This window comes from Bdellovibrio bacteriovorus (genome assembly GCF_001592755.1).
GTDB lineage: Bacteria > Bdellovibrionota > Bdellovibrionia > Bdellovibrionales > Bdellovibrionaceae > Bdellovibrio > Bdellovibrio bacteriovorus_E.
On the sequence record NZ_LUKF01000019.1, the window covers coordinates 1 to 115343 of the forward strand.

A 115343-nucleotide genomic window follows, 5' to 3' on the forward strand; every position below is an offset into this window, starting at 1 on the left:
AAGAAGAGTAAGAAAGTTCTCTCTAAGAAAAGAGCATGGAGGCCAGGCCTCTAAAAAAACAGCGCACTTATCTCGGCGCAAAATTCGGTTTTCAATCGACGAGTCTTCCACTCATCTCCCCACCCAATTCAATCTCCACTCAACCATTAAATTGAGGTCCGCCCGTAAGGGCGGCCTCGGTCGCAGGAAACAGATCAAATTGTCAGCTCTAAACAGAGCTTGGGGGCTGTACACTCGGAACCGTCATTCACAGACGGTTCTCTTGAGGGTGATCTTGATCATTGAAGATAAGATCGGGAACCAAAGTCATTTCGTCACCAGAGCTCTAGCAAGCTAGAGCTTATCTGGATTAAGAGAACGACTTGTTCAAGAGTCCAAGTGCTACGTTAGCTTGTTGGTTCGCTTGTGCTAGTACGCTAGTACCTGCTTGCAACAAGATATTATTTCTAGTCATTTCAGATGTCTCTTCAGCTACATCCACATCTCTGATACGAGAGTTAGCGGCTGACATGTTCTCAACTGAAACTTGGATATTCGAAACAGTTGATTGCAGACGATTTTGGATCGCACCGAAGTCTGCGCGCATCGCAGAGACACTCACGATCGCTGTATCAATCGCTGACAAAGCATTCTGTGCGGAAGCTTTATCGGCTACTGATGTCAGGTTCACTCCCAAAGCGGCAGAGTTTGCATCGGCTTTAGAAGCATCGAAAGAGATACGGTCGATTTCAGGATTATTTCTAGTACCAACTTGGAAGTCCAAGATGGAGCCCACACCTGCTAACAACTGAGTTCCGTTGAACTCTGTACCTTCAGAGATACGGTCGATCTCAGAGACCAACTGATCGTATTCCACATTCAGGAATTGTCTTTCTACAGGTCCGATAGTATCAGAAGCGGCTTGTACAGCCAACTCTCTCAAACGAATCAAGATCGAAGAGATCTCATTCATTGAACCCTCTGCCACCTGGACTAGAGAGATACCATCTTGAGCATTTCGTGATGCTTGTTTTAAACCGCGAACCTGAGCTCTTAAGTTCTCAGAGATCGCTAGACCAGCGGCATCGTCACCGGCGCGGTTAATTCTGAATCCTGATGCAAGCTTTTCCATGCTCTTATCAAGACCAATCTTCGTTCCCCACAGAACTCTCTGTGCATTTAACGAAGCAGTGTTCGTGTTAATACGTAACCCCATAATTCCTCCTCCTTGAAGATTTGCTGAGTTTCGATCCTTGAAACTCAGGGCACCATTCTTGGTACCATGGGTAGTTCATTCGCTTACCTTACTGATCGGTGTGTCTGAAAATTCCTAAAGTGATACGTCTCATTTTTTTACAAAACTAGCCCCCCGTCGAGGTTCACCTAAAGAAACAACCCTGCTCTCACGTACGCACTAAGCTATTGAACTCGAAGCGAATTTTTTAATTTCTCATGACGACATAAACAATCTTCTGTATCGTAAATTCATGCGAACATTTTTTTTGCTGATCTGTATTCTTGAGATTGTTTCAGTCGCAAACGCTACTTCTAAGAAGGAAGAGATTCATTTAGTAACGTTTGAAGCTCCCCCGTATCTCGGCGAAAAACTTCCTGAACACGGTGCCGGCGTCTACGCTCTAAGGGAAATTATTAAAAAAACGAACTTCACCCTGAAGGTCACCTTTGTTCCGCCATTAAGAGCCAAACAAATAGTTAATAAGGACGGTTACGCAGGTTTCTTTCCCGTGTCCTTAGCAAATCTGCCCAGCGGATTTAAGATGTCGCGTGTGTTTTATCGAACGCCATGGATGATAGCTGAACGAAAGTCCAGTCCGATCCTATGGGAGAAAACTGTCGACCTTATTCCTTATAAAATCGGAAACGTTGCTGGGTATGATTTATATAAAGACCAACAGGAACTCGTTAATAAAAAGAAACTCCATGTAGAGTCGGCCTCAAATGATGAAGCCAACCTTCTTAAGCTCGCCAACAAACGCGTCGATCTTATCTTTATTGAAGCCGCGATGTTCGAGTTCCTGATGAAAACCAGTCCTCGCCTGAAACCCTTTCAGAAGGATCTGCAACTCAATCCCCGCATCGTCAACTTGGACGAATACGGAATTGCGTTTAAGGACAACAAGCAAGCTCAAGAGCAGATGGCGGCCTTTAATAAGGCGATCACGGAAGAGCACTTCACCCGACTTATCAGTGAATATTTTAAGAAGCATCCCGCCTTAAACCCTTAGAATCACGAATTTTTTGCAGGGCCCGCGTCGAACCTCTCTATATATAGGCGGGCTGTCGGGTGACCTCACCTAGACCTAGGAACCGCCTTCTTGGACAATTGACTTCTTCTTTGTAAACGTTAAATACATACTCGAAATGGCCCCAGGAGGAATACATGGAGATTCGCGATCCCGTCCACGGTTCGATTTACTACTCTGATCAAGAGGTCGCAGTTCTCGACACCGCGGAATACCAACGTCTTCGCGCGATCAAACAACTGGGTTATGCCGAGTTCAGTTTTCCTGGAGCAACTCACAATCGCTACATCCACTCTGTCGGAGTCGGCCACTTAGCCGGAGAAACTTTCGATGCGATTTTCCGCGTTTATCCATTTACAAAGCCTTCAGTAAAAACTCGTTTTCGCCAGGTTTTAAGATTGGCAGCCCTTCTTCACGATGTGGGTCATGGCCCGTTGTCGCACACAACGGAACAAGTCATGCCTCATCTTTCAGAGCTGGATATCAAACTCTACAAAGAACAAGAACAGTACGGTGAAGAAGCTCACACGGTGATGAATCACAATCGTCGCGCGAATCACGAAGACTACACCATCAAGTATGTCACGGATTCAAAGATCGCCGACACCATTCGCCAGCAGTTTCCTGAAATTGCGCCGATTCATGTTGCTTGCTTGATCGATAAGGCCCTTCATTGCCCTGATGATTTCTTCGTGGACGGCGGTGTGGATTTCCGCCCCATCTTAAGTCAGTTGGTGTCGAGCGAGCTGGATGTGGATCGCATGGACTACTTAGAGCGCGATTCTTATTTCTGCGGAACTAACTACGGAAAGATCGATTTATCCTGGATCATGCAAAACATGACGTTCTATCGTCGTGAAAATAAAATGTATTTAGCTTTAAATCGCCGGGCCCTTTATTCGTTCGATGATTTTTTGATTTCTCGTCATCACATGCATTTGATGGTGTACTGCCATCACAAGAGCATTATCTATGAAGAGATGTTGAATCGTTATTTGACGTCACCAGATTGTACGTTCGTTCTTCCGGGCGATATCAATGAATACACTCGTTACAACGATTACCGCTTGCATGAGCATTTGATCAGCGTAAGCAATCCTTGGGCTCAAAGAATCGCGCAAAGAAAGCCGTTTAAGGTTTTAATTGAGCAGCACAATACTTCGGAATCTGAAAAGCCAGAGATGATTAAAAAAGCGCTGGAGGCTGAAGGCCTGGAAGTGATTCGCACAAGCTCTAAAGCTCGTTTGTCTAAATATCACACGGCTTCGCCCGAAGAGCGCGCCCTCCAGATTTACGTGGTTGATCAATACGATCGCTGGGCAAAAACAGCGCCTATCAATCAGACGACAGAAATCTTCCAACGCTATGAAGGTGCGCGTATTATCGACCGCATCTATGTCGCGCCAGAACAGATTCAAAAAGCAGATTCTATTTTAAAAGGACTGAAGCTCTCTTAAGAGAGCTTCTAAAGATTAAGTCAAAGAGATCACTTGACCGTTCACCGCGGCCCCGTACTGACTGACCAAGTATGTGATCGTGTTGGTGATCTTATCAGGCTCTGTGATTTTAAGATGCGGCTCTTTTTCTTTCAGCTTTTCAACTGCTTCTTTGATGGATTTAGCTTCAGGATGTTGAGCCAAAATAAATTCTTCCGTCAAACCCAGCTTCAAGCAGTTCACAGTGATATTGAATTCGGAAACCTGTTTTGCCAAAGTCTGAGCAAAAGGAACCAAAGCTCCACGAGCCCCTGCCATGACTGGATCAGGATAGGATTCATTGAGAAGATATAAAATACGACCGCGTTTGCGATTCTTTAAAAAATTCAAAACTGCATGGGTCAACATCACCGAACTTTTAAAACCATGCAGCACTTCATCATCTAAGTGAGTCAGCGGATCGCCGATCTTAAAGCGGTTGGGTTTATTATAAACTTGAGCGTCAATGAAAAGATCTACGGAACCAAAAGATTGAGCGGCCGTACCGACTGCATCTTTGATATCTTCAGGCGTTTTCATCGGGGATTTAATACTTAAAGCGCGACCAAACTTTGGGTTGATTTCGCGAGCGTCATTGATTTGATTGCAAAAGCGTTGGCTTCCGGCATTGTCAAAATCAAGCAGCACACAGTCCGAACCCATTTGCGTCAGACCCATCATCAAACTTTGCACCGTGGTGGTGAAAGGCCCGACGATCAGGGCCGTTCTTTCGCGCAGATTAAATCCGTTTTCCATAGACTTCTTTCTGTCTAAATACGTTCGATGATGATGGCAATACCTTGACCGCCACCGATACAAGCTGAACCCAATGCGTACTTGGCATTACGACGGTGAAGTTCATAAACCAAGTGATTCATGATACGAGTTCCCGAAGCTCCCAAGGGATGTCCTACGGCAATCGCGCCACCATTGACGTTGGTTTTTGCCGGATCCAGTTTTAACTCTTTTTCTACGGCTAAATACTGAGCTGCAAAAGCTTCATTCACTTCGACAAGATCCATTTGATCTAAAGTCATTCCCGCCTTTTGCAAAGCCAGTCTTGCGGCCGCAGCCGGTCCGATCCCCATGATCGTAGGATCACATCCCACCGATGCATAGCTCACGATGCGAGCCATGGGTTTCATTCCCAATTCTTTGGCTTTTGATTCACTCATCAATAAAGAGCAAGCCGCACCATCAACGATTCCTGAAGCAGAAGCCGCCGTGACCAATCCGTCTTTTTTGAAAAGAGATTTCAAGGTAGAGACTTTTTCTAAAGTGGATTCAGGTTTTGGATGTTCATCTTTATCGACGACCACTGTGCCTTTACGACTTTCCACCGAAACTGGACAAATTTCTTGCGCAAAATAACCTTTATCTAAGGCTGCTTTATAGCGCTGTTGAGATTGGATCGAGTACTTGTCAGACTGCTCGCGCGTGATGCCGTACTTCTCTCCCAAATTTTCCGCCGTGATCGCCATCGGCATTTTCGCGTAAGCGTCAGTTAATGCTGACGTCATAAGATCTTCAAGTTCGAAGTTCCCCATGCGCATTCCATCAAAGCGAACTTTGCGAGCAACATAAGGAATTAAAGACATTTGCTCTACACCACCAGCCAGGACCGCAGTTGCTTCCCCACACTGGATCATTTGCATGGCGTTCACCCACGACTGAAATCCACTGCCACAAAGTCGATTGACTGCAAAAGCACCCACATGCACAGGGACACCGGTTTTAAGACCAATGTGACGAGGAAGATAGGCCGCGTCTGCACCAGACTGAACCACGTTACCAAAAACAACGTGATCAATTTTTTCAGGTGATAATCCCGCTTGCTCAAGTGTCGCTTTGGCAGCAGCCACACCCAAATCAGTTGCCGATACATCCTTCAGAGAGCCACCAAACCCACCAAAAGGAGTTCTTTTTCCAGAGATAAATACGATTTTTTCCATGCACTAAGGGTAGGCGCCAATCCTCGTTCGGTCAAATAACGAGGACGAAAGTCTAGGAAGAAATCCTAGAGCCCATGATCTAAAGATCGAAAATTCTTTTATCACTATTATTATTTTGGCGGGCCTTATCGATGTCTTCCTGGTGCTTTTCAGGATTGGTTTCAGTCCCCGCTGGGGATTTTTCTTTTTTAGAAGGTTGTTGTTTTTCTTTATTTGAGTTCTTATCTGGCGCCATTTCATCCTCCGCTCTTGAAAGTCGAAAGCGAAACGTACGAAATAGTTATTTAGCTGACTACCACGACCAAGCTACGCCGACCATCGAAAGGTCTTCGTCTTTATTGGCCTTATGGGTAACGAATAAATCTTTGTTGCGGTATTTTTCTTTTAAAACGATATCCGTCGCCGCGGCTTTCGCATCGTAATTAAATGCGGCCTTTAACCAGCCCGAATACTCAACCTTTGCCAGAGCCTGGAAAGCCTCCACACGGAATGAGAATTTATGACTTACGCCTTCTTTGCTAGAAGCCGGAACGACAACATCGGTTTTTAACTTTTCTTGAGTTTGCTCAGCAAAGCGACCTAAAGCCGTTTCTTTCATCATACGAGAGTTAAACCACAATGAAAATCCACGGTCGGCAATACGTCCAAGAACAGTTCCCTGGCTATCACCTTCTTTAAGATCGAGAGGAATCACTTTTGCCACATCGGACTTAGTGATCTTCGGAGTCACATTATCTTTAGGAATAATAAGTCTTTTAGTGGACTTCAAATCCACCTTGCCCAGGCAGGGACAAGTAAAACCTAATATTAAGAGACATGACATGATCAGCTTCATACCTCACCTCTACTTCAAAGATTGTTCCATCCTCCTGCGTCCAAGTCCCATTACTTTGAAGATAATAAGCAAATGACAGCGGTTCTATTACGGTAGGGTCAAAAAGCGTCTAGAAAGCTCACGGGTGACAATCTTTCGCGAACAGGCCTTGGACTTGTTTCAAAACGAAGCGCTAGGGCATTGGGCTTGCACTACGATTCCGCGAACGCGTCCGTCTTTTTTGAATGTGCAGGTGAAGTGTTGTGTTTCCAAGAACTTAGGACCACGACATGGATCGGAGTGCCTCAAAATGACACGCAAAAAAAGTTACTTGGCGAAAAGTTTAACAATGGAGACTTTATGAAACTGAAGTACGTAAAGCGAAGTGCGATGGCCTTTGCGATTTCCGCAAGTTTCATTATCCCCCATGCACCGCAAACAGTGCTGGCGGCTAGTGCAAACACATCCTCATCCTCAGGATTTCCTTTGGATTTATTTCCTGAAGATGATGCGGGTGATACAGGCCTCTTCCCGACAACTCCTTCAGTTCCTAAAGGGAATCAGAACTCCAATAATAACAACAATAATGGCAACAGTAATGGTGGTTCTGGGTCCTCAACTCGTCCTCCAAGTTCGTCCTCTTCAAACACTCGTCCCACTTCAACGGGCACGAAAATGGGTGCGGCAAGAGTGGCAGAAGCTTATAGCTGTCCTCTTTTTGACAACCGCCCTCACGCTGAATTGATCGCGGCGATTGATTCTCTTAATAAAGAAGTGAAAGCTTCCCCTGAATGTACGGGTTCTCCTTCAGCTCAAGCGATTGAAAAGAATGGCGATCAAATTAAGAACAGCATCGCTTCTTTGCAACAAATCATGGCGGCTCAAGATGCAGCGATGGTAAACACTGCGCAAATCGATCAATCCATGACGGCGGCGTTAGCAGCGGTGGGTAGCCTTGGCGATATTATCAATAACAACAACTTCCTGAACTCAAAGTGCGGTCGTCAAACAATGTCGACAGGTAAAGTTTTGTTGGCGATGAACGATGTGATCAACGGTCTTGCGCCTTATGCTCTCTTTGCGGTTTCTATGAATGCGGCTTTGGCTCCGGCACTTCCGTTTGTTATCGGTGGTGTGGTTGCAACTAGCGGTATTTCTGCCATCGCGAAAATGATTGACGCAAATACTTTGGACATGACTAACCCTGATCACCGTAAAGCGGTTCTTCAAAATACATGTCAGTACACGAAAGTGGCTAAAAAAGTTCGCTTCATGCAACTGGCTCAAAGTGGAAAGATCAGCAAAATCACTCAAGAGCTTGAAAAAGAAGTGGATCTTTACAAAAAGAAATTCACAACGCCAACTCGTGAGCTTTCTCAACTTTTGACTTACAGAGAAGCCGTTATGAAGAACACGTCAGCTATCGAAGCTCAGATCGCTAACGATCGCGCTGATATCATGACTGTGGATAACCAAATCACTCAAAATCCAGACAACTTGATGGTTTGTACTTTGGGTAATGAGCTTGTGAACTGGGCTCGCGACGGTAAGACCTTCCCGGCTTCTGCTTTCTTGAATTTGGAAGCAGCCACAGCTCAAGGCGATCGCGGTCAAAAACTTCAAGCATCAACTATGAGAAACTTGCACAACTCTTCTATGAAGAGAATCGCAGACTCCGCTTCTAAAGTTTATGACGATGAAGGCGCTTTGAAAGCCTGTGCTAGTGCCAGCCGTTCTTGGATGAATGGTGTTCGCCAAGCTGTGAGCTTGACGACTTCGATCATTGCAAACTCTAAGGTTTCTTTAGAGTCTGAACTTTCTAGAAATTCAGAGTACACTCAATGGAAAGCTCAATACACTCGTATTGAAGTAGAAAAAGTGACTATCAAACGTGTTGAAAAAGCGATGCAAGAGCTTTCAAAAGACACTTCAATCATCGACCGTTCTGAGCTTGCTCAACGTATGGTGAATTTGAAATCAGGTCTTTTCGGTTCACGCAGTGCTTGGGGCTTCGGAGCTCCTCCAGTACAAGCTTGGATTGATCATACGAAGTCTATGCATGACCAAGCGATCTCTGCTTTCGTAACTAGCATGAGTGCGGTTCGTAACGGTTCTTACAGCTTGACGAAGTCAGGTCGTAATCAGGATATCAAGTCGACTCCAGCGGGTGGTATGTACCGTGATCCGAAAATCCAAGTTGAGTCTGCTAAAATTGCTAAAGAGCTTAGCAACTTGAATTTGACAGAGCTTCCACTGGGTTCTCGTGAACAAGAACTTATGTGTCAATACTTAGAATCTGCATGGTTGGATTGGTCAGCGGCTATCGATCACTTAGGCGCAGTACAATTCTTCTGTGATATGATCGATCCAGTATTAGACGTTAAAATGGATTCAGCCGTATTGACTTCTTGCCGTGGAAACCAACAGTTGAACGGAACAACATTCCGTAAATCGACGGTTCTTATGGCTCAAGATGTTCTTGTAAGAAAAGGCTATAAAGCGGACGCGGCTTTGATCAAGCAAAAGCTTGATGCTCTTCAATGTCCAATGCCAGCTGTTTCAGTTATGAATCAGTAGTTGTTAAACGGAAATTTCGCTTCAAGGAAAGGCCTCGCAGTTGCGGGGCCTTTTTTATTTAAGGCATCACAGTGACCAGCGCTGAGTTCGCTGCCGCCACAGTCATAATATCCGCACGGCTCAATGCGGACTGTGAAGAACGAATCACCACTTGAATTCCCGCTGCCACATAGTCACGTAAGTCGGCGGCCGTCGTCGCTGAATTCACATTAAGCACGAAAGGTTTTGCCGCCGCTAAAGCTAAAAGATCCGTTTTAGAGATACCCGATGACGCCGTCATCACGACAATCTGAGCGCCCGCCTGTGCAATGGAAATAATGTTAGGAACCGTGAGCCGCGCCCCGTCCACATACAAAACAAAACTTCCTGCGCGAGCGAGGTCCACAAAATCCGATGCACTGTAAGTCGTTTTTGCGACTGAGATACCAACGTTGATATTCGGACTTTGCAAAAGCTGAATCGTATCAGCTTTGCCAACCAAGCCCACCGCATTCTGACAATAGGTCACTGTAGAGACTCGCGCAATTTCACGAAGATCGGCGACAGACATATTCGTCGCGCTGTTTTCGCGCAAGCATTCCGAAAATTGCGGTGGCAAAGCCGCCCACGAAGACAAAGCCAGAAAAGAAATCAAAAATGAGAAGATTAAAGCTTTCATTTTCACCTCGCCTTTATATTTTCGCTGAATTTAAAATACCCGTCTAGGTCTTTATATGTGCTACTCGTCAAGGATGTAGTTGATAGGATCTACGGCGGTTCCATTGATGCGCACTTCATAGTGAAGATGCGGTCCCGTCGAACGGCCTGTATTACCTACAGCACCCACGACGTCCCACTTACTGACACGCTGACCGACTTGAACGTAAATCTGCGACAAGTGACCAAAGCGAGTTGTCACGCCGTAACCATAGTCAATCGTGATAAGCTTCCCGTAAGATTCATCATAACTTGCAAACACCACAACCCCGTCAGCCGGAGCATACACCGGTGATCCCGGAGCCGCCGCGATATCAAGACCCGCATGCAGAGCCGTTTTCCCGGTGAACGGAGAAACACGATAGCCGAAGCGCGATGTGATCCAGCCTTTAGCAGGCTTCATGTTCGGTGTGGAGTTCAACAAGCTTTGTCTTTCCGACAGGCTTTCCCACAAATCGATCACACTTTGTTCTTTCAACTGAGTTTCTTTGACGGCTTTATCAATGCGCACAACCAAAGACGCGTAATCTTTATCCGCATTTTCGTTTGCCAGTTCACCGATTTGATCATTCAACGGTTTTTTGTTCGCAAAAACCTGATCCTGCTCAACCAGCTCTTCCGGCTCTTGACGCTGTTCCATTGGCTCATACTCTTCAACTTGTTGCCCCGCTGAAGGTTTCGGACCCATGGTCAGTTTTGTGATACGGTCTTCCGCATCGACGTTGGTGATCAAGCTTAGTTTTGTTGTGAAAGTTTTTACGCGTTCTAAAGAATTTTCCAAAGCGCTGACTTTACTTTCAACTACTTGGAACTGCTTAATGAGCTGTGCATTTTCGGCTTTAAGACGCTTGTTTTCCATCGCCTGCAAAAGCAAACCGAAGTAATCCACAAGTCCTGCCGCGAAAATGATAATGATGATGCCGGAAATAAAAGATAAGGCCTTCAGCCATGCAGCTGAGAGCACGATCTTACGGGTTTTCCCCGTTTGATTGCTCACTATAAACAGCGTGACTTTCTTCTTATCCAACCTGACCTCAACTCTATTCGTGGAAATGCAACAGCATCACTGTCACGTTATCATCGCCACCATTTGCAAGTGCTTGTTCTACACAAGCTTTGACTGCTTTGTCAGGTGTATTTTGATTCAAAATTTCAGATATTCTGCCGTCTTCAACAAGACCCGAAAGACCATCCGAACACATTAAGAAAATTTCTCCAGGGAAAATCTCTCTCTCGATGATGTCGGGGTAAGCATCGCGCTCGTAGCCTACGCTGCGAGTAATGACATTTCGTCCCACAAATTGGCGCACTTGCTCTTCACTCATCACGCCAGCGCGCAATTGTTCATTCAAAAGTGAATGATCTTCCGTGATTTGCCACAAATAAGGACGTTTAAAAAGATAACAGCGCGAATCACCGACGTTACCAACATAAAGATGCTTACCGCGAATATAAGCCATCACCATTGTCGTTCCCATGCCTGCAAGCTCGGGACGTTCGTTGGCGGCTTTATCGAAAATTCTTTTGGAAGCTTCTTCGTAGCAATTCAAAATCAATTCACGCGGAGATTTTTTATGCGCATCCGGTTGAAGCATGATTTCTTCCACCGTCTCCACAGCCATACTGGAAGCCACTTCTCCGCCGGAATGTCCGCCCATACCATCTGCCACGATAAAGAGACCAAGCTCCCTATTGATGAGACAGGAGTCTTGATTCGAATCACGACGAAGCCCTTTATCTGTCAGATACCACGAGTCAAATTTCATAGATGTTTCATTTTCACCCAACAGTGACAAAGGAGTCAAAGTCTGGCCCTGGACCAGAGTCGCATTTCACGGGTCCGGTTCACCATCTTCTCAGGTTCGGGTGTCATACTACCGATAGAAAGGGGTGAGGTCGTATGATGAAATCACCGTCTTTCAGAATGTATGTTTTGCTATCACTGGTATTCCACGTTTTGGTTCTTGGGACCTTCCTTGTTGTGGAAAGCCTGACGCCTGAAACGAAGAAAACAGAGACCGTAGACATTAACTTTCTGAGCCCGGAAGATCTTCAAAAAATGCAGCAAGTAGAAGCCGCTTTGAAAAAGCAGGCCCTGTCACGCAATCAGATTGTCGAGCAATCTGAGACCTCCGCGAACGAAGAAGTCCCCGAAAATGCCCGTTTCCTGAGCGCTAAAAACCAAAAAGTAGAAAAGCAAACTCAAGCCGCGAACCGTGGTGAGTTCCAAAATTTGAAGAAGGCGGCTCCGCAAAAAACTGGACCTAAAGGCGACGGCAAACAAAAGAATTTAGCGAAATCAGAAGAATCAAAAAAGCAGATCGCGAAAGATTTATTTAAAACTTTTGATGCGAATGAAGCCTTGGAAAGACAAAAACTCGCGGATAAAGAATCAGGTCTGGGCGAAGGTCGTGGCACTGGCGAACAGAACACGGGAACAGGCGCTGAAACAAGTCAGACGAACGATTATCTGAAAGACGTCAACGTCGGTTTAGAAACTGTTTTGAATACACGTGAGTTTAAATATTACTCGTACTACAACCGCATTCGTAAGCAGCTTGCCCAACATTGGGAAGGCCGTGTTCGCGACAAACTTTCAAAAATGTTTAAAGAGGGCCGCGCTCCCGCAGCCACAAATCAAGATCGCATCACCAAGCTGATGATCGTATTGAATGACAAAGGCACCTTGGTGCGTGTTCAAGTTCTTAGTGATTCCGGCGTTCGCGATCTGGATGACGCCGCGATTGAAGCGTTTCGTGCGGCGGCTCCCTTTCCAAATCCGCCAAAGGGTATTGTTGAAGGTGATGGCACCGTTAAAATCCGTTGGGATTTCGTTCTAGAGACATAAAGTTAAAACGAAACGTCTCATATTGAGGCAACAGCACCCGCAGTTACACGTAAACTGCGGGATTTTTTTTTAATAAATCCTCATTAAATTGCAAGCTTCCATTCTCCGATAAGGAGATATGAACTTTTCTGTACGTTTTTTCCTTCTTGTTTTGATACTCATATCCCAAATCGGATGTACTATTGAGGCGAGGTTTGAGGAGTTAGCAAAGACCATCCTCACTCCTTCTGTCGTCCGCAAGCTGCCAGACAATACAAGTGTCGCACTCAAAACGCTGGCTTTGCCTTTTGAAGCGGAACCGCGCCCCAGTTTAGTCATCAAGGCTCCGCCGGCGGGAAACGCCATCGTCGTATATTCCGATGAGTCCTGCGCCACGCCGGTTGCCAGTTCCCTGTCAAACACCGTCGCAAGTGGTACTGATTGGGTTGAAATAGAAATGCCTGTTCAATCCGTCAACGTGCCACACGAGTACTTCATTCCTCACAACAGCGGTTGCGAAAAAGTGGCAGAACATACCTATAAAAAAGTTGTCGATATCCACGTCGGAAATGGCGCTCAAGGACTGATATTTTCAGATCGCAGTATGATCATGTATGGTCAAACTGGCTGGGGAGCGCAGGCCAATCACCTGACAACTCCTCTGACGGGCGTGACCACCACAGCGCGCACCAATCAAAGCACTGCATCCGTTCAAAGTGACGGGACTGTTTACATCTGGGGCAAAGACGACGGCGGAGATTATTTTAGTGAAACAGCGATGCCTTTTAAAGTCTCAGACGTGCATGGCAGCAGCGGCATGTATTTCTTTTTGACCGAAGATAAACGCATTTTTCAGGTCGAGTATATCGACGATATCGCTACGCCGAACGAACCTTTAGATACCAGTCTGACCTATGAAAAGATGTTCGCGTCGGAAGGCGAAGTGTGTGGACTTACCGCGGCAGGCTCGGTCAGTTGTAGTATCGGCGAACCTTCTTCAGGGAATAGCAATATTGAAAAAGTCATCTTCAACAAATCCACTTGGGCGATTGCCGCGGCCGCCGTCAAATCAGATGGAAGTGTCGAAGCATGGGGGGACCCTAGTTATGGCGGAGACGCGTCGGCTGTTTCACCCGCGCCCGCCGGTGTAACAGAAATCTATGCGACGGAAGGCGCTTTTGCCGCATGGGATTCAGTAAATCAAAAAGTCTATACTTGGGGACATTCCGCTTATGGAGGAGATCCGGGAGTGCAGGCCGCAAATATCACAAGTGGCGTGCGAAAAGTGGCCGCCTCAGAAGGAGCCTTTGCCGCATTAAAAACAGATGGCTCTTTGGTTCTTTGGGGAGCCGCTTCAGACGGAAAAGACCCAGGTGCCCTTAGCTCTGAGCTTTACGATCTCGTCGATGTCAAAGCCCTCACGACATATATCATTGCACTCAGAGATGATGGCGATGCCTTTGTCTGGGGAGACAACGACACTCCACAAACCTTCCATGACGTTATCGATATTCATCTTGCTCAAGAATCTGCGGTATTCAGACACTCTGACGGATCTTTGTCGCATTTTTCTAACGGCTATGTCACGCCGGTCAGAAATATTTTAGGCACACCTTGGACGAGTGTCCTTTCTAATTCGAATTATCATACTTTCTTTGCCTTGACTGCGCAGGGCGAGTTTTCAACAGCGGGAAATTCAGAATGGGGCGATGACTATTCCGAAGACATCTGGATTGGCCGTGAAGATGCCAAAATCATTCACCCCAATTGGCAAACTAAAGTCACTCTTCTTAAAGATGGAACCGTCCAATGCTCAGGGGATGCGGTCGCGGGCGGAGATTGCAGTGCCATTCAATCCCAACTCACTTCAGTGACTGACATTGCCTTTTTAGGTGACGGCGTTAACGCGGTGGCCGTCGCATTGAAGTCTGACGGCACAGCTCTTTTATGGGGCGATCCCGGCTTAGACACTTCTTCTTTTCAAGCCCAACTTGTAAATATAAAGAAAATTGAAACCACTCCGAGCTTCTTTGTAATTATTAAAAATGATAATTCGGTCCTTCTCGTCGGTGGTACGGATCACACGGTGGCTCCGATTTCTAACTACGACTCTAACTCTCAAGCGATTGCGTTTCTTTTAGCAGACAAAACAGTTCAGACCTACGGAAGCGCCTCGCATGGAGGAGATTCCAGCTTGGTGACGGCGCAGTTGGTGAACGTAAAAAAAGTTGTCGCTTCGTCCAGCGCCTTTGCGGCCTTGAAGGAAGATGGCACTGTCGTATGTTGGGGTGATTCCACAAACGATGGTGGCGATTGCTCTTCTTTGGGTCTTAGTAACATCCGCGATATTTTTGCAACAAAAGGTCAGTGGGCCGGTGCTTTCGCCGCGCTATCGGATTCAGGTCAAGTCACCTCGTGGGGCCATTCAGCCTTTGGTGGCGATCAAGGTACGGCGGCGACAAATCTCACCTCGGGCGTCACGCAAATCTATCCTAACGGGTCTGCATTTCTGGCAGTCAAAGGATCAACCGTTGTTGTTTGGGGCGATGTCAACGCCGGTGCATATTGGCAAGATAGCGAAGGCTGGATTACGTCCATCAAAGAAGTTCATACAATCAATCGCGGTTTCTTTATTGTCACCAACGACGGGGACGGAATTGTTTTCGGTTCAAATCGGATTCAGCCTCGCAGAATTCCGAAAGTGAAAAACGTATTTTCTACGACATCGATCTTTTATGTATTGACCACGGACACCGTGGCGGGACAGGCACAAGACCGTCTAACCAGTTACGGTGAATTCGCCCGTCTTTTGCCGCAGCAAATTCAGTATATGCTTCCCGGAAGCACGTTGAAGGTGATCGACGACAGACTGGCTCTGCTTTATGCCGATGGGAGTGGTCGCAAATTTTAGCCGATCTTTAGCTCAGGGGCTTCGGGGCTGTTTCTGGCCGCACCTTGTAATGGGCCCCTAATTTCATTCAAACATCAGAGAGATGCCTTTCGTCACCATTCGGAGGGCGCCCTACGTCTAAATTAGAGCCAGAACTCTTGCTGCGGGGCTTAAATGCATGGACTCCTCCTCTGTACAGTGCTAGGTTGCCAGACGCTAGAAAAGTACAAAATCTGAAGGAGATCCACTTGGATAACTCAACTCTAAAAAATGCCAAACCTGAGGTTCTGGACTCAATCGCTAGACGTGCGCATTACCTTGCGACACAAATGATCTGGCAAGCCAATCACCGCACTGACAAAGAAAAAGGCGACCCGAAAATCGGTGGTCACCCTGCTGCCAGCGCAAGTTCGTTGCACATCATGGGTGCTTTGCACCTTCTTGTGAAATCTGGATTCGATCACATCGCGAATAAACCGCATGCGTCGCCAACAGATCACTCGTACAACTATCTTTTGGATTTGTTGTTGAAGAATGACCTTTCAAAATTGACTCAAGAGCAAGCCGATCAAGCGATGAACGGTCTTCGCAAATTCACTGATGGCAGTGAGTTCGTTTTCCAATCTTACCACTCTGCTTATGATCCTGATAACCACAACTTCTTCCCATCAGGCACAGTGGGCATTCCACCTGTTGAAGCCGGTTACCTTGCATTGGCTTACCGCTATGCTCGTGAACACGGTTACGAAGTTCCAGATGCTCACTTCTGGGCAGTTTGCGGTGACTCTGAATTCCGCGAAGGTTCTATGTATGAAGCTGTTCCTGACTTTGCAGAGCGCGAGTTGGGTTCATTGACTTGGATCCTTGATTACAACCGTCAATCTTTGGACGGTCACCGTATCACGAATAAAGAAATCATGAACGGAACAGATGCCGACCGTGTTGAGCGCACTATGGCTGCCAACGGTTGGGAAGTGATTCAAGTACGTCACGGTTCTAAACGCCAAGCTTTGTTCAAAAAGAAAGATGGCGACACTTTCAAAAACTTCCTAGAAAAAGAACTTGAGGACTACGAACTTCAAGCTCTTCTTCTTGTTCAAGACATGAAAGCTTTGAAAAAAGGAATCGCTAAAGAACATCCAAACATGAAGAAGTTCTTGGATAGCATTTCTGATGAAGAGCTTTTCGATGCGATCCGCGATTTCGGTGGTCACGACATGATCGCTTTGGCTGAAGCGATGGAAAAATCTAAAAAATCCACTCGCAAACCAACAATCATCATCGCCCACACTTTGAAAGGTTGGGGCTTGAAAGCGGCCGCTCAACCGGGCAACCACTCTTCTTTGCCACAAGAAGAAGAAGTGATGGAACTAAAAGCAAAACAAGGTATCAAAGGCGACAAGCTTTATGAACGTTTTGCTGCAAACTCTGTGGAAGGCAAATTCTTGGCCGCTCGCGGAGAAAAACTTCTTACTGAAATCAAAGCGCAACACGCTTTGAAAGCGAAGAACCAAGATTTCTTCTTAAGAAAACTCACTGAGTTCGGCGATATTCCTCAAACTTTGGACATCAACACGAAAATGACCAGCTATCCTCATACTCAATGGATGTTGGGTCAGTTGACAGCGAAGTTGACTCGTATTGCGAACACTCCGCTGGATGAATCTAAATTGGGCGAAAAACAAAAACCTCTGACAGATTCAGAAAAGCCATTCAAACTTCCAGGTGAGTTGTTCATTTCGATGGCTCCGGACGTAGGTACTTCGACGAACTTGAATCCAGCGATGGATGGTAAGATCTTCGGTGCGCCGGTTGTTCAAGACTTGGAAACTGAATTGGGCGTGAAAGACCACAAACTTCCTGACCTCGTTCCTGGCGAAGATGTTTCAGACCGCTTCTTACGTTTTGAAATCGCTGAAGGAAACGTAATGTCTTGCGTGGGCGCTTTCGGAAAAATGCGCGACTTCTTGGGTATTCCAATCATTCCATTGATGACGGTTTATGACTTCTTCATCAAACGTGCATTGGATCAATACTTCTACAACCTTTACTGGAAATCCTCGTTCATTTGCGTGGGAACTCCGTCAGGTGTGACACTTTCTCCAGAAGGTGCGCAACATGGTTGGAAGTCTGACATCCAAATCCCAAATCAAATCACTTGGGAACCGTTCTTCTGCCAAGAGCTTGATTGGATCTTATGTGACACCATCAAACGTCACGTTTTGAACGACAATGCTGGCAGAACCGGAACTCTTCTTCGCCTAGTGACTCGTGGAGCAGAACAAAAAGACATGCTTCACTACTTGAAAAAACAAGCTCGCTTCAAAGCGGGTCTTGAGGGTGCTTTGGCGCGTTCTGAATTCCCTATTGCAGGTGCATTCAACGAGGAAGAACTAGGAACTGTGGACGAAGCGCAAATGATGGCGACAATCCGTGAAGAAGTTCTTAAAGGCGCTTACTACTTGATCGACTACCGCGGTTACGCAGGTTACGAGCCAGGTGATAACGTTGTGAACATCTTCGCGATGGGCTCTATGGTGACGGAAGCAATCAAAGCTTCTGAAGCCTTGTTGTCTCGCGGAATTTACGGAAACGTGATCGTTGTGACTTCTTCAGATCTTCTTGTCGGCATCCAAGGCCATGAAGACGATTATGATTACTTGAAAAATGGTTTGGGTGTGAACTCGAACTTGTACTTAAGAAAAGCTGACGAAGTGACTACGGGTGACCTAGTGACTGTCGCTGGTAAACGCATCCCTGCGGTTTCTGTAGCGGATGGCGAAGCCGGTTTGCTAGACAACATCGGTTCTATCATCGGTGTTCGTCAGGAGTCTTTGGCAGTTCGTAAGCACTCGAAGTGCGGTCGCCCTTCAGAGATCTACGCTTATCACAACATCGACGCGGAAGCCGTGGTTGAAGCTTGCGGAAAAGTGCTAGCTGAAACAGCTCTTGAAAAAGTCATTGTTTCTGAAAGCGCTCTCGGTGAAGCTCATCAAGCAGAAGGACGCGCTGGACACTGGACTGATTTGTGGCCAGCTAAAAACCCTGTGCACAAGCACTAGTCACAGGGTCGTCGCTTCAACGGCGACAGAAACTGGATTGAATGTATACAGATTTAGCTAAGCAAGAACTCCCCTTTGATGGGGAGTTCTTTTTATCTCGAAACAAAAAGTACGAAGAGCTGATTTTCTTCGTTCACTTTTATGAAGGCAGCAAGAAGCAACTTCTTCGTCATATTAAACTTGTAAACTCTTTGGGTTTTGATGCTTTTGCCTTTCAACTTCAAGGCACTTTAAAAGATCTGATCTCACTTCGTCCTCCCGTTAGTAAAGCCGGCGTCTTTGGCACGAAGCACGTCTATGCCGATCAGATCGAAACTCTTTTAAATTTGATTCCGGGTAAAAAGATTATTTTCTCTTTTTCAAATCCGTCGGGCGCGGCGATCGAGGCCATGGCTCGTCGTCATTGTTCAGACACCGTGGCTCTGATTTGTGATAGCGGCCCCACGGCGCGCTTTATTCCTTCTGCCTATAACTTATATACCCATGAGTATAAATTAAAGCCGATGCCTTTACGCGTGGCTTTAGCACCGCTTCTAAGCATGGCTTGGAGTCCTTTCTTACATAAGGATTTGCACGACGATCTAAAGACCTTTCCTGAAGGTTTTAAAGTTCTTTCGATTCGTGGATGGAAGGATTTGTTAATTCCTCCAGATCATATTGATGAAGTCTTTGAACCTCATAGTAACTTGGATTGGACGAAGCTGGCTTTACCCGAAGCGGGACACCTTACCGGTCTTCGCGATTTTAAATCGGACTATGCACCTGTTTTAGAAAAGTTCCTTCATAGCGTGGCAACACCGCTATGATCGTATTTGATGCCAACAATCCCTTCCCGCTCTTAGATTTAAACTCTTACACATATCAAGAAGCGCAAGAGCATTCCTTAAAGGTGGACGAGCATCTTGGCTTTCTATGCGAAAGCATCGAAGCAGAAATTCGCTCCCATGCTAAAGAGTCTTCAGTAGTGCAACAAAACTGGGAGCATCTTTCTGTTCAGGCTTTTCAAACTCCCTACGTCGAGATTCACAATATCCTAGATCTCTTGTCACTTCACCCAGGCGATACGATTGTCGACTTGGGTTGTGCTTATGCGCGAATGGCTTTGGTGATTCAGCGGCACTTTCCCGAACTTCAATTTATTGGCTATGAACTTGAGAATCAGCGCGTGGAAGAAGCTCAAAGAATTCTTGGGATTTCTAGTACGTCAATTCGCGTTCAATCTACTGATCTGTCTGCGGAAAGCTTTCATCTGCCAAGTGCTGACGTTTATTTCATCTTCGACTACGGCACCGAAGCCAACGTAAAGAAAACGCTGCAGGATCTTCAAGAAGTAGCAAAAAGCCGACCCATTCAAGTTGTCGGGCGTGGTCGCTTAACTCGTTTTCTAATTCATAAAGAACACCCCTGGCTTTCGGAAGTTCAGGAGCCTTCTCACTACCCGCATTTCTCTATTTATCGATCTTAAGTCCAAAATGGGATCCAGAAATGGGCCGCAAACCGCTTTTCCGCTGCTGTAGCGGGTTTCAGAGGTTCGCCAAGTGACCGTGGACCACCGCAAAATGAAGTAATTTCGTTTACCTGCGGCAGGGTCCCAAATATAAGTGTCAAAAAAAGCTGAGCTTCGGGGGCGTTTATGAAATGGTTCGCTTTGTGTCTTTTAGTTTTGTCATCCTTCTCTTCGCAGGCAGAGGTGAAACCTTACAGCCTGCAGACGGATATTTTGTGCCAGCAGCAGTATGCAAATCCTTGGATCGAAGTTGGTATAGCTCCTCTTCAAGAGGGCGGGCACTTTGCGGTGATTCTTCAGCATGATGAAAACACGAAGAAGACCGTTGCAATTACCGAGATGTACGTCATGGCTTCGTTCCGTACAAATTCCGAATGGCTTTACGAAAGCATAAAAGAGGATTTTATTCTGACTCTTTACACAGGAATGGGCCTGGGAGATCTGGAAATTAAGAACAGCAAATTGCGAGAAAGCCTGTTTCCGTTCATGATTTGTTCCCTCGGCGGAAGCATCACTTACGATAGATCGACGAAACCTCTTCCAAGAATTTCCGTAGGAAATTAGTATGACCAACCAGTTTGATTCCGTTTATCAAGAGTTACTAGATATTGAAAATGCCAGACAGTTTTTAAAACGTGCTTTAGAAGTTCGTTATCGCAAAAAGGGCAAAGTGAATTTGGCGGATTTCTCTCGCCGCGCGGGATTTTCATCACGCAGTTTTCTTTCGGAATACTTGGCGGGAAAAAAAGGTCTTTCCAGAGACAGCGTGAATCAACTGAAGATCACACTCAAACTTCCAAAGCCTTACTCTGACATATTTTCTTTGTTGGTCCGAAAAGACCAGCCCGAGCTTTTTTCCAACAAAATGTCCCCGGAAGAGATTCGCCAACAAGTCAGTTATATTAAGCTCGCTTTGCAAAGACAGATGGACGCTCGTTCTCAAGTTAAAGATCCACATCGTCTTTTATCTAAACCCACTCTGTTTCGAGTTTTTGCCGCTTTGGGCACCGAGGAAGAGGGCGCGAGTCTTGCGGAGATTTCTCAACGTTCCCGCATGGCGCCAGAGTCCTTATCTGATCCGTTGAATTTTCTGATGGAAGAAGGTGCTGTTGTTTCGCAAAATGGCCGGTTCTATGTGCGCTCTAGCCAAATGGATTTCTTAAGTCTTTCAGACGCAGGGAAACTTGCTGATTTGACGAAAACTCTTTGCACGCAAATCCGCACGGAAGCAAACGAGATCGCTTCGGAAAATAAAAACAATATTTTCTACACAGCTTTTTCAACGCAATCGCATCTTTTACCAGAGATAAAAGAAAAACTGCGCGAGGCCATCTTTAACGTTTTAGATCAGTACCAAGATGACCGCGGCGACTGCGTTCATGAAGTGTTTCTGTGTGGGAAATCATAATCCCATTAGAGGCCTGTAACTAGACTGCGATATTCTACAGACTATCTTAAATCCCAAGGAGGACTTCATGAAGTCAGTCATCTTTGGGATTTTTTCTTTTCTGCTATTCACCTCTGTGGCGTCCGCGCGAGGAACTTATCTTTACGAATCGCGCTTTGATGTGATGGGAAGAAACTATGTGGGTCGTCTGGACGGCAAAGCCACTGACAATTTGAATGCCTTAGCGCCAGCCAAACGCGGTATCTGTGTTCAACGCTACCAGGATATTCTTGACGACGGCTTGATCGATATTCGCATTGCCCTGGGATATTTTGATTGGACGACTGGAAGCAATGTTTATGCAGAAGGAAGAAGCTTTGGTTTAAGCCCTTCTTTGGATCTTGGTGCTTTTGCTGCTTTAAGAAAGCTTTTGACGACACCTTGTTATGGTCGCGCTCGTTTCTGTGGATTTAAGCAAGATCCTAACAATATGTATCGTTTCAATCGTGAAGTGACCGTACATGGAAATAAGTATCCTGCGCGTGTGGAAGTTCACTTCTCTTCGGCGACCGAGTTTCTGGACACCAATTTAGGGCGCATGAGTCGCGAACAACAGGAACGCACAAATTTCATGGATGCTTATTTTGCCAGAGCCTTGCAAAATGCCGATGCAGTGTTTTACTTCGGTCATGCTAGAAATGGTGGCGGTCCTGATTTTTCTCCACCGGTTTTTGTTCGTGGGCGCAACAAAATCAATTACGACGGCTACTATGAGGTGCAACGTCCCGGCTTGAAGAAGTTATTAAACGCTTTATCGGGATCTAAGAAGACACCTATTTTAGGTTTGATGGCCTGCAACTCTCGCGATCATTTCTTGAAAAAGGTGCGCGCAACCGCTCCGAATACAGGTGTGATCACTTCACTAGATGTTCTGAATGTCGATGAGGTTTACACGGCTACTATCGGCGGCATTGATGCGATTTTGCGAGGTCAATGTCAGCAGACGTTCTATCAATCTTTAAGACTGACACCTAACAATCAACGTTACATCACAATGGATGGAATGTTCGAATAAGGGGCTTTGGTCCGAGCTAGTTTTACAAATGTGTTAGACGGTGTGATTTAAAAGATTCTCACCTCTGCAGCTTTTATAATGACAAGATAGAACGGAGGTTTTCTATGGTGAGTTTGGAACAACTGCCTCATCCAGATTATTTACCTTATCCTAATCACTACACAGCCGCTTTCTTTGAGAATGCGGAGGAAGCAATGAAGGCCGTCGAAGAACTTGAAGATTATGGATATACCGACGAAGACTTCAACGTGTTTGAAGGCGACAGAGGTATCGATGCTGTCGATTTAGATGGAAGTCATCACACTCTTTTAGAAAATTATATGCGTAAATTTATTAAATTTTCGGATTCTGCCGAGTGGCGCTTTTTAAACGAAGCGGATCAGGAAATAAGAAACGGTCACGTTCTTATCTGTGTCCCCACGCCTTCTGACAGTGAAAAAGAGGAAGTGATAGACGCCTTTAAACGCTATGGGGGCTATGATATCCGCTATTTCACGCCTCTTTATATCGAAGAAGTTGTGTGATGACATAATCTAAGGTACAGGTCTCTCATACATCGAGGTGATTTATGGGAGATCTAGAATTCCGCGTTTACAAAGTAGCTTCTGAATTTGGCGAATGGCTTGCCGCTTTTGATGGCTCTGAGCTGATCTTTTTGGGGAGCTATGCTTTAGGTAAAAAGAAGGTCGAAGGCGACCTTGCTGATTTCTTCCATGAACACTATCACTTCCATGTGGGCTCTTTCACACCGGTGAAGTGGAGCAAAGGCAATTTCTGGAACGGTAAACACAAGATCAAACTTCAAGGCACCGAATTCCAAGTGCGTGTGTGGTTAGAACTTCTAAAAATTCCTTATGGCAAAACTTGGACTTATTCGGAGCTTGCAAAAAAATTGCGTAAGCCTTCTGCGGTTCGTGCTATTGCTTCAGCTGTTGCGAAAAATCCGGTTTGTTATTGGATTCCTTGCCACCGTGTTGTGGGCAAAAATGCGAATAAACTCAAATATCACTGGGGCCCAGAACTAAAGGCAGAGTTGTTGAGTTCTGAAGGTGCTTTGTAAGTTATTGATTTTTCGTAAGTTTTTACAAACTAAAACCTTAGTCTATATTCACATTTAGCTCTTTGACTTACATATAAATTACTATGTAAATTATATGTAAATAACGGAGAGCTTTATGCGTGCCCTCGCCCTTCCCGAATTACAGAACGTTCCTTTTGTCTCTGCAGAGCACTTACAACCACCTGCAGGTTTGTCCACCGGTCTTGCCGTCTTGGACAACTTCCTTTTGTGGAAGGGAGTGCCTCAAGGAGACTTAAGCCTTCTTCAAGGACTTCCCGGTACCGGAGCTACTTCTTTATGGATTCGCATCGTTCAACAAGTTCATGCTCAAAATAAATGGGCGGCTTGGATCAATGGAGATGCGCAGTTATTTCCAACTCATCTTTCTCATCAAAAAATAAATTTAAAGCGTCTGCTTGTAGTGAAAGAGCCGCAAGAAAAGGATCAGCTTTTCTGGTTGTTGCAAGAGTTGATCACTAGCTCTTTATTTGAAGTGATTGGCTGCAACTTAAAAGAGATCTTTTTAAAGAATCATCAGCTGCAAAAATTAAAGCGTCTTTGTCGCCTGCACAAAGTGGCTTTGGTTTTTGTAAATCAAAAGCCGGTGAAGTTCATCAATCCGCTTTTTAGTCTGATTATGCACTTTCAACGCGACTTCATCACTATTCAAAGAGCCTTGCACCGTCCGACACCTTTTAATATTGCCGGGAGTATGATCCATGCGAACTTTATGCATCAATTTAAAAACACCGCAAGAAAGCTCCTCAGCTGAGGCTTTTCTGCTTTTAAGTCCGCGTGTGCAGTTTCGCTTTCCACAATTTATTTTTGTCGAGATCGAATCCACACAGCACTTATTCGGCGGCGAACACCGTACGATGGAAAAAGCTTTAGAGATCGCTCGTAAATTTTCGGGTGATCCGGCGGTGGCTATTGCTGATACGGCTCCGGCAGCGCAGATGTTTTCGCGTTGGCGCCCGTCGTATGTGGCTCCTCGTGGGAAAGAACAAGACGGTTTTCGTGGTTTGGGCTTAGATGCCTTGAAAGACTTAGAAGGTCTGCATCCTTGGCCTCAAAAAAGACCGATTGAACATATGATTTCTTTCTTCCACACACTGGGTGTCCATGGCTTGGAAGATGTTTTAAATTTTCGCATGAATTCACTGCGCGAAAGATGGGGAGAGTTCGGTGTTTTACTTTGGAATCGTCTGCATTCTCAAGACTCTCAGGTCATATCACCTCTTGTGCCTCGCGACCCTCTTGTGGGCTATGGTTACTTTGACGATCCCTTAGGGGCGGTGCCTTTATTGATGGCGCGGATCAAACCGCACATGGATATTTTATTTGCGCGTCTAGCGGGACTTTCTAGATACGCGCAACGCATGGATTTGATTCTTCACTGCGAATACTCGGATAAAAAACATCCTGTCAGTATCGAGCCGGTCAGCCCAACTCGCGATCAAGAGCTTTTTGAAGATTTACTAGAAAAGAAACTGACGTCATTGGTTTTGCAAAATCCTATTCGGGAGTTTGAAATTTCCGTTTTTGATGTGCCAGAAAAAGTGCAGCAACTGGATTTTTTTGAACCGCGCGACAACACCGAAGATCGCTGGCGCCGTCTGATCAGTTTTGCCAAGCAAGCTCAGTGCGATATGGGCTTTTTGCAAATGGAAGCCAGTCATTTTCCCGAACAAAGCTTTCGCTTGGTCACCGATTGGCCTGAAGATTTCAAGCCTCAGGATTTGGTCGAACGCCAGGAAGAGGCTTTACAGGTGAAATCGGTTTATGCAAAGTCTTTGGCGACCAGTCCCCGCCCTGCTTTGCTTTTAGATAAGCCGCAGCTTTTGTCGACGGCCGAAGCGCAGAAGTTGCGTTTTGTTTCGTCTTTACCCAGTGAACGAATCGAATCGTCCTGGTGGCAGATATCCGTTCAAGATTTAAAAAATAGAGATTATTACTTTGCGCTCTCTCATCAAGGTCAGCTTCTGTGGGTTTTCAAGGATCGCATAAATTCACAGGTGTACTTGCATGGCTATTTTGATTAGTGGAAATCACAAGGTTAAGTTACCCGCTTTATCGTCACAGTCTCAAAAAACTGTGGCGAAGCCCAAACCTCGCGCCAAAGGCTTTGTTGAACTTTTAGGTCGCAGCAATTTTTCTTTTCTGCAAGGGGCTTCTTCACCGGAAGAAATGGTGATTGAAGCCATCAAACTTGGTTACGATGGTGTCGGCATTTGTGATCTGAACGGCCTTTACGGCGTGGTGCGCGGATTTCTTTCAGTAAAATCCCCTTCGATGTTTGAAGCCACGGTTCAAGCCAAAGAAGGCTTTAAATATCTCGTGGGTTCTGAGCTGACTTTGACGGATGAAACCGCCGTCACTCTGATTCCCATTAATAAAGAAGGTTATTCTCACCTTTGCAAACTTCTGACTTTAGGTAAAAGGCAGGCCGCCAAAGGTTTTTCTAAACTTTCTTTAGAACAAGTGGCCGAACACAGCAAAGGTCTTTTATGTGTCGCTATTCCCCCTTGGAGTTCTGAGCGCTATGAAAAGTTAGAAAAGATTTTTGGCGATCGTCTTTACCTGCCGATTTGGCGCGATTTCACTTGGGAATCGCAAGAGTTCTGTCGTCAGGCTTTTCTTTTAGAAGAAAAATATCAAGCTCAGCTTTTTGTCACACAACGCCCGTTCATGCACACGCCCGAGCGAAAACCGTTGTTTGACGTGATCACCTGCATTTTACACCATACCACTTTATTTGAAGCTAAAGATAAGTTGATCCAAAATGCCGAGCGCTCTTACCGCAGCATCGAAGATCTTTCTTCACTATGGCAAGATCGTTTAGACCTTGTGGAAAAAACTGTGGAGATCGCCGGACGTGTGAATTTTTCTTTGGACGAAATTCGCTATCGCTATCCGCATTCGAATTTACCCGAAAACACCACGCCTTCAGAACACTTGCGCAATCTGGCTTTGCTGGGCGCAAAGGAACGTTATCCTGAAGGAGTCTCCCAGAAAATCCTCAGTCAGATTGAGTATGAACTCGCTCTGATTAAAGAGCTTGAATACGAAGACTATTTTCTGACCTTAAAAGAAATCTGTGACTTCGCAAAAAGCCGGGGGATTTTATATCAAGGTCGCGGATCTGCGGCGAACTCGGTGGTTTGTTATTGCATCGGTCTTACTTCAGTGGACCCGATGAAAATCTCTTTGCTCTTTGAGCGATTTATTTCTCGTGAACGTCGCGAACCACCGGATATTGATATCGACTTTGAGCACAGTCGCCGTGAAGAAGTGATTCAGCATATCTATGAAAAGTACAATGAACGCCATGCAGCTATGGTTTGCACCGTAGTTCGTTATCGCTCGCGCATGGCGATTCGAGAAACCGCGAAAGTTTTTGGTATTCCTTTAGATAAAGTCAATGCGATGGCTAAATTTATGGGTCGAGACGGGATCAGCCGTTTGTTAGAACCTGAATCCGCCGCTCGCTTCGGTGTGACGGATCCTAATCACTGGAAAATGTTTTTACATCTTTCACAACAACTGCGTGGCTTTCCCCGTCACTTGGGAATTCATACGGGTGGTTTTCTGATCACTCAAGATCCCATCACAGAAATGGTGCCCGTCGAAAAAGCGACGATGGATGGACGTTACGTCATCCAGTGGAATAAAGACGATGTCGCCACATTGAAGCTGATGAAGATCGACGTTCTAAGTCTGGGCATGCTGACATGTTTACGTAAATGCTTTGAGCTTTTAAAGCATCATAAAAATCTGCATTTCAATTTAGCTTCTTTTTCTCAAGAAGACGATGCCCCGACTTATGAAATGATTGGCAAAGCCGACACCGTCGGTGTTTTTCAGATTGAGTCTCGAGCCCAAATGCAGACGTTACCTCGCATGAAGCCTAAGACATTTTACGACTTGGTCATTGAAGTGGCGCTGGTTCGTCCTGGTCCTTTACAGGGGGGCATGGTTCATCCGTTTTTAAAACGCCGTCAGGGTTTAGAAAAAGTCACTTATGCTCATGATGATCTGATTCCTATTTTGGAAAAGACTCACGGAGTTCCTATTTTTCAAGAGCAAGTCATGAAGATCGTGATCGCAACGGCTGGATTTACTCCGGGTGAGGCCGACGAGCTTCGTCGTATTATGTCTTCGGCTTGGCGTAAGCGTTCAACCATGGAAAGCATTCGTAAAAGAATTTTAGATGGTTTTGCCGCTCATGGAATCAGTCAAGAGTACGGAGAACAGATTTATAAAACAATTGAAGGTTTTGCGAACTATGGTTTTCCTGAAAGTCATGCGGCAAGCTTTGCTCTTTTAACCTATGCCAGCTGTTACATTAAAAAACACCACCCCGATGTTTTCGTGTGTGGGCTTTTAAACAGTCAGCCCATGGGATTTTATGCTCCCCGCACTTTAGTGGCCGAAGCGCAAAGAAATGGCGTTCAGGTTGTTCCATTGTGCGTGCAGCGATCTAATTATGATTACACCTTAGAAGGAACAGGCCCAGGACTTCATCCCCTGCGTGTGGGCTTACGTTCTATCTTTGGATTTCCTGAAGCATTACTTCGTCGCGTAGAAGAGTCCCGCAAGGCTCATGGTCCCTTCAAAGATCTTCCTGACTTCATCCGCCGCACCGAGCTTCCACGCAGTGCTTTACTTAAGCTTGCCGCAGCCGGAGCTTTTGAGTGCTTTAATGAGAATGTGCGCGATCTGATTTGGCACTTAGAAAGCCTTAGCCTGGATCAAGAAAGTTTTTTGTGGGGTCTTCCCAAAGAACAATTCGAGGTTGACGAGGAAGATGACGACGACACAGAAAATATTCCTTTTGAATCGAACTGGGATCGCTTGCGACGCGAATACGATACGAAGGGGTATTCAGTGAACTCTCATCCCCTTTCGGTTCTGCGTTCTTACTTGAAAGAAAAAAACAATGAACTCGTGTCAAAACGTTTTGTTCCCTATTTTTCTTCGGATGATCTTGCCCGCATGAAAAATAAAACCAAAGTGCGACTGGCGGGATTGGTTTCGGTCACGCAGAAACCACCGACAGCGAAAGGTATGTGTTTTATTACTTTGGAAGATGAGTTTGGTTTTATGAATATCGTGATTCATCCGGATGTCTATCAGAAGGATCGTTTGGCCATTTATGGAAGATCGCTTTTAGAAATTCATGGCCAAATCGAAAAAGTCGGAGAATTGATAAATATTCGCGCCGCTCGGGTGTTACCGCTTCAATAACTTTTATTGAGACATCAATATAAGAATTCGTGCGACACTGAAGGGATTCTAAATTTTATGAAGCACTCAGAGAGCTAGAAATAGAACTCATGAAATTTCACATTTTTATTCTGGAAATCTTTATGCAGTCCGTTTTCATAAACGCGCAAGACGATGTAGTTCTTGCGTACGATCAACACCAGAGGATTCATCGAGCCCAATCCATGCACTTGCGCCGGAGTGATTGTGTGAGCCTGAGCCTCAGATAAAGGAAATTCTTTTAATAAACCCAGAAGCTCAGTCTCACGCATCTGTGTTTCTAGTCTTGAATTCATCACCGCAAAATCTAAGTCGCTGGATTTAGAGTAAGCTTTTCCATTTACAAAACTTCCGTATAACACAATCGTGTTATCACGATCAGATAAGAAGCGATCTTGCAGGCGCATCGCCGTTAAAAGAACATCTTCTCCTTTAAGTACGACAGGAACTTTCGTGATTTTCTGAACGCGTTCATAGTAGGCGCTTAATGTTTCTTCCAGTGAGCGGCCCTTGTTGTAAATAGCCTCTTTGAAGAATTCCGCCGCATTGATTTCACGAGCAACGACCAGATCAATGTGACGCTTGAAAGTTTTAAAAGGACCGTCGTTATTATATTTTAATGCCTTTACTTCGTTGTAGTATTCAGAGATCAGCTTGTGCAATTCCGCTTTCTTTTCCGGGGAAAGATGCTGAAGGTTGGTCTTTGCTTGATCTAAAGAGCCGGGCTTATGGTTAAACTCCGTTAGGCCCATGATGGATTTATATTGCTCAATAGCTTTCAGAATTCTTTGTGGGGAATCGGGATTCAGAAAGATTTCAACTTGTTCGGAAAACACCCAGTTGCACGTCAATTGGTAGGCTTGGGCCATAGACCCCACAACCATCGACATTGCTAAAATCACTGTTTGCATCCACTTCAACACGAAAAAACTCCTCATAGTCCCACGAGCGCAAAAATGGCGCCCGTCTGTCTAAAAGATAGCGGGTTAAAGTCCCTTAAATTGAGACTCATGTCGTATAATGAGATATTGAGCAATTTCAGGGCCTAAAAACCCATGACCCTGCCAAAGATCTTTGGTATCCCCTAAGAATGATTCGCGAAGCCTTTATCTTTCTTTTTACGCCCACTTCTGACGTCGCCAAGAAATATGGCTTCCTTTATCAGTCCGTCGCACTTCAAGCGCGCTATCATCGCTGCAAAAAGGCTTGGCTTCCGCATCTTAAGAATTGTCAGGATTTGTTTTTAGATACGGTCAAGACTTTGCCACAGAAAAAATCCGTCGTGATTTTAGGAAGCTCGCACTTGCACGAAATCCCGATGCATCTTTTGGAAAAGAACTTTGAATCCATCACTTTGGTGGATGTGATTCACCCAATTCGTCATCATCTTTTGGCAAAACGGACTTCGCGGGTAAAGTTAATCACGCAAGATCTTTCTGGCAGCTTAGCAAGTTTAGAGAATCTGCAAAGCCTTGAAGATCTTTACGAGTTGAAAGACAAACTGGCTCAAGAAACACTTTTTAATTTCGACGCCGACCTCATTGTGTCAGGGAATCTTCTTTCACAACTCGCCCTTCTTCCAATTGAAGCCATTGAAAAGAAAATCAAACGCGCTCTGACTCTGGAAGAAAAAGACGTGCTGTGCACCGGCTTTGCGGAAATCCATCTTAAAAATTTAAGCGCCTGCAAAGGCACAAAACTTATCTATGCCGACCGCGAAGTCACTTATCGCGACCCCAAAGGCGATGAAATTTACAAAGGCCACTATCCCGTTAATTTTTCTGGATACGAAAAAGTGAAAGAGTGGAACTGGTTACTTGCGCCACTAAAGGAAGCGTCGAAAAACTATTCGATTGAAATGAAGATCGAAGCTTATAAATCTGTTGAGCCATCGTAAACTCTTATTTCTCGCACATAACACCCACAACTAGGCCGCGGTGTAGACCCAAAAAAGAAGCAGGTACCTATTTTCAACAACGCAACCATGCTCATACTGCGGCGTAGTGCAAAAAAGAAGCAGGCACCTATTTTTTGATGGCGACAAAAAGGCCTTCGTAGGATGGAACGATGGCAGATTCGTAGAGTGTCGGGTCTGCAAGACGCTTGTTGAAATCTTGCATGATCTTGATTTGTTTTTCGGAGAATTTTTGAGTGGTGGCATCGCCCCAGACGGAACCGCTTAGGAAAATATTGTCTCCTAAGATCAAACCGCCCGAGCGCAAATTCTTTTCGGCCCACATGAGATAATCAAAGTAAGCCGCTTTGTTTCCGTCGATGAAAACTCCGTCGAAAGGGCCTGACGTCGAAATCTTTTCAAGTTCCGCACGCGCGTCCCCCATCACCAAATGAATTTTCTTTTTGCTTTGATCTAGTTTTGAAAAAACATCGGCGGATTTTTCGCAATGCTTGGGATCTTTTTCTAAGGTCCAAAGCTCGCCTCCGTCAGGCAAAGCTTCAAAGATGTATTGCGCAGATAGGCCGGTTAAGGTTCCGATTTCGACGAATTTTTTTGTGCCGTGAAGACGCACCAAAGTTTTTACGAGCTGTGCTTCAGCAGGAGAAATACTAATACGTGCCAGTCCCAGTTCTTCGGCATACTGACGCGACAATTTCTTTGTTTCGTTCTCTTCAAGCAGAAGAGAATTCATGTAGTTTTCTTTGCTGGTTAACACCGTCTCACGCATGCGGGGATCTTCTCACAGATTTCCGATGAAGTTAACAGGAAGTTAATTTGCGGGCGTTTCTTTCTCTCGAAATAATAGGGTTTTGCAGACGAAAGTTCCATGCAAGGAGGAATATATGACACGTTTAAAAGTAAACTCCGTCGCGGTTTTGTCGGTATTGGCCCTCAGCGCCTGCGCCACTAAAGAAGAGCCTCCCAGAGAATACTATCGCCCGGCGACCAACTCGCAATCCGCGAATGCACCGAAGTCTTCGGCCGCCGCTTTAGGTAAAACAGGTGACGAAGATCTTAATCGCAGTACGAAGTTCACGGCCCTATCACAAAACATTCGCTTTGAACCCAAGAGCGCCACACTTTCAGCCTCCAATCGTCGCGCCTTAGACGGCATTGCCGATGAAATGAAAAAATCCCTCAACACATTTGAAACAGTTCGAGTGACGGGATTTTCTGATGCCGTTGGCGACAGCAGTGAAAATCAAAATATCTCTGAACAAAGAGCCTTGGCCGTTCAGGATTACTTAGTAAAAAAAGGAATCCCTGAAGAGAAAATCGAAGCTATTGGTATGGGCGCCGTACAATCCGATATGATGGGCAGCGAGTCTCAGCAGGCGCGCGATCGTCGTGTGGATTTTGAGATTGTGGAATAAAATGAAAAACGGCAAGATGTGGGCATGAACCCACTTCTTGCTTTTGACCTTGATGGTACATTGATTGATTCTGCTCCTGATATCGTGGTCGCCGTGAATCGCACTTTAAAAAATCACGGTAAGATCACTCTTTCTGATGAAGTCATCATCTCTCACATCGGTGAAGGCCTTAAAAAACTTATCGCAGATCTTTTTCTTGAAGATAATTTAGAGCCCTCCCAGATCGTCGAACTCGAAATGGAATTTTTACGCATCTATGAAGAAGAGATGTTTAATAGAACCACTATCTTTCCCGGCGTAGAAAATTTTCTTTCCTCTTACCAAGGCCCCATGGCCATCATCACCAACAAGAACGAAAAACCGGCGAAGGCCATCTTGAGCCACTTGGGCTTAGACCGCTTTCCCTGGGTGAACGTTTTTGGCGCTGACACTTTGGAAGAGCGCAAGCCCAGCCCTCTTCCCCTTCAGACGATGATGAAGCTTGCGAGCCGAACTCCCCAGAATACGTTCATGATTGGCGATGGCATTCCAGACGTTCTTTCGGCTTTGCGCGCGGGCGTTCCCTCCATCGCGATTGGATTTGGGTACACCTCAATTTCTCTCTTGGAAAAATATGAGCCGAAGGGAGTTTTGGGGCATTATCAGGACCTTCATTCCCTCCTCGAAAAGCTCTCTGTCAGAGCATGACGCATGTTCGCTAGAAAAAAGGACCAGAGGGCCTTTGTGGGCTTGCGTCGGAGCCCCCACGCCTATATAAGATGAAACCTTAAATGGGGGTCATCTCCGGTGAGTGATATTCTTTTAGAGGTTCAAAATCTTAAGACGCGCTTTAAAACCGACGATGGTTCTTTTTTCGCGGTTGACGATGTCAGCTTTCACGTGAAAAAGGGCCAAACTCTTGGAATCGTTGGAGAATCTGGCTGCGGTAAATCTGTTACATCTCTTTCAATCATGCGCTTGATTCAAAAACCAGGTCAGATTGAATCCGGAAAGATCATGTTCAAAGGGAAGAACCTTTTGGATGTGACGGACTCTAAAATGCGCGAAATTCGTGGTAACGAAATCGCGATGATTTTCCAAGAACCTATGACTTCTTTGAACCCGGTTTACACAATCGGTGATCAAATCGAAGAGGCCATTCTTCTTCACCAAAAAGACCTGAACAAACAGCAAGCTCGTGAACGCGCGATCGACATGCTTCGTATCGTGGGTATCCCCGCTCCTGAAAAACGTTTCCATGAATTTCCGCACCAACTTTCGGGCGGCATGAGACAACGTGTGATGATCGCAATGGCGATCAGCTGTAATCCAGAACTTTTGATTGCCGATGAACCAACGACAGCTTTGGACGTAACTATCCAAGCTCAGATCTTGGATCTTATGCGCAAACTTCAAAAAGACTTTAACGCCGGCATGATTCTGATCACGCATGACTTGGGTGTTGTCGCAGAGATGTGCCAAGAAGTCGCGGTGATGTACGCGGGTCGCGTGGTTGAGTTCGGCACCGTGGAAGACATTTTCTATCGTCCAAAACACCCGTACACAAAAGGTCTTTTGGATTCGATCCCGCACTTTGAAACGGGTCAAAAACTTGAACACTTGAAAACTATCAAAGGCATGGTTCCTAGCTTGTACAACCTTCCTAAGGGTTGTCGTTTTGCGGATCGTTGTCCTTATGCTCAGGCTGATTGCCGCGAGTCTTATCCGTCACTTGAAAACCTTCGCGGTATTCACAAAGTGGCTTGCTACCACCCTTTGACTGAAGAGGTAAAATAAGAATGAGCACTCCTCTTTTGAAAGTTGAAAATGTCACTAAAAGCTTTCCAATCTATGGCGGACTTTTCAGCCGTGAAGTAGCTTCGGTAAAAGCGGTTCAAGGTATTTCCTTTGAACTTAAAAAAGGCGAAACTCTAGGCCTGGTGGGTGAATCCGGTTGCGGTAAATCTACTTTGGGTCGTTGTTTGATTCGCCTTCATGACACGACTTCTGGAAAAATCTCTTACAACGGTAAAGACATCACGCACATTCAAGGCGAAGAGCTGCGTGACATGCGTAAAAAAATGCAAATCATCTTCCAAGATCCATTTGCTTCTTTGAATCCGCGCATGACGATCGGCTCCATCCTTGAAGAGCCATTGATCATTCACAACCTTTATAGTTCTGCGAAAGATCGTCAGGATCGTATTCATGAATTGATCGACCTTGTGGGTCTTCGTCGTGAACATTTGAACCGTTACCCGCATGAATTCTCTGGCGGTCAACGTCAGCGTGTGGGCATTGCCCGTGCTTTGGCGGTGAATCCTGAGTTGATCGTGTGTGACGAGCCGGTTTCTGCCTTGGACGTTTCCATCCAAGCGCAAGTGATCAATCTTTTGATGGAGCTTCAACAAAAGCTCGGTCTTACATACATCTTTATTGCGCATGACTTGAAGGTGGTTGAACACGTTTCTACACGTGTGGCTGTTATGTACTTGGGTAAAATCGTTGAAATGGCAGAGGCTGAAGAGCTTTACCGCAATCCGAAGCATCCCTATACGAAAGCCCTGATGTCGGCAATCCCAGTTCCAGATCCTCGTCGTCGTGACGAGCGTATCATTTTGACTGGGGACGTGCCGTCGCCAATCAGCCCTCCTACAGGCTGTCATTTCCACCCTCGTTGCCCTATGGCTATCGAGGATTGCAAGACTATCGTCCCGCCTTTGGAGCTAAAATCTCCAGATCATATCGCGGCCTGCATTCGCGTATAAAGAAGTTACCTATTTTTTCCGATAAACTCCCTAGGTTGCGTAACCTGGGGAGTCTATGAAAACGCAAGGCAAAGTTTGGATCATTTACGACGCTGAAACTAAGAAACAGACAAAACCGATGTCTGTCGTTCAAGCGCAGGTCACTTTGTTGTCTTTAGACTCTACATCACATCATAAATACTTTCTTTGGACACCCGGCTGGGAAGAGTGGATCAGCGTTAAAGAGTTCTTAACGTCGGATCAAAAGTATTTCGTCATGGCGCAACCACCTCGTCCGGCAGAGCCTGCATTTACATCGCCAGGTTCTGTCCCAGATGACACTTTAACGGCGACACACAACGCTCCACCAACGCAGTCTTCGTCTGACAGCCCTTACACGCAAGTGGTTGTCGGGGAAGCGCCATTGAAGCAGCAAGAGTTTGGTGGTTATCATCATCAAGACTTCAATGGTGATGAGTTAGATCTTAAAAAGATCGCGAAAATTAAACCTGAATCCACAAAGAAAAAAGCGGATCCCGCGCCCGCTCCCAAAGCCGAGCCGAGCGGAGCTGATCGTCGTCGCGATCCCCGTCATAATTTTAAAATCGAAGTTGTTCTGGTTTCTAAGATTCGTTCATTCCGCACGTACTCAAAGAATATTTCTTTAAGCGGTACAATGTTGGAAGACGAAATCCCGCGAGACTTTTTGAATAAACCCTTCGATCTTATTATCGTAAATCCCTTTGAACCCGATCCATCAAAAGCTCGTCTGCTTTTCCGCGCGAAAATCGTCGGTGACATGACAGACCCACGCCGCTTGATGTTCATCGAACAAGACGTCGCCATGACCTTGCGTCTAGACGCTCTTCTTAAAGCCTACGTCATCTACCAAGACCAAGTCCGCCGAAGCGCCGGCTAAAAGGTGCCTGCTTCTTTTTTGGGTCTACGCCGCATTAATTGCTGCGGTGTAGACCCAAAAAGTAAGCAGGCACTTTCAAAAAAAATGGGTAGAAGATTTCTCTTCTACCCATTTAGGAAATTATTTGCAGATGGTCGAAACGTTCAAGGTGCCTGCAAAGTTATTTATATAATTCAAAATACTCATCGGCTTCTCTTCACAATTATGAACGAGACCTCGGAATAGTTTTTCCTTTGAATAAAAATTCGGTTACATGAACATCCCGCAATGAAACATTTTTGGTCTAGAAAGCGAGTGTTTTAGTCAAGACTCCTTAACATCGCGCCGATATTTTTTAAGTAGGACGTAAAGGAGACGACAATATGAGTACAGCGAAGTACTTGGTTCTCTTAGTAGCGACACTGATGTTGGCAACGGCTTGCGAGCAACAGGTCGAAGATGATGGCTCGAGCGAAAACGATCAGGCCACAAACCCCACACGCTTTCTTTATATTGCTAGCGGAAGTTGTTATGCCGGGGGGCCTACTCCGACCTCCCCTTCGCGCACGATCTCGCGTGTGAATCTAGCAACCGGAAATATCCATGACATCATCGTTGATTACAATGCGGCTTCTCCGGGTGATGCGCCCATCACCGTTATCAATCACGATGACAACACCGTTCTTTCTTTGGTCGAGAACACCAGCGGGCGTCGCGTGGATCGAGTCACTAAGTCTTCCAACGGAAATCAATATCAGACATATTTTACGAACTCGACGGCACTGAACGCGGTGATGCGAAGCATGAGTGTAGCTTCAGACGGCGCTTTATTAATTAGTAAATCCAGTGCCATTGAAAAGTTCGCAGCAAAAAGTCGCGTGGGCACTGCGGCCTATGTCAACGCTCCGGGCGGCGCTTGTGCGACAACGACAACGTTAATTTCAAGTCTTACGGTGACACCTACTTACGGGCACATCCTTTACACACATGCAGCGGCGGCTCCTAACAACAAGCTGAATGCGATAAAAGGAACAGGTTATGTTTCCGCTGCCGACTGTTTAGCAAGCACGTCCATCACTCCGACAACAGCTTTACCGACAGCCATGGTTTACATTCCTTCGTCAAATGATGTTTTGATCGCAACGGGAGGCACGACGGCGGCTTCGAATATGATAATTTCCTATCCCATCACCGAAACCGCTTCGACCGTCACGATTGGATCGCCGACTGTCGCCTACATCAACACCAGCGTGATTTATGGCCCTTCCGCGATGACCTATGACGCTGAAACGGGTTTTGTCTATGTTGCGAATGGATCCACATCTTTAGCGAACGTGATTGAAAAATTCACTTATGATTCAACGACGAAGACTTTGACTCGCGTTGGGACCGTGCCCTTCACTGGAACAAGTCTGCAAACAAATTGTATAAGTTCGATGTTTGTGGGGAATTAAAAAAGGCACCGGAAGGTGCCTTTTCTTTTAGTAGCTTCCGGTGAAATTAATGCTCCATTGAGTGAGCGTTCCCGAGTTGCCCGATTTCGCATCGACGACTTTCAGAGTCCAAGCTCCTTGAGTCGTTTCTTGATAGAAGGCGTTGGTCAGGAAAGTTTGTCCGGTATAATTAGCAAGACCTGTTAAAGAGTTTCGTGCATTGACGATGATACTTTTCTTTCCTGACGGCGAAATTAACTCAAGCGCCAGTTCAGAAATATTCGCGTGAGTGACCCACACCCGGATTTGCACCGATTCAATTTTAATATTCGGAGTGTTCACGATGATCACACTAGAGCCACCGGCCGCAGCATTGTCCGGGATACCTACAGAAATTCCACCTGAAGTATCTGACCAATTTGTTTCCGTAAAAGCACCAAAAGGAGAAGTATAGTTTCGCGCTAAACTTACGGCCGCGTCTACGTCGACTTTTCCAAACCCGTACCAGTTATGAAACTTAAATCCGGCCCCATTCTGAATCCAAGGCTGCTCCCAGGCATAACCTGCTGGCGTCGTATCCATAGGGTGAGGCACCGTTCCCGTTGTCACATAATTTACTGGGACGGCTGTTTTGGCGAGAATGTATTTCACGTCTCTCCAAGTCAGATTGGGATTGGCTTCTAAGATCAGTGCAATGGCACCCGTAAGAACCGGAGTCGCCGCCGAAGTTCCGTTAAACGTGACGGAATAGCTGCACGCTGAGTTGCCGTTGGCTCCTTTTTCAAAGGCCACGTCACTAGTAACATTCGAAGCAGAAAATCCTTTGCTACATCCCATACGATCTGTTGTCACCATGGCTGGAGAATCATCACCGAACTCTCCACCAAACGAAGACACCCAAATGTTAGAGCCCGGCGAAGAATAGCTTGCTGCATATCCTTCCGCATTCAAAGCGCCCGCTAAAAGTGTATAAGGAGTGCTATTATCAGAATCAAAGTTCGCATTTCCAACGCAATACTCGGTGCTAGAGCCACGGCATTTCACAAAAAAATCGTTCCCGGCCGCTTTGACAATTAAGGAGCCTTTTCCCGAGCGACCATTGATCGCTTTTGATTTTAACTGCGCCTGAAAATTAGATGAAACAGTCGACAAATTATTTTGCGAAGAACCCCAACTCATATTGAAAAGGTCAAAGTTTCCCTCGGCCTGACTGACTAATATCGCGTCAGAATATCCTGCCGCTTCAGAAAGAAAATTCGCTGAAGCAATCCCCGCCCCGAAAGCGACACCCTTAGTGCCCACACCATTGGAGGCAACAGCCGCAATCAAACCAGAAACAGCCGTACCATGGTTATCGTTAGCAACTTTCGGTGCAGCAGCACTCGCTGTCCAAGGTGATGCCAAAGTATAATCTTTAGAAACGCCGTAAAGAAAATTCTTCTTTAGATCTTCGTGAGTGTCTTCAACACCATCGTCAGAAACTAAAATTGAAAGACCTTTTCCAGAGTATCCGCTCGACCAAGTCTGCAGAAGATTTAAATCGTTTCCGACTTCACCCGCAGTCGTCGAAAAAACTTTCTGAGCGGTATTATTGATATGCCAAGCCAGTTCTAATAATGGATCGGCACCGGTTTTATCCGGCTCAACAGCAGTGAAAGTACTTTCCGCACAATTCGTAAAGAACAGCCCCGTGAGACAGCTCACCGCTAAAACAGAAACTAAAATGCGGAAGCGAGGACTAATTCTTTTCATAAGTTCTACTTAAAATTTCCATTTCTGAAGATTCTAAAGAGGGATCATTTTTTAAAATATCTTGGACGACTTTTAAGTCAAAAGGCTCTTGAGGAGACGTCACGTAATAAGTACGAATATCCGGAAACGAATTTAAAACTTTCAGTCCCAAGTTTTGCGTAAGAACCTGTGGCGAAACTCCTTCTTTAAGGACCACCGAAAAAGTTCCCGTGACGACACCCGCAATTCCCAATCGAGCATCATAAACCACGATCGGCTGAGACGCGGAAAAAGCACTCGGATCCGCCGCTTCCTCTTTAACTAAATAAAAACCCGTCATTTCGCCGACAACGACTGCGGAAGGTGGTCCCGCATTTTTAGGGACGGCTCTTACGCCATTCCAGATTTTCCAATCACTATCAGCAAAAAGCGGCGATTCGGAAAACTCTGCATTTTGTGTATTCAGCTTAATAGAATCCCGCTCTGACTTGGGTAAGCGACGAGATCGCGGCACCATCTGCGCTGGTTCTTGATTGGAAGCAATTTCAGTGGTTTGAGTTTTTTCAGAAGACTCTACTGCCACGGTGGCAGTGGAGGTGGACTCATGGTCCTTTGCAGATGATAAAGTGGTAGAAGCTTCGGTGTTTGCAGTTATTACTGACGAAGAAGCCCCTTTATTCCAAAAATAAAGAGCCGCTCCCCCTAATACGATCAAGAAAATGACTATGGATAACCGACGTGCCATGAGCTTCCTATTTTAGCTTGTTTACTAACAGGATGCTCATTATTTTCCGCTAGGACTATTGAGAAATTGTGGAGCTGGCCTTAGGGTCTCGGACTGAGACAATACCTTTGTCTAAGGCCCCTGAACTACTCGTTCAATTTAAGAAGTGTCTGAACAGTTTTCTTTAGCTTTTCGACGTCGAAAGGCTTTTTGATGTAGTCATCAGCGCCGATTTCGAAAGCTTTTTTCATGTCGTCTTCGGTGGCTTTGCCAGAAACGAAAACCAACGGAATCTTTTTAAGATCGCGATGGTCCTTCAGAAGCTGGGCCAGTTCAAAACCGTTCACCCATGGAAGACCCACATCCATCAAAATCAAATCAACCGGATGATCATCCAAGGCCGTAGAAAGTTCCGTGGCATCAGCGGCAAGCTTCGTCACGTAACCTTCAGTTTCTAGAATTCTCTTCATCGCCAAACGCATGGTCTCATCATCTTCGATAACTAAGATCACTTTGGGATCAAGTTTCTTCTTCGCCTCACGAAATTGATCTAAAGAGACAACGTCCTGGCTCGCGATGCGCGCCTTCGTCATCTTCTCGATTTTGTCGACTAAATCCTTCGTGTTGATTCTTTTATCCTTCATACATTCCTTAGTGAGAACCTTGAGCTTCTAACCATCTTTCAGCATCAATAGCTGCCATACAGCCTGTACCGGCTGCCGTGATGGCTTGGCGGTATACGTGATCTTGCACGTCTCCGGCCGCAAAGACACCTGGAATATTAGTATAGGTCGTGTTCGGCTGAGTAATCAAATACCCTGTCTCATTCATATCCAACATACCTTTGAAAAGGTCTGTATTTGGCTTATGGCCAATGGCTAGGAATAGACCCGTAATACCTAGATCCTTCACTTCACCCGTGTTGACGTCTCTGATCTTAGCGCTTGTCATGCTTTTGCCATCGCCCATAACTTCGGTGACTTCCGTGTTCCAAAGAACTTCAATCTTTGGATTTTTCATCACACGCTCAGCCATGATTTTGGAAGCACGGAAGTGATCACGTCTATGGATCACATAAACTTTAGAAGCAAAACGAGTGAGGAAAGTCGCTTCTTCCATCGCGGTGTCACCACCGCCAACAACACCAATTTCTTGGTTACGGAAGAAAGCTCCGTCACAAGTCGCACAAGCGGACACACCACGGTTTGAATACTGTCTTTCTGAAGGAAGACCCAGGTACTTCGCACTTGCGCCGGTAGAGATGATGATTGATTTTGCCAAATGAAGTTTGTCACCAATCCAAACTTTGAACGGACGTTGCGAGAAATCCACTTTCGTCACATTGCGAGTGATGAAACGAGTTCCAAATCTTTCGGCTTGTTTTCTCATCACCGTGATGAGATCAGGTCCCGTGATTCCATGCTCAAAGCCAGGGAAGTTTTCAACTTCTGTTGTCGTCATTAACTGACCACCGGCTTCTTCGCCTTCGATCATTAACGGTTCTAAATTCGCACGAGATGTGTAAACAGCTGCTGTCAAACCTGCAGGGCCTGAGCCGATGATAATCACATTTTCAACTTTAGTATCTTGAGTCATAGAAACCTCACAAAATAGGGACCAATTTACGCCCCTAGGCTACCACAAACAGGGTTGTTTTCATTACTTCTTTGCACGTTTTGGACTGCGTCAGCTACAATGAGCCATGCCTTTGATTTCGTTTAAAAAAAATCGTCCTGCCTTTGAGGTTCCTTCGGGGGCAAACCTGATGAAATCTCTTCTTGAAGCCGGCCTCCCCGTCGCTTCAAGTTGCGATGGTGATGGTGTTTGCGCCAAGTGCAAGATCATCATTGTTGAAGGCAAAGAGAATTTGACCCCGGAAAACGAAACGGAGGCCTTCTTAAGGGAGTCTAAAGATCTGCCAAAAGATGTTCGCATTAGCTGCCAAACTCAAGTGATTGGCGACGTCACAATTGACGCAACTTATTGGTAATTCCAGTTTTCATACAACAGCCGTATCAGAGCAAGACGCAGCTTTCATAAAAACCCGCCTTCATCTACCGTTTTTCATTTAGGCCCAGAGCAAATGCTCCGATGGATTCATAAGACTTCTCGGAGGGTTATGACTAATTGGAACCTTTTAGTTTTTGTCATCTTTGGCTTCATCACGGCTGGCTGTACCTTAGACGCCCAAATGCTTCGCTTGGCGTCCCAAACTTCGCCTTCGATGACTCCACCAGTGATTTCTCCGACTATCCCTGCGACATCTTCATTTAATGTGCGAGCCAATTATCCCGAAAGCCGCGCGAACGCCCAACAACTTCTTTTTGCTAACGACGGGCAATTTGTTTTCACCAGCACTATCGACAACTCTTATGTACAAAAAATGACTACGCAAGGTGCCTCCGCTGCCCTTGCCTCCGGCGCCTCACAGATCGAAACAAGTTTCTTTCGATCCGTCTCTTCAACTTTGAATTCTTCACGGAACCACATTCTTCAAGTGGGCTACTATTACGATTCCGCGACCAACTCGACATCCGTTGCCCTTCAAAAACTTGATAATCAAGGTGTCCGCATCGCAAATTTTAATAACGGAGAAATATTAAAGTTGGCGCTGACTCCGTCAAGTATGACACCACGTTGGATTGGTGTTGATTCGTCAGAACGGATTTACATCGCTGGTGAAACGAACTCCAGTCCTAGGGATTTCTTGATAGCTCGATATCTGACTGACGGCACCGTAGACACCAGTTACGGATCAGGCGGACTGGTTCAAACAGATATAAGCTCTTCATCCGGTGACGACCTTCAAGACTGTACACTGCAAAGCGATCAAAAATTAATCTGTGTCGGCGGCGCTAACTACAGTGGAAAGAACTATTATTCGATCGTGCGCTACAACGTAAATGGCACTTTGGATATTTCTTTTGCGGGAGATGGAATCTTAACGGATTTTTTTAATACAGCAAACTTTGACAGATTTTATGCCGTTACTCTCAAAGCGGACGATAGCAGAATTTATGGTTTGGGACGTGGCACTTTCGGAAAATACGTTATTGCCTTTAACAGCGACGGCACCAAAGACAATTCTTTTGGTACCGCCGGAGCTTTAAACTTAGGCAACGATTTTGGCTATACAGATCACATTGCCCTCACGACTGACGAAAATCTTATTGTCGTCGGAAGCGACACTGATGCCGACTATATGTATTTACGCGTCGGCAAAATTCTTTCAAATGGAACATTTGATCCCGCATTTGGAACAGGCGGAATCGTGTTTCGCGACGATATGAAATTAGAAAATACGGCCATCACAAAAGTAGCTTCCGACCTGTTTGTCGATGGGTCAAACAACATCTATCTTTACGGCAATAGCTTTAGCGCAGACACCTCCTCCAGCATGTTTATGTTAAAACTTTTGCCCAATGGAAGTCCGGATAATGCTTTTGCCTCTTCGGGTCTATTAAGACCGAGCGTCCTCATACCTTCCAATGAAGAGATCAAACAGTCCCTAAAAAAAGACGATGATCTCTACATCTTGGGAACTATGTTTCGGGGACGGGCGGCGTTTATATCAAAACAGCGTAACGGCGTTGTAGACACTGCTTTTGGCGTGCAAGGACACTTTAGTTACTATGGCGGAAGTTTCGAATTCATAGAGGAAGCAAAACTTATCGAAGCACCTGACGGCGGATACTACGTCAGCCTTCTCGTCGGCAACGAGTCGACAGTGACTTCTGAAAACCGTATTTTGAAAATCACAACGGCCGGAGTTCTAGACACTTCCTTTAACGGGACAGGAATAGCAAGTCTTCCCAACCCGACAGCCAGCAGCTTAGGAATCCCGGCCGTCGATTCTAGCGGAAACCTTTTCATTGTAAGCCAGCTTTGGGATGGTCCCGATGTTGATAAGTTAGTCATCACGAAATTTACGAGCGCCGGAATTTTAGATAACACTTTTGGAACCGGCGGAGAACTTATTACGGCGATGGAGGTTTGGCCTCTTGCAGCCCGCTTCGTAAATGGTCGTCTGTTGGTTGCAGGAAATACCGGGAGCGATGCTTACGTTCTTCGCTTTCTAAGTGACGGCACTTTGGACACATCGTTCAACACATTAGGTTACACCACCTATGCCATTGATTCCGAGAATCAGTATATGTCGATACACTTAGACTCGGCTCAAAATATTTCGCTTTTTTACGCCACCTATGACGGAGAGAAAAAGTTTATTCTTAAAATGGATAAAGACGGAGTGTTAGATACAAGTTGGGGGGTCGGTGGATCCTTGGAAATCGCCGTGCCTGATACATATTTACTTACTTCCATAATGAAAGACTCTGAAAACCGTTGGGTTTTAGTGGGCTCTGAAGACTACGTGAAAGGCGTTGTTATACGACTAACAACCGCAGGAAACTTGGACACCACTTTTGCGAATGCGGGTTATCTTGTAGATGATGCTTTTTTGGAATTCAAATCTGTTGATTCACTTGAAGACGGCGGAATTTTAATAGTTGGAAAAGCGCCCACTTCAAACGGTTCTTTAGATGCTGTGGTAGTTCGTTACGATGAAACCGGCTCTCACTAACAGTTTAAACGCCTAAAGACCCTTTCCCTCAAACGGAATTCCGGGGGATGTCGCTTCTTCTTCAGGTCGATCCCATCCGACAGGTGTGGCCACTTGAGCGGCACACTGTCCCCGACCCAGTTGAATATAAGAAAGACCTTTCTTACCACCGTGAGGTCGTTCGGTATTACACAAAGACACGTTCCCTCGAAGAACTGTCATTGATTCGCTGGGTGCTATGAACTGCGCAGAATCACGTTCGGGAGGAATCGCAGCAAAAACGGTGTCGACTACGGCCGTTAACACAAGTGCCGAAAGGATCAGCCCTAGTAGGAGCTTCATATCTACCTCCGTCGTTATAAAATATTATAAACGGATTTTTACCCAACATGATCAAACTGCTGTTTGACGCAGGACCTTGAGTTACAAATTGAACAACTGACACGTTCTCTTGGCCGCGATAGCCTATTTATATGAACGGACGTATTCATATCTATCGCGTATTTGATATCGGAAAAGACGTGAACCTTGAAGGTGTGCAACGCCACTTCGAGATGTCTTCATCTGCCCAACGTTTCCGTTTGAACCGTTCATCCAAAGCGATGATTATCAATCAACCTCCCCTTTCACTGGTGATTGAAAATTCCAAATACAGTGCTTTAGGTCATCCGCTAGATTTAGAAGTGACCGCGAAGATCTGGCACTTTGGTGCAGTCTCTATGACAATGTCCTTCGTTCTTCCAAAGGGATTAACTTGGGATCGCTTAATTGCGTTAGGTAACTTTCTAGAAAATGACTCGAACCTTCACGATCTAGCGAAGAAACGTGTAGAGCAGATCGTTACCGGATTAGGTCGTCCGGTCTCCACAGTGAACTGGGAAACTTACGAAGACTATGCGTGCTACTTCTTCCAAAGCCTCGAAGGTTGCGAAAAAAACGCAATGGAAGTCTTTAATCGTTACGATGTCTTTCGTTTGATTCTTTCTGAAAACAACGAAACTTTGTCGGAACAAATTAAAAAGACGATTTTAGACAGCACTTTTCAATACAGCCAAGATGATCTGGCCGTTATCGATTGGAATTCGGCTTTAATCATTGAGCCTTCGGGTTCAACGGACATTATCGACGTTATCGAATTCTCTCTTTGCCAGTTGCTGGAAATGCGCTATTACGACGATCTTTTGGATGAAAGACTGACTTACTTGTATTCTTCTTTAGAGAAAAAACGTTTCAGCATTTTTCAGAATCACTATTCGCGTTTATCACGAGAAGCGGCTCAGATTTATCTCGACATCTCAGACACCGTTGAAAGCGTTGAGAATACTATGAAAGTGGTCGGGGATTTCTATTTGGCGAAAATCTTCCGAGCGGCCTCGCAAAGACTGCGCTTTAAGGACTGGAAGGACAGTGTCGACCAAAAGCTTTCAAACTTGGCGCAAGTGTCGCGACTTTTTGTTGGTGAAGCCAACGAAAAACGGAACCAACTTTTAGAGATCATCATCATTGTGCTGATCGCGATTGAAGTGGTTCCGCTATTCTTTAAGTAACTAAACTTTTTGTAGGCGCACGAAGTTGATTTTAATGCCTTCGCGCAGGAAGATTTTTTCGAAAGCTGTTTCGAAGTTCTGATCTTTCATTTCGGAATTGTGCAAATCCTGAGTTTCAAAAATAATCTTATAAGAAGACTGACGGATTTCATCCATCGCCCACAAGAAATAGACTAAAGAGTCCGTTTTGAAGTTGATGAAGGAACCCGGCTTCTGCAAGCGGTGCAAAATATCCAAGTTCTGCTTACAAACAAAACGATTCTTAGGTTTCTTCGGTGAAGTCCAAGGATCTGGGAAGTGGATGTAAACGTTGTCGATCTCACCTTCAGTGAAAAGCTCTTCGATGTTGAAAGCGTGATAGCGAGCAATCGCCGCGTTTTTACAGCCATCAGTCACCGCACGACGGATGGTTTGAATCAAAGGTTTATACTTAAGCTCTAGTCCTACAAGCAAACGCTGTGAATGGGTTTTTGCATGATGAGCAAAGTAAGTTCCATTCCCCGTACCGACTTCAACATCCATAGGCAAGGCCGCATCGGCTTTGAAAACATCCGAACGCCATTTGCCTTTATTGAGTGGAGCGCGAAGCTCGTCAAACGCTACGTGAGCATACTCACCATTTAACGCCAAGGTATACGCGTTTTGGTTTGGTAAATCTTTAGTGATATTGATTCGTCTACGTGGAACCGGGATTGTCATAGGCCCTCTGATTAGTCGGACGAGGGCCGTCGGTCAAGCTTTTCACTGTGAAGGGACGCAAACTCTCATAGGGTTGCTGTCGAATAGGGCACGTCAATACATCGCACGCTTTGCAGTAGGATTTTTTACACGGGTCCAAGTGAAAAGCGAGCTCTCCATCAAACTTATAAGCCGCCACCACACAAGATTCATAGCGGTGAATCAGGTCGTGTGCCTTCACGATATCCCAATATTCCGGGATGACCATGTGGGCATCAACGTGATGAAAGCGTCCCGAGCGAATGATGCGTAAGTGATGAATATCAATCACTCCGGGCTCGCGACATTTCGCAAGAACCCCCGTGAGATCTTCCAGGATTTCTTCATCTTGCTCATCCATCAAAACACCGAGGGACTCACGCACAATTTTGTAACCGGAATAAGCCAGTTGCAGTCCGACTAAGATGGCAACGACAGGATCGATCCACTGAATATCCGTCAGCAAAACCAATCCCAATCCGACCATCACACCAGCCGTCGTCAAGACGTCAGAAATGACATGCGCGCCACTTGCCTTCAGTGCATCGGAATGATGGGTTTTTCCGATGTGTTTTAAATACAACCCCAAACCTAAATTAAGAAGAGCCGCAACAGCCACTACCAACAATCCAATTTCTAATTGTTGAGTGGGCTCGCGATAGATCAGTGCCTTGATACTTTCGAAAATAATCATCAAGGCCGCGAAAAAGATCAAACCACCTTCAAAGGCCGAACTAAAAGACTCTGCTTTCCCGTGTCCATAAGGATGTTCATGATCGGCAGGTTGCGCAGCAAAACGAACGACGTACAAGGCCACGAGCGAGGCCACGACATTTACAATGCTTTCAAGAGCATCAGACAAAACCGCCGTGGAGCCCGTGATACGATAGGCGCCCATCTTCAAAGCAAAAATCAAAAAACTCGCAATGGCAGAAATCCATGCGGCCCGGTTTCTAATTTTATTTGCTGAGTCTGAAAGAATATCTGACGCCATATAGAGGGTTTTCGTTGATCCCTCTTAGTTCGTCAATGACTAACCTGCTGCTTTTCGGCGTTTTTGCGCGGCAGACTTGAGTTCCACCACGGGAGCCTGTTCTGGCTTGTAATAACAAACCATATTCCGACCGCCACGTTTCGCATCATAAAGCGCATGGTCGGCACGGCGAACCAGTTCGCGGGCACTGATATTTTCACCCGGGATGGTGATGGCAAAGCCCACAGAAGCCGTTAACTTGATTGAGTCCTCTCCGTTACGGAAAGTCGTCTTCTGAATGTTCTCACGCAAACGTTCACAGAAGTACATAGCGCCTTCGTGATTGGTTTCCGTCAAAACAACCAAGAATTCATCTCCACCGTAGCGAGCTGGAATATCAATATTGCGAGTGTTAGCGCGAATGATTTTACCCACTTCCGAAAGAACATAACTTCCGAACAAGTGATCATGTCCGTCATTCACAGTTTTGAAATAATCCATATCCATCATGACAACACAGACGTCACGGTGGAAACGACGGCCACGCTCCATCTCGAAATCCAAACGCTGATAAAGCGAACGCATATTATACAGACCTGTTAAGTCGTCAGTATCAACAAGCTCTTTCAGCTTTTCGTTGGCGTAAAGAAGTTGTTCGTGCAAATCGCGAATACGCAATTGCGTACGGATGCGAGCCAATAATTCAAGAGGAACAAAAGGTTTTACAATGTAATCGTCCGCACCTGAATCTAGAGCTTCGATGATAGCCTCGGTGCTGGAATTTTCAGAAACGAACACACAAGAAACGTGGTTCAGTCTTTCACGGATGGTTTTTAGAACTCGCAAGCCCGCCATGGACGGAGCCATCCAGTCCAGGATGACAACCTGAGGAATCCAAGACTCGATAAGGTTGTGCGCCTCTTTTTCGGTGGTGACACCGCGAGCGTCATAGCCTTCCCATCTCAGAGGCTCTAAAAGAATCTCTAAGCTGTCTTTATCGTCGTCGATTACTAGAATGCGGCGACTTTTAGGTTGTTTGGAGCTGTTTTCAAAACTCATCTACATACCAGTGTAACGTCTGCCTCACTCATCGGTTAATTTCGAGATTTGATTAAGGAAAATTCTGATCCATCGACGAGGTCTGGGCTGGACCTAAATCTTGGGCCAGACTGTGGAACGGCGTTTTGCAAAACAGACTCGTTTGCGACTGCATATACGTTGAATTTGAGGGTGTTTTTGGATAGGACTAAACGAAGTACTTAAACGTTTGTAAGGATGTCCGTTATGAGTTTGAACTTCTCCGAAATTGAATCGAAATGGCAAAAAAAATGGGCCGAGCAAAAAGCGTTTCAAGCTGAGTCAAATAGCAAGAAACCAAAATACTATGCTCTGGATATGTTCCCCTACCCATCAGGCTCGGGATTGCACATCGGTCATATGGCTTCCTACACCCCCGGCGATATCGTTTCACGCTACAAACGTGTGAACGGCTTTAACGTTCTTCACCCTATGGGCTACGACGCTTTCGGATTACCGGCAGAGCAATATGCCATCCAGACTGGAATCCATCCGGCCATCACAACTCAAAAAGCCATCGAAAGCTTCCGCAACACGCTTCAGTCTTACGGGTTTAGCTTTGATTGGAGCCGCGAGATTTCCACATGCGAACCAAGCTACTACAAGTGGACCCAATTTATTTTCTTAAAACTTTACGAACGCGGCCTGGCTTACCAAAAAGAAGTTCCTGTGAATTGGTGCCCGGCTTTGAAAACAGTTTTGGCGAACGACGAAGTTATCGATGGCAAGTCCGAGCGTGGTGGACATCCTGTCATTCGCGTTCCGATGAAACAGTGGATGCTTAAAATCACAGACTATGCTGAACGTCTTTTGAACGATTTAGACAAAGTAGACTGGCCCGAAAGAACCAAAGAAGCGCAACGCAACTGGATCGGCAAAAGCGAAGGCGCACGTATCACTTTCAAAGTGGACGGTACTTCGGAATCTTTTGAAGTCTTCACAACTCGCCCAGATACATTGTTCGGCGTTAGCTTCATGGTCATGGCTCCAGAACATGAGCTAGTGAAAAAAATCACGACGGCTGCGGAAAAATCTTCGGTAGAAGCTTATGTTGAAGCGACTTCTCGCAAGTCTGAAGTAGAACGCAAAGCTACAACAGATAAGACGGGAGTTTTCACCGGCGCTTACGCTCTTCATCCAATTACAGGTGAAAAAATTCCGGTGTGGATCGCGGACTATGTACTTTTGGACTACGGCACGGGCGCTATCATGGCGGTTCCGGGTCATGATGCTCGCGATTTTGAATTCGCGACAAAATTTAATTTGCCAGTGAAGCGCGTTCTGGAAGGTGGCGACACCTTGCCATTTGAAGGCGATGGCACTTTGGTGAATTCAGATTTCCTTAACGGCCTGACTAAAGCTGAAGCGATTAAAAAAATGCTTTCTCACCTTGAAAGCAAAAAATTAGGCGTGCGCGAAGTTCAATACAAATTACGTGACTGGCTCTTCAGTCGCCAACGCTACTGGGGTGAGCCGTTCCCGATTGTTCACTTCGCGGATGGCTCTCGCGGAGTTCCTGTAAACGAACTTCCAGTGATTCTTCCAGAGGTGGCCGATTATGAACCTGCTGACACGGGTGAGGCTCCACTAGCTCGCAATGCTGAATGGGTTCGTTATTCTCGCGATGGCAAAGAAGGAAAACGCGAAACCGACACTATGCCAGGTGCCGCAGGTTCTTCTTGGTATTTCTTGCGTTATATCGACCCTAAAAATGATCAAGCGCCATTCAGCGCGGAGGCAGAGAAATACTGGATGCCAGTAGATCTTTACGTCGGCGGACCTGAGCACACAGTCGGTCATCTTCTTTACTCCCGTTTCTGGATGAAGGTTCTTTTTGACTGCGGTCTTGTCACTCATGATGAGCCTTTCCAAAAGCTTCTTCACCAAGGAATGATCTTGGGACCTGATGGCGAAAAAATGTCGAAATCTCGTGGAAACGTGATTTCTCCTGACACGATTGCAAAAAGCCATGGCGCCGACGCAATGAGAACATTTATCAGCTTCATGGGCCCGGTCGACAAAGATAAACCTTGGGCGCCAACGGGTATTGACGGTGTGAAGCGTTTCTTGGATCGCATCAGCCGCTTGGTGGTCAGTGATGAAGGCCAATATGTGGCTACAAAAGATGCCGCTCCTGACGACATTAAGAAATTAGTTCATAAAACGATCAAGAAAGTCACAGAAGACATCGAAAGCATGAGCTTTAACACAGCGATCAGCGCCATGATGATCTTGGTGAACGAGCTTTATAAGGCCGAGTGCCGCTCGGAAGAGGCTCTAAAACCGCTGGTGCAAATCTTGGCTCCTTTCGCTCCCCATTTGGCGGAAGAATTGTGGGAAAAAATGGGCGGAGAAGGACTTTGCTCTTTGGCTCCATGGCCAAAATATGATAGTACCCTCGTCGCTGACGACACTGTGACTATCGGCGTGCAAGTGAATGGAAAAATGCGCGGCACGATCGAAGTAAGCCCGACGGCTTCAGAAGACGAAGCTTTAGCGGCGGCGAAAGCCGTGGCCGGAGTGTCTGCAGTTTTAGCTGGAAAAAATCCTGACAAAGTGATTTATAAAGCCGGCAGAATTTTAAATTTGATCGTGAAATAAACTGGCACCTTTGCGGGTGCCTCGCGGGCGCCCGAAAAGGACCAGATTTTCAAAAAAAATCTTTACGGCCCCGCTAGAAAATATAACCTCTTTCGTAAAAGAAAGAAGAGTGAGGGCCAAAAGAGATGTCTAATTGGAGTCCTGAGAAGAGCGCTGAGCTTTATGGGATTAATAACTGGGGCAATGGTTATTTCAGAATCAATGGAGCAGGCAATGTCTCTGTTACTCCAATGGGAGCAAGTGGACCTTCTGTAGACTTGTTCGAACTTACTCAGGATCTTTTGGACCGCGGTATTCGCGTTCCTATCATGATTCGTTTTCCAGAAATTATTAAATCTCGCGTAGAGCTTTTGAACGGTTGCTTCCAAAAAGCTTTCGCGGACCATGGTTACAAAGGCCAATACCGTGGCGTTTACCCGATTAAGGTGAACCAACAACGTCACTTGGTGCAAGAGCTGGTGAAATACGGCCGTGGCTTTTCTATGGGTCTTGAGTGCGGTTCTAAGCCAGAACTTCTTGTCGTTCTTGCTTTGATGAACACGGAAAATGCCTTGATCATCTGCAACGGCTTTAAAGACTTCGAATACATCGAAACCGCAATTCTTTCTCAAAAATTGGGCCGCAACACGATCATCGTTGTTGACCGTAAAGAAGAATTGAAAATGATCGTGGACACAGCGAAGAAGTTCAACGCTCGTCCAAAAATCGGTTTCCGCGCGAAGCTGAACACCCAAGGTGCGGGTAAATGGGTAGACTCTTCAGGCGCTCGCTCTAAGTTCGGTTTGACGGCAGTTGAAATCGTTGAAGGCGTTGAGTACTTGAAAAACGAAGGCATGCTTGATTGCCTTGAGCTTCTTCACTACCACATCGGCTCTCAAGTTCCAGCGATCCAATCTATCAAATCTTCTTTGAAAGAGGGCGCGCGTTTCTATACTGAGCTTTACAAAATGGGTGCAGGCCTTAAATACATCGACGTCGGTGGCGGTCTTGGTATCGACTACGACGGCTCTGGCCACTCTGACAGCTCTGTGAACTATTCTGAACAAGAGTATGCGAACGACATCGTGTCTGTTCTGCAAACTCTTTGTGATGAAAAAGGCATTCCACATCCAAACATCGTGACAGAGTCTGGCCGCTTCTTGGTGGCCCATCACTCGGTTCTCGTTTTCAACGTTTTGGGCGTGAACGATCTTCACCGTCACGAGCCGCCTCGTCCGGCAACAAAAGCAGATCCTTCGATCATGCAAGACATGCAGTACATCTTTGAAAAGGTGAACAAGGACAATATCAACGAATGTTTCAATGACTTAGAACAAGCTAAGCAAGAGACTTTGCAGCTATTCACTTACGGCGTCTTGTCTTTAGAACAACGCGCTTGGTGTGAAAGCATGTACTTCGCTATCGCTACGAAGATGGTGAAGCTGGCGAAAACAGTTTCTGACACAGAAGACATTATCGCGGCTCTTTCTAAAGAACTTTGCGATACTTATTTCTCAAACTTCTCGGTTTTCCAATCGGTTCCAGATTCTTGGGCAGTAGGTCAGTTGTTCCCAGTGATCCCAATTCACCGTTTGGGCGAAGAACCTTCTCGTGAAACTACTCTTGCGGATTTGACTTGCGACTCTGACGGTGTGATTGAAAAATTCATCGACACAGAATCAGGAACTCCGAAGGACACTGTTCGTCTGCACCAATTCACAGACGGTCAACAGTACTACTTGGGCGTGTTCCTGACCGGAGCTTACCAAGAGATCCTGGGCGATCTTCATAACTTGTTCGGCGACACCGATGCAGTTCATATTTCTTTGAACGGTGTAGGCTACACAATTGATCACTACGTACCAGGCGACACGGTAACGGAAGTTCTTTCTTACGTTCAGTACGGCCGCTCTGAAATGGTGGACAATGTTCGTCAAGCTACTGAAGAAAGCATCCAAAAAGGCTCGATCACAAAACAAGAAGCCAAACTTCTGATCAAGCACTACGAAGAAGGCCTCTCCGGTTACACATATCTAGAAGAAGCCGAATAGTGAAAATAAAAAAAGCCCGGTTACCAAACCGGGCTTTTTGTTTTAGGCGCCTTCGCCAAGCTCTTCCATGTCAAATACTCTATCCAGTTTGACGGTCCTCCAGTCACTAGTCCTTGGACCGTGTACACGTTGGAGTGACTTCAGAAAAAACTAAATCTTACTAATGATCGCTAATATCATCAGGACAATTACTAAAACAGCTTTAGTAATTTCCAAAATACGCCGACGTAAATAGGTTGGCTTACGCATCGGACACCTCCTATGATTCGGATAGGAGATCCAACAACAGCGAACTTGGCGAAAGCAAAGTTCGCTGTTGTTATGCGCTTCCTGCGCATAACCCTTCGGGCTACGCGAAAAAATGCCATCCTGGCATTTTTTTGCATTTCAAGGCCTAGAAAAACAAAAGGCCCCGTTTCCGGAGCCTTCACTAATTTTAAAATTTGAACTTACATTTTCGAGTCGAAGGCGTCGCGGACTGCGAGGCCGATGTTGATCAGGACCGTCAGTGTTAGAACGATCGCGACCATCGGTCCCCATACTAGCCACTCGGCGATGGTGAACCATTTTTGCGCTTGGGCCATCAACTCACCCCAGCTTGGTGTTGGAGGAACAAGTCCCAATCCCAAGTAATCTAGGAAAGACAAAGTGTTTACGCCACCGGCGATAAAGAACGGAGCGAAGGTTACGATCGGAGTTAAACCATTCGGAAGAATATGTTTACCGATAATACGTTTGTGATCTGCACCGATCGCTCTTGCGGCTTCAACGTACTCACGCTTTCTTAGCGAAAGGAATTGCGCACGCATGTAAGCGGAAATTCCTGTCCAGCTGAACAACGCAAAGAAGATGATCAGCAATGGCAAGCTTGGGGTGAAGATTGAAATGATCGTAATCAAAACGAAAAGGATCGGCGTACTTTCTACGATCTCTACGATACGTTGACCAACCAAGTCTGTTTTACCACCCAAGTAACCCATCAAAGAACCCAACGTGATACCGATCGCGTAAGTCGCAATCCAGCTTCCGATAGCAAAAAGCATCGTGTAACGGAACCCGTAAAGAAGACGAGTCATCACGTCACGACCACTTTCATCCGTCCCAATCCAGTTTGTAGAAGTTGGAGGAGACGGATAAGTATCTACTGTTTTGTTACTTTCGTACGGATCCCACTGAATGATCGGCCATACAGACCAGTCGCCCTCTTTCATTTCAAGCTGGCGGTAATCCATAACATAGATATCGTCACGACCGAAATCAGTTGGATGGTAGTCTACGAAAAGTGGGAAATAAAGTTTACCGTGATAGCTCACGATGTGAGGACGGTTGTTCGCCCAAAGCTCTGCCGTGAAGCTAAAGAAGAACATCGTCAATAGGATCCAAACAGAGATCACCGCAGTGCGATCGCGCTTAAAGCGCTTGTAGCGTTTAAGCGTAAGTTCATTCTTAATAAGATATTTCTGAATTGGATCCATCATTTGAAGTCAATCCTTGGGTCGATAAGAACATAGATGATGTCGCTGAATACGCGGCCAAACATCAAAAGTAACGATGAAATGAACGTCAATCCCATGATCACGTTATAATCACGTGAAAGAACAGATTGATATCCAAGAAGACCGATACCGTCCAAGTTAAACATCTGCTCGATGATCAGCGAGCCCGCAAGGAAGGCTCCGAAGAAACCACCCAAACCTGTCGCGATAGGGATCAAAGCATTACGAAGCGCATGTTTAAAAATAACGATGTTTTCAGAAAGACCTTTCGCGCGTGCCGTACGAACGAAGTCAGATTTAATGATATCCAACATCGAGTTACGCATAAGAACTGAAAGCTCTGTGAAACCACCGATCATGTAACAGATCAAAGGAAGAACGAAGTGGTGAACACGGTCCCACAATTTACCCATGGTCGTTAAAGACTCATAGTCGTCGGACTGAATACCACCGATAGGGAACATATTCAGTTTACCCGCGAATACAACGATCAAGAAGATACCCAATACCAGCGGAGGAATCGAATACGTCAGGTTCAGCAAGATCGTCGTCACCCGGTCAAAGGAAGCTCCGGCCTTGATGGCCTTTCGCACCCCTAACGGGATACAGACTAAATAGGTTAAAATCAGAGAGGCGATACCGAACTGCAGGGAAACCGGGAATTTACTTTTGATAACGTCGATGACGGGCTCTTGGTAAGTAAAACTTTCACCGAAATCAAGACGAGTGAGGTTTTTTAGCCAGATGAAGTAACGAACATGAAGGGGTTTATCAAAACCGTATTGCTTTTTAAGAGCCTCAATAACCTCTTCGTTAACCGAGGTGTCGCCGCGGGTATTGATGCTACCCCCGCCGCCGCCTCCACCACCGCCGGCAGCGCCGAAACGAATGGCTTGAAGCTTCTGCTCGATGGGGCTTCCAGGAGCTAAGTTAATCAACACAAAGGTGACTACGGTAATCCCGAAAAACGTCGGAATCATCAATAACAATCGGCGAATCAGGTAAACGATCAAAGCCCTACTCCCACAATACTTTTACGATGAGAAAAGATAGTTACGCTGTAATACTATTTTTAGTGAGGCGCAAGAAAGAAGGCGTACAATGTACGCCTTCTGGAAAAAAAATTAATATGTCGGCGCCTGGGTGAAGACTATTGAGCCTTCAACCACCAGTAATCTCTACCGATCTCATATTTGAATGTCTCTGCAGGCATGCCCATGCGAGATGAGTTAGCATAGAAAGCGTATTTATCGTTGAATAGGAACGCGTATGGAGCATCTTCAGCGATTTTAGCGTAAACCTTTTTCAAAGCCGCTACACGTTTAGCCTTATTCGGCTCAACACGAGCTTCGTCGATCAATTTGTCTACTTCTGGGTTTTTGTAAGCGATGAAGTTAGATCCACCCGCTACAGAGCTCGCAGAGTGCCAGATTTGTTTTGGATCTGGATCTACAGAACCGCCACCCCACGCCATTGTCACAGCGTCGAAGTTGCCTTCGTCAACAAGCTTCAAGAATGAGTTCCACTCAAGATATTTCAACTCCATATCGATGCCGGCTTTTTTCAAGTCTTCACGATACATAGTGTAGTATTTTTCAGTGTCTTTTGATGGGTAGATCAAAGTGAATTTGAATTCAGAACGCTTGCCGTTCACTTCTTTTTCTAGAACGCCGTTTTTGTCTTTATCAGTCCAGCCAGCTTTAGCCAAAAGTTCCTGAGCTTTCTTCGGATTGAACTCTAGAGCTTTGTTGCCTGGGTTGTATTCAGAACGCAAGTAGATCGCACCGTTAGCAAGATCAGACATGCCGTAACGGAACTTTTTATTCATCTCTTCACGGTTCAACAAGTGAGCCAAAGCCACACGCACGTTTCTGTCTTGGAACAACTCTTTGCGGAAGTTCCAGCCGATGAAGCCGTAAGATTTAGGAGCACTGTTTTCAACTTTGTGCTTGATGATTGTTTTGCCCCAAGGAGCACCTTCTGTTTTCTTCATGAAGGCTTCAACACGTAGATCAAGGTAATCCAACTCACCTTTTTTCGCGCGCTCAAGTTCTACGTTTTCATCTTTGTAGAAGCGCATAGTGATTGTGTCGAAGTTGTACATACCAGCGTAAGCTGCATCTTTGTTGCCATACCATTTATCAAATTTTTTCAAAGTGATAACTTGGCCACGGTCAAACTTAGAAAGCACGTAAGGACCCGCGCAGATAAGTTGGCGGTTCATTTTTTTAGATTTTTCGATATCGCTGTAGATCTTCTTAGGGATCACAGTCAATGTCGCTGCAGATTCGAAATTGTTGAAGTAAAGATCACGCGCCGTGAAACGGATTGTGTGCGCGTCGATAACTTCCGCTTTCGTCAAACCTTCGTAGTAAGGGCGCAAGTGAGCCGCTTCATACTTTGGTTCAAAGATAGCGTCGAAAGAAAACTTCACGTCGTCAGCAGTAACCGGAGTGCCGTCGTGAAAAACAGCGTCTTTGCGAAGGTGGAAAGTGAATACTTTATTGTCTTTGGAGATGTCCCACTTCTCAGCCAAACGAGGTTTCCAGTCGTATGTCTCAGAGTCACGAGTCGCCATACCATCACACACGTAGTTTTGTACGTAACGTGAGTAAGCGTCAGTAGCTGTGATCGGGTGAACCGTTGGAGGCTCGCCGCCAAGGTTAAAAACGAAATTTCCGCCTTTTGGTGCTTTAGCATTGGGTGCTGCTGCAAAAGCGGGTGCTGTCAAAGCTGAACTCAAAATAAGAGCTAGGAGACCCTTCATATTCATTGTGATTCCTCCAAAGAATTTCGTAGGGAATTTACGTACTTCCCAAAGTGCGGTTAAAATCGGTTATGCGAGAAAAATAATCAAGTTATTGCTCGATTGACGCTATGCTTAAATGCTATAAAGCTGTCCATTCTCAAGGAGTAAATAAATGTCTGATAAGACGGTGAAATTCGATCCTACCACAACCATTTCTGCAGAGTTTGGAATCTTCGGTATTCCTATGACAGAAGAAGAGTCCAAAGTCGTTCTAGTTCCGGTTCCCTGGGAGGTCACAACTTCTTACGGTGAGGGTGCTTCACGCGGTCCTCAGATCATCCGTCAAGCCAGCGAACAGATCGATCTTTTCGACATCGAAGTCGGCAAAGCTTATGAGGTCGGTTACCACATGCGCGACTTCCCCGAAGATCTTTGCGCGATGAATGACAAATTCAAAGCCGTCGCCCAAGAACTTATCGAAATGCGCACAAACTTGAGTGAAGACGAAAAGAAAATGAACTCTTTGGCAGCGCAAGTAAACGAAGCCTGCGAAGAGATGTCGCAATGGGTTTACGACCAATGTTCTGACGTTCTGAAAAAAGGAAAACTTTTAGGCCTGGTGGGAGGCGACCACTCCACGCCTCTTGGAGCCATCCGTGCGGTGAGCGATAAATTCAAAGGCGACTTCGGTGTTTTGCACATTGATGCGCACGCGGATCTTAGAAAAGCCTATCAAGGCTTTAAACAATCTCACGCTTCGATCATGTACAACGTGATGACAGACGCGAAGAAACCAAAAAAGTTGGTTCAAGTTGGCATCCGTGATTTCTGCGAAGAAGAATACGACTTCAGCAATTCACGTGAAGACATCAAGACATTCTATGACTTGGAACTAAAACGTCGCATGCTGAAAGGCGAAACCTGGGAACAAGTTTGCAAGGACATTATTAAAGAACTTCCACAAAACGTTTATATCTCTTTCGATATCGACGGCTTGGATCCAGCCTTCTGCCCTCACACGGGAACTCCAGTTCCGGGTGGCTTGAGTGTGGATCAAGTGTTCTTTTTGTTCCGCGAAGTACACGCTTCTGGCCGCAAGATCATCGCTTTTGACTTGAATGAGGTTTCCACGGGCGGCTTGGAAGAGCACGAAGTGGAATGGGATGGAAACGTCGGTGCCCGCATTCTTTATAAAATGTGCGGTTGGTTGGTGAAGAGCAATGCTTAAGGTTTACGAATACGCGAAGTGCTCAACGTGCGTGAAGGCACTTAAGTTTTTAGACGCGAAAAAAGTAAAATACGAAAAGCTTCCGATAGTGGATAAAGCTCCTTCACAAAAAGAGCTTAAAGAAATGCTTTCCGCCTTGAAAGAGCGCGGTGGCAGCATCCGTAATCTTTTTAACACTTCAGGTGTTATGTACAAAGAAATGAAGTTGAGCGAAAAGCTTCCGAATATGACGGAAGCTGAAGCCATCAAACTTCTTTCTGAAAATGGTAAACTTGTAAAAAGACCTTTTGTTATTTCTAGTGAAACTCATCTTGTGGGCTTCAAAGAAGATGAGTGGAAAAAAGAATTCTAATTCCAAATAAAAAAAGAGGAGCGTTTCAAGCTCCTCTTTTTTGCCGCCGAAATTTCTTTTCCTAAATACTTATTCCAAGAAATCTGCTTCGCTCATTGATTCAGGTAAAATCATCTTTGAGTTTTTGGCGGTCTACGGCTGTGAGGTCGATGGTGTAATGCTTCAGTTCTATTCATTTTATAGACGAAGTATATGCCGGCGAAAACCATTGCAAAAAATAATATCACGACGGTTAAGCTGACCATAATTACCTTCTTCCTTCAGTCGTTACAAAGACAGTTTGCCACTATGAAAAATGAATTTCGACCCCACACTGTCAGCAAACAATGAGGTCGGGGCGATTTTGTAGTTTTGTCCTGACTTTCCCCACATTCGGCCCGGCAGAATTGAACAAATTCCAAATCTATTTTGCAATAAACAGGTCTCGTGGCGTGAAAGGAATTTGGATGTTTGAGGATTTTCAGAACTCAAAGATGATGCATGATTTGCAAGTCGTTGCAGCTGCCGGAGGTCCTTGGCCTTGGGTCTTTGCACTTATTGGTGCCATCTTAGGAACCTTGGTCATCAAAGCTATTCTAAAAGCCATAGCTCCCCGATTGACTTATATAACTTCGCGCACATCACGTCAGCTTGATGACATCTTAGCCGCCTGTCTGACGTCGACGAAATCATGGTTTATTTTTGTTTGGATTTTCGTTCCGATTCTTCATGCCATGAATGCAGATGACCGAGTGCTTGCCTTAGGAAAAGCTTTGTTAGTTTTTGCAACGGCATTTCAGATAGCTCTTTGGGGATTATTTGCAATCCATCGTTGGCGCGACAATTATCTTAAAAAAAAGACGGGCACAAATTCGAGCACTGTTTCGGCGATGGGTATCATCACGACGGTCTTGCAAGGCACGTTGATTGTGGCTCTGGTGCTTATCAGTTTAAGCAACCTGGGTGTGAATATTGGAGCATTGCTTGCGGGCTTAGGCGTAGGTGGTATCGCTGTAGCCCTCGCCGCCCAGAATATTTTGGGCGATATGTTCGCATCACTTTCAATTGTGCTTGATAAACCTTTTGAGGTCGGCGACTTCATCACCGTTGGACCGCAAATGGGAACGGTTGAAAATATCGGAATTAAAACCACCCGCGTAAGAAGCTTGTCTGGAGAAGAGCTGGTTTTTTCCAATCGAGATCTTTTAGACAGTCGTATTCAAAACTTCAAACGCATGTGGAAAAGACGCGTGCCCTTGCGCTTTAGTGTTCCCCACACAACGCCCCTTCCCGTTATTCGACAAATACCGGGATGGATTTCTGAAATCGTGAAGCGACAAAAGGACATCGAGTTAGAAAGAAGCCATCTTGATGCTTTGGGATCTTCATCCGTTGAGTTTGAGTTCGTGTATTGGGTGCAGACCCCGGACTTCAATGCGCACATGGACATCAAACAAAATATATTATGGGGAATTCAAGAAAAACTTCAGTCACAAAATGTGCGTTTGGCCTTACCAGGGCAATCACTTTATATTGAAGCACTCCCAGAAGTCGTAGAAAAAAATTACGCGGAAAACACTCCATCAGATCCGAAGAAAACCCCGAGTGGTCCGGCTCTGGATCACTAATGAAGTGGAGAAGTCACCTTCCCCGCAAACCCCATGACGAGCCAAGCGTCAACAATGACAATCTCGACAACGGCATCATAAAGATAAACTTTCGATATCACTTTTTTAGAGACATAATAGATGTCTGCACCAGCCAACATCAGAGGTGCGCCGGCACCCAAAATAAAAAGACTTGTAGAAACTTCGTTGAGGAAATAGGCCGCCAGTAAAACAACACCAATAATCGTGATAAACCAACCTACAATACACAGAAGCCATACGTCCGTTTTTGGACCGGTGATTTTTGCAAAACTAGGATAGTGAAGAATGGGCCAAAGCCCCGTGATTAAATAAAAAAGAGATTGTCCCAACAGCAAAACACTCATGGAACTTTTATAGAAGACTTATCTACGAAGGTAAACTTGGCTTTCGACACTTCAGGAAGGGCGGACGTAAAGCCCTTCCTGAAATTTCTTATTACATACAAAGAGTCGCGCCGGTTTCAGGGCTGCAACCATTCCAGAACGTTTTTTTGCAATACATGTTTTGTGGAGTTTTCCATTTTCCTTTAGCCATGCAAGATTGCCAGTAGGCACTTTGCACATCGGAAGCTTCGGCATCAAAGTCCGCCACAACTTCTTTCATAAGATCGCGCGCTTGTGCTTCAGACATATCCAGTTTCAAAGCCACAGCTTTGATTGTTTCTGTTTTTGGCAGGCTGCGATTTGAAATAGACTTGATCGCTTTTTCGTTCAAACCAATAGCCTCAAATGCCGCTAATCCTTGAGTTGGAACTTTGTCAAAAGCTGCTTTAATTTGTTCCGCAGTTTCGAGTTTGATTTGGTGTCGCTGAGCGAATGCCACCACATCTGGATTTGCTTCAACCAAGCCTGGAACTTCGGCGCTCCAACAACGATGTCGTCCGCATTGACGATAACGTGGAGGACGACGATCATGATGGTGATGATGGCCATCATGGCTGGAGCCAATGCCAATGCCGATGGCAACGCCGATAGCTCCTGCTGCAATATCCGAAGAGTCACAGCCTGTATTACAAAATAGAGTGGTGATAAGAAGCCCTGATAAAATAATCTTCTTCATAGTGGTCCTTTCTTTTACCGATGTCTCAATGACACCGGCTTTAAGCCGTGGACCAATAGAGCAACGAGAGTGCCAAAAAAAGTGTCACCAGTTGGTAAGTATTATAAATTAAATCGCGAACTTCAGTTGCGGCGAGTCACCATTCTCTGAAGGTTTCTTCTGTGATCCCAAACGCACGCCTAAGCCCACTAAGCGAACAGGGACACTTCGACGAAGCCAGGCTTTTTCTAAAAGACGTTCAAAGTCTTCTTTCGTAGGAACCGACCTTGCGACTTCTTCATGTGTGGTTTGTTTAAAGTCATAGAATTTCAATTTCACCACGAAGCCACGAATGCGGTCTTCATATTGTCCTTTTTCAAGCCGACGCAAGAAATCTTCGTACAGTGTCGGAATGGCTCTGCGGCATTCTTCAAGGCTTTGTAAATCTTGATTGAAAGTTTCTTCAACGGTTAAAGACTTTCGCTCCCATTCGGTCACGACGGCGCGATTGTCTTCGCCCCGTGCAAAGTCATAAAGTTCTTGAGCGCGCGATCCAAACCAGTTGTGAAGCTCTAATACAGTGTATTTCTGGATGTCACCGCAGGTGTGCAAGCCCAGATCGTGCATCTTCTGCGCCGTCACCTTCCCCACACCAAAAATCTTTTCTACCGGCAGGTCTTTCACGAAAGCAGAAACATCTTGAGGTCGAATGACAAATTGACCGTTCGGCTTTTTCCAATCGCTGGCGATCTTTGCTAAGAACTTATTCGGAGCCACTCCCGCAGAGGCCGTCAGATTCAACTCCGTAAAAATAAGTCGACGGATTTCTTGCGCAATCAAGGTCGCACTGCCACCAAAGAGCTGACAGTCGGTGACATCTAAATAAGCTTCATCAAGCGACAAAGGCTCAATCTTGTTCGTGAATCTTTCAAGAATTTCGCGAACTTTACGGCTTTCATTTTTATATAAGTCGAAATGAGGAGGGATCAAAATCAGATGAGGACACAAACGAACCGCTTGCGAAGACGGCATTGCTGATCGCACGCCATACTTGCGTGCTTCATAGCTTGCCGTCGTTAAAACGCTTCGGGTGTTGGGTGGACCGCCAATGCCCAAGGCTTTCCCCTTGAGCTCCGGGCGGAACTTCACTTCCACCGCCGCGTAAAAGCAATCCATATCAATGTGAATGATCTTCCTCATTTACACATTATTTACATATGTATTTTAAGAAATCAAGTGGGATCTACCTGCATTTCTGCGGGAGGCTGATCTTCTACTGGAAGACCTTTTACTGGAACAAACTTAGACGCAATCAACGCATGAGCTTTTTCTGCGATCACACCGCGATCATCTTCGGGAGTCGAATGAATTTGCTCTAAGAATTCGATTTCACCAATCACAGATTTTAAAGTCGCCGCTCTCCACATCGCAGTAGCAAATGGGATATCTCCGTACCAGCAAACATGATCACGCCATTTCAAGGTGAAATCTTCTCCGTTAATTTTACGGAAGTTAATGACGACCGGCTGAATAGGCACACCGGCGTGAGCTGCCGCCATCATCAAAGTCTTTTTAAATGGCAAAACTTTTTCGCCATTGGTGGAAGTCGCTTCTGGATAAAGCACCACACGGAATCCTTTTTTCAAAGTATTCACGATGGTTTTCATTTCTTCTAAAATGCGCGTGCGACTGCGGCGCTCAACATAAATACAGCCACCCATTTCAGTCAAAAGACCCAGAAACGGCGTTTCGCGCATTTCATTTGAAGTTACAAAAACCATCGGCGTGCAAGAGGCTAACATCATGATATCGATGAAGCCCATGTGATTACTGATAAGAAGAAATTTTTCGTTGTCAGCAGGCTTATTCTTTACCAGAAGTTTTAAGCCCATAGCTTTAATAATCAGACCACTAAAAAACTTTGCGTTTGCAGAAAACGTCTTCAAACGTTTTTCAGGTGAACGTAGAGCGAAGTGGCAAACAAATGACCAAATCAAAAACGTCAGAATGATTACGATAAAGACTAAAATTTTAACGACGCCGCGAACGCCCGTAACAATATTTTCCACAGGCCCCATTTAAAACCTGTGCGGCAAAAATGGTCAAGAAATCAATTCGCGCAGTCGACTTCTTCTATCGACAGAATCAAATCGCGGGTAAAAACGCGACCTCGACCCTCGCCCATCACCGTGCCCGCCAGGTTTCCACGCAGGATGGCTGAACCACCACAACTTGTTTCAACAACGGCTCCTTGTTGGCCCAAAGATTTTTCAAGTTTTGAGGTTTGCTCTAAAGCTTCGACTTCCAAGGTCTGCTTTACAGACTGCTCTCCTGCTTTAAAGATTTCCAGATCTACGCGAGCGCGCGTGTTTGCAGGATATGCACGAAGACTTGTTGTTTGATGAGAGTCTGACACGACGATTTTTTTGCCGGCCGAGGCTTTAAGATTTAAAGCAAAAGTGCAAGTGCCACGGGCGACCCGCTTGTCTTCATCTTTGCGAATATAAAGACCCGTAGGAATTAAAAAACGATGAGTCGCAATTTCACGGACTTCGTGAGTTCCCACCGCAGTTTCACAGGCATTGCCCGCAATTTCCACCGTGTCGAGAGTTAATGCTTGCGCCTGCATCACACAGAGACTTGTTGCTGCCGCTAAAATAACGCCTTTACCCATAAATCCCCCTTTTTGTCTGGAGCTTTTTGCCACCAGGACAACCCCTAGTAAAGCGCCATTCAAAGAAAGTGCCAGGATACTTTTCTATCCCGTGGTCAACATGCCACTGGCAACACCGGTGACAGTTTCCCGAAGCAAAGTGACATCTTTTTCTTTCAAAGCAATGAGCTGAAGAATATTTAAAGGATGTATTAGCGGCGAGCGAAGCGCGATGCTGGTTTCCAACCAAGGACGATACCACAAAAGGCTTTCTTCACCGGTGATTTCGCGTACCGCCAGTCGACATTGTTCGTATTCTTCGGTGAAACGTTGAACCATTTGTTCAGCGACTTCTTTAGGAAGTTCTGAAGAGTGCAGATACATCGCAAATATCTCGAGTTCTACTTTTTCCAGGGTGAAGCCCAAAAGTTTAATATAAGAACGAAACAGAGACGATTCTACGAACGCACGAATGAAATGAACCTTTCCTTCTTCATTCAAATTTTTCCAGAAACTGCCAACGCCCCACCAGCTTGGAAAAAGAATCCGTGTTTGAGTCCAACATAAAACCCAAGGAATCGCGCGCAAGTGCTTAATATCCACGGAGCCTTGTCGCTTTGCCGGGCGAGATCCTAATTTTAAGTCTTTCAAAAAGATGTAAGGTGTCGCCGTTTCAATCAGCTGCAAGAAGGCAGGTTCTTTTAAAAGCTCCTGATAGGAATGCTGCACGAACTGAGAAAGTGTTAACAGGTCCTTTCGGGCGCGCGGACTTTCAAAGCGGTCTTCTCGCTTCTGACTTTGATCGCGAGCCGACTCCAGTCGATCCAACTGACTTCGCAGAATTTCGGACGAGCTGTAATTGCGATAAATCATCTCTCCTTGGACTGTGACCTTGACCGTGTTCAAGGCAGAATGGGGCCACCACTCCGTTTGCTCTTGGATACTGCCCCCACCCCGTTCTACACTTCCGCCGGAGCCATGAAAAAAGACAGGTTCTAAGCCATGGGCCTTAATCACTTTTTCCAGTTCACGAATCGCCGAATAAATTAAAAAGCGAGAAGGAAATGATCCGTTCTCTTTGGCTGAATCAGAGTATCCCAGCATCACTTCAAATTTCTTCGACCATAAATTTTCAATGTGTTTGCGACGGGTGGAATTTTTTAAAAATTCTTCGACGATATTCACGCAAGAGCTGAGGGAATGGGCGCTTTCGAAAAGTGGAATAACCGGAAGTCGGGCTTTTCCCAGATACTTTTCCACAAGCTGAACACCGGCAATCAGATCTTTGGCGCTTTCAGTTTGGCTCATAACAAAGCCGCGCACATAGAACCGAGGATCGTTTTCAGAGGCGATCTTGCCCAGCAACTGAAGCATGCGGGAAATCGCGGATTTCCGCGAGGACACTTTGAGGGCCTCGTGAACCAGCGAGGCTTCTTCTCGCAACTCTAACGGCACCACCAGCCCCGGAAATACTTTTAGTAAAAGCTTGATCTCGAATAAGACGGAAGACTCTACACCTAAGAATCGACGATAGTCTTCCAATAATTGATCCAAGGTCTTTTGAAGCAATTTAGTTTTTTTAGAATCGCCAGGCTTTATTCGTTTTAATTGAGAAAGAAGCTTGCGCATGTTTGCAGCTAAACCCAGAAGCTGTTCCATTTCACTTTGATGTTTTCCGAAAGTATGCTCTAAGGGCTCAAGGTCCTTCATAAAGAAGGAAAATTTGTCTTGAATCCACTGCAATAGAAATTGCCGAGCCATCTGCAAACTTCCCAAAAGAGTCTTTTCATTCACTCCGGGATGGCCGTCTTTGTCGCCGCCGACCCAAGAGCGAATATAAAAAGGAAGTTTCTGGGAACTTTGTTCAATAAACACACGCATCACATCTTCGTGCAACGCCAAAGAATAAATATATTCGGCCTCATCCATCACCGAAGGTTTTCGCTGCTTCGACATGGGGATGCGCCAAGTGATTTTCAAAAGAGCAAACAGTTCTTCCGTGTCCTTATCCTGTTCACTTTCTAAGTGTCTCTCTAAAAGTTTTTGAATCTTTTTAAAATAGTAAATGATGTCAGGGTTTCGCGACTCCGTCGGGTGCGCTGTCAGAACATGAACAATGTGACCATAACTATGGCCCTCTTCAGAGACGACTTTCGTCTCTTGACGAAGACGGTGTGTTCGATAAGCCGACTCACATGAATTGATCAGTTCTAACATTAAAGCAAAGGCATGAGCTACGGCATATTGGTCTTGCCTTGGAAGATGGCTCAAATCGTTTTTAATTTTAAGAAGACCCGGTAGCTTTCCACCATCCTCGGTCTTTACGTATTGACGTAAGGACTCAATACGATCAAATCCCTCTTCACCAAGCTCAGACTTAATCACCTTTCCCAGTTCGGTGACGGACCAGTTCACAAGATTCGTAAGCTCTTTGGGCAGTTGTTCTGGATTCATAGAGCCGGCTTTAAGATCGAGATTTTTTGATTGTACTTAAAATAGTCCTTCCAAGGGTCGACCTTGCGATGTTTAAGGTGTTCAATAGCTTTCTCTAAGGTAAATTGATCGGGCCCTTTGATCTTTTTTAAATCCTTCCAGTCAATCGGCATTGCCACGGCACTCTTTTCTCGCGCACGAAGCGAATATGGCATCACCGCTGTTGCTCCACGACCGTTACGAAGATAATCTACGAAAATCTTTTTATCCCGGGCCTTTTTAGAAATAGTTGTTGTATACATATCGGGATTTCGATGAGCCATTTCCTGCGCCAAAGTTTGCGAAAAAGACTTGATCTGATCCCAGCTATAAATCGGTGCCACCGGAATATGGACGTGCAAACCTTTGCCTCCCGATACTTTCAGAAAACTTTTTAATCCTAAATCGTCTAGTATTTCCTTTAAATCTTCGACGGCTTGAACAACTTGCTTCCACGAGGTCCCCGGTCCCGGATCAAAATCCATGACGATAAGATCGGGATGTTCCACAGCTTCTCGGCGGGATCCCCACACGTGAATTTCAAAAGCACCCATTTGTGAAAGTGCTAGAAGTCCTTCCGGCGAATCCAAGGTCAGGTACGCCTTCGTGCCGCTTTTTTCCTTAATGCTGACCGGAGTGATAAACTCGGGCACTGTTCCAGCAATATGCTTTTGGAAAAAGCACTGCTTCGAGGTCCCCTCGGGGCAACGCAAAAGATTGAGAGGCCGGTCTTTCACGTGCGGAAGAATAAGATCCGCATGATCCTGATAAAATTTAGCGACCTGAATTTTCGTTATCTTTTCCTTAGCATAAAGAATCTTATCGGGATTTGAGAGCTCTCCTCGAAGATATTCATCAGAGACCTCTTGTCGCTTAGAAACCTTGGCCTTCTTGGCGGTTTTTTTCTTAGCTGAAGAAGACTCTCCTAAAACCTCTTTTAATGGCTTCGCCTTTTCAATATGAATTTCTTTAGCGGCTTTATCTTCTCGCAGGCCATGAAAGACCGCGGTTCTTAGAATTTTATCGGAAGTCCAATTCCCGAAGGTCACTTCGGCAACCAGCCCTGGCTTCAACCAATGCGTGCCTCTTTCACGAGGAGATTTAATATCAAAGGGAGATGTCTTTTGTTCTCTTCGCGATAGTTTTTTTAGAATGTCTTCGATTGATTTTTCTGTAAACCCCGTTCCGACTTTTCCAACATAGCGAAGCTGATCGCCTTCATAGACTCCTAAAAGCAGGGCGCCAAAGGACGCACGCGCGCCCGTTCCTTCAGTGTATCCCCCGATGACGAACTCTTGGTGCAGCTTGCACTTGGTTTTAACCCAAGAACTGCCACGGCGGGATTGATAAGTGCTATCTTGGTCCTTTGAAATAATACCTTCGAGCTGATAATCACAGGCTTCCTTAAAAAGATCTTTTCCGAAGCCTGCCATATGTTCACTATAGCGAATCAAAGGTTCATTAAGACCCTCGATGAGTTCTTTTAAAAGTTCTTTTCGTTCGATCAAAGGACGGTCTCTTAAGTCTTCACCGTCTAAGAAAAGCAGGTCGAAAACATAAAAAACAAGGCTATTCACTTCGTGAGCTTTTAAAGAATTTTGAAGTTTCTGGAAATCACTTCGGCCTTCTTTATCTAAAACGACGATTTCGCCATCTAAGATGGCGTTGGCGACGGAAAGTTTTTTAAGACTCTTTTCAATACCAGGATATTTTTCGGTCCAATCCAAACCACTTCGAGTGTAAAGCTTCAACTTTCCCTTTTCGAAATGGGCTTGGGTTCGATAGCCGTCAAATTTCGTTTCGTGAATCCATCTTGTGCCTTCCGGAACGTCAGTCACTAATTCCGCCAGCATGGGCTTAATGAACTCAGGCAGCCCTTTTACTTTTTTCTTTTCTTTGGCTGCTCTTTTGGCGGGGCTTGCCTGCTTTTTTTTTAAAGGTGATGAAGTCGCTCGTGCTGAACGATGAACATTCCCCTTTTCATCTTCAATGGGAACGACCTCATCATTTGGAATTACGTATTCATCAGTTCTTTTTACTAAAAGCCATTGAGATTTGTTGCCACTTGCGGGACGCCCCGTTCTTAAAAGCATCCACTGTCCATGCAGTTTTTTACCCTTAAGTTTAAATTCCAGGTGTCCTTTCTTAAGACCTTCGCGCACGCTCCCGATAGGCTCCCATGTGCCTGTATCCCAGATGTAAACGCGCCCGGCCCCGTATTGTTTTTCAGGAATGACGCCTTCGAAGGAACCATAAGAAACCGGATGATCCTCAACTTCCACTGCCAGACGTTTGATTTTGGGATCGTGTGATGGTCCCTTGGGAACCGCCCAACTTTTTAAAACTCCATTAAACTCTAACCGAAAATCATAATGCAGATGAGAGGCATGATGCTCTTGCACAACAAACATCAGTGTCTCATCCTTAGCCTTCTTTGTCCGGCGAGGCGTGGATTTAGGTTCGGAAGTAATCTTAAAATCGCGTTTTTTAACGTACTCACGAAGAGGCATACTTACCTCCGACTGGCGTTAGCCGCACGCTTCGTCGGCGCACGGGAAGAAGTTCTTTCCTTCTTGTTTTTGGCTTCGATACTTTTTCTTAAAAGAGGCAAAAGGTCGACGACGTTCGTAGACTCTTCCACACGCTCTTCTTTCGGAGCTTCTTCGATAAATTTACCTTTACCTTGTTTCACCTTGGCCTGAATCCGCTTCATTAAGTCTTCATAGTAAGTGTCTTTGTATTTTTCGGGTTTCCATTTGGAAGTCATACCCTTGATTAAATCCTCGGCCATTTTCAGTTCGCGATCGCTGAAGTTCACTTTTTTATTCACTTCTTTCATGTAATCGACTTCTTTAATGTCCTTCACGGCGTGGGCAAAACGCAAAAGCTCCAAGACAAGATAATCTCCACGCGCCATGATGGCGCATAGATGTTGCTTTGTGCGGATAACGATTTTAGCGACGGCCACTTTTTTAGTGTGCTCTAAAGCTTCTTTTAAAAGGAAGTAGCCTTTCTCGGCGCCTTTTTGCGGAGCCAAGTAGTAGGGTTTTTCAAAAAGCATCGTATCGATCTCATCAAGCAAAACAAAATCCTCGATATCAATGGTCTTTGTTGCTTTGGGATTGGCTCTATCAAAATCCGTGTCGTTCATGACGACGTATTGACCCGATTTGTATTCAAAGCCTTTGACGATACGGTCATAGGGGACTTCACGGCCGGTTTTAGCGTTGATCTTTCGATATTGAATATGGGAAAGATCTTTTCCGTCTAGAAGTGAGAAGTGGATGTCTCTGTCCTGCTGGGCACTTTGCAGTGAAACGGGAATATTCAAAAGACCGAAGCTGATACTGCCCTTCCAAATATTTGAACGCATACTCCCTCCTATCTCTATAAAAATAGTCGGGATCAAGGAAGGACACAAAACGAAGCAAAGGCCTGTGATAAAACTCACATGCCTTCTTAGTGTGACAAATCAAAAACTATACTTGAGTCTCATCCAACTTGAACTTTTTCCACAAAGTTCTGTTGAGATCTTCGCGCTGAAGAATTGTTAAAAAGTCGATGCACTGGAACTCACGATCCCACGCGGGTTCTCCCCCCAACGAGGCGCCAATCTTCAAATAAGCGCGACAAAGAGGTGGAAGAAGTTCTTCGGCTTGGGCTCTCTGAGTCTCCGTGAGAGGGCCGCGAACTTCATCCAAGAAATAACTAAGCATAGGCATCGTAAAAGCCAAAGTCGGCCGAGTGCGGAAGTTTGCAAACACACGACCTTCTTCTTCAAAATAGCGAGTCAGTAAGGCGGCATCACGCGGATCATCGGTTTTCACCGTCGCACAACCGAATAGAAGTTTCGCCTCGGTGACCGCCATGTATTCTGCAATCCCTTTCCAAAGAAGCGAGATCAGAATTCCACGGCGATGATCCTTGTGGATGCACGCGCGCCCCAGTTCAAGCTTCACTCCCGGTTGCTGCATGATATTGCCCATCATGAACTCTTTAGAGGAATAAAAGTTCTGAGTGAACAAAGAACAGTTCAAGCGGTAAGTGCCCACAATCTTGTCCGAGCGCTTTTCTTTAATAATCAAGTGATCGCAGTCAAAGTCGAATTCATCCACATCCACGCCATGCAGGGCTTTTTTACCCAGCATCTCGCGGTGGAACACTTCATAGCGTAAAGCCAAAGCTTCCTTCAGTTCATCGACATTAGTGACGGTTTTAATTTCAAAAGGACCCACTTCACTGCGAATTTCAACTTTAGGTTTGAATTTGTGAATACGGTTCAGGCGCAGTTGATAGAATGACTGCAGATTCAAGGAAACACGCTCAAGGCTGGTATACGCTAGCGAGTTGATCATAAGGCCCCTCCCCTTTTAATCAACTTCAGTGTAGCGATCTTTAAAATTCAAAATTGTCAGAAGTCTTTTAGGATTCTGTTGTTGGACACTGACAAAGCTCCTACAAGATCAGTGAAGCAGCCTTGTTCAGACGGTCGAAGAGGGATTCCCATCTTTCACCCGCTTGATGAGCTTCACGGTAAAACAGAATACAGTCTGGACCTTGGGCGGCCACCTCACGCAGTTTTCCGTAAAACTCCCGCGTCGCTAGCAGCGGATCGTCGGACAAACGTAAAACCGCATGCGTAGCAATTCCACCTTTGGGTTTTATGATCTTAATGCTTTCGATCTCATCGGGAAGCTGGTTGATTTTCTGGTTCACTTCCTGAAGGACATCCTCGGCCTTGCGCTGAGGATCCAGACAGACAATCAATGGCACAGGAGGCATGTAATGATGCTTCATATGTCCCGGGGATTCTCGCTTATCAACTTGTTCTATAAACTCAAAAGTAAAACCCTTATCGCTTAAGACCTTCGCGATATCGGATTTCAGGATATGCCCTCTTCTTAAGATGGATAACTCTACTTTTTCAGGACGATGACGGACTAAGAGAACCGTAGACTCGATACCAATTTGGCAATCGCCTCCATCAACCACAAAGACATTTTCATTTTTAAATTCAACGCGCACGTGGCTTGCTGAAGTCGGAGACGTACGACCAAACTTATTCGCACTAGGTGCGGCTAGTGGAACACCCACCTGCTGAAGAAGTTCTAAGGCCAAAGGATGATTCGGCATACGCAATCCGACAGAGTCTAATCCCGAAGTGATCATCAGATTTACGGAAGGATCCCGCGGTAAAATCATCGTTAAAGGTCCCGGCCAGAAAACTTCGGCCAATGCCTGACTTGCGGGGCCCCAATAGGCTGTCACTTTTTTAGCTTGTTCGATAGAAGCAACGTGCACAATCAAAGGATCAAAAAAAGGACGCTCTTTCGTAGTAAAAATCTTTTCGATCGCCGAAGGAATGTCGATACGAGCCGCTAAACCGTAAACAGTCTCGGTGGGAAGTCCAATAACTCCCCCCTCATCCAAGATTGATTTTGCTTTTGCCAATGCCTGGTTCGGCGTCATCATTGATTATTTTTCCTCGCGCAAGATTCCTAGTGCACTCTCTTTTACAATATCTAGGCTTGCAAGGAAAGAAATCAATAAGCTTAAAGCAGTGATAATCAAAACTGATATCAGCGGCTGCGCCCAAGAAAGTTTAAAGTCGCCTTCAAAAATGAAGGTGTTTAAAGAAAAACTCACGACAATGCTTAAAAGAGCTCCCGTTAAAGCCGAAAGGAAGGATAAGAAGGCAAATTCTACAAGAATGAAGCTTGCGACTTCTCCGCCAGAGGCCCCCAAGATTTTAAGCATATTGAGTTCCCAGCGACGAAGTTTGATTTGGCTGCGCACGATGGAGAAAAGAACAATATACCCGGTTATTAGGGCTAAAGCGGCCATCAGTTCCAGCGACCAACTCATTTTTTCGGCCGTTTTTAGAACATCATCCACCGCGCGAACCACATCGATGACCGAGACATTTGAAAACGTCGCCGCGATTTCGTTTTGCAGTTGCGCGCGCTTTTCTTCCGGTAAAAACGGAATCGCTGCAATCCATGTTTTTGGAGCCTCGTTCAGAACGCCGTTTTGAACCAAGATAAAGAAATTCGGTTGGAAGCTCGTCCATTTTACTTTGCGCAGATTGATGATCTGCCCTTCGACTTCCACCCCTTGAACGTCAAAGACCAAAGTGTCGCCCACATGAAAACCCATGCGGTCGGCAAAACGCACTTCGACCGATAGTTCAGCCTTGGTTTGGGTATCGGGATTGAAGTTTCCAGAAAAAGGTCGACCTTCGACGATATATTCCGAAGTTGAAAGATCATGGCGATAAGAAAGATTGACGCCACGATTGCGGAAGCGAGCTTCGCGTTCTTCTTCGCGAGTTTTAAAACCTTGTTCTTCAATTTTTCTTTCGTAATCCTGGCCGTTCACTTTCAAGATGCGTGCGCGCACCAACGGCGAAAGTCCTAAAGCCTGAACTTGGTCTTTATCCAAAACTTGCTGAACGCCTGGAAGTTGTTCATCTTGAATATCAAACATGAAAAGAGAAGGAACTTTTCCGCGTCCTTCAAATTGAAACTCCGCCTGAAGCGAGTTTTTCAGTTGCGGCAGAATATTAATTAATAAAGCCCCAAGCCCTAATGCGACGAAGATCGCAAGACTTGCACCGGCTCTGCGCGAAAGGCTTAAAAAACTGAATCTTAAAAACCAACGGCGGAAGTGTTTTAGCATTCCCGCAAGCTTCACCGTTCCGTAGCCGATGATCAGCAAAAGTAAGATGACCGCGATCATCGCTCCCACGAAAGCACTGCCGGTTTTCCAAGAATGAGCCTGATAAACGCTTAAGAAGTAAAAAAGAATCAAACTAGGCAAGAACGTCCAATATCTTCTTGTGCCTTCTCCAACCGCGAATTTTTCTTCACTGAAAAGTTTATTCGCACGCAGGTCAAAGATTTTCACCAAGAATGGCAAGCTGACGATGAAACTTCCAAAGACCGCCATGAAAAGACAGACCAGCATCGCTTCGGCATTCACGTGGGGTTGCAAATCAAACGGAGTGAAGCTTGCTAACAATCCACTAAGGACCGGTAAAATCAAATGACTTAAGATCAGAGTCGGAACTGTCGCGATCAACCCCAACAAAGACGCTTGCAGGATATAGACACTGACTGCCTGCCAGCTTTGCAAACCCAGGGTTCTTAAGATCGCAATTTCTTTCATCCGCGTCGAAAGGAACAGGCGATAAATATAAGCCGCTCCTAAAGCCGACATGAAAAGAGCTACGATGGAAACAAGACCAAGATAGTCTGACAAATAACCAAGCTGTCTTCCCGAGTCTTCACCCGCAGAAGAAGGTGTGTCGACATTCACTGCCGGGTCAGACAAAGCTTGGTACATGCTTTCACGTAAAACCAATTCATCGGTCTGCGCGGGAAGTTTTAGAAGGTACGCTAAAGTAAAGGTACTGCCGAATTGAAGAAGGCCTGATTTAGGTAAAAGTTCACGGTTGATAAAGATACGTGGCGCCAGATTTGCCGCTCGGAAAGTTTGCGTGGCATCTTTCTTTACCAAATCCGTGATCTTTAACTTCAGATTCCCCAGAGTGATTTCATCGCCAACATCCAGACCTAATTGAGATTTCAATTCAGGGTAAATCCAAGTCGTCTCGGACTGCATGATGGATTTTTCAGACGTGTTTTTGATGACGTTTCCAGATTCTAATTCTAACTCTCCATAAAATGGATAAGCTGAATCAATAGCCTTCACCAAAACCAGACGAGACCCTTTTGCGGAACTGATCATCGCAAAGAATTCATAGACCTTGGATTCTTCTGTGCCGCTCGGGTACACAGCGCGCATCTTCTGCACTTCTTCGTCCGTCAACTCGCGACGTGCAGACACGGCTAAATCCGCAGACAGGATGGATTTTGCATTGGCGGTGATCTCTTTTTCTAAAGCTGTATTGAAAGCTTGAAGAGAAACAAAACCCGTAAGACCTAAACTTAAATTAAAAATAAAAAACAAACCAAAGCGCCAGCTGCGCAGAAGTTCGCGGACTGCCAGTCTGAATAACATTAGACTTCCCTCAAGCGGCCCTCTTCAAGACGAAGAGTCCTTTCGCATTTTTTCGCCAAAGCTTCACTGTGGGTCACCAGAATCGTGGTGATCTTGTGTTTGCGAATGATATCAAAGAAGACATCCATCACTTTATCACCGGTGTGTGTGTCTAAGTTTCCACTTGGTTCATCGGCCAGAAGTATTTTTGGTTTTACCACAAGGGCTCTTGCAATGGCGACTCTTTGGCATTCTCCACCGCTCAACTGACTGGGGAAGTGATTTAAACGATGACCCAAACCTAATTCTTCCAAAGCCTCTTTGGCTCTTTCGCGAGGCTTATCCATCTTTAATATCTCAAGAGCCAACATCACATTTTCTAAAGCTGTTAAATGCGCAATCAAATGATACTGCTGAAAAACGATCGCAATATTTTGCGCACGAAACAGAGTGATTTCTTGTTCACTCAGAGGTGTCAGGTTCACCTTATCGACCAGAATCTCGCCACCGTCGGCTCGTTCTAGCCCCGCAAGAATAGAAAGCAATGTCGACTTGCCACTTCCTGATTGTCCGACGATAGAAACAACTTGGCCGGGCTCAATAGAAACATCCAAACCCTTAAGAACCTGGATTTCTGTTTCGCCTTGGCGAAAACTTTTTCGGACATCGTTAAGAACTAAACTCACAGCTCCCCCTTCAGAACTTGGAAGATATTTTCGGCAATAATCTTGTGACCTTCTTCGTTGGGATGAATGCCGTCAGCTAAATTGTATTTTGGATTTCCCGCGACTTTGTCTAAGACAAACGGAATGAATGTGACTTTATACTTCTTCGCCAGGGATTCGTACATTTTTTTAAACTTGTCAGTGTAGGCAACGCCGTAGTTAGGCGGCATGTAAAGGCCACCTAAAATCACACGAACTTTTTGAGAGTTTGCATACTCAATGGCATCTGAAAGATTCTTTTGGCTATCTTCGATTTTTAAACCGCGAAGACCATCGTTCGCGCCTAAAACTAACAAGACGGCTTCGGGTTTAGATTTGAAAAGCCATTTCATACGAGAAACGCCGGAAGCCGTTGTTGAACCACTGACTCCAGAGTTTACAACGGTCCATTCTTTCTTCCCGGCTTCGTGCAATTTTTTTTCAAGAAGAGCAGGATAAGCGGCATCCTTTGCGACACCATAACCCTCGGTGAGTGAGTCACCCAATACGATTAATTTTTTCTGCGCGTAAGAAAAAGAGCCTGTAAAAAGAAGAAGAGAGAAAACTAAAATACTTCGACGTGAAAATAAAAAAGGTCTCATAGAAGAACTATGAGACCTTTTGTTAGACACTATGACAAGTCTGACTAAGTCAAACTTCGGGCGTCTTAGTTACGAGGACCGCGAGGGCCACCGAAACCACGACCACCACCACCGCCGCCACCGCGACCGCCACCGAAGCCACCACGACGAGGACCACCCTCGCGAGGAGCTTGAGGACGAGCCTCAGAAACGTTGATAGCACGGCCTGAAAGTTCAATGCCGTTTGCTTTTTCGATAGCAGTGTCAGCTGCGTTATCATCAGCCATTTCAACGAAGCCGAAACCTTTTGAACGGCCTGTTTCTCTGTCCATGATTACTTTTGCTGAATCAACCGCACCGAATTGTGCGAAGTGCTGATGAAGAGCTTCATCGTCTACTGAATAAGGCAAATTGCCTACGTATAATTTCTTAGCCACAAAGACCTCCTGTGGATTTCATAAAAACCCGAGGAAGCCTTCGAACCACATAAAATCGAGAACACTCACACGGGAACCTAAACTTAATTTAGGCTAGCACAGCCCAAATTCTGTGCAAGCCCAATTTTATGCTCTCATATTATTATATTGTAAGGGAACGGGGAAGTTCCCGCCACGTACAAGTTTGATGCACTCTTGAAGTTCATCAATGCTTTTAGATGTGATCTTAAGTTTATCGTCCGCGATTTGTGGTTGGACTTTCAGTTTGGAGTCTTTAATCAATTTTATGATGTCTTTAGCAACTTCGCGGTCAATCCCTTGTACCAAAGTGACCTTCTGGCGCAACATGCGTCCGCCGGCTTCTTCCATCTTCTCAAACTTAATGGCCTTAATATCTATGCCGCGTCGATGAAGTTTCGTCTGCAGGATGCTTCCCATGGCCTCAACTTTATAATCGTCTTCCGCCAGCAAAGTGATTTCTTTTTTATCCCACTGGATCTCAGCTTTACTTCCTTTAAAGTCGTAACGCCCTTCCACCTCTTTACGAGCCTGGTTGATAGCATTATCAACTTCTTGAACATCAACTTCCGAAACAATATCAAACGACGGCATTATTTCCTCATCAACCGATTAGTGACCAGCGTTTCCATGGAGGCCGTGTGGATGCCCATGCAAAACTTCTTCAGTCGTTGCTTCACGGATCAAAACCATTTCAATCGCAAATTCCAAATCTTGTCCCGCTAGAGGATGATTTCCATCAAGCGTAACAGAGTCGTCTGTGATTTTTGAAACACGCACGATGTGAGCGCCGTGACCCAATTCCAAACGAAGGTGTGCGCCGACTTCCAATTGCGGAAGGTGTGCAAGTTCTTGCTTAGGCACATCCATGAACATGTTATCTTTCACTTCACCGTAAGCGTCTTTTGCCGCCAACTTTACAGTTTTTTTATCGCCTTCTTTAAGGTCTTTAATTTCTTCTTCCAACTTAGGAATGATTTGACCAGAGCCTTCTAGGAACGGAAGTGGTTGTCCCTTTTCAGAAGCATCTAAAACGTTGCCATCAGGTCCTTTTAAAACGTAATTGAATGCCAAAACTCTTCTCATTTTGATGCCTCCTTGTGGCTTTAAGTTCGCGGTATCTCATTGATACTGGCCTTTTTCAACCTATAACACCCAGTTCTTTTGATTATTTAAGAGAGGGGCTTGAAATCTGCTGTCCGACTTCGATATAATTTAAGATAGGATCGCCTGAGGGGGGAACGCATGATGCACATGTCCTCACTGAGGTCTTTATTGCTCAACTCCAGTTACGAACCTATGAGGGTTGTAAGTTGGCAAAAGGCCTTGGTATTGTGGTTTCAGGGTAAAGTCGAGATTCTCGAATATCACTCTGAGTTTGCTCGGTCTGTTCAACGGAGGTTTCAACTTCCAAGTGTCTTGCGGCTGAAAAGTTACGTAAGACCTCGAACCGCCGGTGCCGTGCGGTTCTGCCGTGAAAATGTTTATATCCGCGATAATTATACCTGTCAGTACTGCGCTACCAAACTTCCCGCCAAACAGCTCACTTTAGATCACGTTGTTCCCGCTTCTCAAAATGGCCCAAAAAACTGGACGAATGTCGTTTCGGCTTGTCGAGAGTGCAATCAAAGAAAAGCCAATCGCACACCACGCACAGCAAATATGCCTTTACTCACAGAGCCGCAAGCACCAAACTGGTTGCCAACATTGCAGCTAGAAATCAGCGAGGATCATGTCCCACCTGATTGGGCGCCCTACCTAAGGCTGAGTACAGGATAGAAGTGAACTACGAAATCAGACAAATAACCACCCAAGAACTTTTGCCGTTAAGGCAAAAAGTGTTAAAGCCTTTTTTGCGTGTTGAAGAATGTGAAGTCGACGGCGATTATCTTGAATCCACTTTTCATTTTGGTCTGTATGCGAACGGGAAACTCGCTTCCATTGCGACATTCGTGCAAGAAGCTCATCCGAATTTTCCAGCAAAACTTTCTTATCGCTTACGTGGAATGGCGACCGATGCAAACCATCAAGGCCAGGGCTTAGGAGGAAAACTTCTAACTCTCGGAGAAATTTTTTTGCGAGGGCTTGGTTGCGATTTTCTTTGGTTCAACGCTCGCATTAAAGCGTTTCCGTTTTATGAAAGACTGGGCTTTGAATACTATGGACCTCTGTTTGATATCAAGGACATCGGACCCCATAAAGTCATGTACAAGAGTTTGATTCCTCGTTAACCTCTTCAGAGGAGGAATCGAGTGAATACGGACGTTCACAATCAGCTAACCTCAGCACTCACCACGATCATCAGCGAGACCAACGGCATCTCGCTTTCTGACACTATTGATCTTTTAATAACCTCTGATTTGCAGAATCAACATCCAGAAGCTTTCAAACAAGTTGCTGAATTTAGAGAGTTGTTAAATCGATTTCAAATCAATCAAGTGACAATCAGTGCTTTGTTAAAACATCCCGTGTCGGCGGCCTTGGCAGAGTTCTTTAAAAACTTTCCATTGAAATACAATGAAGAACACATCCACCTGACTGGTGCGATCACCGCGGAATACATTTTCCCCCGTTTGATGAAACTTTTGGAAGGCCCGAACAAAGACATCTACGAAAAAAAGATCAAAGAGGTCTACGGTGATAACGCCTTTCCGATTCGCTCTGTTCAAGATGTGGAAAAGCTGATCAGCCTTCAAGAGAACGAAGGCTTTTCTCGCTATCTAAAAATCTTGTATCTTCCAAAATTGATTTTTACTTCGCGCGAAGCCCACAAAGATGCCGCTTTCCATATGGCCGAAGAACTTTACAACAAACACAACGTCGGACGCATTCGTTTGAAGTTTTCTTTGTCTCGTGCAAGTTCTAGCTCTTCAGAACAAATCCCTGGCATTGACGACGTGACGTCTGAAGACGTGGTGCTTGGTTTGTACGACGGGTTTAAGAAATTCCAAGAAATTCGTCCCGATTTTGATTTCATTCTGTCTCCGTCATTTAGAAAAGAAGCCAATCAGTTTGATGCCGATAAATACAAAACGCGCCAAGATCACTTTATGGATCAAGTGAATGATTTAGTGGCGATGTTGGATAAATATCCTTTCTTGGTTCGCTATCTTAAAGATGTCGACACGGTTGGTGATGAAAGAGAACTTTACCGCAAAGAGCATTTCAATGAAATGCAAGCCGGCTTTAGAAAACTTCAGTACCGAGGTTTCAAAATCCGTTCGCATCATGGCGAGACTTGGCACACTCTAAAAAAAGGCATTCAAGCCGTTGATAACGCCATGAACATCTGGCACATCGACACCTTGGAGCATGGTATTAGTTTGGGTATTAATCCCAACAAGTACTTCCACCACATCTATCAAGACATCAAAGCGAAGAATAAAAAAGGACTGCCGATTTCGGATAAGGATCCTCTGTATCGCGAGCTTGTCGAATTGGATTGGGGATTTCACCGTTCCGTTCTAGAAAAACTTTTAAAAGGAACAGCGCTGACGGCCGAAGAGGACATTCTTTTCGTCAAAGCAAAGTTTCACACGGCTCGCGAAGTAGAACATTATCAGCACGATGTTTTAAACCGTATGATTCAAAAAGGTGTGACTTTGGTATCGCTGCCTTCTTCAAATAATAAACTGACCGGAAAATTTGAAGATTATAAGGATCATCCTTTTTCATGGTGGGAGAAAAAAGGCGTTCAATTGGGTGTCGGCACCGACAACTACGTGACGCTGAATACGAATTTCATCTCCGAAATGTTGATTCTTCTTTACACCGACGCCGTAAACTTAAAAATTACTAAATTACTTATGGTGACGACGGGCGAAACCCGCCGTCCTTACATCAGTCACCTTCTTTGGAAGATGAGAAAAAAACTAAGAAAGAACAGCTAGTGACCGCAACAAAGAAAAAATCGACGAAGCCTTCTTGGACTCAAACCCTTCGCGCCGTAACTCGCCCCAAAGTAGCTATCATGCTGGCTTTGGGTTTTTCTTCAGGCCTTCCTTTTATGCTTGTCGGAAACACTTTGGGTTTCTGGTTGCGCGAATCTGGAATCACCTTAGCAACTATTGGTTTTCTGTCTTGGGTGGGTCTTGCTTACTCTTTAAAGTTTTTGTGGGCTCCTCTTATCGATAAAGCCAATGCCCCCATCATTGGAAAACTTTTGGGACGCCGTCGTGGATGGATGGTTCTGTCGCAAATCTTAATTGGCGGCGCGCTCTTTGGGATGTCCATCGTGAAGCCTGAAGGCGGATTGATGCTCTTTACAGGGCTTGCGGCTTTAGCTGCATTTGCGTCGGCCACTCAAGATATTGTCGTGGATGCTTGGAGGATTGAAGTCTCTGACGCCAGCGAAGATATGGCATTGCTGTCATCAGCTTATCAGTTAGGCTATCGCGCTTCTTTGCTATTAACTGACGCTATTATTTTGATCGTCGCCGCTTCGGTGGGTTGGGCCGTTTCTTATTCGATCATGGGTGCGTTGATGGCCGTGGGTCTTGTAGCAACACTGCTTGCGGTTGAACCGGGAAGAAATCTCACGCAACAACAAACTGGAACTATATGGACGGCGCGTGGAATTTTCGACGCCGTTTGTGGCCCTTTCATTGCGTTTTTTAAACAGCATGGAAATAAGGCCCTTTTAATTCTTGCGGCAGTCAGTCTGTATCGTCTTTCTGATTTCATGATGGGTCCTATGGCAAATCCTTTCTATGCTGATATCGGCATTACGAAAGAAACCGTGGGCGCCGTTCGTGGTTCCGTGGGCTTGATTGCTTCTGTTGTTGGCGTAGCTGCTGGCGGGCTTGCCGCTGTTCGATTCGGATTTGTATCCACATTGCTGGTCGGAGCTGTCATCGGCCCGGCTTCTAATTTAGGTTTCGCACTTTTAGCGTTAATGGGTTCTAGAAACGATGTCTTTACAGCAGCGATGGTAATAGACAATTTTGCTTCTGGTTTTGCGGGCACAGCCTTGGTGGGATATATGTCAAGTCTCACAACATTTGGTTACACCGCGACTCAGTACGCTCTTTTGAGTTCTTTCTATGCGTTGCTGGGAAAAGTCTTAAAAGGCTTTTCGGGAGTTATGGTGCAGACTTTTTCAGAGGGAAAAACCCTTATGGAGGGCTATGCACTTTTCTTTGTCAGCACAGCTCTTGTGGGAATTCCCGCACTGCTGCTTTGCATTTTGTTGGTTCGAAGCAACAGGGTCGCTAAATAACAACAAATCTTTCTTTCAGTATTCTGTCATCGCCGCAAACTCAGGAAGATAATGATTCCTTCCGTTGCGGCGAGTGTTAGAATGGCCTCGTGCAAACGAGGTTTCTATGTCAGCCAAAAAAGTCGTCATTGTCGGTGGTGGATTTGCGGGCTTAAAAGCGGCTCGCGCGTTAGGCAACAAAGATGCAGTGTCTGTGACACTTATTGATCGTCGCAACTATCATCTTTTTCAACCTCTTCTTTATCAGGTCGCCACGGCCGGATTATCTCCTGCGGAAATTTCGGGCCCCATCCGTGGACTTCTGTCAAAGTATCAAAACGTTTCTGTTTTCTTAGACAATGTCAAAAGCGTGGACCTGCAAAATCGAAAGCTCGAAGTGAGTGATCGCACCGTCGACTATGACTATCTGATTTTAGCTTGCGGAGCCAAGCACAGTTACTTCGCTCATCCCGAGTGGGAAGAAAATGCTCCGGGATTGAAAACACTAGAGCAAGCGACGGAAATTCGTCGTCGTCTTTTGATGGCCTTTGAACTTGCAGAAAAAGAAGAAGATCCCGAAAAACAAAAGCAACATCTGACTTTTGTGATTGTAGGTGGCGGCCCGACAGGTGTTGAGCTTGCCGGCGCTATTGCAGAAATCAGTCGTCATACATTGACCGAAGATTTCAGGCACATTGATCCTTCACGTACACGCGTGCTATTGATCGAAGCTGGCAAAAGAATTCTTGCGGCCTTCGATGAATCACTTTCTCGTCAGGCCGCCCGAGACTTAGAAGATCTGGGCGTGCAAATCTGGACGAACACACGTGTAACAGATGTAAAGCCTACATCTGTTGTTTTGGGAGATGAAATCGTAAAAGCTTCGACTATTCTTTGGGCTGCAGGCGTTCAACCTTCAAGCTTAAATAAGTCTTTAGGTGTTCCATTAGATCGCGGCGGTCGCGTGATTATCGAAAAAGATTTAAGTCTGAAAGATCATCGCGAAGTTTTCGTACTGGGTGATCAGGCTTGCTATATGGGAGACGATGGAAAGGCTTTACCCGGTTTAGCGTCTGTAGCTATGCAACAGGGCGAACATGCCGCTCGTGAGATTTTACAAGAGATCAACGGAAAGCCACGGAGCGAATTTAAATATCGAGATAAAGGCCAAATGGCCACAATCGGTCGAAGAAAAGCCATTGCACAAATCAATCGTCTGAAGTTCAGCGGATTTTTTGCCTGGCTTCTTTGGTTATTCATTCACGTCTACTATTTAATTGGATTTAAGAATAAAGTTTTCGTCATCTGGCAGTGGGCTTATGCGTACTTTACATTCAAGCGCGGTGCTCGATTGATTGTTGATAAAGAGTGGCGATCACAACCCAAGAGCCCGTGATTCATAACACTGGATCTACCGAAGCTTCAGGTGTTCCTGAAGCATTTCGGTATGTACTTACAAAACTTTCACTCCATACAACCACCCTATCCGAAAAACCAAGGCGACGGTCTTAAGTGGCTGGCTGCCATTTACAAAGCGGCACAAAAAGATCAAGCCTACTCAGAAGAAGAATACGCAAAACTTCTTTCACGAGTGGCTTGCTCTGAAACGCAGATTGCGACGCGAAGATTCTTTCTTCCGGATTCGCAGCACACTGAATGGGATAAGAACCAGATTTATCCGGTGACGCAATCTCCGCGCGGAGTAAGCATGCATCACCGTCACGAGTTCTATCACAAAACAGTGGTCGATCTTTTTAATAAGCTTTACGATGCTCGTGGATTTCCCGATGACATTATTCACGTCAGCTGCACCGGATATGTTTCACCCAGTGCCGCACAAATGGTGGCGGTGCGTGCACCGAAACCCGTGACGGTGACTCATTCCTATCATATGGGCTGTTATGGCGCTTTCCCCGCCTTGCGCATGGCTTCGGGTTTCTTGGCGAATCAAGAAGTGTTAGGAAAAAAGAAAGCCGTAGATCTGGTTCACACAGAACTTTGCAGCCTGCATTTAAATCCTCAAGATCCGACGCTAGAACAAATGGTGATTCAAAGTCTTTTTGCAGATGGCGTGATCGCTTACTCCATGACATCGGAAAAGCCACAAAAGGGATTTAAGGTTCACTCTTTATACGAAGAACTTGTTCCTGAAACTTCAGGTGCCATGGAGTGGATGGTTTCAGACTGGGGAATGAAAATGACCTTGTCGAAAGACGTCCCAATGATGGTGGGACAAAAGATCTGTGACTTCACACATCGCTGGCTGAATGCCCGTGGACTAGATCCGGCAGAAATTTCCAAGAAGGCTCTTTTTGCTGTTCACCCAGGTGGGCCGAAAATTATTGATCAAGTCGTAAAGCAGATGGATCTTAAAGATCAGCAAGTGCAAGCCAGTCGGGCCCTTCTAAAAGAGCGTGGCAATATGTCGTCGGCGACTTTGCCCCACCTTTGGGAAAAGATTCTGAATGACGACAGCATTCCATCCGGCACTCCGATAATCAGTTATGCCTTCGGCCCAGGACTAACAATCTGTGCAGGACTTATGGAGAAAGTATGAGCGCGTTTTTGATCGTTTCGGCCGTGCAGGGAGCCGCTATTTTATTTGATGAATTTTTCTTTCACCATAAACGTGGACTTCCAAAATGGGAAGTTATCGGTCACCCCATTGACACGATGACGGTCATTGCATGCCTACTTTTCCTGGCCTTTACGGAAAGAACGCCAACGACGGAAATTATTTATTACGTGATGGCGACGATTTCATGCATCTGTGTCACCAAAGACGAATGGGTGCATAGAAAGTTCTGCTCAGCAGAAGAGATGTGGCTGCACGCCGTTTTATTCATGATGCATCCGTTGTCCTTATTCGTAGCGATGTACGAATGGGAAGACAGTCGAGCCGCTTTTGTTGCGGTGGCCGGAGGCGTCTTTGTGTTCTTGGTATATCAGGTGATCTATTGGGGATTTCTTGCCGAACGCCTTCGCAAAGCCCGTATTCAAAATTCTTTTCGCAAAGTGCAGCAAGAAAATGAAGGGCCTGCACCTTCTTAACTGTGGATTTTACCGAAATCACATGGGAGGCTTTAAGTACCGGAGGGTTCTATGCTTAAAGCCTATCATGGAAGCTGTCATTGCAAGAGAGTTCAATTTGACGTGAACTTAGATGTCTCTCGCGGGATTCATAAATGCAATTGTACCTACTGTGTGAAAACGAAATATCAGAAAGTCTTCACGAAAGCCGACCAACTCACATTAAAAACCGGTGAAGACTCTTTAACGAATTATCACGCCTCCCCGTCAGGCTGGCCTGAAGGTCACATTCATCACTACTTCTGTAAAAACTGTGGCGTGCAAGTCTATTCCAAAGGTTATTTAGAAATGCCTGAACATGATATTTTCAATGGTTGGTTTTATGCCGTGAACCTTGCGACTATTGATAATGTGACACCGGAAGAAATCATATCCGCGCCGGTGATTTACGAAGACGGCATTAACGACAATCAATTAAATCCGCCGAAAGAAACGCGACATCTTTAGGCTTTATTTAAAAGTGAACTTACAAGGCCCACGACAAGGGATGTTTTTTCTTTTAGTGTCGCCTGGGCTTTAATTTCTTTAAACCCCGAATGAGGTCCCCAGGTTTCTCGCAACTGATCTTCGCTTTGTTTGCTTTGTTGATAATCATGAAAGCGCAGTTGATTCACTCCACCGAAGGCTTCCGGTGAAGGCAGTTCCATAAAAAGCACGTGATCAAATTTTGCAAACTCATTTTCTCTGGACAGGCCAAATTGCTGCAGAAAATCTTCGGCTCCTAAAGGCCAAAAGCCCGCGCCATCTAAAGACCCTCGGTCAAAAATATATACTTTCGCCAGCGGATGCTGCCGTGGAATGATTTGCTCTAGACCTGCTTGCACTTGCAGAATCGCTTTTTGGAAAGCCCGGATCTGCTCAACATCACCGTGTTGCGGGGCCGGAAAACCTCCCGACAGAAGAACGACCGCACTTTCAGGGACTAACGCGACTTGATCTCCAAAGACGCGTTGAAGCTCACGCATCGTGCTGCTTTTTCCTGAAGAGGGAGCTCCCGTTAGCACAATTTTCAGCGGCTTTTGATTCATGGTCATAACTTCTCCTGATTCTATGCTGAGGCATTCATGAGCTGTCCGCAACCATCTTTGTATTTATTCAATGAGATCTAACAAAAGGTGCCCGTCCATCGTCAGATCAACGCCTTCATTTATCTCTGAAAAATCTGAATCTTTGCGCAAACGTCTTATAATAAATGCTGAATCGGGAGGTTGAAATGCCTAATAAATTCAAAGTGGGAGATCATGTCTCTTGGAATTCAGAAGCCGGTCGCGTGCGCGGTAAAATCATCGCCGTCCACTCTAAGGATTTTACCTATAAAGGATACAAACATCATGCTTCTAAAGAAGATCCTCAGTACGAAATCAAAAGCGAAAAAACCGATCATATCGCGTCTCACAAGGGCTCTGCTTTGCGCAAGGTGAAAAGTTCGGGAAAGCATTAAGCCTGCCGTTTTTTACGGTGGGCCACTCTACAAGAAGCATCGAAGAGTTTGTCGAACTTTTAAAAGTCGCCGAAGTCCAGGTTGTCGTCGACGTGCGAACAGTGCCAAGATCGCGCACCAATCCACAATATAACAAAGATATTTTACCCAAGAATTTAAAGCCCTTTAATATCGACTATCGCCACATCGCGGAGCTAGGAGGTTTGCGTAGCAAACGTAAAACAATTCCCTTAACTGAAAATGGATTCTGGCAAAATCAAAGTTTTCATAACTATGCGGACTATGCCCTCTCCGACGAGTTCGTTCATGGATTAGCGAAATTAATTCAGCTCGGCAGAAAAAAACGTTGCGCCATTATGTGCTCTGAAGCCGTGTGGTGGCGCTGCCATCGACGGATCATTGCAGATTATCTTCTCGCCCATGGAGAAACCGTGTTTCACCTCATGGGACGTGATCGCGTGGAACCCGCCAAGCTCACCGAAGGAGCTAAAGTTAAATCATCAGAGAAAGTATTCTATCCTGCACCTCAGCCGCTCTAAGCTTGCGGCCCGAACTTCTTAAGCTTAGTATATTCCCGTCAATCCCCAGCGGAGGCCCTATGGCTGTAAAGAAAAAAGTCTTAAAAGCAAAATCACCATCACAAATGATCGACGCCCGAATTAAAGAACTGAGCGACTGGCGAGGCCAAACACTCGGTCAGGTTCGCGAGATCGTGAAAGAGGCCATACCCAATGTCACTGAAGAATGGAAGTGGCGTGGAGTCCCTGTTTGGTATTCTGACGGTATGATTTGTACAGGTGAAACGTATAAAGCTGTCGTAAAGATGACTTTTGCCAACGGCGCCAAGCTGAAAGACCCCACAGGACTTTTCAACTCAAGTCTTGAAGGCAATGTCCGTCGCGCTATTGATTTCCGCGAGGGTGAAAAAATCAATAAACGCGCGCTCAAGGCCTTAATTAAGGAAGCGGCGGCATTGAACAAATCCAAACTAAAAAAGAAAACAAAGTCATGATGAATTATCAAGACTCAGAAAGTTTAATTACCTTCTGAGTCATGAGTCTTCTTTCTAGGGGCGACTCCAAACATAGCCGTAGCTCACAGGATAGTCTCTGAACTTTTCCCACTTGGGTTTGACTTTGACCCAATCGTCATTGATCAAACCTTCGTGCATTTCTTCAAGTCTCCAGCCCGCAGCCATCGCGGCTCTGACATGGTCGCTGATAAGATGCAGATTTGTTTCGATGGCTTTCGAGTTTCCTTCTTTGTCTTTAAAATGGGTCGGCATTCCTGTCATAAAAAAGAAAGGATGCATTCCCACAACGACGAACTTTGCTCCAGGCTTAGCAAGTCGATGAGCCTCTTCATAGACGGGCTTTAAATTTTTAAGATGTTCATCAACTAAACTCATGACGAGAAGATCATAGTGATTTTCTGAAAGTCCGGTGGATTCAACACTTCCCAATTTCAGTTTTTGATAAATGTTTTTGGCTTTGGCTTTTTCAAGCATCTCGGGGGTTAAATCCAAACCGTCGATGGTGTTTACGCCTTTGCTTTTAAGCCAGACTCCGATTCGTCCCGTTCCGCAAGCAAGATCCAGACAAGCTTTCGAGTCATTCCATGACACCGATTTTATCTGATGCAATGTCTGAAGATCTAAAAGATCAGGTACTGAGTTTTCATAAGTCTCTGCCCATTCGCCGTAACCTTCTTTAGCAGAAACGGTGGGATAATTTCTTTGATCAAATTTTTTGAAATCCATTTTCTCTCCGAGAAATGAAATATGTATCTATTAGACACGTTAGTATGAAATTTTATTTTTGATTTATTTTTTGCTAGCGGACTTACATAAATACTCCTTTTCCCAAAATGGGGAATTTAGAGAATGCCTTCTCTAAAGGAGCATTTAGTTTTTTTGGATGCTGATACAGCAACTGGAGCTTCGCCAAAGCTCAAGACTGAATCTACCTGCATTTTATAAAAGGATCAATCCAAAGTCTCAAACAAAGACTCTGCCGAGGCCCCGGCAGATGCCTCCCGAAAACCCAGCAGTTGCCGAAATTCCCGCAGACCAGATCCGTCCTAAGTTATTGAAATCACACGATCTATTAGCTGGCATCGCCAGTGCAATACCTCTTTGTGTAACGCAAACAAATGACAAGGAGATTTAAAATGAAAACACTTATTGCAACACTTATCGTCCTAGCTTCATTCACTGCAAAAGCTGACGACTTTCAAAACGCGGAAGCAAACTACTTACCAATCCCAACTCAGATAGTTTTCAACAATCACATGGATCGCGCGGTCTGGGTGACGATCTATAACTCTATCAGCCGCATCAGTGATAACGCTTGTTTGCAACCGGGTGAATCTACTTTCTTCACTGGCTACTACCCACCTTTCTTTTATCAAGTTCGCGGCGAAGTGAAAGAAAACTTAGACTGTGGTGGTCGTACTTACGATGACATCACCAAAGCAGGAAGAATGACTGGTTGGTATGGCATTGATGCAACGATGTACAGAAAAGGCAATTCGACAGAAATGGATATTCACGATGGGTACAACCCATTGGGTGGCGCGTACCCAGAATTTAATGAGGAGTAAGATATGTAAATACAATCAAAATCCCCGCAAGAGTAAAGCCCTGAGCCGCATCCCGCTCAGGGTTTTGTTTTTAATTAAGACCGTCTCATAAAATTCAACGGTAGCTCTATTGACCACCACTGAAGGCAGAAATAAAATTTGTTCTATGAAAATGATTTCACGAGCGCTCGCTTTAATTACATTTGCATTCAGTGCTAATGGGAAAAACCTTCTGACGATCATCCCAGGTAAACGGTTGAGCGAAGTCTCCATTGGAGATTCTGCCTCTAAGCTTCAAAAGAAAGGCTTCATCAAGGATGACACTCGACAATCTCCTTCCACGACCACATATATGAAAAAGAAAGACTTATTAGTCCGACTGCAAGACGATAAAGCTGTGCAGATTTGGTTTGAAGGTAAAAACTTGGGTGAACTCAGTCTGAACGGAAAAGCCCTACCGGCTAGCGACAACATTGATTCGTTCAAAAATTTCTTCAAAGGTTGTGAAGAGTATCAAGGCTCCGGCGGAAAACTTCTTTACTGCGAAAAACGCGGTATCGAAATTACTTCTTCATGCATGAACGGAAGCGGCGTCAAAATTTCAGTTATTGCTCCAACAGAAGTAGAGAAAATTGTAAAATGAGACTGTCTAAAACGGCCATCACCATTCTACTTACGACATTGTGCGTGTCAGCTTTCGGCAAAAGCACCAAAAGCGCAAAGGATAAAATGACGACCACGTTTCCTGCTAAGCATATCAGCATAACTATCAACCGTCCGAGTGAAGAAGTTTATCAATTCGCCTCTAATCCGGAAAATCTTCCGCAATGGGCGGCGGGTTTGGCGGATGCGACTTTAAAAAAGTCAGGTGCCGAGTGGGTTACGAACTCCCCTATGGGACAGGTTAAAATTAAATTCGTTGAGAAAAATGCTTACGGTGTTATCGATCACGATGTCGAGTTGCCTTCAGGGGAAGTCCTCAACAATCCGCTCCGAGTGATAAAAAACTCCTCCGGCAGCGAAGTGATATTCACACTTTTCCGCAGACCCAATATGACAGAAGAGATGTTTGCCAAAGACGCCGAGTTGGTAACTAAGGATCTTAAGAAATTAAAATCGATTTTAGAAAAGTAGCGATTGAGCTTCGCCTCAACTCGACACTTTTGTATATGCTGGTTTCAATAGATAACACTTTGGCAATGTTGACCTCAAACGTAGAGATTCATTTACTGAAAGTGATCAATTTGAGACAAAAGATTCAAGTGGATTCAATAAATCAGTACCATCAGTTCTAAAACCTCTTTTCTTTAAGGAGGCGGTTGAGCTAAACTCATAAAGAGGTTTACTAGCGCATGCGTTCAGTCATTCTCTTCAGCCTTATTGGATTATTCTCTTCCGGCGCCTTTGCCAAAGCAGGTAACCCTGCAATCACAAAACTTGAATTACAATCTGAATCTTCCATGCAGGAAATCGATGAAAGAGATCTCGAGGCACTTATCGAAGCACTGAATGAATTTATTCAGGCCGATCAAAAATACCGCTCTGATATGGAGCCTATTTTCCGAAACATCCGCAGAGAACTTACGAAGCTCAAAGCAAAAGGTCTTTTAAAAATGGAGTTCGACCCTCGTCGTCTTTCTGATGACGATCTTGCAGAGAAAATTCGCAAGATGACAGCCTACAAAAAGGTCGCGGGACCTTCTGTCTTAGTTAAAACAATTCATGTGGGCATGGTGTGCACGGGTCTTTTAACAGGAAAATGCGGACGTCTTCCAGAAATTCAGATGCCGCCTCCCGCACCTATCACAAGAGCCACGGGAACAAGATAGTTCAAACTGGTCTGGATTATCTTGAGACAGATGGAAAGATTTCCATAAATGCCGATAAGATCTCAATGAAATGGCGCCTACTTTTTATCATCTCGATGGCTCTTATTTTCGCTCATGGCTGCGGCGGAGGCGGCTCATCTTCAAGTGGCGGTGAAACAGCCCAGCTCTCCTTCGTTCGTTCGGTTTTTTCAGACGGCGTTACCGATTTTTCGGTTCAGGTTTTTTATGAAACCGGAGCCGAACCCTATGTCGGTAATATCGGACTGACCGCGAATCAAACTTGGGACATCACGAAGTCGAGTTACTCGGCGCTATTCAGTACGCATACCGGTCGCACGATCACTGTTCCATCGACGCTGGCGCAAATGACGTCGATAGGAACGCAGAACCAAAGTTCTTGGAGTTCAAGTCAGCTTATTAGTCTTGGATCCACCTACGCACAGACGTCAAGTGCCACACAAAGCAAAGTTGCCGTGATTTTTGTTAAGGGCCTTTATGAGGGCAACGCCAATATTCTGGGTCTTCACTTCACTGGATATCCATTTGTGTTTGTCTTCAAGGATGTTGTCACTTCTGTGGGAGGCGATCCCGTCAGTCAGCGCTATGTTGAGCAAGGGACGGTCGTTCACGAAGTGGGACATGCGATTGGTCTGGTGAATCTGGGTTTGCCAATGGTAACGGATCATGAAGATGGCAGTCACGCTCACCATACAACCGACACAGATTGCGTGATGTATTGGGCAGTAACATCGAAATCCAATGTGCTGAACTCACTCGCAGATTTTATTACGGGCAACCAGTTGAACTTGTTCGGCAGCAAAGCGCTGAGTGATGGCCGGGCTTATCACCCTTAATCTTGTGGACCTAGCTCCAGCTGTTTTCTATAATTAAAAAGCGAACACACGAATAAAGCCGAACAGAATCTCGTTAGGTGACTTCGCGCTTCTTTGAGCTATATTACGAACTCACGAGGCAAAAGATGTGTAAAACAATAAAACAAAAGGTTCACTTTAAGGCTCCCCCTGAAGTGATTTACAGTTTACTCACAGACTCCAAAAAGTATGCGTCCTTAACAGGTAAAAAAGCTAAAATCGGAAAATCAGCCGGAGCTCCATTTTCAGTTTATGGAGGACAGGCAACAGGAATCATGGTCGAGCTGGTTCGAAATAAAAGAATCGTCCAGGCTTGGAGAGGCCATAGCTTCCCTGAAGGTATATTCTCAATGGCGACTTTCAACTTAAAGCCGACCAGTAAAAACGGCACTGAACTTATCCTGATTCATCGAGGCGTGCCTAAGGAAATGATTCCCTCGATTGAGCTGGGATGGCGCAAATACAACTGGGACCCGATAAGGAGCTATTTGGAAAAACAAGAAGATAAATAGGGAATGACGGAAAGAATTTTTTAGATTCCAAATTCCGGGGGATACTTAACACATCCCGAAGCATCAGCAAGAGCGTTGGGGTAAAGTTCAATCGCCATAAATGCCTCGTCAGGTACATCCATCGGAGCCTTGATATTCCATAAGGAAGCGGGCTTGTATCCAAATTTTGGATAATACTGCGGATGACCAAGTAAGATAATGGACGTAAATCCAAGCTCCTTAGCGATATCGTGGCCTCGTTTGATTAGTAATCCGCCGATACCTTTATTCTGATAAGTGGGCAATACCGACACAGGGCCAAGAGCTAAAGATTTTTGAGATGAGCCATCATCCCGCACAATTTCAATGGGAGTAAAAAGAATGTGGCCAGCAATTTCATTTCCGACCCCACTCGCAACAAGTGAAAGCCGTGGGATAAAATTTTTCGATTTTCGTAGTTTTTCTACCAGAAAAGGTTCTGATCCGTCAGAATGCTCCACATTCTCAAAGGCCTTTTCAATAAGTTTTTGAACTTGCGGAATATCTTCTAAATTTTCTTGTCTGATAGTTATATCCACGTTCATCCCCTTGATCAGTATAGTTGCAAATCATCGCATCGTGCGACTTTTCTCGAACTCTTTCGTTCGAATCGGTCGCCGATGTTCATTGTCTCTAGTTCATTTATTACTGGCTTAGTTTGGAATGTGGAAATGGCGGAGAGAGAGAGATTCGAACTCTCGGTAGGCTTGTGACCTACACACGCGTTCCAGGCGTGCGCCTTCAACCACTCGGCCACCTCTCCGGGACAGGAACGTAAAGAAAAGCCAAGATAGCATTGCGCTTTGCGCTATGCAAGCCTGCGTTTGAGCAAAAACGATCTAAAGTCCCATAAACTTGAAAGGCTCGCTGGGCTTAAATGCTTTGGCGACATTGCCGGCAAAGGTGTTGCGCTGATCTTTTCCTAAATCCAGCTTCAGAACCTTCCCCGTTTTTTCTGAAAAATCGACGTCCTTAAAATCCACCCAGAACGTATTTGGTGTCAGCGCTGACTCAAAAAAATAAAGCATGCGGAGGTGATCAGCAACCGTTCGCCAGCGTGTGGAGGAGATGTTGGGTTGATTCGGAGTCGTGATACCAAAAGGAACAGAGACGTTTCTAATCACGCTAAACACACTGGCGAGCACAACCACGGGGTCTTTACTCTTTGGAATGGCGTTAATATAAAACGAGGCCCTGGCAAAACGATCCGACGCTCGATTCGTCCCGGGAAGCATGACTGTACCACCAATGTCTTTCCAATAACTTTCTAAGGCGAGCTGCTTTTCAAAAGTGGGAGAGTTCGTCATCACTTGATATTCACGTCCATGGTGTATAACAGGCTTTCCTTCAATGTATTCGATGATGGCGCTGTCCCCCGAGGAATCTGAAAGAGATAAATGAAGTGTCGCCAACCGCTCTTGTCCCGGAACATTCGCGGTAACAATGGTAAATGGTTCCGACTTTAAAGCGTCAACGGCTTCGGCGACGGTGGCATAATTATCTAAAACGTATTGAGCCCACAATGAAATCGCGAGCCCTGGCTTCTTACTCAGCTTTGGATATTCGGATTCCACCAGCCAAAGTAAGTTGGTCACTAATCCTTTTTCGTTCATTCCATCCGTTGTGGAAATATCGTAACCAGAGGCAATAACACTTCCATACTTTGATTTCCACTGAACAGAGTTTTTACCCGCCTGCCCGGACCTTTCCATTCCTCTTGGAAAAATCCATAGGTTTGTCATGATATCTTCTTTCCAATCCATCGAACGTGCGGTGATGACATTGATTTTTCCATCTAAATAAACGGCGCGTGTACAAGCCTCTGACTTTGAATAAGTCAGAAGAAAAACCGTGAAAACAGCCACTAATTTTTGAATTGCCATTTGCGTTTCCTTTTTTCTAAGTCTCAGTAAACTTAAGATCGATTATGACTTGTGAATCTTCACCCGTCGTTTAGGAAACACCACTTTGCTAAGACTCACTCTTGCGAAAAAGCAGAAGGCTGCTGCAAACCGACCCCTATGGACCCACTAAGACATTAGGAAACCACACCTCTTGCCAGCGCTGGGTCTTTACATCTTTGGACAGCTTTTTAGGAGAAACGCTAAGCTCATCAGCAAAATTTGCTTCAAGCACACGACTATTGACGGCTCCATAAATACCTGTGGAAGCTTTATGAATGACGGCGGTAAGGATGCCGCAGTTTTTGCAGAAAAGAAATTCCGCCGTCTCGCTCCCCTGCTTATAAAAACCTACAAGGGCTTCGTTGCGGAACTTAATCTTTAGAGATCCTTGAGGATCGGAAACATAAGCGGCATGATGTTTCACGCAAAAATCACAGTCGCAGGCTCGAGGTTGAATCGTTTCAGGTGATGCCGTCATCCCTGCCTCCAACTGAATATTCTTACAATGACAAGATCCTTGTAGCATGTTCATAACGAAAGACTACTCAGGATCCAATTCACAATTCAAGTTTTGTTTCCACAATCTTAAAAGAACGCCGGTGCCGTCAAAGCTTTATCAATCGCAAATGCGCAGTTGATCAGTCCGACGTGACTGTACGTCTGCGGGAAGTTCCCCCATTGGCTTTGAGTTTCAACGTCAAAGTCTTCACTCATAAGACCGACGTGATTTTGCGTTTGAATAATGCTTTGAAGAATTTCCTGCGCTTCCTGCGCGCGACCCATTTGGGCTAAGGCTTCGATATACCAAAAACTACAAGCCAAAAATGCCGACTTCTGATGACCAAAATCATCCGCGTGTTTGTAGCGAAGAAGGAATCCTGGTGAAAGCATCAGTTCCTTTTCAATAGCTTCGATATGTTTCAACGCGATTTCTTTGGGTTTATCATGAAAGTACCCCAGAGTGATCAGCTGCAAGGCACTCGCATCAAGCTCTTCAGAACCCAATGCCTGAGCATAGGCCTGTTTTTTCTGCGAGTAACATTTTTCCAGAAGCTCACTTGCATAGTTCATCGCTTTTTCTGCGCGCACTGCGAGCTCTTCATCGTTCATAAGGCGTGCGACTTTGCGAACCGCAGCACTCCCCGCCCAATGGAACATCAAAGTGTAAGAATGAATCGCTTGTTTGCCACGGAACTCCCACACACCGTTATCGGGTGTCTCCATTGTTTTTTCAATGTAACGCAAAATACTTTTCATCAATCGCACCGAGCTTTGGTCAACTCGTCCCACCAATCGCTCGTCGATAAAAAGTCGAAAGACCGCCAGAAGGATTTGTCCGTAGGCATCGTGCTGGATCTGCATAGAGGCCTGGTTTCCGACACGCACCGGTTTATTTCCCATGTAACCGTGAAGCTCTAACTCGATTTCCGTCATCTCTGGTGAGCCATCTATACAGTACACAGGTTGTAATGAAGCAAGATCATGGGGATTTAGGTTTTCGACGAAGTGAGCATACTTTTCCATTTCATCGAAATGTCCCAATGAATTTAAAGCCGACAACGTATAGTAAGTATCGCGCAACCAACAGAAACGATAATCCCAGTTTCTGCCTTCATCGTGAATCTCTGGAAGACTTGTGGTGCAAGCGGCGATGATACCACCGGTATCTTCATACTGATGAAGTTTCAAAGCTAAAGCGGACCGAATAACTTCTTTTTGAAAAATATGCGGCAAATGACAGTTTTCAACCCACTTCGTCCAATAATTTTTTGTTCTTTTATAGAAGTCTTCGAAAGTCGCTTGCAGGGGGCCTTCTAAAGGAATTCCCCACGATAAAACAAAATATAAATCTTCTGTAACAGTGAATTCTTTTTCTTCGACTATATAGGTGAGCGAAGCATTTGTTGTAAGACGCACGGGTTGCTCTAAACCTTCATATCGAATGTGATTACTTCCCAACATGACTCGAGGCTGAATTTTCCCGTAATCACCGACAGGATTGCATTTCACCGTGATGCGCGGACGACCTGATAATTTTTTAATTTTGCGAAAGAGCATCAAGGGCTTATGATAGCGTTCGAACAAATTGAATCGTGGGGCGAAGTCGATCACCTCAAAGGCACCATCTGTTGTTTCGATGCGAGTCGAAAGTATGTTGGTGTTCTTAATATAAGATTGCGACGACGAAAAATTCTTCCCCGACGGTGTGAATGAAAACTGTCCGCCTTTTTCTGGATCTAGCAGCGGACCAAAAATGAAGCTGGAATCGAATCTTGGCCAGCACAACCAGCTAATATTAGCCTTCGTATCTACTAATGCTGTGTAGGCGCAGTTGCCTATCAAGCCGTGATCATAACGATGAGGTGAACTAAACGTAGCGCTTTCCATTTTCAGACCTTTCTTTGAAACCAAAATCCCATTTCATTTTCGGAGGACCTTGATGTCAGAAAAACCAAAACGAATTTTTATCAGCAACAGATTGCCATTCAACATCACTGCTGACGGCGAACTGAAAAGAGGTAGTGGCGGACTTGTCTCTGCGTTGCTCGGAGTCAGTCTTGATGAGCCGTTTGCCTGGTTTGGTTTTGACACCGACAAAGACGAAGCAGAGCGACTGCAAAACAAAGTCCGCGAAGCTCACCCTCACTTACAAAGTTATCCTGTTTATATTTCGAAAGAAAGATACGAAAAGTACTATGATGGATTTTCTAACGAAATCATCTGGCCTCTTTTCCATTATGAAAGTCAATTGACAGGTTTCATTCGTGAAAATTGGGAGGCTTACAAAGAAGCAAACCAAATCATGGCAGATGAAATTGTTAAAGTGGCAACTGACAAAGATACGATCTGGATACATGACTTCCACTTTCTGCTATTGCCCAAAATGATTCGCGAACGTTTACCCGGTGTGAAGATCGGATTCTTTCTGCACATTCCGTTTCCAAGTGCTGAGCTGTTTCGGCAGCTTCCCGTGCGCGAAGAACTTCTTTCAGCAATGCTGCATTCAGATCTTATCGGGTTTCACGAACATTCTTACTTAAGACAATTTACCGTGAGCTTAAAATCCATTTTAGGATTGGATACTTCTTTCTTTAAGGCTGACTTGAATGGACATACGGCCCATCTAGGAGTTTACCCAATCAGTATCGAAAGCGACGCCTATAAGGCAAAGGCCTCGTCGCCCGAGGTACAGCAAAAATGTGACTACTATGCAAGCGTCAGCAATGTTCCCTTCACTCTTTTGGGCGTGGACCGTTTAGATTATACGAAGGGTTTGGTTTTAAAACTGCGCGGCCTTCATCGCGCATTCACTAAATATCCTGAGCTTATAGGGAAGATTTCTCTTTTACAGATCGCCGTGCCCACGCGAGAAAATGTTCCTGCCTATATGGATCTAAAAAAAGAAATCGAACAGCTGGTCGGTTCTATCAATGGTCAGTTTGGAACTCCCGAATACATTCCCGTCCACTACATCTTTAAATCTATTTCTGAGGTGGAATTACTGGCTCTCTATCGAAGCTCCAACGCGGCATTAGTCACAAGCAAGCGGGACGGAATGAATCTTGTCGCCATGGAATATGTCATGGCCCAAGACCTGGAAACGCCAGGATCGTTGATTTTAAGTGAATTTGCAGGAGCTTCGTCAATGCTCAGCGATGCCCTGATCGTAAACCCTTGGGATGTCGACGCGATCGCCGATGCGATCAAACAGGCGTTTGAAATGAGTTTTGAAGAACGCTACGAAAGACTGTCACATCTACAGGAAATTCTTTCTCGTTACTCTTCTACAAAGTGGGCATTGGCTTTTCTAAAGGACCTAGAACAAATCACCCAGATCTCAAGCAAGAAGGTCGTAGATATTCAAGCACCGCCTGAATCATGGCCGAAGGCATTACATAAAGCTCTGCAAACAAGAAAAATGAAAGTCGTTTTAGATTACGACGGCACTGTCGTCGCTTTAGCCAAGCGTCCTGAGTTAGCCACTCTTTTAGAAGAAACAAAACATCTTTTGCTATCACTTCATGAAAAAATGGAAGTCTTTGTTATTAGTGGACGCTCTAAGGAATTCTTAGAATCACAGTTTGCGGATATGCCTATTGGTTTAGCGGCAGAACACGGCGCCTACTTTAAGTTTCCAGGAGAGGCTTGGCAAAGTCGAATCGCTTCAGAAATTCAGGCGTGGTATCCACAAATTGAAAAGGTTATGAATGATTATTCAGACCGAGTGCCGTTAGCTTGGGTGGAAAAAAAGAGTGCTTCCTTAGTGTGGCACTTCCGTCAATCACCGGCTGACTTCGCTAATTTCCAAGCTAAAAAGCTGCATGATGAACTTCAAATAGGAATGGCGAATGAGCCGGTCTCTATCGCGATGGGTTCAAATATTGTCGAGGCTAAGGCTATTGAGTGCAACAAGGGAAGCTTCTTGCGCTGGCTTCTTCAGTTAGGAAACACAGACGCGGGTTCAATTATTTGCATCGGTGATGACCGAACGGATGAAGATATGTTCAGAGCTCTGGGAGAGACAGGGTTCTCGATTAAAGTGGGGCCAGGCATCACCGAAGCTCATTATCGCTTACGCAATCAGAAAGAAGTTATCGCTTTCCTACATGAACTGGTGATTGCAAAAGCAAGCATCGTCGCTTCCAAACACTTTGAACAGCGTCGCGAAAACGATGCTACCTATTAACAATCTTCTTTTCAGCAGGCAGCTCCTTAACTTTAATAAATTTAAGTTGAAGCTGCTTGCTGCTCCATTCTCGAGTCCTATTTAAAAGGGCTAAATCACTATTCAGTTTCTTTCCGTAAGAGGGAATGATTTCTTTAATTTTAGTTTGCCATTCCGGCGTCTGCATACGTCCCTTAAAAGATCTTTCAACTAAAGTGATCATGATCGGAGCCGCGGTTGAAGCCCCCGGCGAAGCTCCTAAAAGAGCCGCAATGGAGCCGTCTTCGGAACCAACAATTTCGGTACCGAATTCCAGCACGCCGCCTTTTTCTTCGTTCTTCTTTACAATTTGCACTCGTTGTCCCGCGATCTCTAATTTCCAATCGGCCTTTTCAGCGTTAGGAAAGTATTCACGCAGGGTCGCAATTCGTTCATCTTCGCTCAGCAGAAGTTGCTCAATCAAATAACGAGTCAGAGGAATATTATCCAACCCCGCTTTTATCATCGGCATTATGTTGCTGGCATTTAAAGACTTGAATAAATCCCACCAAGAACCGTTCATTAAAAATTTAGTAGAGAAAGTAGCAAAGGGACCAAATAATAAAGCCTTTTTTCCATCAATCACACGAGTGTCTAAATGTGGAACCGACATGGGTGGCGAGCCCACCGAGGCTTTGCCATAAACTTTAGCCTGATGGCGTTCGATCAGAGCCTCGTTCGTTGTCACCAGCCACTCCCCGCCGACAGAAACTCCTCCATAACCTTTTGCTTCGGGAATGCCACTTTTTTGCAAAAGCTTCAAGGCGCCTCCGCCAGCGCCGATGAAGACAAACTTCGCCTTATAAGCCTTGTACGAATTATTTTCTAAATCTTTGACGATTACATTCCAAGTAGAGTCTTCGTTCCTTTTGATATCGCGCACTTCATGGCGCAAATTGATTTTTACATCGGCATAGGTGGACATGTGCTCAAAAAAAGCTTTGGTCAAAGATCCAAAGTTGACGTCTGTCCCAATATCCATGCGAGTGGCCGCAATTCTTTGCGTAGAATCACGCCCCTCCATCACCAAAGGAATCCACTGCCTGATCTCGTCGTGATTTTCTGAGTACTGCATGCCTCTAAAAAGAGGTTCCTGTTGAAGAGCATCGTAACGCTTTCTCAGATATTTTACATTGTCTTCACCCCAGACAAAACTCATGTGGGGAACGTTGTTTATAAAAATTTTGGGATCGGGAAGAACCTTTTGTTGGACTTGATAAGCCCAGAACTGTTTTGAAACTTCAAACGATTCATTAATGTCGACGGCCTTTTTAGTGTTGATACTGCCGTCGGTATTTTCCGGAGTGTAGTTGAGTTCACAAAATGCGGAATGCCCCGTTCCGGCATTATTCATAGCCGCAGAACTTTCTGCCGCCACCGCATCCAATCTTTCAAAGACTTCCAAACTCATCTTAGGATCAAGCTCTTTCAGTAAAGTCCCTAACGTGGCGCTCATAATACCACCGCCAATCAATATGGTGTCGACGGACTTTTCCACTGGCGGGTTGTTTGAACACGCCAGCAAGCTGAAGCACAGTAATAACAAAAACAATCTTTTCATAAATTTTTCCTGTTATAAGAAAACTTCATGTTCGACTGATTTTGTCAGAATCTAAATAGGTATTTTAACATGGCACGCGCACTACGCGCGAACGTAGTGATGAACCATACTGACTAAATCGGCGGAGTTAATAGGTTTCGTCAAATGATCTGTGTATCCAACGCTTAGACACTTTCTGCGGACTTCCGCCATCGCATGCGCGGTCAACGCGATGATAGGTTTTTTATAACCTTTTTCACGCAATTGTTGAGTTGCAGTATAGCCATCCATTTCTGGCATCTGAATATCCATAAGAATGATGTCGTAGTCGCCCTCTAAAGCCTTGGCTTGTGCCACCAATCCATTATCAACAACGTCAGAGTTTGCTCCCGCTCGCCGTAAGAAATGTTTAATAAGGCGTTGGTTGTCAGGTGTATCGTCAACAACTAAGACTTTAATTCCAGTCAAAGGCTTATCAGATTCACCACCCGATTCCGTCGATGATAACGGAGCCACCACCGGAATCACGGCCTTTTTCTTTTCCGGTTGATCGGCAATCGTCACTAAGAAGGTACTGCCTTTGCCCATCTGACTTTCTTTAACAACAACGTCCCCGCCTAACACTCGCGCCAAACGCCGAGAAAGTGAAAGACCCAAGCCTGTGCCACCGAACTTTCTAGTCACTGAACTGTCGGCTTGCACAAAAACTTCAAAAATTCTTTCATGTTGATCGGGCTGAATACCAATACCGGTATCAATGACTTCAAATGCAGCCACTGTCCGGCCATTTTCAGTCTGACCAAAGGTGCGAATAGAAACACTTCCGGAGTGAGTGAATTTAATCGAGTTACTCACAAGATTAATAAGAATTTGCTGCACGCGCGTTGGATCTGAGTGAATTTCTGCTGGAGTCGACGGATCACGTTCAAAACCCAGCTTTAAACCTTTCTCTGAAGCATTCACACGCAAAAGAGAAATCACATCGTGAGCAACGGTTTCAGGTTTCAAAGGCAGAAACTCTAAGGCCATTTGCCCGGCTTCTACTTTGGAAAGATCCAGAATGTCGTTGATAATCACCGTCAGCTGATTCCCGTTTCTTTGCAGGACTTCAAGATAATTTACGCGCTCTTCATAAGGAAGATCAGGATCACGCAAAAGATCGGCAAAACCCATGATGGCACCCAACGGCGTGCGAATTTCATGAGACATATTTGCCAAGAAGGCGGACTTCAGTTCGTTTGCACGGACGGCTTCGCTTTTAGCAGCTTCAAGATCCTTTCGGGCCGTCACCCGATCGGTGACATCGATGGCGTGATCATAAACGCCGTAGGGGTTTCCATGAGCGTCTTTAATTTGAATGTAAGTGAAATCAAAATAGCGTTCTTCAATCGGACCAAATTCAGTGCGACGTATGGGCACAGGGAACTCAACTCCCACAAAAGGTTCTCCGGTTCGGAGTACGTTTTTGACAAGTTCGCCAAATTGACCAAGTTCAGGCAAAGCTTCTAAGAAAGGGCGACCTTGCAGATCCCGTCCCGGGAAAATTTTCTGATACTCACTGTTCAGCTTTTCAAACACCATGTCTTCGCCCACCCACAGGGCCATGGCCGCAGGAGAGACGTGAAAGATGGCATCTAATTTGTGCTGCTCTAATGCGAGCGTCTGTTTTGAAGCTTCCAATTCCTTTCGCATTTCAACATGCGTAGTTACTTCAGAAGCTAAAACCATAACTCCGTTGATTCTCCCGTCGTCATCGCGACGGGCACTGTATGTTAGATTGAAATAACGGATTCGATCTCCTAATGTCACCGGTATCTCGTAGTGATGAGTTGTCACACCTGTGTTATAAACGTCATCAAGAAGCCCGTGCACCTCGACAGATTCGGGCTGCGCCTCGCGCACCTTCATCCCGGTCGCATCAAATCCGAGCAGTCTTATATGCGCCTCATTCACGAATTCAAACTGGTGTTCTGGGCCTCTCAAGATACACACAAGATGAGGTGTATCTTTAAATAGAGAGCGAAAATTACTTCGCTCGTTCTCAACCAGGGCCTTGGCTTTTTCTAAGGCGACTCGAGACAGAACTTTTTCAGTAACATCCGTACCCTCGATCAAAATACCAACGACATTTCCATGGTCAGAAAGAATAGGCTGATAAGTGAAATCCAAAAATCTCTCTAGGCGTCCCAAGGCTCCATTAAAATAAACCGGAACCTCCAAACCCTTGTACGGAGTCTTCGTTTGAGAAACAGTATGCAAAATATCCAGAAGACCCTGCTCTTCCAGTTCGGGCAGAGCTTCTTCGACCCTCTTACCAATAATCTCGTTGTGCCCGATCAATTCAAAAAATTTCTGATTGCCGAATTTAAAAATAAAATGCGACCCTTCAACGAACGCCATAAAGGAAGGCGAATTTTGAAATACCTGAATCAACAAGGTTGCGTTAGACTGATCGAAATTAATGGTTTTCATGGGGTCCTCAAGGAGCTAATCATGCGTACCGATTGGGCTCACATGTGTCTTCCGATATTGCTACGTGTCGCCTCTAAGCTCAAAATAAAACCAGTTTGGGGCGTTACAATATGGCAAGAAAATAGAACAAACGAGATATTGCATGAAAAATTGGCCTGATAACAGAATTCAAAAGCTCTTTAACATTGACGTTCCTCTGATCCAGGCTCCAATGGCGGGTGTAGATTCTGTCGAACTTGCGGCAGAAGTTTCTAATGCCGGAGGACTTGGTTCTTTGGCATGCACTCTGTTTTCAGTCACGCAGCTAAAAGACGAATTTAAAAAACTTCGTTCTTTAACGGCAAGGCCTGTGAATTTGAATTTCTTCTGTCATGAAAATCCAGAGAACACCGAAACCCTGCAAGAAAAATGGAAAAAGCATCTTAGCAAATACTATATTGAGCTCGGCATTGATCCGAATGCTTCCTATGCAGCTACGACACGTGCTCCGTTTAATGAAGAATACTGCTCGGTGGTTGAGGAACTTAGACCGGAAGTCGTCAGCTTTCACTTCGGGCTTCCGGCTGCTGACCTGGTAAAACGACTTCGCCAGGCCGGTTGCAAAATTATTTCTTCGGCTACGACCGTTGCGGAAGCGCGATGGTTAGAAGCAAGAGGATGCGACGCCATTATCGCCCAAGGATTCGAAGCCGGTGGACACCGAGGAAGTTTTCTAACTGACGATATGGCAGCTCAAGTCGGAACAATGGCCTTAGTTCCACAGACAGTGGACGCCGTGAAAATTCCGGTGATTGCGGCCGGAGGAATAACGGATGCGCGAGGAATCGCGGCTTCCTTTTTTCTTGGCGCTTGTGGAGCGCAATTAGGCACCGCGTATCTTTTCTGCCCCGAAGCCAAGGTTTCAAAACTTTACCTGCAAGGGCTTCAGCAGACGACAGATGATCAAACCGTGCTAACGAATGTCTATAGCGGAAAGCCCGCACGCGGAATTCGCAATCGATTCATCGAGCAAGAAGGACCTATTTCAGAAATGGCGCCACCATTTCCTTTCGCTAGCCCTGCAGTAAATCCACTAAGAAAAAAATCAGAGGAACTAGGCCTCACAGATTTCGTGCAGATGTGGTCAGGCCAATCGGCTGCATTAGGCCAGAGCCTTCCGGCTTACGAGCTTACCAAAAAATTGGCACAAGATACTCTCGAGTTATTAGGAAACAAATAAGTCCTGGTTATGGTTTCTTAGGAAGAAGGCTTGTCAGATATTCTTCCGTGTATTTAGAAAAGTCTGCTTCGTGAAGTTCAATGTGTTTCACGATGGCTTGGGCCTCTTCGGACTTTTTTAAAGCCACGCCATAGCGATCAATGACAATGGGTTTCGGATTTAACTGCAAGACGCCTTGATAAGGTTTAAGCTCGGGCTCCGTGCCCATGGTGTACCGGAATACCAATTCGTCAGAAAAGGCAAAATCCACCCGCTTTGTGGCTACTTTTAAGAAGTTGCTAAGTGGGGTTCCCACAGTTTCGATTTTCATTTTTCCGGCTTCAGCCAGTTCTTTAATTCCGTCACGCAATTCTACACCTTGAATATTTCCAGCGGTGTATTTTGCAAGATCAGAAATCTTATTCCACACAATCGGATGATCTTTTCTTTCAATGATCAACCAAGCACTTTTATAAAATAATTTGGTAAAAATAAATTGGTCTGTGTTCTCAATGGTACGCACCGGAACTAAGCCATCTATTTTGGGATCCTTCACCGCATTCATTTTCGCGCGCGTCCATGAAGGTGCAAAAATGACTTTGATGCCGTAGCCTTTCTTTTCCAAAACTTTTTTTAGGCTGTAAAAGACCGCGCCATGATCTGGCATCGCTTCACTCATATGAGGTGGAGCTTCGTGAGTAATAAATGTAAGAACTTTGGGTTTCGCTAAAGCACCGACGGAAAAGAATAAGCTAAGTACAAGTGTTAGATATAGCATGGTCTGTTTAGTATGGGTTTTTAACCCACTGAAGCTCAAGTTACTTCATCTCAATTGGTAAAAAGCCCAGTCATGATGTCAGTAATTTAATTTTAAGATGGACTCATTCTATTCGAAAATTTTTTCGCGTATGGCCCAAAAGTGTTTCACCTTTCTTGCCACAACAAACAAAGGCTTACGAAACTGAGGAACAAACTTCAGCGCTTCGTCGATACTACGAACGAAGATTTTCTTTTCAGGCAACCGGTTGTGCATACGAATGAAATTGAAATAAAAGGCATGACAGTTTTCCTGACTGTCTAAATAAAAATACTCAGTTAAAAACTGCGCACTATGATCGTAATAGCGAACTTCGAGTCGCTCTTGACCTTTTTTATCGTGACCTTTCGTGAAGGTCATAGTTTCAACGTGCAAGACGTGAGCGTCTTTAAGCGACATTGCCTCTTTTAGCTTTTTATCATTGTCTACTAGGATATTTTCGCACGACTTGCAGCTTCGTGCGGCAATGTCGTTCTCGGTTCCGCATTTCTCGCAACGCTTGAAACGAAAAAGAAAACCGCAAGCTTCGATCTCTTGGGTGACAGGATCTTCAAAGGCGGCTTTGCACTTTCGCCCGAAATGCTCTTTGATTGTTCCGTCGTGATCACGTAGCCCCCAAAAGTGATTGATAGCTCCGCACTGAGGACAAGGGACTTCCACAATTTCTGATTCTTTTGAAGGTTTATCTTCGTCAATTTCCGGAGAAAATAGATCGTGCCCTTGGCCCGTATAATCCAAAATCAAACAATCTGTTTTTCCCTCGGAAAGACGCAAACCACGGCCGATAATTTGCTGATAAAGACTGATGGATTCCGTGGGACGTAAGATCGCAATCACGTCGACATGAGGCGCATCAAACCCCGTTGTCAGTACCGACACATTCACTAGATACTTTAATTTGCGATTCTTAAAGGCATCGATAATTTCGTCCCGGTCTGGTCCCGGTGTATCCCCGACGACCAGAGCGGCCACATACGGCGGAAGATTCTTCATAATCTCGATGGCGTGAGTAACAGAACTTGTAAAAATCATCACACCCTGACGTTCTTTCGCCATGTCGATAATATTTTTAATAATAAGCGGCGTGATGCGAGATTGATCTTTTAAAACGGCTTCCACTTGGGCCGCAACATAGCTAGTGCCATGAAGCTTCAAACTTGAAAAATCATAACAGGCAACCGGTGAGTCAATCTTCACTGGCATCGTCAGGTACTTATTTTTAATCATGTAACGAATGGTCAGTTCATAAATGCACTTTTTAAAAAAACGCTCTTCATCCGTCTGTAAAGTCTTGGTGTGTTCGTTGTATTGATAAATCCAACCTAAACCCAATCTATATGGTGTCGCGGTCAAACCTAATATACAGATTTCGGGATTTGCCTTTTGCAGCTTAGAAATCACCTGGAAGTATTGGGTGTCATCCTGAACCGAAACGCGGTGGCACTCATCGATAACTAATAGGGAAAAACTATCAAAAAAATCTTCCGACGCCCGCGCAATCGATTGAATGCTGCCGAAGATCACTTTTTGATCCATGTCCTTGCGCTGCAAGCCCGCAGAATAAATTCCTGCATCCAATCCAAAAGAAATATATTTAGCGTGATTCTGCTCTACCAATTCTTTAACGTGCGCCAAAACCAAGACACGGCCCTTCGCCAATCGAGCCAGTTCGGCGATAACTAGACTTTTCCCCGCACCTGTTGGCAAGACGACCACTGCGGGTGTCTTTTCCTTCCTAAAATGTTTCAGCGTGGCCTGAACGGCCTCTTGCTGATAGGGGCGCAGTTTGTACATGAGTCAGCTATACCAAGGCCGTGGGACAAAGGCAATTTTTAGACAGCCTTAAGATTCAAAGTTACTCTTTTGAAGAGTGACCAAGTTCCTGTCCCTTTTCTTTTTAATCCAATTCAGTCTCAGTTTTGCTCATGCGGAAACGAATTGTTATCTTATCAACGAATGCAGTCGCTTTCGTCGTGATCCTTCAAGTCCGTCTCCGGGAACTCAAATTAAAATCAATCCTTCGGCCGTACCGACGGAAAAAGGATACGGCATCGAAGCTATTTATTTTTCTCAGGAAGCAGATCTTTCTTTGGTGCGAGGCACGGGTCGCATGGGCGCGGCACTTTCTCCTTCCAATAGTGAAGACACATTTTTTGGTGCACCCGGAATAGAAACAACGGACGAACTTTTTCAGCGCAAAGATGAAAAACTAAAATATCCGAATCAGAAAATCACGTTAGCGGCCGCCTTCAATTTGTTAGAGCGAAAAGGCAGCGGTCTCAAAAAGTACAATCTGAAATTGGGACTCATGGCGAAGTATAACAAGAATAGCTATAACGTCACACCTGGAGGAGGCTTAAGCGGAGCTTTAGGTCCTCTTTCATTTGGCTATTCGGTCTACGAGGATCAAACACAATGGGACGCGCGCAGTCTGGGCGGGCCTGCGGAAGAACTTACGAAGTACAAAGTTCAAACTTACAACGTCGGTTTATATTTAAACTCTGTGATTCTTAATTACTCCAACATGTTGCTTAAAACCGAAGATGAAAGTTTTGAAGCAAAAATTAATTTGTATACGGCTAGCCTGACACTGGGAAAATTTATCTTTACCGCAGCTAAACGCGACGAAGATTCTCCGACACCGGCTTATAATTACGAGACGAAAACGTTGGAATACCAAAAAGTGAAAGAAGAGTATTTCGGCGGAATTCAGTATACATTGACCCGAAATCTGATGATTGGTGGTCTGTATAACTATTATCTTTTGCGTGAAGGCTCTATCACGGCGACTTTATTTTTTTAAGAATTCCAGGGCCACTGGGATGTTCATGGCCCTGAAATCCGGTTGAACTTTATTTACAAATAGATAGTTTTTTACTTGAGCTTAAAATAGTTTGGTACGAGGTTTTGTCTCCCGCGCGCAGAACCGCCCAGTAACGAGCGCCGCCACGCCAGCTGCCACTCACTTTGCCAGCTATACGTCCATCACGTCCTACCCAGCGATTCAAGATACGAATACCGCAGCTTAGATTTTGCAATGGATCGTGCAAATCTTTTGAAGTTTTAAAGCCGCAACCGTAAGCATTGCCGCTCTCAATCGAGATTTGCAGCAGACCGCGGCTCACGACACGACGGCCTTGGCTGTCGTTAAATGCCTCCGTGTAAGATGTATTCGTGTTGTAGCTGCTTTCGAAGCGAACCATGTTAGACATGAGGTGAGTCCAATACTGCTTACGTTGAGCATAACTGAGGTTCTTATAGTTCGGGCAGAAAGTGCTTGCGTCTGCGGGGATAACATCCAGCATATCCTGACCAAGTCTATCGAGTTCATTGTTAACGTGAGCTGTCCAAGTTTTGCCTGCAGAATTTTTTGCCTCCCAAGAAGGTGTGACATCGCTTCCTGATGTTGGTGGCGTCGTAGGTTCTGTGGGTGTCGTTGGAGTTGTCGGTGTGGTTGGTGTTGTTGGTCGCGTGCTTCCTCCTCCTGATGATGGAAGACGCTGCCCCATTGCCAAGGCGAATGAGGATTGAAGGATGATAAGACCTGCCAATAAAGTGATTTTGTTGTAGATAGCGTTTTTCATACGTAACCCATCGGCGGGCCTTACGCAGAGCTTTACTGTTTTTAAAACTGTCTAAATTGTGATGAGGCTATTATGAACCCGCTCTATATCTTCGAGGGAAATTCGCCCCTTTTTGCCGGAGTTGAAGAAATTATCGACAGGACCAAATAGCCCTTGAATTACAAATAAACTGAATGTAACTATCATCGTTACATTCTCTTATCCGCTCTAGACCTAAGGAATTGCTCCCTTGAAAAATGAAAAGCACAGCTCTCTCTCATTGATTTTGATTCTTGGTGCCCTTACCGCATTAAGCCCGTTCTCGATCGACATGTATCTTCCTGCATTCCCTAAAATGGCAGAATTCTTTTCTACCAACGTATCCGCAATGTCGTTGTCTTTGTCGAGCTACTTTATCGGCCTAGCAGTAGGGCAGCTTCTTTATGGTCCGTTACTAGATCGCTTCGGCAGAAAAAAGCCATTGTACTTCGGACTTTTGATTTACATCTTCGCGACGGTGGGATGTTTTATGTCGAAATCAATGGAATCCTTCGTCCTATTCCGTTTCATTCAAGCCTTCGGAGGCTGTGCCGCAAACGTGGCGGCGATGGCGATGGTGCGCGATTTCTTTTCTCCTAAAGAAAGTTCTAAGATTTTCTCGTTGTTAGTTTTGATTTTGGGCGTATCGCCGCTACTTGCACCGACAACGGGTGGTTTTTTGTCAGTGGTGTTTGGCTGGCAATCTATCTTTATTGCTTTGACGATTTTAAGTATCGCCCTTTTCCTGGTGACAGTATTTTTACTTCCGGAGGGACGTGGTGCCGACACTTCCCATTCTTTGCGTCCCGGAAAAATTCTTTTGAATTATATTTCCATTATCAAGGATCCGCAGTTTTCGACATATGCTCTTGCCGGATCTGTCGCTTTCGCAGGGCTCTTTGTTTATCTAGCAGCTTCACCGACCATCTTTATGGAAGTGTTCAAAGTGAGCGAGCAAGCTTACGGATGGATCTTTGGCTTTTTAGCTGTCGGATTTATCGGCGCCAGCCAGTTCAATATTCCTCTTTCCCGCGTTTATTCTAATGAAAAAATTCTTTTCGCCGCGTTTTCATTTCTCGCGTTCATGGGCTTTCTTTTCCCGATCGGCGCCGGCAGTGGCTGGTTGGGACTTGCCTCTACGATGGTGATGCTATTTCTTTATCTATCTTCCGTGGGACTTGCTAATCCCAATGCTGCGGCCCTTGCACTTGCGCCATTTAGTAAAAATGCCGGCAGTGCGGCTGCTTTGCTGGGCTTTTTGCAAATGACGGTGGGATCTTTGGCTTCCGTTTTTGTGGGTGTTTTTAAAGCCCAAGAGCTTTTCCCGATTTCGGTGATATTTGCAGGAACGGCATTTTTATCTCTTTTCATTTTCATTCTAGGCAGCCGACGCATCACTAGCAAAGTCGAGGTCAGTGCCGACGATGCTGGATTTGTGACACACTAAAAGCATTCGCCTTTCTAATTTTTTTGCGTTAACTTGGGGACTATGTACTTTGAGTCCAGAATCCCCATCATCTTACAGCTTGGTTTTCGTGAAGAGGCGTTGCCTCAGTTAAAGGCTTATATCGATCTTTTGTGGTCTTCAAACGAAGAGCTCAATTTGATCAGCCGTAAGATGACCTTTGAAGAGTTGATCGACAATCACATCATCGATTGTCTGCTTCCACTGAAGTACTTTCCGACAAATCTAAAAGCAGCGGCTGATTTTGGATCTGGCGGCGGACTGCCTGCCGTTATTTATGCTATCCAGTTTCCGCAGATGCGCTATCATCTTTACGAAAAAAGTCCGAAGAAGCAGGAATTTCTTACGAAGTGCAAAAGCATCGCCTCGAACTTAGAAATCCACGGAGAAATCCCCAAAGACTTAGAGGCCATTGAAGTTGTAACGGCTCGTGGCTTTAAACCTATCGACGTTATTCTTGATGTCAGTCGCACTTACTTCAATAAACAGGGCAAATACTTTTTGCTTAAAGCCCGTAGAGAAAAGATTGATGAAGAAATGGCTTTGGCACTTAAGAAATTTAAAAATGCCAAAGCCACGATCACACCGTTGGTTTCTCCCGTGCTGGAAGTCGAAAGACACTTAGTTCAGCTCTAGCTTAGACCTTAAATTTTCTATTTCTTCCACTTCTTTAGAGGCGGAAGAAAGGATCTCGCAGCCTTGATCTGTCACCACCACGTCATCCTCAATGCGCACACCGATTCCGTAATAAGCGGAACTCTTATCGCGGAAATAAAGTCCAGGTTCAACCGTAAAGCTCATTCCCTCAGAAAGTTTGATGGCGTTTCCGGACTCATCAACGTAAGCCGAAGGGTCATGCACATCCATGCCAATCCAGTGTGAAGTACTGTGAGGCATAAGCTCACTGATTTCACCGGTGATGCCGGCTTCTTTTAATCCCTCTAGCAAAAACTGCTGGGCCGTCTCATGAAGCGAAGCTAAGGTTCCTCCAGGACGGATCTTTTTTAAAACCTCTTTTTGAGCCTTAAGCACGATCTCATAAATAGTCTTTTGCTCTTTGCTAAAAGATTTTCCTACTGGCAGAACGCGCGTGATATCCGCGCAGTAACCCTGCCATTCTCCGGCGGCATCAATAAGAACTGTTTCACCGGATCGCAGATTTCGCTCGGTGGCGCGAGCGTGCAAAGTGGTTCCACGCTCGCCACTGCCGACAATAGTCTCGTAGGCTGTCCAGTGCATTCCTTGTTTCATAAATTCAGATTCTAGGAAGTTTGCAACATCTCTTTCGGAAGCCCCCAGAAGATTCTTCTGAAAAAGTTCCTGATAGACCGCAGAACTTTTTTGCGCGGCCATTCTCATGAAGTCGATTTCATCAGCTTCTTTTTTTTGACGAAGTCTTCCGACCAGTGTTCTTGAATCGCATAACGCCAAAGGAATGCTTGTAAAACGGGATCGACGTCGATTCTGAAAAGAGACCTGCTCTAAAAGCGTGCGATCTAGCCACTCACTTCTTCCCACTGGAAATGCCAAGCGGTCAAAATCGCGAAGATGATCCTGTAGAATGTCCTGAAGCTTACTAACAGCGGCGAACTCGATATTAAAGAGTTTTTCCTGATCCTCTGACATCAATGAATTCACGTCTTCCCAAAGTGCAGAGGCCGCACCAATATGGTCAGAAAGGAAATAAGATTTTTCTCCGGCGACGACTAGATAAGCTTCTGCAACCTCGACTCCGCAAAGGTATAGAAAGTCGGAAGCGACTTTGAAACGATACGCGACAGAGTGCGATCTCATGCGAAGCTCTCCGGAAGGAATCACGAAGAGTGTACGGGAAAACTGACTTCCTAGACTTTGGCGACGATTTGTATATTTCAATGACTGTTCCATGTTTAAAGTATCGACTTAAGACACTTTTACCTAAATAATCTTATTAAAGGTTCCCTATTTGGGTACTATTTGTGAGACCAAGGAAGACATATGGAGCACTCTCGATACCTCGACACTATTAAAAAAATCCTTAAAACTCGCGAGGTCACTTACAACGAGCTTGCGGCGCATTTGAAAATGACCGAATCAGGCGTAAAAAAAATGTTGAACGCAAAAGATATTTCCTTTCGTCGTATTCTGCAGATCTGTGAGGCTTTGGGCATTTTGCCAGGACAGCTATTTTCTTTGTCCGAAAAAAACTTTATTTCGGAAGTCACCCTCTCTAAGCCACAAGAGGATGCTCTTTTAAAACAAAGATCCTTGCTTGCGGTTTATTGGCGCTTAGCCATTGAAGGCTGCGACCTCAATGAAATAGCAGAACTGCAAAAGATCTCTAAAGCGGAACTGAAAAAGATTTTAGATAAACTCGTCAGCTTAGAACTTCTTTCTGTCAGACGCGGCATTTATACTCCTCGCCATGTGGGTAAATTCAAATGGAATGAGGAATCAAACTTAGTGAAAATTTTAAATCAGGAATGGTCAGAACTGACCTTACAAAGAGCTTTAAATAAAAAGAAAGGAGCTTCACATCGTCTTGTGAGCATGAAGCTTTCTGAAGACTCTTACACTCGCTTACAGCAAGGCCTGGCGAAAGTCCTTGATGAAGCGGTACAAAATTCCGAAAATGAAGAGCTGACCCTTTCAAAAAAACAAATGCACAACTTCACCGCGCTGATCGCTACGGTGCCGCAAGGAGTTTTAGACGCTTAGTTTTTAACGATCAGAACAATCTTACCGGTGTGGGCGCTGGATTCCATCAACTCATGGGCTTCCCGAGCCTCATTTAACGGAAAGGTTTTAAAGATCACGGGTTTTAATTTTCCCGCGTTCAATAAAGGCCACACATTTTTTTCTAAAGCTTGGGCTATGCGTGTCTTTTCTTCTACCGAACGGGACCGCAAAGTTGAACCTGTGATTGTCAGGCGCTTCATCATAATTTTTCTAAGATCAATTTCCGCTTTAGTTCCATGCAAAGTTGCGATTTGCACTAAACGTCCTAAATGACCCAGGGCCTCTACGTTACGAATAAAGTAATCGCCGCCAACCATGTCTAAGATAACGTCGACACCCTTTTCTTGAGTCTGTTGTTTGATAACCTTCACAAAATCTTCATTCTTATAAAGAATGACATGCTTTGCGCCGATGTCGTGCAAAGCCTTCACGGATTCTTTTTTTCCGGCAGTCGTAAAAACTTCGGCACCAAATTCACGCGCCATCTGAATGGCAGTGGTGCCAATGCCACCCGACCCTCCGTGAATTAAAATGCGCTCACCTTTTTTGAGATGACCGCTTTCAAAAACGTTCGTCCATACGGTGAAAAATGTTTCGGGTATCGCCGCCGCTTGAATCATGTCTAAGGAATTTGGAATGGGAAGACATTGTCCCTCGGGAGCCGCAACATACTCTGCATAACCACCACCCGAAATTAAAGCGCAGACTCTGTCGCCGATCTTCCAGCGCGAAACTTTTTCTCCGCAGGCGACAACAGTTCCAGCGACTTCCAAACCTAAAATATCGGAAGCCCCCGGAGGCGGAGGATAGCTTCCCTGGCGTTGAGCGCAGTCAGGACGATTCACGCCTGCCGCTGCTACTTCAATTAAAACTTCATGAGCGTGAACTTGAGGCTGAGGTCTTTCAGTGATCTTAAGCACTTCAGGTCCACCAGGAGCAGTCATATCGATTACACGCATATTCACCTCCCCAGAAACTCGGGATGAGCAGAAACTTACGTCAATTCTAGGCCAATGGCTAGAGATACCTCGTTAAGTCCTTCGTTGGACGGGCGATAAGTAAAATATGAACCGCAAGGTCCTTTTCATCATCCTTCTTCTGACATCATTTGCGCAGGCTCAAGAAAGTTCTGTGTACACCTGTCGTTTTGAGAATGATCCGCACGGATTTTCGTCAGTGCGCATGAAAAAATATTTTGATGAACAAGCGAATATGGAATTAGGAAAAGTGGACCTGATTCAAAACTTTATGGTGGTTGAAAGCACGGCTACTAAAGTGTATCAAATCCCCTTATTAGATAATCAAAGCTTCGTGCAACTGTGGAATTCGGCAAACTTAAGAGTTGACGCGCAACTCCTCTACTCTCAAGGAAGTAAAGAGTTTCGCGCCAACTACGTTAAAAATTCTGAAAAACAGAAACTTATCTGCGTAGAACTGCGCAATTAAAGGTCCCAACGACCTTCAGCTTCCGGTTGAAATTCAACACTACGTACAGAAAGTTTTTTCACCGAACCATTGGGCATTTTCCAATCAATAGACTGGCCCTCAGTTAATCCCAACAATGCCATGCCAACAGGAGCCAAAATAGAAATACGCCCCTCCTCTAGCTTTGCATCTTGCGGATACACCAAAGTCATTTGGCTTTCCTGCCCGGTGGCTTCATCCAAAAACTGCACACGCGAATTCATCGTCACGACATTGCGAGGAATTTCGGTTTGCGCAATAACGTGAGCCCGTCCAAGTTCTTCTTCCAAAGCCTCGGCCCAAGGACCTTCCACTTGCGACAGCAAAGCCATTAAACGGTGATGGTCCTGATCCGTAATAAAAATGCGAGGTTGTGTGCTCATGCTTCCTCCTGAAAAGGTAAGAGTTAATTAGTTCATTGAATTTTTAAAATGAGAATGGAACGAAAAAAGAAACTAAACGGCCATCAGCAGAAATTTTCTGCTGCAACAAAATCTAAGAATGAGATTTTTGAAAGAAAGGCGCATAACGGGCATTATACGCCAATTATTTTATTTAACAAGGTCTTGAACATTCTTCCCTATATCTAAAAGAATCTGGCGGACATGATCGTAATCTTTATCCGTACAATCTTTGAAATTCGTCAAATGATACAGATTTTTTAACGCTTTGGCCCCTTCGGGAGTGGAAGAAAAGCTCTTCATAGCTTCGACAATCTTTTTACGCATCTCCTCTGGAAAGTCTTTTCTAAAAACAACGGGGTCACTGGGGACCGAATCCGTTTTTTCTAAAATGCGCACTTTTTCATAAATATCGGGAAATTGGGAAATCACCAGACGGCGGGCATCTTGCGGTACGCCATCTTCAGCAGGCGTATGATAAGTCGCACCTGCGTCGACACGGCCCTGATAAACCATAGTTACAACACTGTCATGTTTCCCCGCGAAAACAATTTCGCCCAAACGGACATTCGCATCTTTAAGTCGCTTGGCTGGCAAAACATAACCCGAAGTGGATGCTGGATCGACGAACGCGAACTTTTTTCCATTTAGATCTGAAAGCGAGCGGATTTTGGGATTCTTCGTGATGATTTGTCCCCAGTATTCCGAACGACCTCGATTCACTCCCATCAAAAATGCTTCTGCTTTGTACTTTTCGTGCGCCAGAATGTAGCCAAAAGGATTCATAATTGCGACGTCGACACGTTGCGATCCCAATCCTTCTACCACCGCAATAAAATTCACCGGCACTTGCATCTTGATGTGGATACCCGTCTGTTGCTGAATCCAACGCTCTAAAAGTTTCCCATTTTCAGAAAGGACTATGGCGTCTTGCCCCGGAACAAGAGCAAATTGCACAGGATGATTCTTAGATCCCAAGTCTT

107 protein-coding genes and 1 tRNA gene (1 of these 108 running past the window's edge) are annotated in these 115343 nt (G+C 45.3%); 55 read left to right on the forward strand and 53 right to left on the reverse strand.

The window, feature by feature from the left end:
* Window positions 1–349: 349 nt before the first annotated feature.
* Entirely contained in the window at window positions 350–1195 is an 846-nt protein-coding gene (locus AZI85_RS14685) for a flagellin (protein ID WP_041871281.1), read from the reverse strand.
* 271 nt (window positions 1196–1466) lie between these two features.
* Here AZI85_RS14685 and AZI85_RS14690 point away from each other — a divergent pair, with 271 nt between their 5' ends.
* Window positions 1467–2225 carry a substrate-binding periplasmic protein gene (locus AZI85_RS14690; RefSeq protein ID WP_063244788.1) on the forward strand — a complete coding sequence of 253 codons (759 nt, stop codon included), beginning with the start codon at window positions 1467–1469 and terminating at the stop codon, window positions 2223–2225.
* Between the two features lie 155 nt (window positions 2226–2380).
* Window positions 2381–3700 (forward strand): HD domain-containing protein, encoded by a 1320-nt coding sequence (locus AZI85_RS14695; RefSeq protein WP_063244789.1) that lies wholly within the window; start codon window positions 2381–2383, stop codon window positions 3698–3700.
* A 15-nt stretch (window positions 3701–3715) separates the two neighbouring features.
* On the opposite strand, the gene AZI85_RS14700 is transcribed toward AZI85_RS14695, so the two are convergent.
* The 4 genes from AZI85_RS14700 to AZI85_RS14710 form a co-directional block, all read right to left on the reverse strand.
* Complete coding sequence (locus AZI85_RS14700; protein WP_063244790.1) at window positions 3716–4474, reverse strand: SDR family oxidoreductase; 759 nt, start codon at window positions 4472–4474, stop codon at window positions 3716–3718.
* 14 nt (window positions 4475–4488) lie between these two features.
* Complete coding sequence (locus tag AZI85_RS14705) at window positions 4489–5670, reverse strand: acetyl-CoA C-acetyltransferase (RefSeq protein WP_063244791.1); 1182 nt, start codon at window positions 5668–5670, stop codon at window positions 4489–4491.
* A gap of 79 nt (window positions 5671–5749) precedes the next feature.
* On the reverse strand, window positions 5750–5905 hold the full coding sequence (locus AZI85_RS17690) for a hypothetical protein (RefSeq protein WP_155724055.1): 156 nt from the start codon (window positions 5903–5905) through the stop codon (window positions 5750–5752).
* Between the two features lie 57 nt (window positions 5906–5962).
* Complete coding sequence (locus AZI85_RS14710) at window positions 5963–6505, reverse strand: hypothetical protein (protein ID WP_063206193.1); 543 nt, start codon at window positions 6503–6505, stop codon at window positions 5963–5965.
* Between the two features lie 339 nt (window positions 6506–6844).
* Between AZI85_RS14710 and AZI85_RS14715 the strand changes: the two genes are divergently transcribed.
* On the forward strand, window positions 6845–9061 hold the full coding sequence (locus AZI85_RS14715; RefSeq protein WP_253721016.1) for a hypothetical protein: 2217 nt from the start codon (window positions 6845–6847) through the stop codon (window positions 9059–9061).
* 58 nt (window positions 9062–9119) lie between these two features.
* On the opposite strand, the gene AZI85_RS14720 is transcribed toward AZI85_RS14715, so the two are convergent.
* Genes AZI85_RS14720 through AZI85_RS14730 form a run of 3 tightly spaced genes read right to left on the reverse strand, consistent with a single transcriptional unit; the run spans window position 9120 to window position 11523 of the window.
* Entirely contained in the window at window positions 9120–9719 is a 600-nt protein-coding gene (locus AZI85_RS14720) for a hypothetical protein (RefSeq protein ID WP_063244792.1), read from the reverse strand.
* Between the two features lie 60 nt (window positions 9720–9779).
* On the reverse strand, window positions 9780–10784 hold the full coding sequence (locus tag AZI85_RS14725; RefSeq protein WP_063244793.1) for a M23 family metallopeptidase: 1005 nt from the start codon (window positions 10782–10784) through the stop codon (window positions 9780–9782).
* Window positions 10785–10797: 13 nt separating this feature from the next.
* On the reverse strand, window positions 10798–11523 hold the full coding sequence (locus tag AZI85_RS14730; RefSeq protein WP_063245057.1) for a Stp1/IreP family PP2C-type Ser/Thr phosphatase: 726 nt from the start codon (window positions 11521–11523) through the stop codon (window positions 10798–10800).
* 134 nt (window positions 11524–11657) lie between these two features.
* On the opposite strand from AZI85_RS14730, the gene AZI85_RS14735 reads away from it, so the two are divergent.
* From AZI85_RS14735 to AZI85_RS14795, 13 genes are all read left to right on the forward strand, one after another.
* Window positions 11658–12605 carry a cell envelope integrity protein TolA gene (locus tag AZI85_RS14735; RefSeq protein WP_063244794.1) on the forward strand — a complete coding sequence of 316 codons (948 nt, stop codon included), beginning with the start codon at window positions 11658–11660 and terminating at the stop codon, window positions 12603–12605.
* Window positions 12606–12723: 118 nt separating this feature from the next.
* Window positions 12724–15495 carry an RCC1 domain-containing protein gene (locus tag AZI85_RS14740; RefSeq protein ID WP_063244795.1) on the forward strand — a complete coding sequence of 924 codons (2772 nt, stop codon included), beginning with the start codon at window positions 12724–12726 and terminating at the stop codon, window positions 15493–15495.
* Between the two features lie 227 nt (window positions 15496–15722).
* Window positions 15723–18536 (forward strand): pyruvate dehydrogenase, encoded by a 2814-nt coding sequence (locus AZI85_RS14745; RefSeq protein WP_063244796.1) that lies wholly within the window; start codon window positions 15723–15725, stop codon window positions 18534–18536.
* Window positions 18537–18577: 41 nt separating this feature from the next.
* The gene (locus AZI85_RS14750) at window positions 18578–19342 is read left to right on the forward strand and encodes a hypothetical protein (RefSeq protein WP_063244797.1); all 765 of its coding nucleotides are present in this window, start codon (window positions 18578–18580) and stop codon (window positions 19340–19342) included.
* The gene (locus tag AZI85_RS14755; protein ID WP_253721017.1) at window positions 19339–20001 is read left to right on the forward strand and encodes a class I SAM-dependent methyltransferase; all 663 of its coding nucleotides are present in this window, start codon (window positions 19339–19341) and stop codon (window positions 19999–20001) included. Before AZI85_RS14750 ends, AZI85_RS14755 begins: the two co-directional genes overlap by 4 nt.
* A gap of 168 nt (window positions 20002–20169) precedes the next feature.
* Complete coding sequence (locus tag AZI85_RS14760; protein ID WP_063244798.1) at window positions 20170–20607, forward strand: hypothetical protein; 438 nt, start codon at window positions 20170–20172, stop codon at window positions 20605–20607.
* A 1-nt stretch (window position 20608) separates the two neighbouring features.
* The gene (locus AZI85_RS14765; RefSeq protein WP_063244799.1) at window positions 20609–21451 is read left to right on the forward strand and encodes a hypothetical protein; all 843 of its coding nucleotides are present in this window, start codon (window positions 20609–20611) and stop codon (window positions 21449–21451) included.
* A gap of 67 nt (window positions 21452–21518) precedes the next feature.
* Entirely contained in the window at window positions 21519–22505 is a 987-nt protein-coding gene (locus AZI85_RS14770) for a hypothetical protein (RefSeq protein WP_063244800.1), read from the forward strand.
* Between the two features lie 104 nt (window positions 22506–22609).
* Complete coding sequence (locus AZI85_RS14775; RefSeq protein ID WP_063244801.1) at window positions 22610–23029, forward strand: hypothetical protein; 420 nt, start codon at window positions 22610–22612, stop codon at window positions 23027–23029.
* Between the two features lie 44 nt (window positions 23030–23073).
* Entirely contained in the window at window positions 23074–23565 is a 492-nt protein-coding gene (locus tag AZI85_RS14780) for a methylated-DNA--[protein]-cysteine S-methyltransferase (RefSeq protein WP_063206183.1), read from the forward strand.
* Window positions 23566–23680: 115 nt separating this feature from the next.
* Window positions 23681–24337: a recA protein gene (locus AZI85_RS14785; RefSeq protein WP_063244802.1), complete on the forward strand. Its 657-nt coding sequence runs from the start codon at window positions 23681–23683 to the stop codon at window positions 24335–24337.
* Window positions 24285–25607, forward strand: a complete 1323-nt coding sequence (locus tag AZI85_RS14790) for a hypothetical protein (protein WP_253721018.1) — start codon at window positions 24285–24287, stop codon at window positions 25605–25607. The genes AZI85_RS14785 and AZI85_RS14790 overlap by 53 nt, the downstream gene beginning before the upstream one ends.
* Window positions 25591–28812 carry an error-prone DNA polymerase gene (locus AZI85_RS14795; RefSeq protein WP_063244803.1) on the forward strand — a complete coding sequence of 1074 codons (3222 nt, stop codon included), beginning with the start codon at window positions 25591–25593 and terminating at the stop codon, window positions 28810–28812. The genes AZI85_RS14790 and AZI85_RS14795 overlap by 17 nt, the downstream gene beginning before the upstream one ends.
* A 74-nt stretch (window positions 28813–28886) precedes the next feature.
* On the opposite strand, the gene AZI85_RS14800 is transcribed toward AZI85_RS14795, so the two are convergent.
* Window positions 28887–29753 carry a hypothetical protein gene (locus tag AZI85_RS14800; protein WP_063244804.1) on the reverse strand — a complete coding sequence of 289 codons (867 nt, stop codon included), beginning with the start codon at window positions 29751–29753 and terminating at the stop codon, window positions 28887–28889.
* Between the two features lie 167 nt (window positions 29754–29920).
* Here AZI85_RS14800 and AZI85_RS14805 point away from each other — a divergent pair, with 167 nt between their 5' ends.
* Window positions 29921–30727 (forward strand): hypothetical protein, encoded by an 807-nt coding sequence (locus tag AZI85_RS14805; RefSeq protein WP_063244805.1) that lies wholly within the window; start codon window positions 29921–29923, stop codon window positions 30725–30727.
* Between the two features lie 127 nt (window positions 30728–30854).
* Here the strand turns inward: AZI85_RS14805 and AZI85_RS14810 are convergent, their stop codons facing one another.
* Window positions 30855–31514 (reverse strand): O-methyltransferase, encoded by a 660-nt coding sequence (locus AZI85_RS14810; protein ID WP_063244806.1) that lies wholly within the window; start codon window positions 31512–31514, stop codon window positions 30855–30857.
* A 115-nt stretch (window positions 31515–31629) separates the two neighbouring features.
* On the opposite strand from AZI85_RS14810, the gene AZI85_RS14815 reads away from it, so the two are divergent.
* The 6 genes from AZI85_RS14815 (at window position 31630) to AZI85_RS14840 (ending at window position 37238) form a co-directional block, all read left to right on the forward strand.
* Window positions 31630–32160 carry an OmpA family protein gene (locus tag AZI85_RS14815; protein WP_063244807.1) on the forward strand — a complete coding sequence of 177 codons (531 nt, stop codon included), beginning with the start codon at window positions 31630–31632 and terminating at the stop codon, window positions 32158–32160.
* A gap of 24 nt (window positions 32161–32184) precedes the next feature.
* The gene (locus AZI85_RS14820; protein ID WP_063244808.1) at window positions 32185–32847 is read left to right on the forward strand and encodes an HAD family hydrolase; all 663 of its coding nucleotides are present in this window, start codon (window positions 32185–32187) and stop codon (window positions 32845–32847) included.
* A gap of 99 nt (window positions 32848–32946) precedes the next feature.
* Window positions 32947–33936, forward strand: a complete 990-nt coding sequence (locus tag AZI85_RS14825) for an ABC transporter ATP-binding protein (RefSeq protein WP_063244809.1) — start codon at window positions 32947–32949, stop codon at window positions 33934–33936.
* 2 nt (window positions 33937–33938) lie between these two features.
* Window positions 33939–34907, forward strand: a complete 969-nt coding sequence (locus tag AZI85_RS14830) for an ABC transporter ATP-binding protein (RefSeq protein ID WP_063244810.1) — start codon at window positions 33939–33941, stop codon at window positions 34905–34907.
* A 55-nt stretch (window positions 34908–34962) separates the two neighbouring features.
* Window positions 34963–35805: a PilZ domain-containing protein gene (locus AZI85_RS14835; protein ID WP_063206173.1), complete on the forward strand. Its 843-nt coding sequence runs from the start codon at window positions 34963–34965 to the stop codon at window positions 35803–35805.
* A gap of 362 nt (window positions 35806–36167) precedes the next feature.
* Window positions 36168–37238: a hypothetical protein gene (locus AZI85_RS14840; RefSeq protein ID WP_063244811.1), complete on the forward strand. Its 1071-nt coding sequence runs from the start codon at window positions 36168–36170 to the stop codon at window positions 37236–37238.
* Between the two features lie 27 nt (window positions 37239–37265).
* Here AZI85_RS14840 and AZI85_RS14845 read toward each other — a convergent pair whose 3' ends face one another.
* The 4 genes from AZI85_RS14845 to trxB form a co-directional block, all read right to left on the reverse strand.
* The gene (locus tag AZI85_RS14845) at window positions 37266–38969 is read right to left on the reverse strand and encodes a S8 family serine peptidase (RefSeq protein ID WP_155724056.1); all 1704 of its coding nucleotides are present in this window, start codon (window positions 38967–38969) and stop codon (window positions 37266–37268) included.
* Complete coding sequence (locus AZI85_RS14850; protein WP_063244812.1) at window positions 38956–39693, reverse strand: lipase chaperone; 738 nt, start codon at window positions 39691–39693, stop codon at window positions 38956–38958. The genes AZI85_RS14845 and AZI85_RS14850 overlap by 14 nt, the downstream gene beginning before the upstream one ends.
* Before the next feature lie 125 nt (window positions 39694–39818).
* The gene (locus AZI85_RS14855; RefSeq protein ID WP_063206170.1) at window positions 39819–40316 is read right to left on the reverse strand and encodes a response regulator; all 498 of its coding nucleotides are present in this window, start codon (window positions 40314–40316) and stop codon (window positions 39819–39821) included.
* A gap of 7 nt (window positions 40317–40323) precedes the next feature.
* Entirely contained in the window at window positions 40324–41268 is a 945-nt protein-coding gene (gene trxB / locus AZI85_RS14860) for a thioredoxin-disulfide reductase (protein ID WP_063206169.1), read from the reverse strand.
* A gap of 106 nt (window positions 41269–41374) precedes the next feature.
* Here trxB and AZI85_RS14865 point away from each other — a divergent pair, with 106 nt between their 5' ends.
* Together AZI85_RS14865 and AZI85_RS14870 are read left to right on the forward strand one after the other, a co-directional pair.
* A complete protein-coding gene (locus AZI85_RS14865; protein ID WP_063244813.1) occupies window positions 41375–41662 on the forward strand; it encodes a 2Fe-2S iron-sulfur cluster-binding protein in 288 nt (95 codons plus the stop codon).
* Between the two features lie 129 nt (window positions 41663–41791).
* A complete protein-coding gene (locus AZI85_RS14870; RefSeq protein ID WP_063244814.1) occupies window positions 41792–44254 on the forward strand; it encodes a hypothetical protein in 2463 nt (820 codons plus the stop codon).
* A gap of 12 nt (window positions 44255–44266) precedes the next feature.
* Here AZI85_RS14870 and AZI85_RS14875 read toward each other — a convergent pair whose 3' ends face one another.
* The gene (locus AZI85_RS14875; protein ID WP_063244815.1) at window positions 44267–44575 is read right to left on the reverse strand and encodes a hypothetical protein; all 309 of its coding nucleotides are present in this window, start codon (window positions 44573–44575) and stop codon (window positions 44267–44269) included.
* Between the two features lie 131 nt (window positions 44576–44706).
* On the opposite strand from AZI85_RS14875, the gene AZI85_RS14880 reads away from it, so the two are divergent.
* Complete coding sequence (locus tag AZI85_RS14880) at window positions 44707–45780, forward strand: hypothetical protein (protein ID WP_063244816.1); 1074 nt, start codon at window positions 44707–44709, stop codon at window positions 45778–45780.
* On the opposite strand, the gene trmB is transcribed toward AZI85_RS14880, so the two are convergent.
* The 3 genes from trmB to AZI85_RS14895 are packed head-to-tail and all read right to left on the reverse strand — an operon-like array spanning window position 45781 to window position 48529.
* On the reverse strand, window positions 45781–46479 hold the full coding sequence (trmB, locus tag AZI85_RS14885) for a tRNA (guanosine(46)-N7)-methyltransferase TrmB (RefSeq protein ID WP_253721020.1): 699 nt from the start codon (window positions 46477–46479) through the stop codon (window positions 45781–45783). It abuts the gene before it with no gap.
* Window positions 46457–47491 (reverse strand): cation diffusion facilitator family transporter, encoded by a 1035-nt coding sequence (locus AZI85_RS14890; protein WP_063244817.1) that lies wholly within the window; start codon window positions 47489–47491, stop codon window positions 46457–46459. The genes trmB and AZI85_RS14890 overlap by 23 nt, the downstream gene beginning before the upstream one ends.
* A gap of 39 nt (window positions 47492–47530) precedes the next feature.
* Entirely contained in the window at window positions 47531–48529 is a 999-nt protein-coding gene (locus AZI85_RS14895; RefSeq protein WP_063244818.1) for a GGDEF domain-containing response regulator, read from the reverse strand.
* A 225-nt stretch (window positions 48530–48754) separates the two neighbouring features.
* On the opposite strand from AZI85_RS14895, the gene leuS reads away from it, so the two are divergent.
* On the forward strand, window positions 48755–51148 hold the full coding sequence (leuS, locus tag AZI85_RS14900) for a leucine--tRNA ligase (protein WP_063244819.1): 2394 nt from the start codon (window positions 48755–48757) through the stop codon (window positions 51146–51148).
* A gap of 125 nt (window positions 51149–51273) precedes the next feature.
* Window positions 51274–53178 carry a biosynthetic arginine decarboxylase gene (gene speA / locus AZI85_RS14905; RefSeq protein ID WP_063206162.1) on the forward strand — a complete coding sequence of 635 codons (1905 nt, stop codon included), beginning with the start codon at window positions 51274–51276 and terminating at the stop codon, window positions 53176–53178.
* A gap of 449 nt (window positions 53179–53627) precedes the next feature.
* On the opposite strand, the gene AZI85_RS14910 is transcribed toward speA, so the two are convergent.
* The 3 genes from AZI85_RS14910 to AZI85_RS14920 all read right to left on the reverse strand — a co-directional run bounded on the left by AZI85_RS14910 (window position 53628) and on the right by AZI85_RS14920 (window position 57447).
* A complete protein-coding gene (locus AZI85_RS14910; RefSeq protein ID WP_253721021.1) occupies window positions 53628–54656 on the reverse strand; it encodes an ABC transporter permease subunit in 1029 nt (342 codons plus the stop codon).
* On the reverse strand, window positions 54653–55687 hold the full coding sequence (locus AZI85_RS14915; RefSeq protein ID WP_172795342.1) for an ABC transporter permease subunit: 1035 nt from the start codon (window positions 55685–55687) through the stop codon (window positions 54653–54655). The genes AZI85_RS14910 and AZI85_RS14915 overlap by 4 nt, the downstream gene beginning before the upstream one ends.
* A gap of 137 nt (window positions 55688–55824) precedes the next feature.
* Entirely contained in the window at window positions 55825–57447 is a 1623-nt protein-coding gene (locus AZI85_RS14920) for a peptide-binding protein (protein ID WP_063244820.1), read from the reverse strand.
* A 148-nt stretch (window positions 57448–57595) separates the two neighbouring features.
* Between AZI85_RS14920 and AZI85_RS14925 the strand changes: the two genes are divergently transcribed.
* The 3 genes from AZI85_RS14925 to AZI85_RS14935 all read left to right on the forward strand — a co-directional run bounded on the left by AZI85_RS14925 (window position 57596) and on the right by AZI85_RS14935 (window position 60610).
* Entirely contained in the window at window positions 57596–58651 is a 1056-nt protein-coding gene (locus AZI85_RS14925; RefSeq protein ID WP_063244821.1) for an agmatinase family protein, read from the forward strand.
* Window positions 58644–59003: an arsenate reductase family protein gene (locus tag AZI85_RS14930; RefSeq protein WP_063244822.1), complete on the forward strand. Its 360-nt coding sequence runs from the start codon at window positions 58644–58646 to the stop codon at window positions 59001–59003. Before AZI85_RS14925 ends, AZI85_RS14930 begins: the two co-directional genes overlap by 8 nt.
* A 446-nt stretch (window positions 59004–59449) precedes the next feature.
* On the forward strand, window positions 59450–60610 hold the full coding sequence (locus AZI85_RS14935) for a mechanosensitive ion channel family protein (protein WP_063244823.1): 1161 nt from the start codon (window positions 59450–59452) through the stop codon (window positions 60608–60610).
* Here AZI85_RS14935 and AZI85_RS14940 read toward each other — a convergent pair.
* From AZI85_RS14940 to AZI85_RS15015, 16 genes are all read right to left on the reverse strand, one after another.
* Window positions 60607–60975, reverse strand: a complete 369-nt coding sequence (locus AZI85_RS14940; protein WP_063244824.1) for a hypothetical protein — start codon at window positions 60973–60975, stop codon at window positions 60607–60609. The two genes, AZI85_RS14935 and AZI85_RS14940, sit on opposite strands and share 4 nt — an antisense overlap.
* Before the next feature lie 91 nt (window positions 60976–61066).
* The gene (locus AZI85_RS17695) at window positions 61067–61690 is read right to left on the reverse strand and encodes a hypothetical protein (protein WP_063206155.1); all 624 of its coding nucleotides are present in this window, start codon (window positions 61688–61690) and stop codon (window positions 61067–61069) included.
* 108 nt (window positions 61691–61798) lie between these two features.
* Entirely contained in the window at window positions 61799–62869 is a 1071-nt protein-coding gene (gene dinB, locus AZI85_RS14950; RefSeq protein ID WP_063244825.1) for a DNA polymerase IV, read from the reverse strand.
* Window positions 62870–62901: 32 nt separating this feature from the next.
* Complete coding sequence (locus tag AZI85_RS14955; RefSeq protein WP_253721022.1) at window positions 62902–63738, reverse strand: lysophospholipid acyltransferase family protein; 837 nt, start codon at window positions 63736–63738, stop codon at window positions 62902–62904.
* A gap of 41 nt (window positions 63739–63779) precedes the next feature.
* Window positions 63780–64343: a hypothetical protein gene (locus tag AZI85_RS14960; protein ID WP_063244826.1), complete on the reverse strand. Its 564-nt coding sequence runs from the start codon at window positions 64341–64343 to the stop codon at window positions 63780–63782.
* 84 nt (window positions 64344–64427) lie between these two features.
* On the reverse strand, window positions 64428–66776 hold the full coding sequence (locus AZI85_RS14965; RefSeq protein ID WP_063244827.1) for a phosphoenolpyruvate carboxylase: 2349 nt from the start codon (window positions 66774–66776) through the stop codon (window positions 64428–64430).
* Window positions 66773–69304 carry a DNA ligase D gene (ligD, locus tag AZI85_RS14970; protein WP_063244828.1) on the reverse strand — a complete coding sequence of 844 codons (2532 nt, stop codon included), beginning with the start codon at window positions 69302–69304 and terminating at the stop codon, window positions 66773–66775. Before ligD ends, AZI85_RS14965 begins: the two co-directional genes overlap by 4 nt.
* Before the next feature lie 2 nt (window positions 69305–69306).
* Window positions 69307–70167 carry a Ku protein gene (locus AZI85_RS14975; RefSeq protein WP_063244829.1) on the reverse strand — a complete coding sequence of 287 codons (861 nt, stop codon included), beginning with the start codon at window positions 70165–70167 and terminating at the stop codon, window positions 69307–69309.
* Window positions 70168–70273: 106 nt separating this feature from the next.
* Window positions 70274–71149 (reverse strand): GNAT family N-acetyltransferase, encoded by an 876-nt coding sequence (locus AZI85_RS14980; protein WP_063244830.1) that lies wholly within the window; start codon window positions 71147–71149, stop codon window positions 70274–70276.
* A 100-nt stretch (window positions 71150–71249) separates the two neighbouring features.
* Window positions 71250–72266 carry an L-threonylcarbamoyladenylate synthase gene (locus AZI85_RS14985; RefSeq protein WP_063244831.1) on the reverse strand — a complete coding sequence of 339 codons (1017 nt, stop codon included), beginning with the start codon at window positions 72264–72266 and terminating at the stop codon, window positions 71250–71252.
* A 3-nt stretch (window positions 72267–72269) separates the two neighbouring features.
* On the reverse strand, window positions 72270–74816 hold the full coding sequence (locus AZI85_RS14990) for an ABC transporter permease (protein WP_063244832.1): 2547 nt from the start codon (window positions 74814–74816) through the stop codon (window positions 72270–72272).
* Entirely contained in the window at window positions 74816–75481 is a 666-nt protein-coding gene (locus tag AZI85_RS14995) for an ABC transporter ATP-binding protein (protein ID WP_063244833.1), read from the reverse strand. The genes AZI85_RS14990 and AZI85_RS14995 overlap by 1 nt, the downstream gene beginning before the upstream one ends.
* A complete protein-coding gene (locus tag AZI85_RS15000; RefSeq protein ID WP_063244834.1) occupies window positions 75478–76101 on the reverse strand; it encodes an arylesterase in 624 nt (207 codons plus the stop codon). Before AZI85_RS15000 ends, AZI85_RS14995 begins: the two co-directional genes overlap by 4 nt.
* Window positions 76102–76166: 65 nt before the next feature.
* The gene (locus AZI85_RS15005; protein ID WP_063244835.1) at window positions 76167–76517 is read right to left on the reverse strand and encodes an RNA recognition motif domain-containing protein; all 351 of its coding nucleotides are present in this window, start codon (window positions 76515–76517) and stop codon (window positions 76167–76169) included.
* Between the two features lie 126 nt (window positions 76518–76643).
* Complete coding sequence (locus AZI85_RS15010) at window positions 76644–77129, reverse strand: YajQ family cyclic di-GMP-binding protein (protein WP_041871405.1); 486 nt, start codon at window positions 77127–77129, stop codon at window positions 76644–76646.
* Between the two features lie 18 nt (window positions 77130–77147).
* Window positions 77148–77621, reverse strand: a complete 474-nt coding sequence (locus AZI85_RS15015) for an FKBP-type peptidyl-prolyl cis-trans isomerase (RefSeq protein WP_063244836.1) — start codon at window positions 77619–77621, stop codon at window positions 77148–77150.
* Window positions 77622–77780: 159 nt separating this feature from the next.
* Here AZI85_RS15015 and AZI85_RS17560 point away from each other — a divergent pair, with 159 nt between their 5' ends.
* The 8 genes from AZI85_RS17560 (at window position 77781) to AZI85_RS15050 (ending at window position 85269) form a co-directional block, all read left to right on the forward strand.
* The gene (locus tag AZI85_RS17560; protein ID WP_081111037.1) at window positions 77781–78314 is read left to right on the forward strand and encodes an HNH endonuclease; all 534 of its coding nucleotides are present in this window, start codon (window positions 77781–77783) and stop codon (window positions 78312–78314) included.
* Between the two features lie 59 nt (window positions 78315–78373).
* Entirely contained in the window at window positions 78374–78766 is a 393-nt protein-coding gene (locus tag AZI85_RS15020; RefSeq protein ID WP_253721023.1) for a GNAT family N-acetyltransferase, read from the forward strand.
* A 21-nt stretch (window positions 78767–78787) separates the two neighbouring features.
* On the forward strand, window positions 78788–80425 hold the full coding sequence (locus AZI85_RS15025; protein WP_063244837.1) for a hypothetical protein: 1638 nt from the start codon (window positions 78788–78790) through the stop codon (window positions 80423–80425).
* Window positions 80425–81753 (forward strand): AmpG family muropeptide MFS transporter, encoded by a 1329-nt coding sequence (locus AZI85_RS15030; RefSeq protein ID WP_063244838.1) that lies wholly within the window; start codon window positions 80425–80427, stop codon window positions 81751–81753. Before AZI85_RS15025 ends, AZI85_RS15030 begins: the two co-directional genes overlap by 1 nt.
* Window positions 81754–81859: 106 nt before the next feature.
* Window positions 81860–83128 (forward strand): NAD(P)/FAD-dependent oxidoreductase, encoded by a 1269-nt coding sequence (locus AZI85_RS15035; protein ID WP_063244839.1) that lies wholly within the window; start codon window positions 81860–81862, stop codon window positions 83126–83128.
* Between the two features lie 51 nt (window positions 83129–83179).
* Window positions 83180–84289 carry a 3-oxoacyl-[acyl-carrier-protein] synthase III C-terminal domain-containing protein gene (locus AZI85_RS15040; RefSeq protein ID WP_063244840.1) on the forward strand — a complete coding sequence of 370 codons (1110 nt, stop codon included), beginning with the start codon at window positions 83180–83182 and terminating at the stop codon, window positions 84287–84289.
* On the forward strand, window positions 84286–84783 hold the full coding sequence (locus tag AZI85_RS15045) for a hypothetical protein (protein WP_063244841.1): 498 nt from the start codon (window positions 84286–84288) through the stop codon (window positions 84781–84783). Before AZI85_RS15040 ends, AZI85_RS15045 begins: the two co-directional genes overlap by 4 nt.
* Before the next feature lie 51 nt (window positions 84784–84834).
* Window positions 84835–85269 (forward strand): GFA family protein, encoded by a 435-nt coding sequence (locus AZI85_RS15050; protein WP_063244842.1) that lies wholly within the window; start codon window positions 84835–84837, stop codon window positions 85267–85269.
* Here the strand turns inward: AZI85_RS15050 and AZI85_RS15055 are convergent.
* Window positions 85266–85856: an ATP/GTP-binding protein gene (locus AZI85_RS15055; RefSeq protein ID WP_081111038.1), complete on the reverse strand. Its 591-nt coding sequence runs from the start codon at window positions 85854–85856 to the stop codon at window positions 85266–85268. The genes AZI85_RS15050 and AZI85_RS15055 overlap by 4 nt on opposite strands.
* Window positions 85857–86035: 179 nt before the next feature.
* Between AZI85_RS15055 and AZI85_RS15060 the strand changes: the two genes are divergently transcribed.
* Genes AZI85_RS15060 through AZI85_RS15070 form a run of 3 tightly spaced genes read left to right on the forward strand, consistent with a single transcriptional unit; the run spans window position 86036 to window position 87275 of the window.
* Window positions 86036–86263: a DUF2945 domain-containing protein gene (locus tag AZI85_RS15060; protein ID WP_063244844.1), complete on the forward strand. Its 228-nt coding sequence runs from the start codon at window positions 86036–86038 to the stop codon at window positions 86261–86263.
* 17 nt (window positions 86264–86280) lie between these two features.
* Window positions 86281–86802, forward strand: a complete 522-nt coding sequence (locus AZI85_RS15065) for a DUF488 domain-containing protein (protein ID WP_216635871.1) — start codon at window positions 86281–86283, stop codon at window positions 86800–86802.
* Between the two features lie 59 nt (window positions 86803–86861).
* Window positions 86862–87275, forward strand: a complete 414-nt coding sequence (locus AZI85_RS15070) for a DUF1801 domain-containing protein (RefSeq protein ID WP_063244846.1) — start codon at window positions 86862–86864, stop codon at window positions 87273–87275.
* A gap of 54 nt (window positions 87276–87329) precedes the next feature.
* Here the strand turns inward: AZI85_RS15070 and AZI85_RS15075 are convergent, their stop codons facing one another.
* Window positions 87330–88022: a class I SAM-dependent DNA methyltransferase gene (locus tag AZI85_RS15075; RefSeq protein WP_063244847.1), complete on the reverse strand. Its 693-nt coding sequence runs from the start codon at window positions 88020–88022 to the stop codon at window positions 87330–87332.
* 410 nt (window positions 88023–88432) lie between these two features.
* Between AZI85_RS15075 and AZI85_RS15085 the strand changes: the two genes are divergently transcribed.
* The 6 genes from AZI85_RS15085 (at window position 88433) to AZI85_RS15110 (ending at window position 92056) form a co-directional block, all read left to right on the forward strand.
* Entirely contained in the window at window positions 88433–88864 is a 432-nt protein-coding gene (locus tag AZI85_RS15085; RefSeq protein WP_063244849.1) for a hypothetical protein, read from the forward strand.
* Between the two features lie 145 nt (window positions 88865–89009).
* Window positions 89010–89486, forward strand: a complete 477-nt coding sequence (locus AZI85_RS15090) for a hypothetical protein (RefSeq protein WP_063244850.1) — start codon at window positions 89010–89012, stop codon at window positions 89484–89486.
* Between the two features lie 86 nt (window positions 89487–89572).
* Window positions 89573–89977 carry an SRPBCC family protein gene (locus AZI85_RS15095; RefSeq protein WP_063245065.1) on the forward strand — a complete coding sequence of 135 codons (405 nt, stop codon included), beginning with the start codon at window positions 89573–89575 and terminating at the stop codon, window positions 89975–89977.
* Window positions 89978–90195: 218 nt separating this feature from the next.
* Window positions 90196–90672 (forward strand): hypothetical protein, encoded by a 477-nt coding sequence (locus AZI85_RS15100; RefSeq protein WP_063244851.1) that lies wholly within the window; start codon window positions 90196–90198, stop codon window positions 90670–90672.
* A 65-nt stretch (window positions 90673–90737) separates the two neighbouring features.
* The gene (locus AZI85_RS15105; protein WP_063244852.1) at window positions 90738–91526 is read left to right on the forward strand and encodes a hypothetical protein; all 789 of its coding nucleotides are present in this window, start codon (window positions 90738–90740) and stop codon (window positions 91524–91526) included.
* Between the two features lie 125 nt (window positions 91527–91651).
* Complete coding sequence (locus tag AZI85_RS15110; RefSeq protein ID WP_063244853.1) at window positions 91652–92056, forward strand: SRPBCC domain-containing protein; 405 nt, start codon at window positions 91652–91654, stop codon at window positions 92054–92056.
* Window positions 92057–92076: 20 nt separating this feature from the next.
* Here the strand turns inward: AZI85_RS15110 and AZI85_RS15115 are convergent, their stop codons facing one another.
* The 5 genes from AZI85_RS15115 to AZI85_RS15135 form a co-directional block, all read right to left on the reverse strand.
* Window positions 92077–92613 carry a GNAT family N-acetyltransferase gene (locus AZI85_RS15115; RefSeq protein WP_172795343.1) on the reverse strand — a complete coding sequence of 179 codons (537 nt, stop codon included), beginning with the start codon at window positions 92611–92613 and terminating at the stop codon, window positions 92077–92079.
* 133 nt (window positions 92614–92746) lie between these two features.
* A tRNA-Ser gene (locus AZI85_RS15120) sits at window positions 92747–92837 on the reverse strand.
* A gap of 76 nt (window positions 92838–92913) precedes the next feature.
* Window positions 92914–93957: a linear amide C-N hydrolase gene (locus AZI85_RS15125; protein WP_063244854.1), complete on the reverse strand. Its 1044-nt coding sequence runs from the start codon at window positions 93955–93957 to the stop codon at window positions 92914–92916.
* 136 nt (window positions 93958–94093) lie between these two features.
* A complete protein-coding gene (locus AZI85_RS15130) occupies window positions 94094–94510 on the reverse strand; it encodes a GFA family protein (RefSeq protein ID WP_063244855.1) in 417 nt (138 codons plus the stop codon).
* 53 nt (window positions 94511–94563) lie between these two features.
* Entirely contained in the window at window positions 94564–96366 is a 1803-nt protein-coding gene (locus AZI85_RS15135; RefSeq protein WP_063244856.1) for a glycoside hydrolase family 15 protein, read from the reverse strand.
* 52 nt (window positions 96367–96418) lie between these two features.
* Here AZI85_RS15135 and AZI85_RS15140 point away from each other — a divergent pair, with 52 nt between their 5' ends.
* Window positions 96419–98665 (forward strand): bifunctional alpha,alpha-trehalose-phosphate synthase (UDP-forming)/trehalose-phosphatase, encoded by a 2247-nt coding sequence (locus AZI85_RS15140; RefSeq protein ID WP_063244857.1) that lies wholly within the window; start codon window positions 96419–96421, stop codon window positions 98663–98665.
* Here the strand turns inward: AZI85_RS15140 and mqo are convergent.
* Both mqo and AZI85_RS15150 read right to left on the reverse strand, forming a co-directional pair.
* Entirely contained in the window at window positions 98655–100244 is a 1590-nt protein-coding gene (gene mqo / locus AZI85_RS15145; RefSeq protein WP_063244858.1) for a malate dehydrogenase (quinone), read from the reverse strand. The genes AZI85_RS15140 and mqo overlap by 11 nt on opposite strands.
* Window positions 100245–100325: 81 nt before the next feature.
* On the reverse strand, window positions 100326–102695 hold the full coding sequence (locus AZI85_RS15150; protein ID WP_063244859.1) for a PAS domain-containing protein: 2370 nt from the start codon (window positions 102693–102695) through the stop codon (window positions 100326–100328).
* Window positions 102696–102837: 142 nt separating this feature from the next.
* Between AZI85_RS15150 and AZI85_RS15155 the strand changes: the two genes are divergently transcribed.
* Entirely contained in the window at window positions 102838–103914 is a 1077-nt protein-coding gene (locus tag AZI85_RS15155; RefSeq protein WP_063244860.1) for an NAD(P)H-dependent flavin oxidoreductase, read from the forward strand.
* A 7-nt stretch (window positions 103915–103921) separates the two neighbouring features.
* Here AZI85_RS15155 and AZI85_RS15160 read toward each other — a convergent pair whose 3' ends face one another.
* Together AZI85_RS15160 and AZI85_RS15165 are read right to left on the reverse strand one after the other, a co-directional pair.
* Window positions 103922–104671, reverse strand: coding sequence for a substrate-binding periplasmic protein (locus AZI85_RS15160; RefSeq protein WP_063244861.1), 750 nt, complete (start codon window positions 104669–104671; stop codon window positions 103922–103924).
* Window positions 104672–104779: 108 nt separating this feature from the next.
* Complete coding sequence (locus AZI85_RS15165) at window positions 104780–106504, reverse strand: DEAD/DEAH box helicase (protein ID WP_063244862.1); 1725 nt, start codon at window positions 106502–106504, stop codon at window positions 104780–104782.
* A gap of 76 nt (window positions 106505–106580) precedes the next feature.
* Between AZI85_RS15165 and AZI85_RS15170 the strand changes: the two genes are divergently transcribed.
* Window positions 106581–107513 (forward strand): hypothetical protein, encoded by a 933-nt coding sequence (locus AZI85_RS15170; RefSeq protein ID WP_253721024.1) that lies wholly within the window; start codon window positions 106581–106583, stop codon window positions 107511–107513.
* A gap of 49 nt (window positions 107514–107562) precedes the next feature.
* On the opposite strand, the gene AZI85_RS15175 is transcribed toward AZI85_RS15170, so the two are convergent.
* A complete protein-coding gene (locus AZI85_RS15175; protein ID WP_063244863.1) occupies window positions 107563–108294 on the reverse strand; it encodes a transglycosylase SLT domain-containing protein in 732 nt (243 codons plus the stop codon).
* 229 nt (window positions 108295–108523) lie between these two features.
* Here AZI85_RS15175 and AZI85_RS15180 point away from each other — a divergent pair, with 229 nt between their 5' ends.
* Both AZI85_RS15180 and AZI85_RS15185 read left to right on the forward strand, forming a co-directional pair.
* Window positions 108524–109759: a multidrug effflux MFS transporter gene (locus AZI85_RS15180; protein ID WP_063244864.1), complete on the forward strand. Its 1236-nt coding sequence runs from the start codon at window positions 108524–108526 to the stop codon at window positions 109757–109759.
* A gap of 42 nt (window positions 109760–109801) precedes the next feature.
* Window positions 109802–110413 carry a 16S rRNA (guanine(527)-N(7))-methyltransferase RsmG gene (locus AZI85_RS15185; RefSeq protein ID WP_063244865.1) on the forward strand — a complete coding sequence of 204 codons (612 nt, stop codon included), beginning with the start codon at window positions 109802–109804 and terminating at the stop codon, window positions 110411–110413.
* Here AZI85_RS15185 and AZI85_RS15190 read toward each other — a convergent pair.
* The gene (locus tag AZI85_RS15190) at window positions 110399–111652 is read right to left on the reverse strand and encodes an aminopeptidase P N-terminal domain-containing protein (protein WP_172795344.1); all 1254 of its coding nucleotides are present in this window, start codon (window positions 111650–111652) and stop codon (window positions 110399–110401) included. The two genes, AZI85_RS15185 and AZI85_RS15190, sit on opposite strands and share 15 nt — an antisense overlap.
* Before the next feature lie 102 nt (window positions 111653–111754).
* Between AZI85_RS15190 and AZI85_RS15195 the strand changes: the two genes are divergently transcribed.
* On the forward strand, window positions 111755–112474 hold the full coding sequence (locus AZI85_RS15195) for a helix-turn-helix domain-containing protein (protein ID WP_063244867.1): 720 nt from the start codon (window positions 111755–111757) through the stop codon (window positions 112472–112474).
* On the opposite strand, the gene AZI85_RS15200 is transcribed toward AZI85_RS15195, so the two are convergent.
* Window positions 112471–113454 carry an NAD(P)H-quinone oxidoreductase gene (locus tag AZI85_RS15200; RefSeq protein WP_063244868.1) on the reverse strand — a complete coding sequence of 328 codons (984 nt, stop codon included), beginning with the start codon at window positions 113452–113454 and terminating at the stop codon, window positions 112471–112473. The two genes, AZI85_RS15195 and AZI85_RS15200, sit on opposite strands and share 4 nt — an antisense overlap.
* A 106-nt stretch (window positions 113455–113560) precedes the next feature.
* On the opposite strand from AZI85_RS15200, the gene AZI85_RS15205 reads away from it, so the two are divergent.
* Window positions 113561–113941: a hypothetical protein gene (locus AZI85_RS15205; protein WP_063244869.1), complete on the forward strand. Its 381-nt coding sequence runs from the start codon at window positions 113561–113563 to the stop codon at window positions 113939–113941.
* On the opposite strand, the gene rnk is transcribed toward AZI85_RS15205, so the two are convergent.
* Together rnk and AZI85_RS15215 are read right to left on the reverse strand one after the other, a co-directional pair.
* Window positions 113938–114342: a nucleoside diphosphate kinase regulator gene (gene rnk, locus AZI85_RS15210; RefSeq protein ID WP_063244870.1), complete on the reverse strand. Its 405-nt coding sequence runs from the start codon at window positions 114340–114342 to the stop codon at window positions 113938–113940. The two genes, AZI85_RS15205 and rnk, sit on opposite strands and share 4 nt — an antisense overlap.
* A 168-nt stretch (window positions 114343–114510) precedes the next feature.
* Window positions 114511–115343, reverse strand: the 3' portion of a protein-coding gene (locus AZI85_RS15215) for a phosphate/phosphite/phosphonate ABC transporter substrate-binding protein (protein WP_172795345.1). It continues 61 nt past the right edge of the window; only the last 833 of its 894 coding nucleotides appear in the window; the start codon falls outside the window, past its right edge — the gene reads right to left on this strand; its stop codon occupies window positions 114511–114513.

Excerpts from the sequence above, each read along its gene's own strand:
- speA (WP_063206162.1), top strand. The coding sequence starts at position 51,274 with ATGTCTAATTGGAGTCCTGAGAAGAGCGCTGAGCTTTATGGGATTAAT.
- trmB (WP_253721020.1), bottom strand. The coding sequence starts at position 46,479 with ATGACAATCCCGGTTCCACGTAGACGAATCAATATCACTAAAGATTTA.
- AZI85_RS14965 (WP_063244827.1), bottom strand. The coding sequence starts at position 66,776 with ATGAATCCAGAACAACTGCCCAAAGAGCTTACGAATCTTGTGAACTGG.
- AZI85_RS14855 (WP_063206170.1), bottom strand. The coding sequence starts at position 40,316 with ATGAAGGATAAAAGAATCAACACGAAGGATTTAGTCGACAAAATCGAG.
- rnk (WP_063244870.1), bottom strand. The coding sequence starts at position 114,342 with ATGAGCACACAACCTCGCATTTTTATTACGGATCAGGACCATCACCGT.
- AZI85_RS14805 (WP_063244805.1), top strand. The coding sequence starts at position 29,921 with ATGATTCGCGAAGCCTTTATCTTTCTTTTTACGCCCACTTCTGACGTC.
- AZI85_RS15200 (WP_063244868.1), bottom strand. The coding sequence starts at position 113,454 with ATGCGTGTAATCGATATGACTGCTCCTGGTGGACCTGAAGTGCTTAAG.
- AZI85_RS15075 (WP_063244847.1), bottom strand. The coding sequence starts at position 88,022 with ATGGATTTCAAAAAATTTGATCAAAGAAATTATCCCACCGTTTCTGCT.
- AZI85_RS14685 (WP_041871281.1), bottom strand. The coding sequence starts at position 1,195 with ATGGGGTTACGTATTAACACGAACACTGCTTCGTTAAATGCACAGAGA.
- AZI85_RS14925 (WP_063244821.1), top strand. The coding sequence starts at position 57,596 with ATGTCTGATAAGACGGTGAAATTCGATCCTACCACAACCATTTCTGCA.
- AZI85_RS15100 (WP_063244851.1), top strand. The coding sequence starts at position 90,196 with ATGCGTTCAGTCATTCTCTTCAGCCTTATTGGATTATTCTCTTCCGGC.
- AZI85_RS14920 (WP_063244820.1), bottom strand. The coding sequence starts at position 57,447 with ATGAATATGAAGGGTCTCCTAGCTCTTATTTTGAGTTCAGCTTTGACA.
- AZI85_RS14690 (WP_063244788.1), top strand. The coding sequence starts at position 1,467 with ATGCGAACATTTTTTTTGCTGATCTGTATTCTTGAGATTGTTTCAGTC.
- AZI85_RS15000 (WP_063244834.1), bottom strand. The coding sequence starts at position 76,101 with ATGAGACCTTTTTTATTTTCACGTCGAAGTATTTTAGTTTTCTCTCTT.
- AZI85_RS14850 (WP_063244812.1), bottom strand. The coding sequence starts at position 39,693 with ATGGCACGTCGGTTATCCATAGTCATTTTCTTGATCGTATTAGGGGGA.
- AZI85_RS15160 (WP_063244861.1), bottom strand. The coding sequence starts at position 104,671 with ATGCTATATCTAACACTTGTACTTAGCTTATTCTTTTCCGTCGGTGCT.
- AZI85_RS15035 (WP_063244839.1), top strand. The coding sequence starts at position 81,860 with ATGTCAGCCAAAAAAGTCGTCATTGTCGGTGGTGGATTTGCGGGCTTA.
- AZI85_RS15150 (WP_063244859.1), bottom strand. The coding sequence starts at position 102,695 with ATGAAAACCATTAATTTCGATCAGTCTAACGCAACCTTGTTGATTCAG.
- AZI85_RS14740 (WP_063244795.1), top strand. The coding sequence starts at position 12,724 with ATGAACTTTTCTGTACGTTTTTTCCTTCTTGTTTTGATACTCATATCC.
- AZI85_RS15195 (WP_063244867.1), top strand. The coding sequence starts at position 111,755 with ATGGAGCACTCTCGATACCTCGACACTATTAAAAAAATCCTTAAAACT.
- AZI85_RS14730 (WP_063245057.1), bottom strand. The coding sequence starts at position 11,523 with ATGAAATTTGACTCGTGGTATCTGACAGATAAAGGGCTTCGTCGTGAT.
- AZI85_RS14890 (WP_063244817.1), bottom strand. The coding sequence starts at position 47,491 with ATGGCGTCAGATATTCTTTCAGACTCAGCAAATAAAATTAGAAACCGG.
- AZI85_RS14795 (WP_063244803.1), top strand. The coding sequence starts at position 25,591 with ATGGCTATTTTGATTAGTGGAAATCACAAGGTTAAGTTACCCGCTTTA.
- AZI85_RS14810 (WP_063244806.1), bottom strand. The coding sequence starts at position 31,514 with ATGCGTGAGACGGTGTTAACCAGCAAAGAAAACTACATGAATTCTCTT.
- AZI85_RS14700 (WP_063244790.1), bottom strand. The coding sequence starts at position 4,474 with ATGGAAAACGGATTTAATCTGCGCGAAAGAACGGCCCTGATCGTCGGG.
- AZI85_RS14755 (WP_253721017.1), top strand. The coding sequence starts at position 19,339 with ATGATCGTATTTGATGCCAACAATCCCTTCCCGCTCTTAGATTTAAAC.
- AZI85_RS14695 (WP_063244789.1), top strand. The coding sequence starts at position 2,381 with ATGGAGATTCGCGATCCCGTCCACGGTTCGATTTACTACTCTGATCAA.
- AZI85_RS14710 (WP_063206193.1), bottom strand. The coding sequence starts at position 6,505 with ATGAAGCTGATCATGTCATGTCTCTTAATATTAGGTTTTACTTGTCCC.
- AZI85_RS15105 (WP_063244852.1), top strand. The coding sequence starts at position 90,738 with ATGAAATGGCGCCTACTTTTTATCATCTCGATGGCTCTTATTTTCGCT.
- AZI85_RS14840 (WP_063244811.1), top strand. The coding sequence starts at position 36,168 with ATGAGTACAGCGAAGTACTTGGTTCTCTTAGTAGCGACACTGATGTTG.
- AZI85_RS15175 (WP_063244863.1), bottom strand. The coding sequence starts at position 108,294 with ATGAAAAACGCTATCTACAACAAAATCACTTTATTGGCAGGTCTTATC.
- AZI85_RS14720 (WP_063244792.1), bottom strand. The coding sequence starts at position 9,719 with ATGAAAGCTTTAATCTTCTCATTTTTGATTTCTTTTCTGGCTTTGTCT.
- AZI85_RS15205 (WP_063244869.1), top strand. The coding sequence starts at position 113,561 with ATGAACCGCAAGGTCCTTTTCATCATCCTTCTTCTGACATCATTTGCG.
- AZI85_RS15055 (WP_081111038.1), bottom strand. The coding sequence starts at position 85,856 with ATGACCATGAATCAAAAGCCGCTGAAAATTGTGCTAACGGGAGCTCCC.
- AZI85_RS14975 (WP_063244829.1), bottom strand. The coding sequence starts at position 70,167 with ATGCGTTCAAATATTTGGAAGGGCAGTATCAGCTTCGGTCTTTTGAAT.
- AZI85_RS15045 (WP_063244841.1), top strand. The coding sequence starts at position 84,286 with ATGAGCGCGTTTTTGATCGTTTCGGCCGTGCAGGGAGCCGCTATTTTA.
- AZI85_RS15155 (WP_063244860.1), top strand. The coding sequence starts at position 102,838 with ATGAAAAATTGGCCTGATAACAGAATTCAAAAGCTCTTTAACATTGAC.
- AZI85_RS14940 (WP_063244824.1), bottom strand. The coding sequence starts at position 60,975 with ATGAGTGTTTTGCTGTTGGGACAATCTCTTTTTTATTTAATCACGGGG.
- AZI85_RS14790 (WP_253721018.1), top strand. The coding sequence starts at position 24,285 with ATGCGAACTTTATGCATCAATTTAAAAACACCGCAAGAAAGCTCCTCA.
- AZI85_RS14870 (WP_063244814.1), top strand. The coding sequence starts at position 41,792 with ATGACTAATTGGAACCTTTTAGTTTTTGTCATCTTTGGCTTCATCACG.
- AZI85_RS15070 (WP_063244846.1), top strand. The coding sequence starts at position 86,862 with ATGGCTGTAAAGAAAAAAGTCTTAAAAGCAAAATCACCATCACAAATG.
- AZI85_RS15015 (WP_063244836.1), bottom strand. The coding sequence starts at position 77,621 with ATGAGAAGAGTTTTGGCATTCAATTACGTTTTAAAAGGACCTGATGGC.
- AZI85_RS15185 (WP_063244865.1), top strand. The coding sequence starts at position 109,802 with ATGTACTTTGAGTCCAGAATCCCCATCATCTTACAGCTTGGTTTTCGT.
- AZI85_RS15085 (WP_063244849.1), top strand. The coding sequence starts at position 88,433 with ATGAAAACACTTATTGCAACACTTATCGTCCTAGCTTCATTCACTGCA.
- ligD (WP_063244828.1), bottom strand. The coding sequence starts at position 69,304 with ATGCCTCTTCGTGAGTACGTTAAAAAACGCGATTTTAAGATTACTTCC.
- AZI85_RS14830 (WP_063244810.1), top strand. The coding sequence starts at position 33,939 with ATGAGCACTCCTCTTTTGAAAGTTGAAAATGTCACTAAAAGCTTTCCA.
- AZI85_RS14780 (WP_063206183.1), top strand. The coding sequence starts at position 23,074 with ATGGGAGATCTAGAATTCCGCGTTTACAAAGTAGCTTCTGAATTTGGC.
- AZI85_RS14735 (WP_063244794.1), top strand. The coding sequence starts at position 11,658 with ATGATGAAATCACCGTCTTTCAGAATGTATGTTTTGCTATCACTGGTA.
- AZI85_RS14785 (WP_063244802.1), top strand. The coding sequence starts at position 23,681 with ATGCGTGCCCTCGCCCTTCCCGAATTACAGAACGTTCCTTTTGTCTCT.
- AZI85_RS15010 (WP_041871405.1), bottom strand. The coding sequence starts at position 77,129 with ATGCCGTCGTTTGATATTGTTTCGGAAGTTGATGTTCAAGAAGTTGAT.
- AZI85_RS14770 (WP_063244800.1), top strand. The coding sequence starts at position 21,519 with ATGAAGTCAGTCATCTTTGGGATTTTTTCTTTTCTGCTATTCACCTCT.
- AZI85_RS14875 (WP_063244815.1), bottom strand. The coding sequence starts at position 44,575 with ATGAAGCTCCTACTAGGGCTGATCCTTTCGGCACTTGTGTTAACGGCC.
- AZI85_RS14705 (WP_063244791.1), bottom strand. The coding sequence starts at position 5,670 with ATGGAAAAAATCGTATTTATCTCTGGAAAAAGAACTCCTTTTGGTGGG.
- AZI85_RS14930 (WP_063244822.1), top strand. The coding sequence starts at position 58,644 with ATGCTTAAGGTTTACGAATACGCGAAGTGCTCAACGTGCGTGAAGGCA.
- AZI85_RS14820 (WP_063244808.1), top strand. The coding sequence starts at position 32,185 with ATGAACCCACTTCTTGCTTTTGACCTTGATGGTACATTGATTGATTCT.
- AZI85_RS15140 (WP_063244857.1), top strand. The coding sequence starts at position 96,419 with ATGTCAGAAAAACCAAAACGAATTTTTATCAGCAACAGATTGCCATTC.
- AZI85_RS14715 (WP_253721016.1), top strand. The coding sequence starts at position 6,845 with ATGAAACTGAAGTACGTAAAGCGAAGTGCGATGGCCTTTGCGATTTCC.
- AZI85_RS15135 (WP_063244856.1), bottom strand. The coding sequence starts at position 96,366 with ATGGAAAGCGCTACGTTTAGTTCACCTCATCGTTATGATCACGGCTTG.
- dinB (WP_063244825.1), bottom strand. The coding sequence starts at position 62,869 with ATGAGGAAGATCATTCACATTGATATGGATTGCTTTTACGCGGCGGTG.
- AZI85_RS15090 (WP_063244850.1), top strand. The coding sequence starts at position 89,010 with ATGAAAATGATTTCACGAGCGCTCGCTTTAATTACATTTGCATTCAGT.
- AZI85_RS14985 (WP_063244831.1), bottom strand. The coding sequence starts at position 72,266 with ATGATGACGCCGAACCAGGCATTGGCAAAAGCAAAATCAATCTTGGAT.
- AZI85_RS14980 (WP_063244830.1), bottom strand. The coding sequence starts at position 71,149 with ATGATCAACTCGCTAGCGTATACCAGCCTTGAGCGTGTTTCCTTGAAT.
- AZI85_RS14865 (WP_063244813.1), top strand. The coding sequence starts at position 41,375 with ATGCCTTTGATTTCGTTTAAAAAAAATCGTCCTGCCTTTGAGGTTCCT.
- AZI85_RS15060 (WP_063244844.1), top strand. The coding sequence starts at position 86,036 with ATGCCTAATAAATTCAAAGTGGGAGATCATGTCTCTTGGAATTCAGAA.
- AZI85_RS14935 (WP_063244823.1), top strand. The coding sequence starts at position 59,450 with ATGTTTGAGGATTTTCAGAACTCAAAGATGATGCATGATTTGCAAGTC.
- AZI85_RS17695 (WP_063206155.1), bottom strand. The coding sequence starts at position 61,690 with ATGAAGAAGATTATTTTATCAGGGCTTCTTATCACCACTCTATTTTGT.
- AZI85_RS14990 (WP_063244832.1), bottom strand. The coding sequence starts at position 74,816 with ATGTTATTCAGACTGGCAGTCCGCGAACTTCTGCGCAGCTGGCGCTTT.
- AZI85_RS14845 (WP_155724056.1), bottom strand. The coding sequence starts at position 38,969 with ATGAAAAGAATTAGTCCTCGCTTCCGCATTTTAGTTTCTGTTTTAGCG.
- AZI85_RS15050 (WP_063244842.1), top strand. The coding sequence starts at position 84,835 with ATGCTTAAAGCCTATCATGGAAGCTGTCATTGCAAGAGAGTTCAATTT.
- AZI85_RS17690 (WP_155724055.1), bottom strand. The coding sequence starts at position 5,905 with ATGGCGCCAGATAAGAACTCAAATAAAGAAAAACAACAACCTTCTAAA.
- AZI85_RS14765 (WP_063244799.1), top strand. The coding sequence starts at position 20,609 with ATGACCAACCAGTTTGATTCCGTTTATCAAGAGTTACTAGATATTGAA.
- AZI85_RS15130 (WP_063244855.1), bottom strand. The coding sequence starts at position 94,510 with ATGAACATGCTACAAGGATCTTGTCATTGTAAGAATATTCAGTTGGAG.
- AZI85_RS15125 (WP_063244854.1), bottom strand. The coding sequence starts at position 93,957 with ATGGCAATTCAAAAATTAGTGGCTGTTTTCACGGTTTTTCTTCTGACT.
- AZI85_RS17560 (WP_081111037.1), top strand. The coding sequence starts at position 77,781 with ATGATGCACATGTCCTCACTGAGGTCTTTATTGCTCAACTCCAGTTAC.
- AZI85_RS15110 (WP_063244853.1), top strand. The coding sequence starts at position 91,652 with ATGTGTAAAACAATAAAACAAAAGGTTCACTTTAAGGCTCCCCCTGAA.
- trxB (WP_063206169.1), bottom strand. The coding sequence starts at position 41,268 with ATGACTCAAGATACTAAAGTTGAAAATGTGATTATCATCGGCTCAGGC.
- AZI85_RS14760 (WP_063244798.1), top strand. The coding sequence starts at position 20,170 with ATGAAATGGTTCGCTTTGTGTCTTTTAGTTTTGTCATCCTTCTCTTCG.
- AZI85_RS14750 (WP_063244797.1), top strand. The coding sequence starts at position 18,578 with ATGTATACAGATTTAGCTAAGCAAGAACTCCCCTTTGATGGGGAGTTC.
- mqo (WP_063244858.1), bottom strand. The coding sequence starts at position 100,244 with ATGAAAAGATTGTTTTTGTTATTACTGTGCTTCAGCTTGCTGGCGTGT.
- AZI85_RS14835 (WP_063206173.1), top strand. The coding sequence starts at position 34,963 with ATGAAAACGCAAGGCAAAGTTTGGATCATTTACGACGCTGAAACTAAG.
- AZI85_RS14775 (WP_063244801.1), top strand. The coding sequence starts at position 22,610 with ATGGTGAGTTTGGAACAACTGCCTCATCCAGATTATTTACCTTATCCT.
- AZI85_RS15165 (WP_063244862.1), bottom strand. The coding sequence starts at position 106,504 with ATGTACAAACTGCGCCCCTATCAGCAAGAGGCCGTTCAGGCCACGCTG.
- leuS (WP_063244819.1), top strand. The coding sequence starts at position 48,755 with ATGAGTTTGAACTTCTCCGAAATTGAATCGAAATGGCAAAAAAAATGG.
- AZI85_RS15095 (WP_063245065.1), top strand. The coding sequence starts at position 89,573 with ATGACGACCACGTTTCCTGCTAAGCATATCAGCATAACTATCAACCGT.
- AZI85_RS15040 (WP_063244840.1), top strand. The coding sequence starts at position 83,180 with ATGTACTTACAAAACTTTCACTCCATACAACCACCCTATCCGAAAAAC.
- AZI85_RS14815 (WP_063244807.1), top strand. The coding sequence starts at position 31,630 with ATGACACGTTTAAAAGTAAACTCCGTCGCGGTTTTGTCGGTATTGGCC.
- AZI85_RS14880 (WP_063244816.1), top strand. The coding sequence starts at position 44,707 with ATGAACGGACGTATTCATATCTATCGCGTATTTGATATCGGAAAAGAC.
- AZI85_RS14910 (WP_253721021.1), bottom strand. The coding sequence starts at position 54,656 with ATGATGGATCCAATTCAGAAATATCTTATTAAGAATGAACTTACGCTT.
- AZI85_RS14895 (WP_063244818.1), bottom strand. The coding sequence starts at position 48,529 with ATGAGTTTTGAAAACAGCTCCAAACAACCTAAAAGTCGCCGCATTCTA.
- AZI85_RS14960 (WP_063244826.1), bottom strand. The coding sequence starts at position 64,343 with ATGGGTAAAGGCGTTATTTTAGCGGCAGCAACAAGTCTCTGTGTGATG.